The organism is Mesorhizobium sp. LSHC412B00 (genome assembly GCF_000503035.1).
Taxonomy (GTDB): Bacteria; Pseudomonadota; Alphaproteobacteria; order Rhizobiales; family Rhizobiaceae; genus Mesorhizobium.
Map to the genome: position 1 here is coordinate 55,335 of NZ_AYWB01000005.1, position 111,770 is coordinate 167,104.

General features: G+C 63.9%; 107 protein-coding genes and 3 pseudogenes (2 of these 110 cut by a window edge). 73 read left to right on the top strand and 37 right to left on the bottom strand.

Features of this window, described 5'->3' with window-relative positions; genetic code table 11:
- From mtaB to X757_RS153385, 4 genes are all read right to left on the bottom strand, one after another.
- Positions 1-416 carry the 5' portion of a tRNA (N(6)-L-threonylcarbamoyladenosine(37)-C(2))-methylthiotransferase MtaB gene (gene mtaB, locus X757_RS153400; protein WP_031251240.1) on the bottom strand. The gene continues 904 nt to the left of window position 1, outside the view, so the window shows 416 of its 1,320 coding nt (coding positions 1-416); the start codon lies at positions 414-416; its stop codon lies off the left edge, out of view.
- On the bottom strand, positions 416-1,300 hold the full coding sequence (dapF, locus tag X757_RS153395) for a diaminopimelate epimerase (protein ID WP_023726037.1): 885 nt from the start codon (positions 1,298-1,300) through the stop codon (positions 416-418). Before dapF ends, mtaB begins: the two co-directional genes overlap by 1 nt.
- A gap of 73 nt (positions 1,301-1,373) precedes the next feature.
- Complete coding sequence (locus tag X757_RS1000000166450; protein WP_023683859.1) at positions 1,374-1,535, bottom strand: DUF1328 family protein; 162 nt, start codon at positions 1,533-1,535, stop codon at positions 1,374-1,376.
- A gap of 94 nt (positions 1,536-1,629) precedes the next feature.
- Positions 1,630-2,196 carry a hypothetical protein gene (locus tag X757_RS153385; protein ID WP_023726038.1) on the bottom strand — a complete coding sequence of 189 codons (567 nt, stop codon included), beginning with the start codon at positions 2,194-2,196 and terminating at the stop codon, positions 1,630-1,632.
- 422 nt (positions 2,197-2,618) lie between these two features.
- On the opposite strand from X757_RS153385, the gene X757_RS153380 reads away from it, so the two are divergent.
- Both X757_RS153380 and zapE read left to right on the top strand, forming a co-directional pair.
- Positions 2,619-3,158: a protease inhibitor Inh/omp19 family protein gene (locus X757_RS153380; protein WP_023687689.1), complete on the top strand. Its 540-nt coding sequence runs from the start codon at positions 2,619-2,621 to the stop codon at positions 3,156-3,158.
- 184 nt (positions 3,159-3,342) lie between these two features.
- Positions 3,343-4,527, top strand: a complete 1,185-nt coding sequence (zapE, locus tag X757_RS153375) for a cell division protein ZapE (RefSeq protein ID WP_023726039.1) — start codon at positions 3,343-3,345, stop codon at positions 4,525-4,527.
- A 269-nt stretch (positions 4,528-4,796) separates the two neighbouring features.
- Here zapE and X757_RS01000000164750 read toward each other — a convergent pair whose 3' ends face one another.
- Complete coding sequence (locus X757_RS01000000164750; protein WP_245275053.1) at positions 4,797-5,165, bottom strand: GNAT family N-acetyltransferase; 369 nt, start codon at positions 5,163-5,165, stop codon at positions 4,797-4,799.
- A gap of 234 nt (positions 5,166-5,399) precedes the next feature.
- Between X757_RS01000000164750 and mdh the strand changes: the two genes are divergently transcribed.
- From mdh to lpdA, 11 genes are all read left to right on the top strand, one after another.
- Entirely contained in the window at positions 5,400-6,368 is a 969-nt protein-coding gene (mdh, locus tag X757_RS153370; protein ID WP_023726040.1) for a malate dehydrogenase, read from the top strand.
- A 33-nt stretch (positions 6,369-6,401) separates the two neighbouring features.
- On the top strand, positions 6,402-7,595 hold the full coding sequence (gene sucC / locus X757_RS153365; RefSeq protein ID WP_023726041.1) for an ADP-forming succinate--CoA ligase subunit beta: 1,194 nt from the start codon (positions 6,402-6,404) through the stop codon (positions 7,593-7,595).
- A 6-nt stretch (positions 7,596-7,601) separates the two neighbouring features.
- Positions 7,602-7,973 carry a cupin domain-containing protein gene (locus X757_RS153360; RefSeq protein ID WP_023706740.1) on the top strand — a complete coding sequence of 124 codons (372 nt, stop codon included), beginning with the start codon at positions 7,602-7,604 and terminating at the stop codon, positions 7,971-7,973.
- Between the two features lie 3 nt (positions 7,974-7,976).
- The gene (locus tag X757_RS153355; protein WP_023699238.1) at positions 7,977-8,468 is read left to right on the top strand and encodes a DUF1579 family protein; all 492 of its coding nucleotides are present in this window, start codon (positions 7,977-7,979) and stop codon (positions 8,466-8,468) included.
- 12 nt (positions 8,469-8,480) lie between these two features.
- Positions 8,481-9,386, top strand: coding sequence for a succinate--CoA ligase subunit alpha (gene sucD / locus X757_RS153350; RefSeq protein WP_023699237.1), 906 nt, complete (start codon positions 8,481-8,483; stop codon positions 9,384-9,386).
- 128 nt (positions 9,387-9,514) lie between these two features.
- Complete coding sequence (locus tag X757_RS153345) at positions 9,515-12,502, top strand: 2-oxoglutarate dehydrogenase E1 component (protein ID WP_023670536.1); 2,988 nt, start codon at positions 9,515-9,517, stop codon at positions 12,500-12,502.
- A gap of 48 nt (positions 12,503-12,550) precedes the next feature.
- Positions 12,551-13,843, top strand: a complete 1,293-nt coding sequence (gene odhB, locus X757_RS153340; RefSeq protein WP_023683869.1) for a 2-oxoglutarate dehydrogenase complex dihydrolipoyllysine-residue succinyltransferase — start codon at positions 12,551-12,553, stop codon at positions 13,841-13,843.
- Positions 13,844-13,859: 16 nt separating this feature from the next.
- On the top strand, positions 13,860-14,597 hold the full coding sequence (locus tag X757_RS153335) for a DUF4241 domain-containing protein (protein ID WP_031251241.1): 738 nt from the start codon (positions 13,860-13,862) through the stop codon (positions 14,595-14,597).
- The gene (locus tag X757_RS153330; RefSeq protein ID WP_023726043.1) at positions 14,594-15,100 is read left to right on the top strand and encodes a hypothetical protein; all 507 of its coding nucleotides are present in this window, start codon (positions 14,594-14,596) and stop codon (positions 15,098-15,100) included. Before X757_RS153335 ends, X757_RS153330 begins: the two co-directional genes overlap by 4 nt.
- Positions 15,097-15,852 (top strand): SDR family oxidoreductase, encoded by a 756-nt coding sequence (locus X757_RS153325; protein WP_023726044.1) that lies wholly within the window; start codon positions 15,097-15,099, stop codon positions 15,850-15,852. Before X757_RS153330 ends, X757_RS153325 begins: the two co-directional genes overlap by 4 nt.
- 91 nt (positions 15,853-15,943) lie before the next feature.
- Complete coding sequence (gene lpdA / locus X757_RS153320) at positions 15,944-17,350, top strand: dihydrolipoyl dehydrogenase (protein WP_023726045.1); 1,407 nt, start codon at positions 15,944-15,946, stop codon at positions 17,348-17,350.
- 847 nt (positions 17,351-18,197) lie between these two features.
- Here lpdA and X757_RS153315 read toward each other — a convergent pair.
- A complete protein-coding gene (locus X757_RS153315) occupies positions 18,198-19,259 on the bottom strand; it encodes a TraB/GumN family protein (protein ID WP_023726046.1) in 1,062 nt (353 codons plus the stop codon).
- 73 nt (positions 19,260-19,332) lie between these two features.
- Complete coding sequence (locus X757_RS153310; RefSeq protein ID WP_023670529.1) at positions 19,333-20,271, bottom strand: tyrosine recombinase XerC; 939 nt, start codon at positions 20,269-20,271, stop codon at positions 19,333-19,335.
- 118 nt (positions 20,272-20,389) lie between these two features.
- Between X757_RS153310 and rimM the strand changes: the two genes are divergently transcribed.
- Positions 20,390-20,989 carry a ribosome maturation factor RimM gene (rimM, locus tag X757_RS153305; protein ID WP_023726047.1) on the top strand — a complete coding sequence of 200 codons (600 nt, stop codon included), beginning with the start codon at positions 20,390-20,392 and terminating at the stop codon, positions 20,987-20,989.
- Positions 20,986-21,684 (top strand): tRNA (guanosine(37)-N1)-methyltransferase TrmD, encoded by a 699-nt coding sequence (trmD, locus tag X757_RS153300; RefSeq protein ID WP_023726048.1) that lies wholly within the window; start codon positions 20,986-20,988, stop codon positions 21,682-21,684. Before rimM ends, trmD begins: the two co-directional genes overlap by 4 nt.
- On the opposite strand, the gene X757_RS153295 is transcribed toward trmD, so the two are convergent.
- The gene (locus tag X757_RS153295) at positions 21,666-22,418 is read right to left on the bottom strand and encodes a sulfite exporter TauE/SafE family protein (RefSeq protein ID WP_023683874.1); all 753 of its coding nucleotides are present in this window, start codon (positions 22,416-22,418) and stop codon (positions 21,666-21,668) included. The two genes, trmD and X757_RS153295, sit on opposite strands and share 19 nt — an antisense overlap.
- A gap of 326 nt (positions 22,419-22,744) precedes the next feature.
- Between X757_RS153295 and rplS the strand changes: the two genes are divergently transcribed.
- The 7 genes from rplS to leuC all read left to right on the top strand — a co-directional run bounded on the left by rplS (position 22,745) and on the right by leuC (position 28,787).
- Positions 22,745-23,305 (top strand): 50S ribosomal protein L19, encoded by a 561-nt coding sequence (rplS, locus tag X757_RS153290; protein WP_023726049.1) that lies wholly within the window; start codon positions 22,745-22,747, stop codon positions 23,303-23,305.
- A 154-nt stretch (positions 23,306-23,459) separates the two neighbouring features.
- Positions 23,460-23,888 carry an organic hydroperoxide resistance protein gene (locus tag X757_RS153285; RefSeq protein ID WP_023694503.1) on the top strand — a complete coding sequence of 143 codons (429 nt, stop codon included), beginning with the start codon at positions 23,460-23,462 and terminating at the stop codon, positions 23,886-23,888.
- Positions 23,885-24,382 (top strand): MarR family winged helix-turn-helix transcriptional regulator, encoded by a 498-nt coding sequence (locus tag X757_RS153280; protein WP_023726050.1) that lies wholly within the window; start codon positions 23,885-23,887, stop codon positions 24,380-24,382. The genes X757_RS153285 and X757_RS153280 overlap by 4 nt, the downstream gene beginning before the upstream one ends.
- 237 nt (positions 24,383-24,619) lie before the next feature.
- Positions 24,620-25,420 carry a transporter substrate-binding domain-containing protein gene (locus X757_RS153275; RefSeq protein ID WP_023726051.1) on the top strand — a complete coding sequence of 267 codons (801 nt, stop codon included), beginning with the start codon at positions 24,620-24,622 and terminating at the stop codon, positions 25,418-25,420.
- Positions 25,421-25,589: 169 nt separating this feature from the next.
- A complete protein-coding gene (locus X757_RS153270) occupies positions 25,590-26,405 on the top strand; it encodes an amino acid ABC transporter permease (RefSeq protein ID WP_023698366.1) in 816 nt (271 codons plus the stop codon).
- A 58-nt stretch (positions 26,406-26,463) separates the two neighbouring features.
- The gene (locus tag X757_RS153265; RefSeq protein WP_023710215.1) at positions 26,464-27,099 is read left to right on the top strand and encodes a class I SAM-dependent methyltransferase; all 636 of its coding nucleotides are present in this window, start codon (positions 26,464-26,466) and stop codon (positions 27,097-27,099) included.
- A gap of 278 nt (positions 27,100-27,377) precedes the next feature.
- On the top strand, positions 27,378-28,787 hold the full coding sequence (gene leuC / locus X757_RS153260; RefSeq protein WP_023670518.1) for a 3-isopropylmalate dehydratase large subunit: 1,410 nt from the start codon (positions 27,378-27,380) through the stop codon (positions 28,785-28,787).
- Between the two features lie 107 nt (positions 28,788-28,894).
- On the opposite strand, the gene X757_RS153255 is transcribed toward leuC, so the two are convergent.
- Entirely contained in the window at positions 28,895-29,206 is a 312-nt protein-coding gene (locus X757_RS153255; RefSeq protein ID WP_023706723.1) for a hypothetical protein, read from the bottom strand.
- Positions 29,207-29,369: 163 nt separating this feature from the next.
- On the opposite strand from X757_RS153255, the gene X757_RS153250 reads away from it, so the two are divergent.
- Positions 29,370-30,566 carry a GGDEF domain-containing protein gene (locus tag X757_RS153250; RefSeq protein WP_023715865.1) on the top strand — a complete coding sequence of 399 codons (1,197 nt, stop codon included), beginning with the start codon at positions 29,370-29,372 and terminating at the stop codon, positions 30,564-30,566.
- Positions 30,567-30,603: 37 nt separating this feature from the next.
- Here X757_RS153250 and X757_RS153245 read toward each other — a convergent pair whose 3' ends face one another.
- Positions 30,604-30,975 carry a hypothetical protein gene (locus X757_RS153245; protein WP_023726052.1) on the bottom strand — a complete coding sequence of 124 codons (372 nt, stop codon included), beginning with the start codon at positions 30,973-30,975 and terminating at the stop codon, positions 30,604-30,606.
- Between the two features lie 253 nt (positions 30,976-31,228).
- Between X757_RS153245 and X757_RS153240 the strand changes: the two genes are divergently transcribed.
- The 6 genes from X757_RS153240 to X757_RS153215 all read left to right on the top strand — a co-directional run bounded on the left by X757_RS153240 (position 31,229) and on the right by X757_RS153215 (position 36,278).
- On the top strand, positions 31,229-31,699 hold the full coding sequence (locus tag X757_RS153240) for a hypothetical protein (protein ID WP_023687710.1): 471 nt from the start codon (positions 31,229-31,231) through the stop codon (positions 31,697-31,699).
- Between the two features lie 239 nt (positions 31,700-31,938).
- Positions 31,939-32,358, top strand: coding sequence for a succinate dehydrogenase, cytochrome b556 subunit (gene sdhC, locus X757_RS153235; RefSeq protein ID WP_023683884.1), 420 nt, complete (start codon positions 31,939-31,941; stop codon positions 32,356-32,358).
- Positions 32,358-32,756 carry a succinate dehydrogenase, hydrophobic membrane anchor protein gene (sdhD, locus tag X757_RS153230; RefSeq protein ID WP_023683885.1) on the top strand — a complete coding sequence of 133 codons (399 nt, stop codon included), beginning with the start codon at positions 32,358-32,360 and terminating at the stop codon, positions 32,754-32,756. Before sdhC ends, sdhD begins: the two co-directional genes overlap by 1 nt.
- Before the next feature lies 1 nt (position 32,757).
- A complete protein-coding gene (gene sdhA / locus X757_RS153225) occupies positions 32,758-34,587 on the top strand; it encodes a succinate dehydrogenase flavoprotein subunit (protein WP_023726053.1) in 1,830 nt (609 codons plus the stop codon).
- 40 nt (positions 34,588-34,627) lie between these two features.
- Positions 34,628-35,407: a succinate dehydrogenase iron-sulfur subunit gene (locus tag X757_RS153220; protein WP_023670510.1), complete on the top strand. Its 780-nt coding sequence runs from the start codon at positions 34,628-34,630 to the stop codon at positions 35,405-35,407.
- A gap of 241 nt (positions 35,408-35,648) precedes the next feature.
- Positions 35,649-36,278 carry a YceH family protein gene (locus tag X757_RS153215; protein WP_023726054.1) on the top strand — a complete coding sequence of 210 codons (630 nt, stop codon included), beginning with the start codon at positions 35,649-35,651 and terminating at the stop codon, positions 36,276-36,278.
- Between the two features lie 209 nt (positions 36,279-36,487).
- On the opposite strand, the gene X757_RS153210 is transcribed toward X757_RS153215, so the two are convergent.
- Positions 36,488-36,913: an OsmC family protein gene (locus X757_RS153210; protein ID WP_023726055.1), complete on the bottom strand. Its 426-nt coding sequence runs from the start codon at positions 36,911-36,913 to the stop codon at positions 36,488-36,490.
- Positions 36,914-37,133: 220 nt separating this feature from the next.
- Between X757_RS153210 and X757_RS153205 the strand changes: the two genes are divergently transcribed.
- Positions 37,134-37,349, top strand: coding sequence for a hypothetical protein (locus tag X757_RS153205; RefSeq protein ID WP_023726056.1), 216 nt, complete (start codon positions 37,134-37,136; stop codon positions 37,347-37,349).
- Positions 37,346-37,702 (top strand): YciI family protein, encoded by a 357-nt coding sequence (locus X757_RS153200; RefSeq protein WP_023726057.1) that lies wholly within the window; start codon positions 37,346-37,348, stop codon positions 37,700-37,702. Before X757_RS153205 ends, X757_RS153200 begins: the two co-directional genes overlap by 4 nt.
- 12 nt (positions 37,703-37,714) lie before the next feature.
- Here the strand turns inward: X757_RS153200 and X757_RS153195 are convergent, their stop codons facing one another.
- Positions 37,715-39,322, bottom strand: a complete 1,608-nt coding sequence (locus tag X757_RS153195) for a GMC family oxidoreductase (RefSeq protein WP_023726058.1) — start codon at positions 39,320-39,322, stop codon at positions 37,715-37,717.
- Positions 39,319-39,909: pseudogene (locus X757_RS153190) on the bottom strand (FGGY-family carbohydrate kinase); the annotation flags it as partial. The pseudogene X757_RS153190 and the gene X757_RS153195, both read right to left, overlap by 4 nt.
- A 197-nt stretch (positions 39,910-40,106) precedes the next feature.
- Here X757_RS153190 and X757_RS153185 point away from each other — a divergent pair.
- Positions 40,107-40,637 carry a hypothetical protein gene (locus X757_RS153185; protein ID WP_023698376.1) on the top strand — a complete coding sequence of 177 codons (531 nt, stop codon included), beginning with the start codon at positions 40,107-40,109 and terminating at the stop codon, positions 40,635-40,637.
- 16 nt (positions 40,638-40,653) lie between these two features.
- Complete coding sequence (gene plsY / locus X757_RS0133820) at positions 40,654-41,292, top strand: glycerol-3-phosphate 1-O-acyltransferase PlsY (RefSeq protein ID WP_023670502.1); 639 nt, start codon at positions 40,654-40,656, stop codon at positions 41,290-41,292.
- A 22-nt stretch (positions 41,293-41,314) separates the two neighbouring features.
- Here the strand turns inward: plsY and X757_RS153180 are convergent, their stop codons facing one another.
- On the bottom strand, positions 41,315-42,571 hold the full coding sequence (locus X757_RS153180; RefSeq protein ID WP_023726060.1) for a ubiquinone biosynthesis hydroxylase: 1,257 nt from the start codon (positions 42,569-42,571) through the stop codon (positions 41,315-41,317).
- 112 nt (positions 42,572-42,683) lie between these two features.
- On the opposite strand from X757_RS153180, the gene tesB reads away from it, so the two are divergent.
- From tesB to xth, 6 genes are all read left to right on the top strand, one after another.
- Positions 42,684-43,559 carry an acyl-CoA thioesterase II gene (gene tesB / locus X757_RS153175; protein ID WP_023687727.1) on the top strand — a complete coding sequence of 292 codons (876 nt, stop codon included), beginning with the start codon at positions 42,684-42,686 and terminating at the stop codon, positions 43,557-43,559.
- Positions 43,560-43,777: 218 nt separating this feature from the next.
- Positions 43,778-44,116 (top strand): P-II family nitrogen regulator, encoded by a 339-nt coding sequence (locus X757_RS153170; RefSeq protein WP_023670499.1) that lies wholly within the window; start codon positions 43,778-43,780, stop codon positions 44,114-44,116.
- A gap of 13 nt (positions 44,117-44,129) precedes the next feature.
- A complete protein-coding gene (locus tag X757_RS153165) occupies positions 44,130-45,578 on the top strand; it encodes an ammonium transporter (RefSeq protein WP_373432834.1) in 1,449 nt (482 codons plus the stop codon).
- Positions 45,579-45,924: 346 nt separating this feature from the next.
- Positions 45,925-48,594: a DNA translocase FtsK gene (locus X757_RS153160; RefSeq protein WP_023726062.1), complete on the top strand. Its 2,670-nt coding sequence runs from the start codon at positions 45,925-45,927 to the stop codon at positions 48,592-48,594.
- A gap of 138 nt (positions 48,595-48,732) precedes the next feature.
- On the top strand, positions 48,733-49,413 hold the full coding sequence (locus X757_RS153155) for an outer-membrane lipoprotein carrier protein LolA (RefSeq protein WP_023670496.1): 681 nt from the start codon (positions 48,733-48,735) through the stop codon (positions 49,411-49,413).
- Between the two features lie 196 nt (positions 49,414-49,609).
- Positions 49,610-50,416, top strand: coding sequence for an exodeoxyribonuclease III (xth, locus tag X757_RS153150; protein WP_023726063.1), 807 nt, complete (start codon positions 49,610-49,612; stop codon positions 50,414-50,416).
- A 164-nt stretch (positions 50,417-50,580) separates the two neighbouring features.
- Here the strand turns inward: xth and X757_RS153145 are convergent, their stop codons facing one another.
- Together X757_RS153145 and X757_RS153140 are read right to left on the bottom strand one after the other, a co-directional pair.
- On the bottom strand, positions 50,581-51,036 hold the full coding sequence (locus X757_RS153145) for a cyclic nucleotide-binding domain-containing protein (RefSeq protein WP_023670494.1): 456 nt from the start codon (positions 51,034-51,036) through the stop codon (positions 50,581-50,583).
- 177 nt (positions 51,037-51,213) lie between these two features.
- On the bottom strand, positions 51,214-51,897 hold the full coding sequence (locus X757_RS153140; RefSeq protein ID WP_023670493.1) for a response regulator transcription factor: 684 nt from the start codon (positions 51,895-51,897) through the stop codon (positions 51,214-51,216).
- 145 nt (positions 51,898-52,042) lie between these two features.
- On the opposite strand from X757_RS153140, the gene X757_RS153135 reads away from it, so the two are divergent.
- Positions 52,043-52,579 (top strand): L,D-transpeptidase, encoded by a 537-nt coding sequence (locus tag X757_RS153135; RefSeq protein ID WP_198024401.1) that lies wholly within the window; start codon positions 52,043-52,045, stop codon positions 52,577-52,579.
- A gap of 148 nt (positions 52,580-52,727) precedes the next feature.
- On the opposite strand, the gene X757_RS153130 is transcribed toward X757_RS153135, so the two are convergent.
- Positions 52,728-52,967 carry a hypothetical protein gene (locus X757_RS153130; RefSeq protein WP_023670491.1) on the bottom strand — a complete coding sequence of 80 codons (240 nt, stop codon included), beginning with the start codon at positions 52,965-52,967 and terminating at the stop codon, positions 52,728-52,730.
- 134 nt (positions 52,968-53,101) lie between these two features.
- On the opposite strand from X757_RS153130, the gene gcvA reads away from it, so the two are divergent.
- The gene (gene gcvA, locus X757_RS153125; RefSeq protein ID WP_023683901.1) at positions 53,102-54,022 is read left to right on the top strand and encodes a transcriptional regulator GcvA; all 921 of its coding nucleotides are present in this window, start codon (positions 53,102-53,104) and stop codon (positions 54,020-54,022) included.
- Between the two features lie 15 nt (positions 54,023-54,037).
- On the opposite strand, the gene X757_RS153120 is transcribed toward gcvA, so the two are convergent.
- From X757_RS153120 to tsaD, 6 genes are all read right to left on the bottom strand, one after another.
- Positions 54,038-54,457, bottom strand: a complete 420-nt coding sequence (locus tag X757_RS153120; RefSeq protein WP_023694478.1) for a DUF1761 domain-containing protein — start codon at positions 54,455-54,457, stop codon at positions 54,038-54,040.
- A 105-nt stretch (positions 54,458-54,562) separates the two neighbouring features.
- The gene (locus tag X757_RS153115; protein WP_031251243.1) at positions 54,563-55,261 is read right to left on the bottom strand and encodes a methyltransferase; all 699 of its coding nucleotides are present in this window, start codon (positions 55,259-55,261) and stop codon (positions 54,563-54,565) included.
- A complete protein-coding gene (locus X757_RS153110; RefSeq protein ID WP_023683904.1) occupies positions 55,216-55,641 on the bottom strand; it encodes an EVE domain-containing protein in 426 nt (141 codons plus the stop codon). The genes X757_RS153115 and X757_RS153110 overlap by 46 nt, the downstream gene beginning before the upstream one ends.
- An 88-nt stretch (positions 55,642-55,729) precedes the next feature.
- Positions 55,730-56,026, bottom strand: a complete 297-nt coding sequence (locus X757_RS153105; RefSeq protein ID WP_023687732.1) for a YciI-like protein — start codon at positions 56,024-56,026, stop codon at positions 55,730-55,732.
- Between the two features lie 24 nt (positions 56,027-56,050).
- Positions 56,051-57,067 carry an NAD(P)H-dependent glycerol-3-phosphate dehydrogenase gene (locus tag X757_RS153100; protein WP_023726066.1) on the bottom strand — a complete coding sequence of 339 codons (1,017 nt, stop codon included), beginning with the start codon at positions 57,065-57,067 and terminating at the stop codon, positions 56,051-56,053.
- Positions 57,064-58,149 carry a tRNA (adenosine(37)-N6)-threonylcarbamoyltransferase complex transferase subunit TsaD gene (gene tsaD, locus X757_RS153095; protein WP_196813837.1) on the bottom strand — a complete coding sequence of 362 codons (1,086 nt, stop codon included), beginning with the start codon at positions 58,147-58,149 and terminating at the stop codon, positions 57,064-57,066. Before tsaD ends, X757_RS153100 begins: the two co-directional genes overlap by 4 nt.
- A 101-nt stretch (positions 58,150-58,250) precedes the next feature.
- On the opposite strand from tsaD, the gene hemC reads away from it, so the two are divergent.
- The 8 genes and pseudogenes from hemC (at position 58,251) to X757_RS01000000164765 (ending at position 65,534) form a co-directional block, all read left to right on the top strand.
- Entirely contained in the window at positions 58,251-59,174 is a 924-nt protein-coding gene (hemC, locus tag X757_RS153090) for a hydroxymethylbilane synthase (RefSeq protein ID WP_023726067.1), read from the top strand.
- 1 nt (position 59,175) lies between these two features.
- Positions 59,176-59,889 (top strand): uroporphyrinogen-III synthase, encoded by a 714-nt coding sequence (locus tag X757_RS153085; RefSeq protein ID WP_023726068.1) that lies wholly within the window; start codon positions 59,176-59,178, stop codon positions 59,887-59,889.
- Between the two features lie 112 nt (positions 59,890-60,001).
- Positions 60,002-61,492, top strand: a complete 1,491-nt coding sequence (locus tag X757_RS153080) for a COG4223 family protein (protein ID WP_023726069.1) — start codon at positions 60,002-60,004, stop codon at positions 61,490-61,492.
- Positions 61,493-61,502: 10 nt separating this feature from the next.
- The gene (locus X757_RS153075) at positions 61,503-63,104 is read left to right on the top strand and encodes a heme biosynthesis protein HemY (RefSeq protein ID WP_023726070.1); all 1,602 of its coding nucleotides are present in this window, start codon (positions 61,503-61,505) and stop codon (positions 63,102-63,104) included.
- 76 nt (positions 63,105-63,180) lie between these two features.
- A complete protein-coding gene (locus tag X757_RS153070; protein ID WP_023726071.1) occupies positions 63,181-63,660 on the top strand; it encodes a TerB family tellurite resistance protein in 480 nt (159 codons plus the stop codon).
- A gap of 95 nt (positions 63,661-63,755) precedes the next feature.
- Positions 63,756-64,385 carry a hypothetical protein gene (locus tag X757_RS01000000164760; protein WP_198024399.1) on the top strand — a complete coding sequence of 210 codons (630 nt, stop codon included), beginning with the start codon at positions 63,756-63,758 and terminating at the stop codon, positions 64,383-64,385.
- 194 nt (positions 64,386-64,579) lie between these two features.
- Positions 64,580-64,843, top strand: coding sequence for a YMGG-like glycine zipper-containing protein (locus X757_RS153065; protein ID WP_023670477.1), 264 nt, complete (start codon positions 64,580-64,582; stop codon positions 64,841-64,843).
- Between the two features lie 56 nt (positions 64,844-64,899).
- A pseudogene (locus tag X757_RS01000000164765) lies at positions 64,900-65,534 on the top strand (outer membrane lipoprotein carrier protein LolA).
- Between the two features lie 30 nt (positions 65,535-65,564).
- Here the strand turns inward: X757_RS01000000164765 and X757_RS153060 are convergent.
- From X757_RS153060 to X757_RS153020, 9 genes are all read right to left on the bottom strand, one after another.
- Positions 65,565-68,768 carry an efflux RND transporter permease subunit gene (locus tag X757_RS153060; protein ID WP_023694470.1) on the bottom strand — a complete coding sequence of 1,068 codons (3,204 nt, stop codon included), beginning with the start codon at positions 68,766-68,768 and terminating at the stop codon, positions 65,565-65,567.
- A complete protein-coding gene (locus X757_RS153055; RefSeq protein WP_023687741.1) occupies positions 68,765-69,871 on the bottom strand; it encodes an efflux RND transporter periplasmic adaptor subunit in 1,107 nt (368 codons plus the stop codon). The genes X757_RS153060 and X757_RS153055 overlap by 4 nt, the downstream gene beginning before the upstream one ends.
- Before the next feature lie 361 nt (positions 69,872-70,232).
- Entirely contained in the window at positions 70,233-71,474 is a 1,242-nt protein-coding gene (locus X757_RS153050) for an MFS transporter (protein ID WP_023726072.1), read from the bottom strand.
- A gap of 158 nt (positions 71,475-71,632) precedes the next feature.
- Positions 71,633-72,733, bottom strand: coding sequence for a pyridoxal phosphate-dependent aminotransferase (locus tag X757_RS153045; protein ID WP_023710196.1), 1,101 nt, complete (start codon positions 72,731-72,733; stop codon positions 71,633-71,635).
- Between the two features lie 133 nt (positions 72,734-72,866).
- A complete protein-coding gene (locus tag X757_RS153040) occupies positions 72,867-73,331 on the bottom strand; it encodes a MucR family transcriptional regulator (RefSeq protein WP_023726073.1) in 465 nt (154 codons plus the stop codon).
- Positions 73,332-73,545: 214 nt separating this feature from the next.
- Entirely contained in the window at positions 73,546-74,259 is a 714-nt protein-coding gene (locus X757_RS153035; RefSeq protein WP_023726074.1) for an ROK family protein, read from the bottom strand.
- 116 nt (positions 74,260-74,375) lie between these two features.
- On the bottom strand, positions 74,376-75,680 hold the full coding sequence (locus X757_RS153030; protein ID WP_023726075.1) for a glucose-6-phosphate dehydrogenase (NADP(+)): 1,305 nt from the start codon (positions 75,678-75,680) through the stop codon (positions 74,376-74,378).
- A gap of 23 nt (positions 75,681-75,703) precedes the next feature.
- Positions 75,704-76,717 carry a phosphogluconate dehydrogenase (NAD(+)-dependent, decarboxylating) gene (gene gnd / locus X757_RS153025; RefSeq protein WP_023726076.1) on the bottom strand — a complete coding sequence of 338 codons (1,014 nt, stop codon included), beginning with the start codon at positions 76,715-76,717 and terminating at the stop codon, positions 75,704-75,706.
- A gap of 42 nt (positions 76,718-76,759) precedes the next feature.
- On the bottom strand, positions 76,760-79,180 hold the full coding sequence (locus X757_RS153020; RefSeq protein WP_023726077.1) for a glucan 1,4-alpha-glucosidase: 2,421 nt from the start codon (positions 79,178-79,180) through the stop codon (positions 76,760-76,762).
- Positions 79,181-79,384: 204 nt separating this feature from the next.
- On the opposite strand from X757_RS153020, the gene X757_RS153015 reads away from it, so the two are divergent.
- The 8 genes and pseudogenes from X757_RS153015 (at position 79,385) to X757_RS152985 (ending at position 89,015) form a co-directional block, all read left to right on the top strand.
- Positions 79,385-80,398: an ABC transporter substrate-binding protein gene (locus tag X757_RS153015; protein WP_023726078.1), complete on the top strand. Its 1,014-nt coding sequence runs from the start codon at positions 79,385-79,387 to the stop codon at positions 80,396-80,398.
- 48 nt (positions 80,399-80,446) lie between these two features.
- Positions 80,447-81,975, top strand: a pseudogene (locus X757_RS1000000169395) (sugar ABC transporter ATP-binding protein).
- A gap of 1 nt (position 81,976) precedes the next feature.
- Positions 81,977-82,948 carry an ABC transporter permease gene (locus X757_RS153010; RefSeq protein WP_023670462.1) on the top strand — a complete coding sequence of 324 codons (972 nt, stop codon included), beginning with the start codon at positions 81,977-81,979 and terminating at the stop codon, positions 82,946-82,948.
- 2 nt (positions 82,949-82,950) lie between these two features.
- On the top strand, positions 82,951-83,898 hold the full coding sequence (locus X757_RS153005; protein WP_023698400.1) for an ABC transporter permease: 948 nt from the start codon (positions 82,951-82,953) through the stop codon (positions 83,896-83,898).
- Positions 83,899-84,024: 126 nt separating this feature from the next.
- Entirely contained in the window at positions 84,025-85,050 is a 1,026-nt protein-coding gene (locus X757_RS153000; protein ID WP_023670460.1) for a BMP family protein, read from the top strand.
- 175 nt (positions 85,051-85,225) lie between these two features.
- Positions 85,226-86,737 carry an ABC transporter ATP-binding protein gene (locus X757_RS152995; RefSeq protein ID WP_023710191.1) on the top strand — a complete coding sequence of 504 codons (1,512 nt, stop codon included), beginning with the start codon at positions 85,226-85,228 and terminating at the stop codon, positions 86,735-86,737.
- A 281-nt stretch (positions 86,738-87,018) separates the two neighbouring features.
- Positions 87,019-88,074 (top strand): ABC transporter permease, encoded by a 1,056-nt coding sequence (locus X757_RS152990; RefSeq protein WP_023683937.1) that lies wholly within the window; start codon positions 87,019-87,021, stop codon positions 88,072-88,074.
- The gene (locus tag X757_RS152985; RefSeq protein WP_023702405.1) at positions 88,071-89,015 is read left to right on the top strand and encodes an ABC transporter permease; all 945 of its coding nucleotides are present in this window, start codon (positions 88,071-88,073) and stop codon (positions 89,013-89,015) included. The genes X757_RS152990 and X757_RS152985 overlap by 4 nt, the downstream gene beginning before the upstream one ends.
- A gap of 210 nt (positions 89,016-89,225) precedes the next feature.
- On the opposite strand, the gene X757_RS152980 is transcribed toward X757_RS152985, so the two are convergent.
- Positions 89,226-89,993 (bottom strand): SDR family NAD(P)-dependent oxidoreductase, encoded by a 768-nt coding sequence (locus X757_RS152980; RefSeq protein WP_023686096.1) that lies wholly within the window; start codon positions 89,991-89,993, stop codon positions 89,226-89,228.
- Between the two features lie 233 nt (positions 89,994-90,226).
- Between X757_RS152980 and X757_RS1000000166480 the strand changes: the two genes are divergently transcribed.
- Positions 90,227-90,382 (top strand): hypothetical protein, encoded by a 156-nt coding sequence (locus X757_RS1000000166480; protein ID WP_023670454.1) that lies wholly within the window; start codon positions 90,227-90,229, stop codon positions 90,380-90,382.
- Between the two features lie 158 nt (positions 90,383-90,540).
- Complete coding sequence (locus X757_RS152975) at positions 90,541-91,497, top strand: LLM class flavin-dependent oxidoreductase (RefSeq protein WP_023726079.1); 957 nt, start codon at positions 90,541-90,543, stop codon at positions 91,495-91,497.
- Between the two features lie 88 nt (positions 91,498-91,585).
- On the opposite strand, the gene X757_RS152970 is transcribed toward X757_RS152975, so the two are convergent.
- Positions 91,586-92,254, bottom strand: coding sequence for a cysteine hydrolase family protein (locus X757_RS152970; protein ID WP_023726080.1), 669 nt, complete (start codon positions 92,252-92,254; stop codon positions 91,586-91,588).
- A gap of 343 nt (positions 92,255-92,597) precedes the next feature.
- On the opposite strand from X757_RS152970, the gene exbB reads away from it, so the two are divergent.
- The 12 genes from exbB (at position 92,598) to X757_RS152910 (ending at position 105,602) form a co-directional block, all read left to right on the top strand.
- Positions 92,598-93,575 (top strand): tonB-system energizer ExbB, encoded by a 978-nt coding sequence (gene exbB / locus X757_RS152965; RefSeq protein WP_023726081.1) that lies wholly within the window; start codon positions 92,598-92,600, stop codon positions 93,573-93,575.
- Between the two features lie 6 nt (positions 93,576-93,581).
- Complete coding sequence (exbD, locus tag X757_RS152960) at positions 93,582-94,040, top strand: TonB system transport protein ExbD (RefSeq protein WP_023726082.1); 459 nt, start codon at positions 93,582-93,584, stop codon at positions 94,038-94,040.
- Complete coding sequence (locus X757_RS152955; RefSeq protein WP_023726083.1) at positions 94,037-94,996, top strand: energy transducer TonB; 960 nt, start codon at positions 94,037-94,039, stop codon at positions 94,994-94,996. Before exbD ends, X757_RS152955 begins: the two co-directional genes overlap by 4 nt.
- Before the next feature lie 171 nt (positions 94,997-95,167).
- Positions 95,168-96,262: a transporter substrate-binding protein gene (locus X757_RS152950; RefSeq protein ID WP_023704989.1), complete on the top strand. Its 1,095-nt coding sequence runs from the start codon at positions 95,168-95,170 to the stop codon at positions 96,260-96,262.
- Positions 96,259-96,873 (top strand): ANTAR domain-containing response regulator, encoded by a 615-nt coding sequence (locus X757_RS152945; protein ID WP_023668589.1) that lies wholly within the window; start codon positions 96,259-96,261, stop codon positions 96,871-96,873. Before X757_RS152950 ends, X757_RS152945 begins: the two co-directional genes overlap by 4 nt.
- On the top strand, positions 96,851-97,753 hold the full coding sequence (locus X757_RS152940) for an ABC transporter permease (protein WP_023726084.1): 903 nt from the start codon (positions 96,851-96,853) through the stop codon (positions 97,751-97,753). Before X757_RS152945 ends, X757_RS152940 begins: the two co-directional genes overlap by 23 nt.
- Positions 97,754-97,766: 13 nt before the next feature.
- Positions 97,767-98,687, top strand: a complete 921-nt coding sequence (locus X757_RS152935) for an ABC transporter permease (RefSeq protein ID WP_023726085.1) — start codon at positions 97,767-97,769, stop codon at positions 98,685-98,687.
- Positions 98,688-98,763: 76 nt separating this feature from the next.
- Positions 98,764-100,359, top strand: coding sequence for an ABC transporter substrate-binding protein (locus X757_RS152930; RefSeq protein WP_373432835.1), 1,596 nt, complete (start codon positions 98,764-98,766; stop codon positions 100,357-100,359).
- Positions 100,349-101,293: an acetamidase/formamidase family protein gene (locus X757_RS152925; RefSeq protein WP_023726087.1), complete on the top strand. Its 945-nt coding sequence runs from the start codon at positions 100,349-100,351 to the stop codon at positions 101,291-101,293. The genes X757_RS152930 and X757_RS152925 overlap by 11 nt, the downstream gene beginning before the upstream one ends.
- A gap of 187 nt (positions 101,294-101,480) precedes the next feature.
- Positions 101,481-103,262 (top strand): ABC transporter ATP-binding protein, encoded by a 1,782-nt coding sequence (locus X757_RS152920; protein ID WP_023726088.1) that lies wholly within the window; start codon positions 101,481-101,483, stop codon positions 103,260-103,262.
- 128 nt (positions 103,263-103,390) lie between these two features.
- Positions 103,391-104,341, top strand: a complete 951-nt coding sequence (locus tag X757_RS152915; protein ID WP_031251245.1) for a hypothetical protein — start codon at positions 103,391-103,393, stop codon at positions 104,339-104,341.
- Positions 104,342-104,390: 49 nt separating this feature from the next.
- Complete coding sequence (locus X757_RS152910) at positions 104,391-105,602, top strand: hypothetical protein (RefSeq protein WP_023726090.1); 1,212 nt, start codon at positions 104,391-104,393, stop codon at positions 105,600-105,602.
- A gap of 48 nt (positions 105,603-105,650) precedes the next feature.
- Here the strand turns inward: X757_RS152910 and X757_RS152905 are convergent, their stop codons facing one another.
- The 3 genes from X757_RS152905 to X757_RS152895 form a co-directional block, all read right to left on the bottom strand.
- The gene (locus X757_RS152905; RefSeq protein WP_023726091.1) at positions 105,651-109,076 is read right to left on the bottom strand and encodes an acyl-[ACP]--phospholipid O-acyltransferase; all 3,426 of its coding nucleotides are present in this window, start codon (positions 109,074-109,076) and stop codon (positions 105,651-105,653) included.
- A gap of 91 nt (positions 109,077-109,167) precedes the next feature.
- On the bottom strand, positions 109,168-109,455 hold the full coding sequence (locus tag X757_RS152900) for a YiaA/YiaB family inner membrane protein (protein WP_023726092.1): 288 nt from the start codon (positions 109,453-109,455) through the stop codon (positions 109,168-109,170).
- Between the two features lie 65 nt (positions 109,456-109,520).
- Positions 109,521-110,207 carry a PspA/IM30 family protein gene (locus X757_RS152895; RefSeq protein WP_023726093.1) on the bottom strand — a complete coding sequence of 229 codons (687 nt, stop codon included), beginning with the start codon at positions 110,205-110,207 and terminating at the stop codon, positions 109,521-109,523.
- A gap of 108 nt (positions 110,208-110,315) precedes the next feature.
- Here X757_RS152895 and X757_RS152890 point away from each other — a divergent pair, with 108 nt between their 5' ends.
- Together X757_RS152890 and X757_RS152885 are read left to right on the top strand one after the other, a co-directional pair.
- Positions 110,316-110,969, top strand: a complete 654-nt coding sequence (locus X757_RS152890) for a TetR/AcrR family transcriptional regulator (protein ID WP_023726094.1) — start codon at positions 110,316-110,318, stop codon at positions 110,967-110,969.
- 59 nt (positions 110,970-111,028) lie between these two features.
- Positions 111,029-111,770, top strand: the 5' portion of a protein-coding gene (locus tag X757_RS152885) for an acyltransferase family protein (RefSeq protein ID WP_023726095.1). Its footprint extends 1,220 nt past the window's final position; 742 of the gene's 1,962 nt are visible here — the first part of the coding sequence; its start codon is at positions 111,029-111,031; its stop codon lies off the right edge, out of view.

The window sequence follows — 111,770 nt, forward strand, 5'->3', positions numbered from 1 at the left end:
TCGCGCACCGAGAAAATGTCGTTGACGCGCGCCTTTTCGGTGTCGTTGACGCCGAAATCCGGCAGCGCGCGGTAGGAGTTGGCCTTCAGCTTCTCTTCGTTGCCAAGCACGAGGTCGACCTCGTCCATGGCGGCAAAATTCTGCGGTTCGGTTTGCGCGGCGCAGCCGGTGACGATGATGCGCGCCGCCGGATTTTCGCGGCGGGCCTTTCTGATCGACTGCCTGGCCTGGCGCACCGCTTCGGCGGTGACGGCGCAGGTGTTGAAGATAATGGCGCCGCCTTTGAGCGCGCCGAGACCTGCGCTTTCGGCCTCGCGGCGCATCACTTCGGATTCATAGGTGTTGAGACGGCAGCCAAAGGTGACGACGTCTATGCCTTGGGAGTTGGGGCCCTTGGTATCGGCAAGTGCAGACATCAGGCCGCGCTTTCGGTGTCGCGGGCCCAGGTGCCGGTCGACGGATCGAAATTGCCGGAAAACTCCCATTCGGCAGCGCCGGTCAGGATGACGTGGTCGTCGTCGCGCCATTTCACATGGAGCGAGCCGCCGCCGGGCGTCATCAGCGTAACGCTGCGGCCGGTGCGCCGGGTGCGGGCAGCGGCGACGACGGAAGCGCAAGCGGCCGAGCCGCAAGCCCTGGTCAGGCCGGCGCCGCGCTCCCAGGTGCGGATGATCATCGTCTCCGGCGATGTTACCTGGGCGATGGTGATGTTGGCGCGCTCGGGGAAGATCGGATGGTTTTCGAGCAGCGGGCCGAAACGCTCGAGTTCGTAGGACCAGACATCGTTGTCGACCCAGAAGATAGCGTGAGGGTTGCCCATCGAGAGAGCCGAAGGCGAATGCAGCACCGGCGCGTCGATGGGGCCGATCTGCAACTCGATCATGCGGGTGTCGCGGAATTCCTCGGCCAACGGAATGTCCTGCCAGCCAAAGCGCGGAGTGCCCATGTCGACCGAGATGGTGCCGTCGGCATGTTCGACGGCGTTGAGGATGCCGGCGCGGGTCTCGAAGGTGAAAGTCTTCTGGCCGGTTTCGGCAGCCAGCGCCTGGACGACACAGCGCATGCCGTTGCCGCAGGCCTGCGCGCCCGAGCCGTCGGAATTCAAGATGTCGATGTAAAAGGCGGTGCCCGGCGTGCGCGAATCGTGGATCGCCATGATCTGGTCGAACCTGGTCGCCGCATCGGCGTTCAGCGCGACAGCCGACGCCGCCGTGACCCTATCGGCACGGCCACGCATGTCGGCGACGATGATTTCGTTGCCGATGCCGTTCATCTTGGCGAAGGGGGCAGTGCCTGCCATGATCTGAGGTAATTCCTGTACGTTTCGCCGCTATATGGCGGAAACGGGCGGGAATTACCAGTGTGGGCTGCGTCTAGGTTACCGCGAAAACGCCGAGCACGATCAGCAGGAAGATGACGAGAACGATGCCGATCAGCACGCGCGCGCCGGTGGCGGCGGCACCGGCCAGCGCCGGCATGCCGAGCAGGCTGGCGGCGGCAGCAACGATGAGAAGAATGATGATCCATTTGATCATGGACAATGCCTCGCAAATTGACTGCAGCGGCCTAAGAACGCATCTGCCGCGCTCTGGTTCCCTCTTGCCGCGAGGCTCTCTCCGACTGGGCGCGCTATTCGGCAATCTCGAAGTCGGTCGTGAAAGGCGCCGTCTTTGGCGAGTTCTCGTCGTGCATGAGGAAATCCGCGCGGTATTTGCCGGGGGGAACGCCATCCAGGGAGACGTTTAATTTGAAGAACATCTCTCGGTTATGCGAGCGCGAGGCGAGCTGGACCCGGCCAAGCTTTTCGACGCTGCCCAGCTTCTCGCCCGACTGGGAAAGCACGGTAAGGTCAACGTAAAGCGCGATCTGGTTGTTGCCGAGCCCATCCGAGCCGTAGCCGTAACCGACCGGCTCCATATAAAGCACAATCTCTTCGCCCGGCTTGTAGACATGGTTCGGGCGCTCGGCGTAGGCGCCGAACCCGCTGGCCGACAGGATATGCTTCACATTTTGCACGCCAAGCGGCATCGCTTGCCACAGAGCGTCCTCGGCGCTGCGGAATTTGTCCAGCGCGCCGGCGCCATCACCCGCCTGCAGTGCCTTTTCGGCTTCAGCGGCGCGATCGGAGATTTCGCCCGCGAAAGCGGCCGGCGTCGAAATTACCAGCGCGATCAAAACTGCCAAGATTGATTTCATCTGTTCCCCCTGTTGCGATAGAACATCGGCTAAAACGGCAGTGCCGTAAACGGCCAAATGCAGACTTCAGCCGCGCTCGATCTCGGGAACGTCCCGGACGGAAGGCGCGAAACCGCTCACGCGCCAGGCCTTGCGCCTCAAGCGCTTCAGTCAGTTTTGCGCCGGCAGTTGCGCTCGACCGCCGATGCGCCGACCTGCTGCGGGCTCCGGTGCCGCTTTCGCAACCAATGTACCGGTTGGAACCGCGCTAGAGCGAAGACATGCCTTTTGTCCGCCAGCCATTTTGCGACAAATTTACAACAATTCGTGGTGCAAACCCTATTTTAACCATATCGGGTTGAAATTTCGCCACCTTCTCCATCTTGGTGAGGGGTGAGATTGTGCGGACGGCTTCCCCCCAGCCGGATCCGACGGAGGTTGGAATGATTTTTTCGAGAAGCGGGCTGATGGCCGTATCGCTGGCAGCGCTCGTTGCGAGCGGCTGTTCGACCTCGCGTTTTTCATCGATGGATGACCAGCAGCCCGCCCCGCTGCAGCCCGCGCCCGCCGGCACGGTGAGCGGAAGCCAACTGCCGCCCCCGGCAGCGCCGGGCACCACCGACCCATCGCAATTCCCGACCGCGCCGGCAGGCGCGCAGGTCGCCTCGCTGCCGCCGGACGGATCGGCGCCGGCCGGAGCCTCCGACCTTACCGCTGCGAGCGTTGCCGGCGTCTGGAACGCCAGCGTGTCCGGACAGAGCTGCAAGGTGGCGACGCCGCAGACCAAATTCGGCGCCGGCTTCCGCGCCGGGCCGCTGCATTGCCCGCCGCCCATCGACGGCATCAAATCGTGGAACGTCGCCGGCAAGCAGCTGACGCTCTATGACGAGAATGGCGGCACGCTGGCGCGGCTCTATTCCTCGGGCGGTTCGAAATTCGACGGCCAGACTACCAACGGCTTGCCGATATCGCTTACAAGGTAGGCAGGGTATGCTGATATTCAGGTGAGGCCGGCCTGCGAACGGCGGCTTCCTGCGCTTCCGGTGCGTACTTAAGTACGCTCCGCTCCGGTTCTCAGGAGCCACCATTCTCGGCTCGGCCTGACCTGAACCTCAACACACCCTGATCTTTCCTGGAGCAATCCGCTCAAAGTAAGCGACGTGACCGATGCATCTGCGTGACTGCCTCCAGACCCATGCGACCGTCAGGCAGCGCTACGACCATCTGGTCGCAACCGGCGCCATCGAGCGCGATCCTGCGCAGGAGCGCATCGCCGCCGCGCTCGACCGGCTGACCGACGAGATCTCGGTCAAGCGGCTGGCGCACAAGTCGAGCGCGCTCGGCTGGCTGTTTGCCCGCAAGCGCGAGACGCGCGAGGTCGTCCAGGGCCTCTACATTCATGGCGGCGTCGGTCGCGGCAAGACCATGCTGATGGATATGTTCTTCGAGCTGTTGCCGGTCAGGCGCAAGCGCCGCGTTCATTTCAACGACTTCATGGCCGATGTGCAGGACCGCATCCAGAAGCACCGGCAGGCGCGCAAGAACGGCGACGTCAAGGAGGACGACCCGATCCCGCCGGTCGCGCTTCAGCTTGCCGAACAGGCCTGGGTGCTGTGCTTCGATGAGTTTTCGGTCACCGACATTGCCGATGCGATGGTCCTGTCGCGGCTGTTTTCGGCGCTGTTCGCCAACGGCGTGGTTCTGGTCGCCACCTCGAATGTCGCGCCGCAGGACCTTTATCGCGACGGGCTGAACCGCCAGCTCTTCCTGCCCTTCATCAGCATTCTCGAGCGCCACGCCCATGTGCTGACGCTTGATGCCGACAAGGACTACAGGCTGGAAAAGCTCGCCCGCACGCCTGTCTATGTCACGCCGGCGGATGCCGAAGCCGATCGTATGCTCGACGAAGCCTGGCAGGCGATGACGCACGGGGCGGCAACGGCCGAGACCGCGCTGACGCTCAAGGGGCGGCAGGTGAGAATACCGGCTGCTTCCGGCAATGCGGCGCGGTTTTCCTTCGCCGATCTCTGCGAAAAGCCGCTCGGCGCGCGCGATTTTCTGGCGATTGCCGGCCGCTTCTCGACCGTCTTCATCGATCACGTGCCGGTGCTGGGCGAAGGCAAGCGCAACGAGGCCAAGCGCTTCATCCTCCTGATAGACACGCTCTACGATCATCACACGCGGCTGGTGGTAAGCGCCGATGCCTCGCCCCCTGAGCTCTATACGGCCAGGCGCGGCAACGAGGTGTTCGAATTCGAGCGCACGGCCTCGCGGCTGATCGAAATGCAGAGCCGGGATTGGCTGCAGGACTGGGCGGAACGGCAAAAGGCGAAGGCGGAAGTGCAGGTCTGAGGGTTCGAAGAGGTCATTATGTAGTGATCCTTCGCGCCCCCCTCTGTCCTGCCGGACATCTCCCCCACACGGGGGGAGATTGGCGGTTTCGGCGCTCCGCTCATTCCTGCGGCCATTGGAGATTGGCGAAAGGTCGCGTGACGTCCGATCTCCCCCCTCGTGGGGGAGATGCCTGGCAAGGCAGAGGGGGGCGCTGTCCCGTCGACGCCTAAAGGTCATACGCATACATTACAAACGCCTCCGCCTGCCCATGCTCCTCCCTGCGTTTTTCATAAAGCCCGCGCGATGGAACATTGTCCGGCTCGGTTCCAACACAGGCTTCGCCGCAACCTTTGCTCGCGGCCGAGCGCGAACATCGCGTCGAGCATTTTTCGCGCGATGCCTTGGCGCTGGTAGGCGGGTGAGACGCCGACTTCGTCGATGTAGAGTCCGTTGACCTTGTCGGGATGGCGGTGGATGATTGTGGGGCATTGGTCGACGACGCCGTCGGCCAATGCCACGATCATGAGATGACCTGATGATGAGGCGAGGTAGGCAGCAAGCCTGTCTGCCCGGACCGGCTCGTCGAACACGTCCCCGGCGATGCGCTTCACAAGGGCGTCATCGCCTGGATATAATCTTCTGATTTCCACGCTCATTGTGTAAAATCTCCCAAATCGGCTTACAAACTTTGACGTTTACGTAAGTCCCAATGTTTCTAACCGATTGAAATCATTCACTCGAAAATAATCGTTTGAATATATTTTCCACCGGGGCTACTGGATGCGGCGAAATCTAGCTGAGACCATAGCATTCCGGCCTCTTCCTCGACGCCGTCAACAGATCGCCAGGGATTTTGGGCGTCGTCACAGACAAAGGGAAAATTTCCTCACATGGCACGCAACAAGATAGCGCTCATCGGCTCCGGCATGATCGGCGGCACGCTCGCTCACATGATCGGCCTCAAGGACCTCGGCGACGTGGTGCTGTTCGATATTGCCGAGGGCATTCCGCAAGGCAAGGGGCTCGATATCGCGCAGTCGTCGCCGGTCGACGGTTTTGATTCCCGGCTGACCGGCGTCAATGATTATGCCGGCATCGAGGGCGCCGACGTTTGCATCGTCACCGCGGGCGTGCCGCGCAAGCCAGGCATGAGCCGCGACGATCTGCTGGGCATCAACCTCAAGGTCATGGAACAGGTCGGCGCCGGGCTGAAGAAATATGCACCCAAGGCCTTCGTCATCTGCATCACCAACCCGCTCGACGCCATGGTCTGGGCGCTGCAGAAGTTTTCCGGCCTGCCCAAGACCCATGTCGTCGGCATGGCCGGCGTGCTCGACAGCGCGCGCTTCCGCTATTTCCTCGCCGAGGAATTCAAGGTCTCGGTCGAGGACGTTACCGCCTTCGTGCTCGGCGGCCACGGCGATTCCATGGTGCCGATGATCCGCTACTCCACTGTGTCAGGCATTCCGTTGCCCGATCTCATCAAGATGGGCTGGACCTCGAAGGAAAAGCTCGACCAGATCGTCCAGCGCACCCGCGACGGCGGCGCCGAGATCGTCGGTCTGCTCAAGACCGGCTCGGCCTACTATGCGCCGGCCGCCTCGGCGATCTCGATGGCCGAATCCTACCTCAAGGACAAGAAGCGCGTGCTGCCTTGCGCGGCGCATCTCTCGGGCCAGTATGGCGTCAAGGGCACCTATGTCGGCGTTCCCGTTGTGATCGGCGCCGGCGGCGTCGAGCGCATCATCGAGATCGACCTCAACAAGGCCGAGCAGAAGATGTTCGACGCTTCGGTGGCGACGGTGCAGGGCCTGACCGAGGCCTGCGTCAAGATCGCCCCGCACCTCGCCTCGAAGTAATCCCCCAAAGCAGCCGATCCGGAGACCGTCCAGATGAACATCCATGAATATCAAGGCAAGGCGCTGCTGAAGTCGTTTGGCGCGCCGGTGGCCGAAGGCGTGCCGGTGTTCAAGGCAAGCGAAGCGGAAGCCGCGGCACAAGCGCTTCCCGGTCCGCTCTATGTGGTGAAGAGCCAAATCCATGCCGGCGGCCGCGGCAAGGGGAAGTTCAAGGAACTGTCGCCCGACGCAAAGGGCGGCGTGCGGCTGGCTAAGTCGGTTGCCGAAGTCGTTGCCAACGCCAATGAGATGCTCGGCCACACGCTGGTGACCAAGCAGACCGGCCCCGCCGGCAAGCAGGTCAACCGCCTCTATATCGAGGACGGCGCCGACATCGATCGCGAGCTTTATCTGTCGATCCTGGTCGACCGCTCGGTCGGCCGCATCGCTTTCGTCGTCTCGACCGAGGGCGGCATGGACATTGAAGGCGTCGCCCACGACACACCGGAAAAGATCATCACCCGCGCCATCGATCCGCTGGCCGGCGTGACGACCATCGACGTCGACATATTGGTGGAAGCGCTGGGCCTCACCGGCGATGCCGCCAAGGATGCCGGCACGCTGTTCCCGATCCTCTACAAGGCCTTTGTCGAGAAGGACATGAGCCTGCTCGAGGTCAACCCGCTGATCGTGATGAAAAACGGCCGCCTGCGCGTGCTGGACGCCAAGGTGTCGTTCGACAACAACGCTCTCTTCCGCCACCCCGAACTGATGGAACTGCGCGACACCACCGAAGAGGACGAGAAGGAGATCGAGGCGTCGAAATACGACCTCGCCTATGTCGCGCTCGACGGCAATATCGGCTGCATGGTCAATGGCGCCGGCCTCGCCATGGCGACTATGGACATCATCAAGCTCTACGGCGCCGAGCCCGCCAACTTCCTCGATGTCGGCGGCGGCGCGTCGAAGGAGAAGGTGACGGCGGCGTTCAAGATCATCACCAAGGATCCGGCCGTCAAAGGCATACTGATCAACATCTTCGGCGGCATCATGAAGTGCGACATCATCGCCGAGGGCGTCATTGCCGCAGTCAAGGAAGTCGGCCTGGAAGTGCCGCTGGTGGTGCGTCTTGAAGGCACCAATGCCGAGCTCGGCAAGAAGATCATCAACGACAGCGGCCTGAACGTGGTGTCGGCCGACGATCTCGATGACGCAGCCAAGAAGATCGTGGCGGCGGTGAAGGGCTGAAGGCGAATGCCTCCGCGCAAGATAAACCTGGTCGAGGCGGCGGATCGAACGATCACCAAGGTCTTCGATCCGCATATCGCCGGCGACGTCAATGACAGCCAGGCGAAGGTCGCCAAGTTCGGCGAGACCTTCGATTGGCATGCACACGAGCATGAGGACGAGGCTTTTCTCGTGCTGCGGGGCAAGATCGCCATCGATTTTCGCGACGGCCCGGTCGAGCTCGGCGAGGGCGATTTCATTGTCGTGCCGAAGGGCGTCGAGCACCGGCCGCGGTCGCTGACCGCCGAGCCGGTGGTGCTGATGTTCGAGCCGGCAACGACGCTCAACACCGGCAACGCCAAGAGCGACCTCACCGTCTCCGACCTGAAGCGGCTCTGACCCATGAACGCGTTCTCCTTGCTCTCGGCCGATCACCAGCGCCTGCAGGCGCTGGTCGGCGCGTGGCGCGGCGAGGAAGAGGTGGCGGAAACACAATGGGCCGATGGTGGACCGGCGACGTCGGAAGTGCTGGGGGAGGCACAGTTCGGCGGCCTGTTCGTGGTGCAGCGCTATCGCCAGCGCCGCGACGGCACGGTCTCGTTCGGCTCGCACTCAGTGTTCGGATTCGATCAGCAAAACAGCCTCGTCACCATGCACCAGTTCGATTCCATGGGCTTTGTGCCGGCCTCGCCGGCCACAGGCGCATGGAACGGCAGCGAGCTCACTCTTGATCGGTCGTCGCCGCGCGGTTCCGCGCGGGTCACATATATTTTCGACAATGCCGATGCCTACCGCATGCGATTGCATTTCAAACCTGCCGGCAGCGACAGCTGGCAAGACATGGTGAGCGGCGTCTACCGGCGCGTCTCGCCTTCCTCGATCAACGGTTTTTAGAAAAGGGCTCCGATGTCCATTCTCATCGACAAGAACACCAAGGTGCTGGTGCAGGGCCTGACCGGCAAGACCGGCACGTTCCACACCGAACAGGCGCTGGCCTATCACGGCACCAGGATGGTGGGCGGTATCCATCCAAAGAAGGGTGGCGAGACCTGGACCGGCGCCAAGGGCGAAAACCTGCCGATCTTCGCCTCGGTCGCCGAGGGCAAGGAAAAGACCGGCGCCAACGCCTCGGTCGTCTATGTGCCGCCGGCGGGCGCCGCCGAAGCCATCCTCGAAGCCATCGAAGCCGAGATCCCGCTGATCGTCTGCATCACCGAAGGCATTCCGGTGATGGACATGGTCAGGGTCAAGGCGCGGCTCGACCGCTCGACCTCGCGGCTGATCGGCCCGAACTGCCCTGGTGTGCTCACCCCCGACGAATGCAAGATCGGCATCATGCCCGGCAACATCTTCCGCAAAGGCTCGGTCGGCGTTGTTTCGCGCTCGGGAACGCTTACCTATGAGGCAGTGTTCCAGACCACAAATGTCGGCCTCGGCCAGACGACCGCCGTCGGTATCGGCGGCGACCCCGTCAAAGGCACCGAGTTCATTGACGTGCTCGAGATGTTCCTCGCCGACGACGAGACCAAGTCGATCATCATGATCGGCGAGATCGGCGGTTCGGCCGAGGAAGACGCCGCGCAGTTCCTCAAGGACGAGGCCAAACGCGGCCGCAAAAAGCCGATGGCGGGCTTCATCGCCGGGCGCACCGCGCCGGCCGGTCGCACCATGGGCCATGCGGGCGCGGTCATCTCCGGCGGCAAGGGCGGCGCGGAAGACAAGATCGCGGCGATGGAATCGGCCGGCATTAAAGTATCGCCATCGCCGGCGCGTCTGGGCACGACGCTGGTCGAGGCGATCAAGGCCAAGTGAGTAGCGAGTAGTGAATAGCGAATAGGGAAAAGAGAGTAACGGCGCGACCCGGGAAAAATCCCTACTCGCTATTCGCTACTCACTATTCGCTTTTGAAAAGGAGACGGAGCCAGGCTCCGCGGACAAAAATGGCAAGACAAGATCAGGCCAACGACCAATTTTCGCTCACCTCTTTCCTCTATGGCGGCAATGCCGACTATATCGACGCGCTGTACGCGTCCTATGAGGATGATCCAGAGTCGGTAAACCCCGAATGGCAGGATTTTTTCGCCGGGCTGAAGGACGACGCCGGCGATGTGCGCAAGAACGCCAAGGGCGCTTCCTGGGCAAAGCCCTCCTGGCCGCTGCAGGCCAATGGCGAACTGGTGTCGGCGCTCGACGGCAATTGGGGCATCGTCGAGAAGCATCTGGAAAAGAAGGTCAAGGACAAGGCGGTCACCAATGGCGTCGTGCTGTCGGATGCCGACGTGCATCAGGCGACGCGCGATTCGGTGCGCGCCATCATGATGATCCGCGCCTTCCGCATGCGCGGCCATCTGCATGCCAATCTCGACCCGCTCGGCATCGCCAAGCCGCTTGAGGACTATAACGAGCTGTCCCCGGAGAATTACGGTTTCACCGCAGCCGACTACGACCGGCCGATCTTCCTCGACAATGTGCTCGGCCTCGAATTCGGCACCATCCGGCAGATGCTGGAGATCCTGACCCGCACCTATTGCTCGACGCTCGGTGTCGAGTTCATGCACATTTCCGACCCCGAGGAGAAGGCCTGGATCCAGGCGCGCATCGAAGGTGCTGACAAGGAGATTTCCTTCACCGCTACGGGAAAAAAAGCGATCCTGCAGAAGCTGGTCGAGGCCGAAGGCTTCGAGCAGTTCATCGATGTCAAGTACAAGGGTACCAAGCGCTTCGGCCTCGATGGCAGCGAAGGCCTGATCCCGGCGCTGGAGCAGATCATCAAGCGCGGCGGCCAGCTCGGCATGAAGGAGATCGTGCTCGGCATGGCGCATCGCGGCCGGCTGAACGTGCTGTCCCAGGTGATGGCCAAACCGCATCGCGCCATCTTCCACGAATTCAAGGGCGGCTCGGCCGCTCCTGACGAGGTCGAGGGCTCGGGCGACGTCAAGTACCATCTCGGCGCCTCGTCGGACCGCGAATTCGACGGCAACAAGGTGCATCTGTCGCTGACCGCCAATCCTTCGCATCTGGAAATCGTCGATCCGGTTGTGATGGGCAAGGCGCGCGCCAAGCAGGACTATCTGTTCGGCCGCAGCCGCGAGGAGATCGTGCCGCTGGAAGAGCGCGCCAAGGTGCTGCCGCTGCTTCTGCATGGCGACGCCGCCTTTGCTGGCCAGGGCGTAATCGCGGAAATTCTCGGCCTGTCGGGCCTGCGCGGCCACCGCGTCGCCGGCACGCTGCATTTCATCATCAACAACCAGATCGGCTTCACCACCAATCCGCGCTTCTCGCGCTCGTCGCCCTATCCGTCCGACGTCGCCAAGATGATCGAGGCGCCGATCTTCCACGTCAATGGCGACGACCCGGAAGCGGTGGTGCATGCCACCAAGGTGGCGATCGAATTTCGCATGAAGTTCCACAAGCCGGTGGTGGTGGACATGTTCTGCTATCGCCGCTTCGGCCACAATGAGGGCGACGAACCGGCCTTCACGCAGCCGATCATGTACGCCAACATCCGCAACCACAAGACGACGGTGCAGATCTATGGCGACCGGCTGATCGCCGAGGGCCATATCAGCCAGGCCGAACTCGACAAGATGAAGGCCGACTGGCGCGCCCATCTGGAGTCCGAATGGGAAGTCGGCCAGCACTACAAGCCCAACAAGGCCGACTGGCTGGACGGCGCCTGGTCTGGTTTGCGCACCGCCGACAACCAGGACGAACAGCGCCGCGGCAAGACCGCCGTGCCGGTCAAGGTGCTGAAGGACATCGGCAAGAAACTGACCGAGGTGCCGAAAGGTTTCGAGGCGCACAAGACCATCATCCGCTTCCTCGAAAACCGCCGCCAGGCGATCGACTCCGGCGAAGGCATCGACTGGTCGACGGCCGAGGCGCTGGCCTTCGGCGCCATCCTGCTCGACGGCAATCCGATCCGGCTCTCCGGCCAGGATTCAGAACGCGGCACCTTCTCGCAGCGCCATTCCGTGCTCTACGACCAGCGCGACGAGACCCGCTACATCCCGCTCAACAATCTCTCGGCCGCACAGGCCGGCTACGAAGTCATCAACTCGATGCTGTCGGAAGAGGCGGTGCTCGGCTTCGAGTATGGCTACAGCCTGGCCGAGCCTAAGGCGCTGACGCTCTGGGAAGCGCAGTTCGGCGATTTCGCCAACGGCGCCCAGGTGGTGTTCGACCAGTTTATCTCGTCGGGCGAGCGCAAGTGGCTGCGCATGTCGGGCCTGGTCTGCCTGCTGCCGCATGGCTATGAGGGCCAGGGGCCGGAACATTCCTCGGCCCGGCTCGAGCGTTTCCTGCAGCTCTGCGCCGAAGACAATATGCAAGTCGCCAACTGCACCACGCCGGCAAACTACTTCCACATATTGCGCCGGCAACTGAAGCGCGACTTCCGCAAGCCGCTGATCCTGATGACGCCGAAGTCGCTGCTGCGCCACAAGCGGGCAGTGTCGACGCTGCCGGAGATTTCGGGCGAAAGCTCGTTCCACCGGCTGTTGTGGGACGACGCCCAGCTGTTGCAGAACCAGGCGATCAAGCTCACCAAGGATTCCAAAATCCGCCGCGTCGTGCTGTGCTCGGGCAAGGTCTATTACGACCTGTACGAGGAACGCGAGAAGCGCGGCATCAACGACATCTATCTCTTGCGCGTCGAACAGCTCTATCCGTTCCCGGCCAAGGCGCTGATCACCGAACTGTCGCGCTTCCGCAATGCCGAGATGGTGTGGTGCCAGGAGGAACCCAAGAATATGGGCGCCTGGTCGTTCATCGATCCGTATCTGGAATGGGTGCTGGCGCATATCGACGCCAAGCACCAGCGGGTGCGCTATACCGGACGTCCTGCGGCGGCATCGCCGGCGACCGGCTTGATGTCGAAGCATTTGGCGCAGCTCGCCGCCCTGCTCGAAGACGCGCTCGGCGAATAGAACAAACCCGGCGAATAGAACAGACAGAGAAGAAACGGAACAGGCACAATGGCTACCGAAATCCGCGTTCCCACTCTCGGCGAATCCGTCACCGAGGCGACCATAGGCAAGTGGTTCAAGAAGGTCGGCGATGCCATTGCCGTCGACGAGCCGCTGGTCGAGCTCGAAACCGACAAGGTGACGGTGGAGGTGCCTGCCGCCGCCGCCGGCACGCTGGGCGAGATCACCGCCAAGGAAGGCGAGACCGTCGGCGTCGGCGCGTTGCTGGGTTCGATCTCGGCAGGCGTCGCCACGGCCGCCCCGGCGTCCAAGCAGGAGACCAAGCCGCAAGCTGTGTCGCAGGCGTCGAGCCCCGACGCGGCACATACGACCAAGCAGGCCGCGGCCGAGACCGCCAAGATAGCCGGCGATGCCGGGCCGGTCGAGCCGCGCACAATGCCGCCGGCGCCAGCTGCCGCAAAGCTGATCGCCGAGAACAATCTGTCGGTCGACCAGGTTTCTGGCTCGGGCAAGCGCGGCCAGGTGCTGAAGGGCGACGTGCTCGACGCGATTTCCAAGGGCGCGCCGTCGCAGCCGGCCGAAATTCCGAAGGCCGCACCGGCTCCGGTCGCCGTGCGTGCGCCGTCCTCGGGCGACGATGCGTCGCGCGAGGAGCGCGTGCGCATGACCAAGCTGCGCCAGACCATTGCGCGCCGGCTGAAGGAAGCGCAGTCGACCGCCGCCATGCTGACCACCTTCAACGAGGTCGACATGTCGGCGGTGATGGCGCTCAGGACCAAGTACAAGGACATCTTCGAGAAGAAGCACGGCGTGAAGCTCGGCTTCATGGGCTTCTTCACCAAGGCGGTTACGCACGCATTGAAGGAAATCCCCTCGGTCAATGCCGAGATCGACGGCACCGACATCATCTTCAAGAACTATGCCCATATCGGCGTTGCCGTCGGCACCGAAAAGGGTCTCGTCGTGCCGGTGGTGCGCAATGCCGACCAAATGTCGATTGCCGAGATCGAGAAGGATATCGGCCGGCTGGGCATCGCCGCGCGGGACGGCAAGCTGTCGGTCGCCGACATGCAGGGTGGTACGTTCACCATCTCCAATGGCGGCGTTTACGGCTCACTGATGTCGACGCCGATCCTCAATGCGCCGCAGTCCGGCATTTTGGGCATGCACAAGATCCAGGACCGGCCGGTCGTGGTCGGCGGCCAGATCGTGATCCGGCCGATGATGTACTTGGCGCTGAGCTACGATCACCGTATCGTCGACGGCAAGGAAGCCGTGACCTTCCTGGTCCGCGTCAAGGATAGCCTGGAGGATCCCGAACGGCTGGTGCTTGATTTGTGATCGGAGCTGATCCGTCATGAGCGGCTGGCTGGCGCGGTTTGGGTTCAAGCTCGGTCGAGTAGCGGGTAGCGTATTGAGGCGTTCCCGGCCGGCGGCTTCCGCCGCCATCTCTCCGCCGGCGACATCGACTGAATGGGATTCGGCGCCGGCGAGCAGCAATCTCGGTGTCTTCGCTCTCAGCGAAGCCGAAATGGCGGAGCGGAAGATCATCGTCACCGCGATCGGTGAGCTTGAGCTACCGACCGGCGAAATCATCGCTTGCGATCCACTGATTACCGGGCTGGAACGGCCTGTGTTTAGCCGTAAGGTCAGGCCGGGATGCTATCCAGTCACGTTGCTTGAGGCGCAAGGCCGTGTTGCTGCAGCGGTATTGCGGTTTGGCACTGGCTTGCCGGTGCGGTGGGAGTTGGCTGCCTTCGTCCGCGACGTCGGCACATCGTCCTGGAAGTCTGGATTTATTGTCGATGATAATGTTGCTTCGTTCATGGACAAGTCGGTTCTGACGCTGATGTCCAAGCAGGAGGAACTCGACAGCTATCTTGCTGACGTTGCATGCTCGTTCGACAAGTTCCGCATGGATAATCCGGTTGATGGAAATCCGCTTAATATAGCCATGTTCGACACTGGCTTCGGTGATGGGAACTATTATTCCTTCTGGGGACTGGATGCGGCCGGCGAGCCGCTGGTCTTGATGACCGATTTCGAGGTGCTCGAAAACGCCGACGGCCGCGAGAGCAGCCCGAGCAATTCATGACAAACATCGCTTCGCCAATGATCGGATTTATGGCCGGGCTGGCTGTTCTCGCAGCGGGTTACGAGGCGCATGCCGCCTGCCCGCTGGCGCTTGCTGTCTATGGCGATGCCGAAAGCGAGGCCGGCATTGATTTCCGGCCGACGACGGATGCGGTCACCGTCACCAACTCGTTCAAGATGGTGCTCGACAAGGGCATCGTTCTCGACGGCATTGTCATGTGGACATCCGGTGTTTCGCGACCGCAAGGGTCGCTGATGTACAAATGCCCGACCGGCGACGTCACCGGTGACGAGCTTGCCGGCTGCACGGTGTGGCAGGGTGTCGTCTACAGCGCCGACGACAAGGGCAACATTGCGCTGCTGGCAGCCGAAAGCACGGACGCGCCGCAGAGCCTGATCTTCCCCGATCTCGGCCCGTCGCTGCAGATGTCGTCGGCCTTCGGTCCGAAAGGCTTCTCGAAACTGCCGTGGGATGTGTTTCTGCTGAAGGGCTGCCAGGAATGAGTGCATCGCAAAAAGTGCTTCTGGTCACCGGCGGCAGCCGCGGCATTGGTGCGGCCACTTGCCGGCTTGCGGCGAAGGCCGGCTACCGCGTCGCGGTCAACTATGCCGCAAACGAGGCCGCGGCCCAGGCGCTGGTCGCCGAGATCGAGGTCGGTGGCGGTGAAGCGATAGCGGTCAAGGGCGATGTCGGCGTCGAGGCTGACATCGTCGCCGTGTTCGAAGCCGTCGATAGCGCCTATGGCCGGCTCGACGCCCTGGTCAACAATGCCGGAATCGTCGACGTCAAGGCGCGCGTCGATGAGATGAGCCTGGCGCGGCTGGAGCGCATGATGCGCATCAACGTCATCGGCTCGTTCCTGTGCGCGCGCGAAGCGGTCAAACGCATGTCGAGCAAGCATGGCGGCCAGGGCGGCGCCATCGTCAATATATCGTCGGCGGCGTCGCTACACGGCTCGCCCGGCGAATATGCCGACTATGCAGCGTCCAAGGCGGCGATCGACACTTTTACGCTCGGCCTGGCGCGCGAAGTCGCGACCGAAGGCGTGCGCGTCAACGCGATACGGCCGGGCATCATCGACACCGAGATCCACGCCTCGGGCGGCCAGCCGGACCGGGTCGAGCGGTTCCGCGACATGCTGCCGATGAAACGCGCCGGCACGGCCGATGAAGTCGCGCATGCGGTTCTCTATCTTTTGTCGGATGAGGCGTCCTATACGACGGGCGCGATCCTGAATGTCAGCGGCGGCCGCTGAAGGCCACAAATCAAAGGGATAAAGCATGATGTTCTCCGAAAACCGCTTCACACTTTTCGGCATCATCCTCTAGGCAAGAAGGACACCCATCATGGCTTATGACGTCGTTATCATCGGATCGGGACCGGGCGGCTATGTCTGCGCCATCAAGGCGGCGCAGCTCGGGCTGAAGGTCGCGGTGGTCGAGAAGAACGCCACTTTCGGCGGCACCTGCCTGAACATCGGCTGCATCCCATCCAAGGCGCTGCTTTATGCCTCGGAGATGTTCGCCGAGGCCGGCCATTCCTTCGATGCGCTGGGCGTCGAGATACCGGCGCCGAAACTCAATCTGAAGAAGATGATGGCGCACAAGGACGCGACCGTTTCGGCCAACGTCAATGGCGTCGCCTTCCTGTTCAAGAAAAACAAGATCGATAGTTTCCGTGGCACCGGGAAGGTGGTTGCGGCCGGCAAGGTGTTGGTGACGGCTGAGGACGGCAAGGTCGAGGAGATCGAGACGAAAAATATCGTTATTGCCACGGGCTCCGATGTCGCCGGCATTCCCGGCGTCAAGGTCGACATCGACGAGAAGGTGATCGTATCGTCGACCGGCGCGCTATCGCTGGAGAAAGTGCCGGGACATCTGGTGGTGGTCGGCGGTGGGGTCATCGGTCTGGAGCTCGGCTCGGTTTGGGCACGGCTCGGCGCCAAGGTCACCGTGGTCGAATTCCTCGACACCATCCTGGGCGGCATGGACGGCGAGGTCTCCAAGCAGTTCCAGCGCCTGCTTTCCAAGCAGGGTTTCGAGTTCAAGCTCGGCACCAAGGTGACAGGGGTGACCAAGGCCAAAAAGGGCGCCGCCGTTACCTTCGAACCGGTCAGGGGTGGTGCGGCCGAGACCATCGAGGCCGACGCGGTGCTGATCTCGACCGGACGCCGGGCCTATTCCGACAGCCTCGGGTTGAAAGAAGCCGGCGTCGAGGTCGACGAGCGCGGCCGGGTCAAGACCGACGGGCATCTCAGGACCAACGTGGCCGGCATCTACGCCATTGGCGACGTCATCGCCGGTCCGATGCTGGCGCACAAGGCCGCGGATGAAGGCGTGGCGGTGGCCGAGACCATTGCCGGCCAGGCCGGCCATGTGAACTACGACGTCATCCCGAGCGTCGTCTACACCAGCCCGGAAATCGCTTCGGTCGGCAAGACAGAGGAAGAGCTGAGGAAGGCCGGCATCGAATACAAAACCGGCAAATTCCCGTTCACCGCCAACGGCCGCGCGCGCGCCATGCTGCACACAGACGGCTTCGTGAAGATCCTCGCCGACAAAGCCAGCGACCGCGTGCTCGGCGTCCACATTGTCGGCTTCGGCGCCGGCGAGATGATTCATGAGGCGGCGGTGCTGATGGAATTCGGCGGCTCATCCGAAGACCTCGCCCGCACCTGCCACGCGCATCCGACAATGTCGGAAGCGGTCAAGGAAGCGGCGCTGGCGACGTTCTTCAAGCCGATCCATATTTAGGGAAACGCTGGAGGGACAGCACCCCCCTGTGTCCTGCCGGCCAATCTCCCCCTCAAGGGGGGAGATTGGACTTCACCGCCGCATCGCGAGCTTTCAAGTTTCTCACGTTTCTAACCCGGCGCTGTTCGTGAGACAGCCGATCTCCCCCTTGAGGAGAGATGTCCGGCAGCACAGAGGGGCGGTGAAGAATCGCGACGCTCGCCGATAGGTGCCCCAAACAAAACGGCCCGCTTTTCAGCGGGCCGTTCTTGGGTTGGAAGCAAGATGCCAGATCAGTTGGCCAGATTACGGGCTCGGCGCCGGAGCAGGCGCGGGCGCCGGGGCTGGCGCAGGAGCCGGTGCGGGCGCAGGGGCTGGTGCGGGAGCCGGTTCGGCGGGCTTCATCGGCTCAGCCGGTGCAGGTGCGGGCGCCGGTGTGCTGGCTGCCGGCGGCTCTGCGGGTGCAGGATGTTCGCCGCTTCTGCCGAAAACATAGTACGCGACAATCGCAAGGATGACGACGACCAGCGCAATCAGCCAGCCGCTGCCACCACCCGACCTGGGCGCTGGATCGTTAGGGTTCGCCATAAAAGTGTCCTCCGTGGATGAAAAGCATCAATCAACACCCCTCAACGCGCAACCGTTGAACGGGTTCATACTAGGCCTTCAAATTGACGAACGCAGGAAAATTCTGATTCGCAACCGCTTGTTGGCCTGTATTTCCCCCGCAAAATCAATCACGAACGAGGTAGAACGAGCTTAGCTGGCCTTTTCCGCCAAAAATAGGGCCAACCGCCTCCGCTTTGCGAATCAGTTGCGCACCGCACAGAGCCGGCTTACGTGATTCGGTATTCAAGACGGGCGCTGCTCAGTCGACGGCGGTGACGGTATAGCCGGCCTTGCGAAAATCCTCGACCAGGCCTTCGGGGCCGGGAAGATGCATGGCGCCGACGGCCATGAAGGCATTGCCCTTGGCCAGGATCCGTGCGGCATGGTCGGCCATGACCTTGTTGCGGCCGGTGATCATCGTCCGGTCGAATTCGGCGTAACCTGCGTCGTCTTCGTCGGGCGAGATCGAACGCAACAGCGGCCAGAAGGTGCCGGTGTCGCCGCGCTGGTAAAGCACGATCATGGTTTCGTTGATGTCGTTTATCTTGTCGCCGAGCTTCAGGGTCTCGACCAGCCCCTTGATGTGGAACGCAAGCGGCAGCGAGGCCATGGCGCGCAGCTGGCTGGCTGCGGTCTCCAACCCTTCCACCGGCTTGCCATTAGCCTTGGCGTCCTGCGCCAGCTTGACGTCGAGAACCGGTGCGCCGCCTGCCTGACGGGCGACCTCACAGACCGGCAGCGCGACCATGGCCGACAGCAGCCACGGCTTCATCTTGGAGACGCTCGCCGGCGGAATGCCGCGCGCATCGAGCCCTTTGTTCACCACCGCCGCATCCTCCGCCGACAACAGCGACGACAACGTCGTGTTGTCGGTGAACATCATCAGCTCGGGTTCCTTGAGCATGGCCTCCATCATCTTCTGCTTGTCGAGCACGTCGGTGGTCTCGATGATGATGGTGCCGGCAGCGTCATAGGCTTTCCTGGCTGCCGGCGGCAGAGTGGTCACGCGCGGGTCGGTCATGTGCATGGTGCCGAACAGGAAGGATGGCTTTTCGCCTGATTTCTCCAGCTTCCACAACAGGCCCTTGCCGTTCAGCGTCGCTGCTGCTTCCGTCTCGATCCTGGAATAGGTGGCGGGGTCTTCCTTCTGCAGGGCCGACAGCAGATCGGCGCCGGCGCAGGCCGGGGCTTCGGCATGCGCCCTGCCCATGGCAAGCAGCAGCACGATGAGGAAAGACAGGAAAAACAGGGCGTTGAGCGCGACGAGCAGCTTCAGCGACACAAGGGCGGCGCGGTCGGCGATGGCAAGGGCGCGTTTCATGGTGCGGTTCTAGGACTGAAAAGCGGCGAAACGGTTAACCGACGTGGGGAAATTGTCCTGGACTAATACAGTGTCACGCGCGGGGATGGGCGGATTCGTAAATCTCGAGCAGTCTTGCGGTGTCGACGCCGGTATAGACCTGCGTCGTTGACAGGCTGGCGTGGCCGAGCAGTTCCTGGATGGTGCGCAGGTCGCCGCCGCGCCCGAGCAGATGGGTGGCGAAGGAATGGCGCAACGCGTGCGGCGTCGCGGTGTCGGGCAGGTTCAGCGCCGAGCGCAGCCTGGCCATGTCGCGCTGGACGATGGCCGGGTTGAGCGGCCCGCCGCGGGCGCCGCGAAATAGCAGGCCCTTGGGATCGAGATGGTAGGGACACAGTTTTCGGTATTCGGCGATTGCCCTGAGCGCCACCGGCAGCACCGGCACCAGCCGTGTCTTGCCACCCTTGCCGGTGACGCGCAGCACGGTGTCGGCTTCCGATGCCAGGTCGGCGGCGCTGAGGCCCAGCGCTTCGGAAATGCGCAGGCCCGATCCATAAAGCAGCGTCAGCACGGCGGCGTTGCGGGCGGCGATCCAGGGCTCTTCAGCCAGCTGGCCTTCCACCGACACGACATGTTTGGCATCGCTGGCGGTCAGCGGCTTGGGCAGCGATTTCGGCTGGCGCGGCGCGCGCAACGCAGCGGCACCGGCGGCATTGGCGAGACCGCGCCGTTCGAGGAAGCGCAGCAGCGAGCGGATGCCGGCGAGGCCGCGTCCGAGCGTGCGGGCGCCGGCGCCGGCGTTGCGCCGCGCGGCAAGAAAGCCGCGCAGATCGGCCGGGCGTAAGGTTGCGATGTCGGAAATGCCGGGCGAGCCGCCGCAATGTCCGGTCAGGAAATGCAGGAACTGGCGCGTGTCGCGCTCGTAGGCCTCGACAGTCGCCGGTGACAGCCGACGCTCGCGCGCCAGCATCTTCAGCCAGCTTTCGCGCGCTGCCTGGAGGTCGGGTTTTGCCGGGATGAGAAATTCCTGCATGCCGCCATTGTCAGGCAGCCGGGTTAGGAAGCGGTGAAGAACCTGTCATTGAAATGGCCACGGGCGATCATTGAAATGACGCCGGTAGGGCGTTAGAGCAGGGCAAAGGATATCAGCCATGTCGAAGCCCCAGAACCCCGTGCAAATGGCCGTGATCGGCGCCGCCCACGGCATCAAGGGCGAATTGCGGGTGAAAACCTTCACCGGCGAGCCGCTGGCGCTGGCGGATTATGGCCCGCTCTATGCCAAGGACGGCCGCGCCTTCCAGATCATCGACATAAGGCCGGCAAACACTGTCGTCGTGGTGCGTTTCAAGGGCATTGCCGACCGCAACGCCGCCGAGGCGCTGGCCGGCACGGAGCTGTTCGTCGACCGCTCGATGCTGCCGGACAATGGCGAAGAGGACGAGTTCTACCACGCCGATCTCGTCGGGCTGGAAGTCCGCGACGACACGGATGCGGTTGTCGGCAAGGTGGTCGCGGTACACAATTTCGGCGGCGGCGACATTCTCGATGTCACGCTCGGCGGGCGCAAAGGCGTGCTGATCCCGTTCACCCAGGCCGCCGTGCCTCAGGTTTCGATCGCCGAAGGTTTTCTCCGCGTCGACCCGGCAGCCGCCGGCCTTGTCGAGGATGAGGATGGCGACGCGCCGCGCGAAGAAGATTTCGACGCGAAGGGCCGACCGCGCGGGCCGCGCGAAGCCGGAGGCAACCGGTGACGTTCAAGGCTTCGGTGCTGACGCTCTATCCCGAGATGTTTCCGGGCGGGCTAGGCCTGTCGCTGGCCGGACGGGCGCTCGAAGTCGGGACATGGTCGCTGGAAGCTATCCAGATCCGCGACTTCGCCAGCGATCGCCATCACACCGTCGACGACACGCCGGCCGGCGGTGGCGCCGGCATGGTGATGCGCGCCGATGTGCTGGCCAAGGCGATCGACCACACGTCGCCGGCGGGCGATCCGCGGCCGCGTTTGCTGATGAGCCCGCGTGGAAAGCCGCTGACGCAGGCGCACGTGCGCGAACTGGCTGGCGGGCCAGGCGCCGTCATCGTTTGCGGCCGGTTCGAGGGCGTCGACCAGCGGCTGATCGAGGCGCGTGGACTGGAAGAGGTCTCCATCGGCGATTTCATCCTGTCGGGCGGCGAGCCGGCGGCGCTCGTACTGCTCGACGCCGTTGTGCGGCTGTTGCCCGGCGTCATGGGCAATGCGGTGTCGGGCGAGGAAGAAAGTTTCGAGAACGGCCTGCTCGAACACCCGCATTACACGCGGCCACAGGAGTTCGAAGGCCGCCCCATCCCCGACGTGCTGGTCTCCGGTAATCACAAGAAGATCGCCGCGTGGCGGCGCGCCGAGTCCGAGAAGCTGACCAGGGAGCGCCGGCCGGATTTGCTCGCCGCTCAGCCCTTGGCAAAATAGTAGACGGCGAGAAACAGGCCGACGGCGATGACGAAGCCGCGTACTGCGTTTTGCGGCACGCGCTTGGCGATCCAGACGCCGGCATAGCCGCCGAGCGCGCCGCCGGGGATCATGACGATTGCCTGAGGCCAGGCAACAACGCCGCCGGAAACGAAGACCAGTATGGCAACGGCGGCGATGACCACGGCCAGCATGTTCTTCAGCGCGTTCAGCCGGTGATAGTCGCCGGATTGCGTCAGGCCGAGCGTCGCCAGCATCATGACGCCCATGCCGGCGCCGAAGAAGCCGCCATAGATGGCGGTAGCGAACTGCGCCAGCGAACCGGCCAGAGAGCCGACCGTGGCTTCATGCCCAGGCTTCGGCGTTGGTTTCAGCCACGGCCCGGCGGCGAACAAGGCGGTTGCGGCCAGCAGCAGCCACGGCACGAGGGCGCGGAACGACGGATTTGAGAGCGCCAGCAGGATGAGCGCACCAGCCAGCGCGCCCAAAGCCGAGATCAGGCAAAGCAGCAGCGCGCCGCGCCAGAAATGCTTGATGTCGGTCCAGTAAGCCAGCGTCGAGGTGATGTAACCGGGAAACTGCGTTACCGAGGACGTGGCGTTGGCGACGATCGGCGGCAGGCCGGCCAGCGTCATGGCGCCGAAGGTTATGAAGGTGCCGCCGCCGGCAACCGCGTTGACGGCGCCTGACAGAAAACCCGCGAGGAAGAGCAGGACTGCGTCGAAAACAGACATTGTGAGGCCGCCGGACAAGTGTGCTGCTCCCGGATTAGGAAGCTTGAAGGGCCGGCGCAACCCTGCACTGGACGATTGCGTGGTGGCATGCGACCAAAAAAGACAGGGCCAAGGCGTGACAAGTCAGTGAAATAGCTGTATGTGCCCGCCCGTACTGGCGAGAAAAATCTCCCGGACCCGTCAACAATGACGGTGTAGTCGCCCCTGCCCAATGTTTCGAAGACAAGATGTCTCGGGGACAAAGGGCATAGCCGAGCGGTCAATGGAACTGCAAGGCGAGTGTCGGACGCTCTGACTGTCGGAAGAACAAGAAGTGGACTATTGAGATGGATATCATCCGTCAGCTCGAGGCCGAACAGGCCGCCAAGATCGAAGCCAAGCGCAAGCTTCCCGAATTTCAGCCCGGCGACACCGTGCGCGTCCAGGTCCGCGTGACCGAAGGCACCCGCACCCGCGTCCAGGCCTATGAGGGCGTCGTCATCGCCCGCGCCGGCGCCGGCTTCCAGGAAAATTTCACCGTCCGCAAGATCTCCTACGGCGAAGGCGTCGAGCGCGTTTTCCCGGTCTACTCGCCGATGGTCGAAGGCGTCGAGATCGTGCGCCGCGGCAAGGTGCGCCGCGCCAAGCTCTATTATTTGCGCGACCGTCGCGGCAAGTCGGCCCGTATTTCGGAAAACACCGGCGTGCGCGCCCGCAAGCTGAACGATGAGGAGCGCGACGCGCTGAACGCTGAGAAGGCCCGCATCGAGGCCGAGAAGGTCGCCGCCGTGCAGGCGCTGGCAGCCGAGAAGGCCGCGCAGGAAGCCGCCGAGAAGAAGGCCGTCGACGAAGCCGCCAAGGCCGCCGACGAGGCTGCAAAGGCGGCGGAAGCGACCCCGGCCGAATAAACCTGGTCCAAGGATTTTGAAAAGGCGGCTTCGGCCGCCTTTTTTCGTTTCACCAGACTGTGAACGATTGCCGGCCGAGAGTTTGGCCATGGCTGTTGACTCGAATTATCTTGTACACTAAATGATAGTGTAACAAATAAAATGGAGAACTGACATGGCACTCTACACCACACAGGCTCGCGTCACCGGCGGCCGCGCCGGCCACGGCGAGACCAGCGACGGCCTGCTGAAGGTCGACCTCGCTTTGCCGAAGGAGCTCGGCGGACAGGGTGGCGCCACCAATCCCGAGCAGCTGTTCGCGGTCGGCTATGCCGCCTGCTTCGAAAGCGCCATCCGCTTCGTCGCGCGCAAGCAGAAGCTGCCGCTGGACGATGCGGCGGTGAGCGCCACCGTCAGCCTGCTTCCCAATGGTGAAGGCTTCAAACTTGGTGTCGCACTGGCCGCGGAGACCAAAGGCCTTGATCAGGCGGCGGCGGAAGCGCTTGTATCGGCAGCGCATCAGATTTGCCCCTATTCCAATGCGATCAAAGGCAATATCGAGGTGGCGCTTTCGACCGTGGCGCTTCCGGCAAAGGCAGCATGACGACGAAGACCGAAACCAGGGCCAGCGAAGTCCCGGCGGACACCGCCGGGAGGATCGCCGTTCCGCGCCTCGACCAGCAGCTCTGCTTCGCGCTCTATTCGGCGAGCGGGCTGATGACCAAGCTCTATCGGCCGCTGCTTGACCCGCTCGGCCTGACCTATCCGCAATATCTGGCGATGCTGGCGCTGTGGCAGCGTGCGCCGAGCACGGTCGGCGAACTCGGCGAGGCGCTGGGGCTGGATTCGGCGACATTGACGCCTCTGCTCAAGCGGATGGAAGCGGCTGGTCTCGTCACCCGCCGTCGCGATCCAGCCGACGAGCGCCGCGTGCTGGTCGAACCGACTGCCAAGGGCCAGGCGCTGCGCGCCCGCATCAAGGACGTATCCGCAGGCCTTGCCTGCGCCATGCCGCTGGAAGTCGAGGAGCTGAAGTCGCTGCACCGGACCTTGACCGGATTTGTCGCCAAGCTGCGTGAGGCTACGTCACCATCCTGATCCGTCATCTGACGGGTTCCCGTGTCCAGGAGGGGCCTGGTTTGCCGGCGGCGCAATCACGGAATAAATTCCGACCACGGGGCGTTCTAAAACCGCGTTGGTTGAAGGCATTGGAATCCGCTTTCACCGGACGCTGAGCACCGGACCGGCTTGCAAGCCGTCTGCGGACGGCTAAAGTCGCGCCTGGATTTTCATGCGAGCCCGGCTGCAAGCGGGCTTCTCATCCTGGAGCGTGTCATGACCAAATCGAAGCTGCTGCTGGCCGCCCTCGCGGCCTGTTTCCTCGCGCCCGTCGCTGCATGGGCGGCCGATGCGCTGCCCGATCTCGGCGGCAAGAAGGTCGTGGTGGTGACGGAAAACGCCTATCCGCCGCTGCAGTTCATCGACGCCAAGACCGGCAAGCAGATCGGCTGGGAGTATGACGCGATGGACGAAATCGCCAAGCGGCTGAACTTCGAGGTGGAGTACCAGAACACCTCCTGGGACGCGATGATCCAGGCGGTTTCCGACAACCAGTACAACATTGGCATGACCGGCATCACCATCAAGGACGACCGAAAGGAGAAGGTCGATTTCTCCGACCCCTATATGCGTTCGGAGCAGTTCATGCTGGTGCGCGCCGATGAAAGCCGCTTCACCGACGCCAAGACCTTCGCCGCCTTCAAGGACGGGTTGATCGGCGCGCAGGCCGGAACGACGCCGTTCTACACCGCCGTCTACAGCGTGCTCGACGGCAATGAGCAGAACCCGCGCATCAAGCAGTTCGAGACCTTCGGCGCTTCGGTGCAGGCACTGAAATCCGGCGACGTCGATGTCGTCCTGACCGACGGCACCGCCGGCAAAGGCTATGTCGATGCCTCCGGCGGCAAGCTCAAGCTGATCGGCGGCCCGCTCGGCACCGAGGATTTTGGCTTCATCTTCCCGAAGGGCTCGGACCTGGTGAAGCCGGTCAACGCGGCGATCGCGGCGCTGAAGGCCGACGGCACGATCGAGGCGCTGAACAAGAAGTGGTTTCTCGACTACAAGATGGGGCAGTGATGTCCGACTCCTTACCCTCCCCCTTGTGGGGAGGGTCGATCCGCGAAGCGGAGCGGGGTGGGGGTGCCAGCGCCGGCGCTTTGTCACGACCCCCACCCCGGCTCACCAGCTTTGCGATGCAAAGCTTGTTCGCCGACCCTCCCCACAAGGGGGAGGGTGAAGCGCCCTGATGGCCACGCCCCCCGCTTCGACTCTCAAATCCGATTTCCCCTGGTGGCTTGCCGCCGCGATCGCGCTCGCCGTCGTCGCTGCGCTCTCCATTGCCGCCAGCGATCTCTACGCCCAGGTTTTTGCCACCGTCGCCAAAGGCATCGGCATCACCATTCTTGTCACCGTGGTCGCCTTCGCGCTGGCTTCCGCCGTCGGGCTCGGCATTGCGCTGATGGGGTTGTCGGGGTCGCGTTGGCTCAAGCAGATCGCTCGTTTCTATGTCGAGATCATCCGCGGCGTGCCGATCCTGGTGCTGTTGTTCTGGATCGCCTTCGCCGGCGCGCCGGCCTTCGTGGCTGCGTGGAATGCGCTGACCGCGCCGCTGCAAAACGCCGGCTATCTCGGCGAGCTTTTGGTGCGCGACGTGTCGCTGTTGTGGCGTGCGATCATGGCGCTGACCATCGGTTATTCCGCCTTCATCTCCGAGGTCTTCCGCGCCGGCATCCAGTCAGTCGAGAAAGGCCAGATCGAGGCTGCCAAGGCGCTCGGGCTGACGCGCACGCAGCGCTTCCGGCTGATCGTCTTCCCACAGGCGATCCGCACCATCCTGCCGCCGCTCGGCAATGACTTCGTCGCCATGGTCAAGGATTCCTCGCTGGTCTCGGTGCTCGGCGTCGCCGACATCACGCAGATGGGCAAGATCTACGCCGCCGGCTCGTTCCGCTTCTTCGAGACCTATTCGATCGTCGCCTATATCTATCTCATCCTCACCGTCAGCCTGTCGCTGGCGCTGCGGGGGCTGGAGCAACGACTGCGGCGGGCGCAGCAGGAATAGAAGTCCGACGCGGGCACGGCTACGATCGCGGAGGACAGGATTCCGGAGGATGCAGGCGATGACGATCGACAAGGCCAATGCGGCGCTGGGTACCGTCTATTCGGCCGATACGCCGGAAGGGCTGGCCAAGGCCTATGCAGACTGGGCCGCGACCTATGACGGCGAGACCGCTTCGCTCGGCTATCTGCTGCCGTTCCTGATCACCGCCTGGGTGGCGCGCCATGTGAAGGTGGGTGAAGGCCCGCTGCTCGACGCCGGCTGCGGCACCGGCCTGTCAGGCCCGTCATTGAAGGCGCTGGGTTATCACGACATTGCCGGCCTCGACCTCTCCGACGACATGCTGAAGATCGCCGGCAGCCGCAATGCCTATGGCGATCTGAAGCAGGCCATGCTCGGCGGGCCGCTACCCTGGCCGGACGGGCATTTCCGCGCCTTCTTCTCGACTGGCGTGTTCACCATCGGCCATGCGCCGGCGTCCGGCCTGCACGAGCTTGTCCGCATCACCAGGAAAGGCGGCCACGCCATCTTCACCGTGCGCGACCAGGTTTTCGAAAGCGGCGGCTTCCAGGACGTGTTCGACGGGCTGGAACGGGCCGGGAAATGGCAGCCGGTCGAGCAAAGCCCATGGTTCCGCTGCTATGCGATCGCCGAGCCGGATGCGCTGGTGAAGACTTTTGTGTTCGAGGTGCTTTGAGCGCCGCCCTCTTCGCCTTCTCTCACAAGGGGAGAAGCGAAAACACGCCGCAATTGCCGAAAACCGAAAACATTGGTATGAGCCACGCCATGGAAGAGCTTTTTGGCGATCCGGCCTATAAGGGTTTCGTGCTGCAGGACCGAAAACGCCTGCCGTCGCGTTTCTCTTCGCGCATTTCCGGCGCGCTCACCAGCCGACTTAGCTAAGCCGCTTTCGCCGGGCCGAAGGCTTCGGCGCGTCTGCCCTTCCCCTTTTTGCAAATCGACGGATTTACGCACATGAGCGCACCGCGCACCCTCTACGACAAGATTTTCGACGACCATGTCGTCGATCGCCAGGATGATGGCACCTGTCTGCTCTACATCGACCGCCATCTCGTCCATGAAGTGACCAGCCCGCAGGCCTTCGAAGGTCTGCGCATGACCGGCAGAAAAGTCCGGCATCCGGAAAAGACGCTGGCCGTGGTCGATCACAATGTCTCGACCTCGCCCGAGCGCAAATTCGGCATCAAGAACGAGGAAAGCCGCATCCAGGTCGAGGCCTTGGCCAAGAACGCTAGGGATTTCGGCGTCGAATATTACTCCGAAAACGATATCCGCCAGGGCATCGTCCACATCATCGGGCCGGAGCAGGGCTTCACGCTGCCTGGCATGACGATCGTCTGCGGCGACAGCCACACCTCGACGCATGGCGCCTTCGGCGCACTGGCACATGGCATCGGCACCTCCGAGGTCGAGCATGTGCTGGCGACCCAGACGCTGATCCAGCGCAAGGCCAAGAACATGCTGGTGCGCGTCGATGGCCAGTTGCCGGAAGGCGTCACCGCCAAGGACATTATCCTCGCCATCATCGGCGAGATCGGCACCGCCGGCGGCACCGGCTATGTCATCGAATATGCCGGCGAGGCGATCCGCGCGCTGTCGATGGAAGGCCGCATGACGATCTGCAACATGTCGATCGAGGGCGGCGCGCGCGCCGGCCTGATCGCGGCCGACGAAACCACCTTCGCCTATGTCAAGGGCAAGCCGCGCGCGCCGAAGGGCGCGTCGTGGGACGCCGCGCTCGAATACTGGAAGACGCTGCAGTCCGACGAGGGCGCGCATTTCGACAAGGTGATCGTGCTCGACGCGGCCAAGCTGCCGCCGATCGTCTCCTGGGGTTCCTCGCCCGAGGACGTCGTTTCGGTGCAGGGCGTCGTTCCCAATCCGGAAGAGATCACGGACGAGAACAAGCGGACGTCAAAGATCCGCGCGCTCGACTATATGGGGCTGACGCCGGGCACGAAGATCACCGACATCACGCTCGACCGCGTCTTCATCGGCTCCTGCACCAATGGCCGCATCGAGGATCTGCGTGCGGTGGCCAAGGTGGTCGAAGGCAAGACGGTGAGTGCGCATGTCGATGCGATGATCGTGCCGGGCTCCGGTCTGGTCAAGGAACAGGCGGAGGCCGAGGGTCTCGACAAGATCTTCATTGCCGCCGGTTTCGACTGGCGCGAGCCGGGCTGCTCGATGTGCCTGGCCATGAACGACGACCGGCTGAAGCCGCATGAGCGCTGCGCCTCGACCTCGAACCGCAATTTCGAAGGCCGGCAGGGCTTCAAGGGCCGCACCCATCTGGTGTCGCCGGCCATGGCGGCGGCGGCGGCGATCGCCGGCCATTTCGTCGACATCCGCGACTGGAAATAGCGCAGACTGGTTCAAGCCTGATCTGAGCGTATGCAAAACCCCGAACGGCAAAACCGTTCGGGGTTTTGTTTACAGCGCGCCGCTCTAAGACCCTTGGGGTATATGCCCTAGCCGGCACGCCGGATGATTTCATGAAATTCCTCCCGGCTGCCGGGTTCGTCGGTCGCGACCACCAGCGCCAGTTCGCGCTCGTCGAAGATCTTGAACCACTCGTCCCATTCGACCAGCTCGTAGCCGCCTGCGTTGACCGGGCGTTCAGGCTGATCCTGGTCCTGATAGGCGTGCTGGCCGAAGACGAGCCTCAGCAACGGCTGCGTTCCGGTTTCGGGCGATACATCGACGATCGCCGGAAATCCGGCGCGCCCTGCGGCCCATGAGCGAATTGCTTCGTGATCGGTCAGCGTGATCGTGTCGGCCATGAACAACTTCTCCTTGATTGCTGTCACGAAACGCCTGCCTCAGGTCCCGGTTCCGTGCAGCAGCTTCATCAGTGGCGACTTGCATATTCGTCCCGGCTTAACCGCTTGTTGGGGCTTGCGCTCTAAGGTCTTCCCTGACGTCAAGCGGGGAAGTCACCGTCCTTTGGACACCGGCCTGTTCATAGCGCTGCTCAATCCGACGATCGCGCTGGCGCTCGGCGCGGCGTTCCTCGTGCTATGGTTCTATCAGCGCCACCGGCCCTATCTGGCTGTGCTCGGCACGAGCTATTGCGTGTCCGCGCCCGGCTTCCTGCTGCAGTATTTCACGCTGCCCGGCGGCATGGTGCTGACCAAGCTGGTCTCCAACCTCTGCTTCACGCTTGCCGCCTGTTGCCTCGTCGGTGCGATCATCTCACGCTACGGCAGGCGCGTGCCCTATATCGCGATCGGCATTCTGGCGGGTGGCGGGATGGTGGCATTCTGCTGGTTCCTGTTCGTCCAGCCGGACTTGACTTGGCGCATCCTGTCGATCAATTTCGGCTTTGGCGGCCTCAGCCTGCTGGTCGCCGCCGAGCTGCGCGCCGTGCGCAAGAACGGCCCGACGGAAAAAATCCTGTTCGTACTGTCGCTGCTGTCCGGGCTGAACTTTATCGGCCGCACGCTGCTCGTCGTCATCTCGCACGGGCCGTTCACCAGCTATGACGGGTTTTATGGCTCGTCCTACTGGACGACGGCGCTTTTGTCGCACGCGCTGCTGTCGTTGCTGATCGCGCTCTGCCTGTTCTCGGCAGCTGCGCTCGACGTGATGAAGGCGCTGAAGACCGAGACGCACACCGATCCCCTGTCTGGCCTGCTCAACCGCAGGGGTTTCGAGGAGCGCGCCTTGCTGGTGCTGCAACACTGCGCCGCCGCCAAGGTGCCGGTCGCGCTGGTGCTGGCCGATCTCGATCACTTCAAGGCGCTCAACGACAAATACGGACATGCCGCGGGCGACCAGGTGATCGCCGACTTCGCCGCCAAGCTTCGCGCGGCCGCCGGCACGCGTGCGGTTGCCGGCCGCATCGGCGGCGAGGAGTTCGCTGTGCTTCTGTCGCTGAGCGATCTTGCCACGGCGCGGCTGTTTGCCGAAGCCGTGCGCACGCACTATTCGGCCGGCAGTGTCGACGGGTTGCCGCCGGGCACCAGGGTGACCGCGAGCTTCGGCGTCGCGGCGCGCACCGGCGACGAAGGGCTGGAGCCGCTGAGGCGGCGCGCCGACGAAGCGCTCTACAAGGCCAAGAAGAACGGCCGCGACAGCGTGCGGCTTTCCTATGAGCGGGCCGAAACGGTGTTCATCCCGGATACAGGCAGCGTCGGTTAGCGTCTCGCTTAAACGGCCTCTCGGCCGTGCCGGATCATCAGCGGCAAGGGCTGAGGTTGGGCATTTCGCCGTCGGAGAGGCCGTACATATAGGAGCGGCCCTTCACGAACACCGGCGGCTGGTAGCAGCCACGCCTGGAGATGTGATCCGCCTCGTCTTCATAAAGGACTTCGGGTCCCGCTTCCGGCTGCCCGGCGCTGGTGTAGTCGGACAATTTCTTGGCCAGCCTGCCTTGGCCGACAATGATGCGCTTGTAGCCGGCGGCGCTGTCGATGACGAGATTGCCCAGGGAATCGGCATAGACGCGGTCATGATGGCGCGACCAGGCCATTGCCGGGGCGGCGAAGCCGAGACTGGCTGTCGCCAGCACAAGCGCCGCAAGGCGCGCTCTTCCTGAATTCGAAAGCATGGTGTCCTCTCTGCTGTGGACCCGATCGAATCGGAAATTAACCTTTTCTTAACCTTTGTTAAGAGGGCAGGCGCATCCGGCGGCGATCTCTCGCCAAACATGGTTAATATCCGACGGGATGGAAAACCCGGGCGTCATCATTCGGCCATGCTTGCCCGCACCATCGGCCGCGACGCACACAACTACGCTGACGTCGGGTGAGCTTGATCTTGGTGGAACATCGCGGCTAGTTAGCCGCGCAGGAGGACAGCATATGGCGTTACGCCGGACGTTTCGGGTGACGCTGTTGTCGATCCCCTTGCTGACTGCCGCAGCCTGCGTGCCGCAGAACGGCGCGCCGACGGCGGTGAATACCGTACCACCCACTGTCGCGCCCGCGCCGGCTCAGCAGTCCGCCGCACCTGTGGCGCCCCCGGCTTCCGCAACGGCTCCGACAGCACCTGCCGCACCTTCAGCCAAGATCGTCACCGATCTTACCGCGCCGCGGTCTGCTGTCGGCACGGCAACTTACAGATGCGGCAATGGCGGCATGATCACCATCCAGAACCTCGGCACGGCGTTGCGTGTTGTCAGGCCCGATGGCACGACCGAGGAGTTTGCCGCATCACCCGCCAACCAGTCCAGCCGCTACCAGGAAGCCGCGTCGCATGACGCAATCGTGATCGACGCGCGCGAGGCGCTGGTGATGAAGAGGGGCTCGACACCACAGACCTGCAAACGATAGCCCGGCGTCGATTGCAAAGGAAATGCCGCACTGCAGCGAACGGTGCGCAGGCTTCGACGGTGGCCAAATCGATTGAAGCGAAACAGCAGCCTTTTGTCAGACTAAATGACGTTTTCAAAACGATTTTCCGGCTTTGACGCGGTGCAAAAAGAGCATTAGAAACCGGCTGTCTGAAGTCATATATCGAGGCGGTAAGTGCCGCTTTCCACCGCGGCTCCGGACATCGAACTGGGGCAGCCATGAGCAAATCACCAGCCACCCGAACCGCCAGACGTGAACGGCCGCTCTCGCCGCACCTGACGATTTACCGCCCACCGATCACCATGACGATGTCGATCATTCATCGCATCACTGGCGGGGCGCTGTATTTCGGCACGCTGCTGGTCGCCGCGTGGCTGATGGCGGCGGCGAGTTCGCAAGGCGCTTTCGATTGGATCAACTGGGCCTTCGGCACCTGGCTCGGCCGGCTCATCCTATTCGGCTACACCTGGGCGCTGATGCACCACATGCTGGGCGGCGTGCGCCATCTCGTCTGGGACACCGGCGCCGGGCTGGAGAAACACACGGCATCGAAGATCGCCTGGGCGACCCTCGCCGGTTCCATCCTGCTCACGCTGCTGATCTGGGTCGCCGGCTACATGGCGCGGGGAACCTTGTGATGAGCGGCACGAACAACAACGATATGCGCACGCCGCTGGCCAAGGTTCGCGGTCTGGGCTCGGCCCGCGAAGGCACCGGGCATTTCTGGCGACAGCGGCTGACGGCCATTGCCAACATCCCCCTGATACTGTTCTTCGTCGGGTTCCTGATCGCGCTCAATGGCGCCGGCTTCGCCGAGGTGCGGGCGGCGCTCGCCAGTCCGTTCGTGGCGCTGGTGTTGGCGCTGGTGCTCGTTTCCGGTCTCACCCATATGCGTGTCGGCATGCAGGTCATTATCGAGGATTACGTGCATGCCGAAGGCATGAAGCTGGCGCTGATCGCACTCAGCACGTTTTTCACCATAGCGGTCGGCGTCGCCTCGATCTTCGCCCTGCTCAAACTGGCATTCGGAGGCTGATTTGGCCAAGGACGCGAAATCGGCCACCGGCTATACCTTTGTCGACCACAAGTTCGACGTGGTGGTCGTCGGCGCCGGCGGCGCCGGCCTGCGCGCCACGCTCGGCATGGCCGAGCAGGGCCTGCGCACGGCCTGCATCACCAAAGTGTTCCCGACCCGCTCGCACACGGTGGCGGCACAAGGCGGCATTGCCGCGTCGCTGTCCAACATGGGTCCGGACTCCTGGCAGTGGCACATGTACGACACCGTCAAGGGTTCGGACTGGCTGGGCGACGTCGACGCCATGGAATATCTGGTGCGCGAGGCACCGGCGGCGGTCTACGAGCTCGAGCATTACGGCGTGCCGTTCTCGCGCACCGAAGAGGGCAAGATCTACCAGCGGCCGTTCGGCGGACACATGATGAATTATGGCGACGGCCCGCCGGTGCAGCGCACCTGTGCTGCCGCCGACCGCACCGGTCACGCCATCCTGCACACGCTCTACGGCCAGTCGCTGAAGAACAATGCACAGTTCTTCATCGAGTATTTTGCGCTCGACCTGATCATGGAACCGGACGGCACCTGCACCGGCGTCGTCGCCTGGAACCTCGACGACGGCACCATCCATCGCTTCTCCGCCAAGATGGTGGTGCTGGCGACCGGCGGCTATGGCCGCGCCTATTTCTCGGCGACGTCGGCGCACACCTGTACAGGCGACGGCGGCGGCATGGCGGCACGGGCCGGCTTCCCGCTGCAGGATATGGAGTTCGTGCAGTTCCATCCGACAGGCATATACGGCGCCGGCTGCCTGATCACCGAAGGCGCGCGCGGCGAGGGCGGCTATCTCGTCAATTCCGAGGGCGAGCGCTTCATGGAGCGCTACGCGCCGTCGGCCAAGGACCTGGCCTCGCGCGACGTCGTCTCGCGTTGCATGACGCTGGAGATTCGCGAAGGCCGCGGGGTCGGCAAGAACAAGGACCATATTTTCCTGCATCTCGATCATCTCGATCCGGCCGTGCTGCATGAGCGGCTGCCGGGCATTTCGGAATCGGCCAGGATTTTCGCCGGCGTCGACCTGACCAAGGAGCCGATCCCGGTGCTGCCGACGGTGCACTACAATATGGGCGGCGTGCCGACCAATTACTGGGGCGAGGTGCTTAGCCCGACGGTCGAGAATCCTGACCGGGTGTCACCCGGGCTGATGGCGGTCGGCGAGGCCGGCTGTGCCTCCGTGCACGGCGCCAACCGGCTGGGCTCGAACTCGTTGATCGATCTGGTGGTGTTCGGCCGCGCCGCCGCAATCCGCGCCGGCCAGGTCATCGACCGCAATTCGGCGATCCCTTCGCCAAACGAAGCCTCGGTCGAAAAGATCATGGACCGCTTCGACCGGCTGCGCCACGCCAATGGCTCGACGCCAACCGCCGTTCTGCGTGAGAAGATGCAGAAGGCGATGCAGGAAGACGCCGCCGTGTTCCGCACACAGGAGTCGCTCGAAAACGGCTGCAAGCGCATTTCGCAGATATGGACCGAGCTCAAGGACCTGAAAGTCTCCGACCGCTCGATGATCTGGAATTCCGACCTGGTCGAGACGCTGGAGCTGGAAAATCTGATGGCCAACGCCATCACCACGGTCTACGGCGCCGAGGCGCGCAAGGAGAGCCGCGGCGCGCATGCGCGCGAAGATTTTTCGGCCCGCGACGACATTGTCTGGCGCAAGCATACGCTGGCTCGGCTAAGCGAGGACGGCCAGGTGAGCCTCAGCTATCGTCCCGTGCACACCGAGCCGCTGGTGGCGGAAAAGGACGGCGGCATCAGCCTTGCCAAGATCGCGCCGAAGGCCAGGGTGTACTGACCATGGTGCCGAAGCCCGTCATCCGAAAGGACCAGAGGTAATGGTCGAACTCACGCTTCCCAAGAACTCCAAGGTGCAGCCGGGCAAGACCTGGCCGAAGCCGGAGGGCGCCACCAACCTCAGGGAATACCGCATCTACCGCTGGTCGCCCGACGATGACGAGAACCCGCGCATCGACACCTATTTCGTCGACATGGACGATTGTGGGCCGATGGTCCTCGATGCGCTGCTCTGGATCAAGAACAAGATCGACCCGACGCTGGCGTTGCGCCGCTCCTGCCGCGAAGGCATTTGCGGCTCCTGCGCCATGAACATCGATGGCTCCAACACGCTGGCCTGCACCAAGGGCTGCGACGACATTTCCGGCGCCGTCAAAGTCTACCCGCTGCCGCATATGCAGGTGGTCAAGGACCTGGTGCCCGACCTCACCAATTTCTACGCCCAGCACGCCTCGATCCAGCCATGGCTGAAGACAGTGTCGCCAGAGCCAGCCAAGGAATGGCTGCAGAGCCATGAGGACCGCGAAAAGCTCGACGGGCTCTACGAGTGCATCCTGTGCGCCTGCTGCTCGACCTCGTGCCCGAGCTATTGGTGGAACGGCGACCGCTATCTCGGCCCGGCGACGCTGCTGCAGGCCTATCGCTGGCTGATCGACAGCCGCGACGAAGCCACGGGCGAACGGCTCGACGATCTCGAAGACCCATTCCGGCTCTACCGCTGCCACACCATCATGAACTGCGCCCAGACCTGCCCGAAGGGGCTCAACCCGGCCAAGGCGATTGCCGAAATCAAGAAGATGATGGTGGAGCGGCGGGTTTAGTTGAGGCGAGTTCGCTCGCGGCAATCTCGGACGCGGCGATCCTTCGCGCCCCCCTCTGTCCTGCCGGACATCTCCCCCACGGGTGGAGAGATTGGCCGTCATCGCGGCTTTCGCCAATCTCCAAGGTTGAAGGATGGCGCGCTGTCGGCGAAGCTGCCGATCTCCCCCCGCGTGGGGAGATATCCGGTAGGACAGAGAGGGGGGCGCTGTCTCGCCGGCGCTAGAAAGGATACTCAACCCAATGAGCGAAGAGCTTCCAATCCTTAATCCGGTCGAAGCCCGTGTGCTCGGCTGCCTGATCGAGAAGAAGGAGCTGACGCCGGATGTCTATCCGCTGACGCTGAATGCAGCACTTGCAGCCGCCAACCAGAAGACGGCGCGCGAGCCTGTCATGGCGCTGGAGCAGACGGAGGTGCATCGGACTCTCAAGCTGCTCGAGCAGAAGGGGCTGGTGCGTCAGATGTTCGGCTCGCGCGTCGAGCGCTATGAGCATCAGATGGCGCAGCGCTTCTCGCTGACCACGCCGCAGACCGCGGTGATCGGCCTGCTTTTGCTGCGCGGGCCGCAGACGGCGCATGAGTTGCTGGCGCGAGCTGAGCGCATGGCGCGGTTTTCGTCCGTCGAGGACCTGCGTGGCGAACTCGACATGCTGATCGGCCGCCGCCCGCCGCTCGTCCAGGAAATACCGCGCGGGCCGGGGCAGCGCGAGGACCGTTTTATGCATCTGCTCGCAGGACCGGTGGACGTCGCGGCGTTATCGGTGCAGCGGAGCGCGCCGGCCTTGCCTGCTTCCGACCTGGAAGCGAGATTGGAGGCTCTGGAGCAGGAAGTCGCAGCCCTTCGCGCCCGGCTTGATGCGCTGGGCGCTTAATAGTTATCCGAGACGTTGGTGGGACAGCACCCCCCTCTGGCCTGCCGGCCATCTCCCCCTCAAGTGGGGAGATCAGATGTCACGCCGGCCTTAGCCAATCACGAACGTCGAAAGAAAGTGCCAGCTACCGAGCTTCCAATCTCCCCGGGAGATGCCCGGCAGGGCAGAGGGGGGCGCGAAGGATCGCTACCCCGGGCAAAATCGGCGGATCACCCCAGTTTCGCGTCGAGCGACACTTTGATGGCGCCGAGCGCCTTCGAAACCGGGCATTCGGCCTTGGCCTTCTCGGCCAATTCCTTGAACTTCGCCGCATCGATGCCCGGTACCTTGCCGATCAGGGTGATGGCGCTGCCGGTGATGCCGGTGCCGGGGACCAGCGTCACCACCGCCTTGGCGTCGAGTTCAGTGGCGGGCGTGCCGTTCTCGGCCAGGAAATGCGACAGCTGCATGGCGTAGCAGCCGGCGTGTGCCGCCGCGATCAACTCTTCGGGATTGGTGCCGGATTTGCCGCTCTCGTCCTCGAAGCGAGCCTTGAACGAATAGGGCGTGCCCTTCAAGGTGCCGCTCTGGCTGTCGAGGGTGCCCTTGCCTTCCTTCAGATTGCCTTTCCAGACGGCGTTTGCGGTGCGGTCCATAAAATTCTCCTTGATTACAGCGACAGCGCCGGCCACGCGGCGTTCCCTCCAACTATAGCGCGGCGGCAGGGGAAGACCACCGCGCTGTTTCGGCCGGATGCGACGCCGGCGTGCCCTGCGAATTTTTTCTGAAAAAATGTGCGTGCAAAAATGTCGACTTGCATCGGCGCCGGCCGTCCTGCGAGCGTCCACGGATTCTCGTGGCGGATGGAGATCCAAGATGAACAATCTGTTTTCTGCCCATTGGAACGACGCCGACAAAAGCGCGCGTCTACGCGAGATCGAGTGCTCGCGATCTTCCGGCTTCGGCCGGCTGCTCGCTGCGGTCGCCGTGATCGGCATTGCGGTCTGCGTGCTCGACCACGCTGCTGCCGGCAAGGATGCCGCCGGCACCGTGATCGCCTATGGGTCGTCACAGCAAGGGAGCTGGAAATGAAATATGTCTGTCTGGTCTACGGCGAGGAAAAGGACCTCCATGCCATGACGCCGGAGCGTCTGGCCAAGCTCGACGCCGATTCGATGGCCTATGACCGGTCATTGGACCAGCAAGGCAAGCTGATCATCGCGCAGGCGCTGCAATCGGTGCAGACGTCGAAGACGGTGCGGCGGCGCCAAGGCAAGCGGCTGATCACTGACGGTCCGTTTGCCGAAACCAAGGAGCAATTGCTCGGTTTCGTCATGATCGAGGCCGACGGTCTCGAACAGGCGCTGGCGATCGCAGGCGAGATTCCGCTGGCCGAAATCGGCACGATCGAGGTCAGGGCGATCTACGACGTGCCGGGGTCGTAGGCGGCGGCGAGGTCATGCAGGCCGGCGGATCATATCCGCCGCCTTCTCGGCGATCATCACCACTGGCGAGGCGGTGTTGCCGGAGACGATGCGCGGCATGATCGAGGCGTCGACGACGCGCAGGCCCTCGACACCGGTGACGCGCAGGTCCGGGCTGACGACGGCGCGGTCGTCGACACCCATCCGGCAGGTGCCGACCGGGTGGAAGATGGTCGTGGCGATCGAGCCGATCTGGTGCAGCAGGTCATCATCGGACTGGTGGGTGAGGCCCGGCAGGATCTCCTCCGGTCGGAAACCGGCAAGCGCCTTGGCGGTCATGATGCTGCGCGCCTGGCGCACCGAACGCAGCGCGATCTCGCGGTCGCGCACCGTCGAGAGATAGTTCAGCCGGATTTCCGGCTGCACGGCCAGGTCGCGCGTCGTGGCGTGCACCGAGCCGACGCTCTCGGGCCGCAGATTGCAGACCGACATGGTGATTGCCGGGAACGGGTGCAGCGGGTCGCCCAGCCGGTCGGTAGACAAGGGCTGGACGTGGTACTCCAGGTCCGGCGTCGCCATCGACGGATCGGATTTCGAGAACATGCCGAACTGGCTCGGCGCCATCGACATCGGTCCCGAGCGGCCAAAGGCATATTGCAGTGCGATCTTCGCCTTGCCGCTCAGGCTGTTGGCTAGCGTGTTGAGCGTCAGCGCCGACGACACTTTGTAGACAGTGCGGATCTGCAGATGGTCCTGCAGGTTCTCGCCGACACCGGGGCTGGCGTGAACCACATCGATGCCGAGCGCGGCGAGGCGGTCCGGCTGGCCGACACCGGAAAGCTCCAACAGTTTCGGCGTGTTGATCGAGCCGGCCGTCAGCAGCACCTCGCTCCTGGCCTTTGCCTCGATGGCTTGGGCGCCGAGGCAGTAGCGGACGCCTACGGCCCGCTTACCCTCGAACATCACCGTCTCGGCATGCGCGTTGACGACCAGCCGAAGGTTGGGCCGTCGTAGCGCCGGGCGCAGGAAGGCCTTGGCGGTGTTCCAGCGCACGCCCTTGCTCTGGTTCACCTCGAAGAAGCCCGACCCCTCATTGTCGCCGTCGTTGAAATCCTCGCGCGGCATGATGCCGAATTCCTTGGCCGCCTCCTGCACGGTGTTCAGGATCGGCCAGGACAGGCGTTGCCGCGCCACTTTCCATTCGCCGCCGGAACCGTGCAGCTCGGTCTTGCCGCCATGATGGTCCTCGGATTTGAGGAAATAGGGCAGCACATCGTCCCAGCCCCAGCCGACATTGCCCATCTGCCGCCAGCCATCATAGTCCGCCGCCTGTCCCCGCATGTAGATCATGCCGTTGACCGAAGTGCAGCCGCCCAGCACCTTGCCGCGGGGATAGACCAGCGAGCGGCCGTTCAGGCCGGCTTCGGGGGCAGTCTTCATCATCCAGTCGGTGCGCGGATTGCCGATGCAATAGAGATAGCCGACCGGGATATGCACCCAGTGATAATTGTCGCTGCCGCCGGCCTCGAGCAGCAGCACGCGCGTCGCCGGGTTTTCGCTCAGCCGATTGGCCAGCACGCAGCCCGCCGTGCCTGCGCCGACGATGATGTAGTCGTAGTCGCCATCGAGCCGTTGGGTCATTGCGGTGGTTTACTCGGCGGTGTTCTACTCGGTTCTGCGGCCTGTTCGGCCCAGAACGATCGCAGCGTATCGGCAAGGCCGCAATAGGCGCGATAACGCCTGTTGTAATGGTCCTGCATGGCCGGGTTCGGACGGTAGGCGGCGCTTGACCGGGTCATGGCGTCGACGCCGGCCTCATAGTCGGCGAACAGGCCGGCCGCGACCCCGGCGCCGATCGCCGCGCCAAGTGCGCCGGTCTCGCGTGCTTCAGGGACGGTGATCGGCACGCCAAGCCCGTCGGCGAAGATCTGCGGCCAGTGCTCGCTGCGCGAACCGCCGCCGGACAGGACCGCTTTGTCGAAGCTGACACCGGCGTCCTTCAGAACATTGATGTGGCGCCGGTGCTCGAACATCACGCCCTCGAACAGCGCGCGCAGCATATGGCCTTCCTTGTGCCAGCCGGCAAGGCCGTAGAAGCCGGCACGGTATTCCGCCCCTTGCCCGGAGCCGTAGAGAAACGGGTGGAACATCGGATCGTCCCAGGCCGGCGTCACCGCGCCGACAGCCGCATTGCAGTGGCCGAACGGATCGTCATGATGGGCACCGCGCTCGATGCGAAGTCAGCGTTATCGCTAAGCGGTTGCATCATTAGTGCCCGTGACGAGCGACCTGAACCCAGGACGCCCGATCTCGGCGTCTGGATGATTAGGGGGCCAGCTCTGTTTTCTCATCAGATACAATTCTTGCGTGTTGAAGCAACGCCGGAGTTCTCCTATCGTCGCCGCAATTTTCGGGGGAATTCGACATGCCTTTCCTGATTGCTATTCTCGGCGTGCTGGGAGCCGGGGCGTTCTGGTGGTATCGTATGAAGGCTATGAACGAAGCCGCGCGCGAGGTCGCCGACGTCGTCGGCCGCGTCCAGGGCAACATAAGGCGCAAGAAGCTGCGCAAGCAGGCGGCGCTGTCGCCGCTGACGGCGATCGACGATCCGGTGGTGGCGGCAGCAACGCTGATCATGGCAATCGCGGCGGAGCATGGTCCGATCCTGCCGAAGCGCGAAACGGTTATCCGCGAGGTGATCTCGCAGATTGCGGACAACCAGAAGAAGACCGATGAAGCCGTCGTCTACGCCAAATGGGCCGCGGCGCAGATCGACGACACGACGATCGTCATCGACAAGCTGGCGCCCTTCCTGCGCGAGCGCCTCGATCCGCATGAGCGCGAAGACCTGCTGCAGATGCTGGATCGTGTTGCCAAGAGCGGCGAGCAGAGTTTCAAGGTCGCCGACCAACGCATGCTGCGACTGCGGCAGAAGCTGGGGTTTGAGGTCAACTGAGAAACAGCCCGGGCGCATGTCATTCTGGATAGCGAGCGTGGTAGGATCGGCTGCCGCTTACCTTATCGGCTCTACGCCTGCCGGCTATCTGGCGGGGAAACTGCTTAAGGGCATCGATATCCGGGAGCACGGCTCCAAGTCCACCGGTGCGACAAATGTATTGCGCACACTCGGGAAATGGCCAGCATTGGTGGTGCTTCTGGTGGACGTGCTGAAAGGGGCGGCAGCGGTCATCTTTGCCCGTTGGTTTTGTTTCTGGTCTTCCGCAACGCCGCCGTCGGCAATATCTGATATGCCCGTTTGGGCTCCTTGGGTTGTATGCTTGGCCGGACTCGCTGTTTTGCTTGGGCATAGCCGTTCGATCTGGCTGAATTTCACCGGCGGCAAATCGGCTGCGACGGGGTTGGGTGTTTTGTTGGCGATGTCCTGGCCTGTGGGTCTAGGCGCGGCGACGGCATTTGCCGTGGTGTTGGCAGTTTCCCGAATTGTGTCCCTGAGTTCGATGCTGGCGGCGCTCACCGCGATCGCCCTCGTCGGCGGCATGGAACAACCATTGCCCTACCGGTTGCTGGTCATCGCCGGCGGCATCTACGTGATCGTGCGCCACCGCGCCAACATTGCGCGGCTGATGTCAGGAGCCGAGCCGCGTCTATGACAAAGCGGCACTCATTCCCGGCCTAAATCGCCTCACCCTTGAGCAGCCGTGGTGTGCCGTTGGACAACCCCGACGCCTGGCGGATGAAGAACTCCTTCAGCCTGGGCATCCGTTCGACAAGGCCGAGGCCTATGTCGCGGAGCTGGCGCAGCGGGCCGATGTCGTTGGAAAACAGCCGGTTCAGCACATCTGTGGTGACGCCCATCTGCACCGTGTCGAAGCGGCGCCATTGCTGGTAGCGCTCGAGCACGTCGAGCGCGCCGATATCCTGTCCCAAGCGATCGGCCTCGACCACCACTTCAGCAAGGGCCGCCACATCCTTGAAGCCGAGATTGAGGCCCTGGCCGGCGATCGGGTGGATGCCGTGCGCGGCGTCGCCGGCAAGCGCGATGCGCGGGGCGACAAAGGCGCGCGCGATGGTCAGGCCGAGCGGCCAGGCGCGCGGCTTGTCGGTGACGCGGATTTCGCCGAGCTTCAGGCCGAAGCGCAATTCAAGCTCCTGCTCGAAGACGAGGTCGTCGCCCGAGACCAGCTTTTCGGCATCCTCGGAACGTTCGACCCAGACCAGCGACGAACGGTTGGTGCCGTCCTCGGTCGGCTTGAGCGGCAGCGTTGCAAACGGGCCGGCCGGCAGAAAATGCTCTTCGGCGCGGCCATTGTGCGGGCGCTCATGCGCCACCGTGCAGACGATGCCGGACTGGCCATATTCCCATTTCACCGTCTTGATGCCGGCCATGTCGCGCAATTTGGAATTGACGCCGTCGGCGGCGACCAGCAGCCGCGCCTCAATCGCCGCGCCGTCGGCCAGATGCACGGTGATGCCGGCGCCATTGCCGTCGAACGATGCGACCGCGACACCTTCGATGATGTCGATGCCGAGCTTTTGCGCGCGGCGGCGCAAGGCGCTGTTCAGGTCCTTGTTGGCGACCATGTGGGCGAACGGTTCGCCCGGCGCGACCTCGCCATCGAAGGTGAGAAACACCGGACGCACCGGATCGGCGGTGCGCGAATCGGTGACGATCATCTCGGTGATCGCCTGCGATTGCCCGACGATTTCCTGCCAGACGCCGAGCTGGTCGAGCATGCGGCAGGCGGCGGCGGCGATCGCCGAGGCGCGGCGGTCCTTCTGCCAGACGCCGGCGGGGGCAGCATCAACGACCGCCACGGCGAGGCCCGGCCGCGCCTGTTTCAGCGACACGGCGGCGGCGAGGCCGACATAGCCGGCGCCAGCGACCAGCACGTCGAGCGGGGTTTTTGCGTCCGGGTTGCGGTTCGCCATGTCAATTCCTTTCGAAGTCTCGACCATCCCCGCCCACTGGGGCATTCCGGCCTTGACTGCCCGCCATTCCTGTCGGAAACCGCCATAGCATCTTACGGCGAGGTCACGAAGCATGACGGCGGCCATGGACGAGCTTCTCAGCATTCTCGACCTCGAGCAGCTGGAACACAATCTGTACCGTGGTCGCAGCCCCAAGCTCGACTGGCAGCGCGTTTTCGGCGGCCAGACCATCGCCCAGGCGCTGGTCGCCGCGCAGCGCACCGTCGAGCCCGAGCGCCACGTGCATTCGCTGCACGGCTATTTCATGCGGCCCGGCGACACCAAGGTGCCGATCGTCTACGAGGTCGACCGCATCCGCGATGGCGGCTCCTTCACCACGCGGCGCGTGGTGGCGATCCAGCACGGCCAGGCGATCTTTTCGCTGGAAGCCTCGTTCCAGCAGGACGAGGTTGGCCTTGAGCATCAGCTGCCGATGCCGCGCGACGTGCCGCCGCCCGACAGCCTGTTGTCGCAGCGCGAATTGCTGGGCAAGTTCGGCGAGGCGGTGCCGGACGGCATCAAGCGCTACTGGGAGCGTGACCGGCCGATCGAGATGAAGCCGGTGATGCTGAAGCATTACACCAGCCGCGAAAAGCTGGAGCCGCAGCAGAACATCTGGATCCGCACCACCGGCCCGGTGCCGGCCGACCGCGGCATCCAGGCGGCGGTGCTTGCTTACCTCTCCGACATGACGCTGCTCGACACCTCGACCTTTGCGCACGGCCGCGCCATTTTCGACCGCGACATCCAGGCGGCGAGCCTCGACCATGCGATGTGGTTCCATCGCAGCCATCCGCTCGATGACTGGATCCTGTACACGCAGGACAGCCCGTCGACGCAGGGGTCGCGCGGCTTCACCCGCGGCTCGCTGTTTGCCCGCGACGGCACCCTGATCGCCTCGGTTGCCCAGGAAGGCCTGATCCGGCTGAAGCGGCCGCCTGCGGAATAGGCATTTTCGAAAAATTGCCTACTTTTTAATCAGTGACTGTCCGTTGACAGTGCGCACCGTGGCGCCGGGACTCGAGCGATCCGTTTATTTACAATGAGTTAACACCCTGCTTCCGCAACTGGCACGGAGCTTGAATCCTGTTGGGCACTCTCCGGGCTTTTTGGGATCGGTGAAGGTGTGCAAACGCGGGGGACCGCAACAGCAAAGGGTGAAACCTTATGAAAATCGTGATGGCAATCATCAAGCCGTTCAAGCTCGACGAGGTGCGCGAAGCGCTCACCGCCGTCGGCATCCAGGGCCTGACCGTCACCGAAGTCAAAGGCTACGGGCGTCAGAAGGGACACACGGAAATCTATCGCGGGGCGGAATACGCGGTCAGTTTCCTGCCGAAGATCAAGATCGAAGTCGCGGTTAGCACAGACCTGGTCGACAAGGCCGTCGAAGCCATCACGGCGGCGGCCAAGACCGGCCAGATCGGCGACGGCAAGATCTTCGTCTTCGGCATCGATCAGGCGGTGCGCATCCGTACCGGCGAAACAGACACCGACGCACTTTGAGCGGCGAACACGTATTCCAATGGAGAGTTCAATGAATATACCTTCCACCTTGAAGTCAGTGGCGCGCTCCGCGCTGCTGGGCTCCTTAGCGCTCGGAGCATTGGGCACGGTTGCTGCCTTCGCGCAGGAGGCGGCTCCCGCCGTCGCGGCGGCAGCGCCAGCAGCGCCGGCTTTTACCGTCGACAAGGGCGACACCACGTGGATGATGATTTCCACCGTGCTGGTGCTGTTGATGACCATTCCCGGCCTTGCGCTTTTCTACGGCGGCCTGGTTCGTACCAAGAACATGCTGTCGGTGCTGATGCAGGTCTTCACCATCACCAGCGTGGTCATGATCATCTGGGTCTTCTACGGCTACAGCCTCGCCTTCACCCCGGGCAACGCCTTCGTCGGCGGCCTTTCGAAGATGTTTCTCTCCGGCGTCAACGTATCGTCGCTTTCGGAAACCTTCAGCAAGGGCGTCGCCATTCCTGAACTGGTGTTCGTCGTCTTCCAGATGACCTTCGCCTGCATCACGCCCGCCCTGATCGTCGGCGCATTCGCCGAACGCGTCAAATTCTCCGCCTTGATCCTTTTTGTTATCCTATGGGTGACGTTAATCTACTTCCCGATCGCGCACATGGTCTGGTTCTGGGGCGGCCCGAGCGCCTATGCCGACCCGTCCGGCCTGATCTTCAGCTTCGGCGCCATCGACTTCGCCGGCGGCACGGTCGTTCACATCAATGCGGGCATTGCCGGTCTCGTCGGCGCGCTGATGATCGGCAAGCGCATCGGCTACAAGAAGGACATCATGGCGCCGCACTCGATGACGCTGACCATGGTCGGCGCTTCATTGCTGTGGGTCGGCTGGTTCGGCTTCAACGCCGGTTCGAACCTCGAAGCGAACGCCTATGCGGTGCTGGCGATGATCAACACCTTCGTCGCCACGGCGGCGGCGGCAGTGGCCTGGATCGTGCTTGAATCGCTGCTGCGCGGCAAAGCCTCCATGCTCGGCGCTGTTTCGGGCGCGGTCACCGGCCTCGTCGCGATTACGCCGGCTGCAGGTTTTGCCGGCCCGATGGGCGCTATCGTGCTTGGCATCGTTGCCACCTTCGTCTGCTACTTCTTCGTCTCGGTGGTGAAGAACACGTTCGACTATGATGACAGCCTCGATGTCTTCGGCGTCCACTGCGTCGGTGGCATCATCGGTGCGCTAGGCACTGGCATTCTGGTCAATCCCGCCCTCGGCGGCGCCGGCATCGTCGACTATTCGACGGCCGACTTCGCCGCCGGCTATGCCGGCACGGCCACGCAGCTGCTGGCGCAGGGCAAAGGCGTCCTGGTAACCCTGCTGTGGTCGGGCATCGGCAGCGCAATCCTCTACAAGGTCGTCGACTTGATCATCGGTCTGCGTCCGACAGCCGACGCCGAGCGCGAAGGCCTCGACCTGACTTCGCATGGCGAAGCGGCCTACCACTCGTAAGCCTTGCGGGGCGGCCTCGGCCGCCCCGCATTCTCCCATCCCGTCGTGACGCTCCCGAAAGGAGTTCACGCTTTGAGGCCCGGGTCATTCCGGGCCTCTCTTTTTGGCAACCGTGCTGGCAGGCCTCGGTCCCTGCGCAATCACGTTCTAGTGATGGCCGCCGGCGGGGAGACGTCGACCGGATTGGTTCCGAACTATTGAGACTGCCTACAGTGGAGTGAGCAAGATCGTGGCTCTGGGTGCGTATAGTTAATGCGGCCTTAACCTTCCCCCCGATAGTCTGACATCCGAATCTGCCGGAGTGCGTCATGCGCCCGGCCAGTCCATGACAGACGGGGAACGAAGCATGCGTTCAGGGGCTTCAGCACCGCTCGCGCTGACCGATACGGGGCACGGCATCCAGGCATTCGCGCGGCGCCAGGTCGGGCGGCTGGTCGGCGCCGGCCTGTTTGCGCTGGTCGCCTTTGGCGTCGCGGCGCTGGCGACCTGGAACGTCGCCGATCCCAGCTTCTCGCACGCCACCGCCAACATCGTCACCAACGCCATGGGTTATGCGGGCGCGGTATTCTCCGACCTCGCCATGCAGTTCTTCGGCCTTGCCGCGGTCGCCGCCCTGGTGCCGGCGGTGATCTGGGGCTTTCTCCTGTTTTCGGCGCGCGGCGTCGACAGGCTGCCGAAGCGCGGCCTTGCCTGGTTCGGCTTCGCGCTGCTCGCGGCGGCGATGGCCGGCTGCGTGGTGCCGCCCAAGACGTGGCCGTTGCCGACCGGCCTCGGCGGTGTGTTCGGCGACATGGTGCTCAATATTCCGGGCGTGGTCATTGGCGGCTACCCGACCGGCATCGTTGCCAGCATCATTGCCATGGTGCTCATTGCGCCGGCGCTGTGGCTGTTTGCCTATGGCTCGGCGCTGATTGCGCGCAAGAACGGCTTTGCCGTCATGGAGCGCACCGCGGAGCCCGATCCCCGAGAGGACGACCTGCTCTTCGACGAAGACGAGGACGAGGGCGACGAGGGGATACTGGCGCTCGGCGCCGTTACCCACTGGTGGCTGTCTTTCCGCGCCTGGATGCATCGCCGGGCTGTGCGCCGCCAGCAGGAGCGCGACGAGTTCAAGCCGGAGATGGAGCAGCGCTCCACCGCATGGCGCCGCGCCGCCGAACGGGTCGAATCGGCGGAATTCGCCGAAGCGCGGATGAGCCCGGATGGCCGCGCCCGCGTCGAGCCGGAATTCTTCGCCGCCATGGTCAATGACCGCAGCGTTTCCGTCGATCCGGACGATGACGACGTCCTCGATGCCGGTTTCGACAATGGCGACGAGGAGGTCGAACTCGACGACGAGCCGGTCCAGCGCCGTGCCGCGCCGAACGCCAAGGTGCAAAACTTCCGGTCAGATGCGGCGACCCGCGTCGCCGCACCTGCGCCGCGTCCCGCTCCCGGCGCGCGCGTCCAGCGCGAGGCGCAGACCTCGCTGATCGGCTCGGAAACATTCGAAATGCCGTCGCTGCATTTCCTGTCGGAGCCGAAGAACGTGGTGCGCGACGCCAGCCTGTCCAAGGACGCGCTGGAGCAGAATGCGCGCCTGCTCGAAGGCGTTCTGGAGGATTTCGGCGTCAAGGGCGAGATTATCGCGGTACGGCCCGGCCCGGTGGTCACGCTCTATGAGTTGGAGCCGGCGCCCGGCATCAAATCGTCGCGCGTCATCGGCCTGTCCGACGACATCGCCCGCTCGATGAGCGCCATTGCCTGCCGCGTCGCCGTGGTGCCCGGCCGCAACGCCATCGGCATCGAATTGCCGAATGCCAAGCGCGAGACCGTCTATCTCCGGGAGATCCTGGCCAGCCGCGATTTCGAGACGACCAAGTCCAAGCTGGCGCTGGCGCTGGGCAAGACCATCAATGGCGAGGCGGTGATCGTCGACATCGCCAAGATGCCGCATGTGCTGGTCGCCGGCACCACCGGCTCCGGCAAGTCCGTCGCCATCAACACCATGATCCTGTCGCTGCTCTACAAGCTCACGCCGCAGGACTGCCGGCTGATCATGATCGACCCGAAGATGCTGGAACTTTCGGTCTATGACGGCATCCCGCACCTTCTGACGCCGGTGGTCACCGACCCGAAGAAGGCGGTGGTGGCGTTGAAATGGACCGTGCGCGAGATGGAGGACCGCTACCGCAAGATGTCCAAGGTCGGCGTGCGCAACATCGACGGCTTCAACGCGCGCGTGCAGTTGGCTGAAAAGAAGGGCGAAAAAATCTCGCGCACCGTGCAGACCGGCTTCGACCGCCAGACCGGCGAGGCGATCTACGAGACCGAGAACCTCGATCTCGAGCCAATGCCCTACATAGTGGTCATCATCGACGAGATGGCCGATTTGATGATGGTCGCCGGCAAGGACATCGAAGGCGCGGTGCAGCGCCTGGCACAAATGGCGCGCGCGGCCGGCATCCATGTCATCATGGCGACGCAGCGTCCGTCGGTCGACGTCATCACCGGCACCATCAAGGCCAATTTCCCGACCCGTATCTCCTTTCAGGTGACGTCGAAGATCGACAGCCGCACCATTCTGGGCGAGCAGGGCGCAGAGCAGCTGCTCGGTATGGGCGACATGCTGTACATGGCCGGCGGCGGCCGCATCCAGCGCGTGCACGGCCCGTTCGTCGCCGACGACGAGGTCGAGAAGATCGTCGCCCATCTGAAGCTGCAGGGCGTGCCCGAATATCTCGACGCCATCACCGAGGATGACGGCGAGGACGATGACGAGCCGTCGGGCAAGGGCGGCGCTGGTGGTGGCGGCAACAGCAATTTCGAGGATTCCGACGATCCCTACGACCAGGCGGTCTCGGTCGTGCTGCGCGACGGCAAGGCGTCGACCAGCTATATCCAGCGCCGGCTCGGCATCGGCTACAACCGCGCCGCCTCGATCATCGAGAAGATGGAGAAGGAAGGCATTGTCGGCCCGGCCAACCATGCCGGCAAACGCGAAATCCTGGTGCCGACCGAGGACGACAAGTTCTGATCAGCCGATACGGCCCGGCGGCAACCTTGAACCTTTTGGCGCGTTACAGCGACTGAGCGCTGTCCGGCCCGCCAAACTTAAGTCTAACTGGGGGTCCACGGACTGCAACGAGACACACACCACACGAGAGTGACCGGCATGAAAAACGATCTTTCCGCGATCAGCGATTTCGCTCCAAACCGTCGCCAGTTGCTCGGCCTTGGCCTGATGCTTGCCGGCGCCGCGGCCATCAACGTCGTGCCGGGGTTCCAGCTCCTGGCCTCGGCGCAGGCGGCGGTGCCGCCGACGGCGCAAAAGATCGCCGACCATTTCTCCTCGGTCAAATCGATGAGCGGCGAGTTCGTCCAGTTCGGCCCCAACAACCAGCAGACCGGCGGCAAGTTCTTCCTTGAGCGGCCAGGCAAGATTCGCTTCAACTATGACGGCAAGTCGAATTTCCGGGTGATTTCCGACGGCAAGTCGGTGGTAATCCTCAACAAGCGGCTGAAAACGTCCGATCTCTATCCGTTGTCGAAGACGCCGCTGAAGCTGTTGCTCGACACCAAGATCGACCTCTCGGGGGGCCGCGTGAAATCGATCAAGGAAGAGAGCGACCTCACCACCATCCAGCTTGCCGACAAGTCGGTGTTCGGCAATTCGAAGATCACCATGATGTTCGATCCGAAATCCTATGATCTGCGCCAGTGGACCATCACCGACGCGCAGGGCAAGGACACCACGGTGATGATCTACAACACCAAGGAAGGCGTCAGCTTCCCTGCGGACACCTTTGCCATCGACTATGCGGCGAACCGCGAGCTGAACACCAACCAGCGCTAGATGCGGTGAGGCCGGCCTGCCAATGGCGATCTCCTGCGCTTCCGGTGCTCACGTGGTTTAAGTACGCTCCGCTCCGGTTCTCGGAGACCGCCATTCGACTCGGCCTGACCTGAATCAGAGCCGCCGCCCGCAAAGGCTGGCTTGTGTTTGTGGCGCTAGGCTGGCAGTAGATCGGCGACCTTGTTCGGACCGCCGCATGCCCTTCTCCATCGCCACCTGGAACATCAACTCCGTGCGCCTGCGCATGCCGATCGTCGAGCGGCTGCTGACGGAGCAGGCGCCCGATGTGCTTTGCCTGCAGGAGACGAAGGTTCCCGACGAGCTGTTTCCGGAAAAGGCGTTCCGCAAGGCCGGCTACGAGCACATCGCATTCCATGGCCAGAAGGGCTATCACGGCGTTGCGACGGTGGCGCGGCGGCCGATCGAGATTGTCGAGAAACGGCGCTTCTGCGAGATCGATGACAGCCGGCATCTGTCGGTCAAGGTGCAGGCCGGCGGCAAGGCAATCCTGGTCCACAATTTCTACGTGCCGGCCGGCGGCGACGAGCCCGATCCGGAGATCAACCGCAAGTTCCGCCACAAGCTCGATTTCGTTGCCGAGATGAACGCCATCCGCGCCGCGCATGACGAGGTGTCGGCCTCGATCCTGGTCGGCGACCTCAACATCGCGCCGCAGGAGCACGATGTCTGGTCGCACAAGCAATTGCTCAACGTCGTCAGCCACACGCCGGTCGAGACGCATAATTTCGACGCGATGCGGATCGCCGGCGACTGGGTCGACCTGATGCGGCTCGACGTGCCGCCAGAGCAGAAGCTCTACACCTGGTGGAGCTATCGCGCGCGGGACTGGGAAGCCTCGAACCGCGGCCGCCGGCTCGACCATGTCTGGTCGTCACCGAACCTGGTGCCGAGCTTTGCCGGCTATGAGATCCTGCGAGAGGCGCGTGGCTGGGAGCGGCCCTCGGACCATGTGCCGGTGATTGCGCGGTTCGACCTGGATTAGGCGGGCCGATATTCAGGTGAGGCCGGCCTGCAAATGGCCGATACCTGCGCTTCCGGTGCTCGCGTACTTTGAGTACGCTCCGCTCCGGTTCTCGGTATCAGCCATTTTCGACTCGGCCTGACCTGAATCTCGACACACCCAAGCGTGAGCGCGGTCGCGGGGACCTACCCGCCAAACCTTGGCGCCAGCTTCTCGATGCGGGCGATCATGGCCTGGAAATCATCGAGGATGCGCTGGTGCAGTTTCACCGCCACCTCGGGATATTCCTCCAGGATGCGGCGAAACATCTTGCGGCTCAACCTTATCACTTCCGAATCGGTCTCGGCCGAGGCGCTGGTCAGCCGTCTTGAGTCGGCGATCAGCGCCAGTTCGCTGAGGATCGTGCCGGGGCCGGCGGTGCCGATCGGGATGCGGTCGCCGTCATGCTCGCGGTAGAGCACGATGCGGCCACTGACCACGATATAGGCCGAGTCGGCTTCGTCATCCTCGCGGTACAGCTTGCGGTCGGCCTGCAGATGGGTGGCTTCGGCGCCGAAGGCGAGCAGGCGCAGCTGTTCCTGCGTGAAACCCTCAAAGAGCTTCACGGCGGACAGGATGCGGATGTCGTCATCCAGCGCCATCTCTAGCTGCGTCCCCGAACGGTCAGTCCAATCCCTCCCTTAGAGCGCCGCGTGTCCAATTGAACGCGCAAAGGACGCTCTAACACTTCAATCTGCGCAGCGGGCCGATCCAGGCTCCCCCAGCCGGATCCTCCCCGAAACAGTCCCGCCCCGACCGCTTATTGAACAATGAAAAGTTTAAGGAACCAGCTTGTAGCCGCCGCTTTCTGTCACAAGAATTTCAGCATTGGAAGGATCGCGCTCGATCTTCTGGCGCAGCCGGTAGACGTGAGTTTCCAGCGTGTGCGTGGTGACGCCGGAATTGTAGCCCCACACTTCCTCGAGCAGGACGTCGCGCGTCACCACCTTCTGGTCGGCTCGATAGAGATATTTGATGATCGAGGCTTCCTTCTCGGTCAGCCGCACCTTGCCGCCGCGCTGGTCGATCAGAAGCTTCTGGCTGGGCTTGAACGTGTAGGGCCCGACCGAAAAGGTGGCGTCTTCGCTCTGCTCGTGCTGGCGCAGTTGTGCGCGTATGCGGGCGAGCAGCACGGCGAAGCGGAACGGCTTGGTGACATAGTCGTTGGCGCCGGCCTCGAGGCCCAGAATCGTGTCGGAATCGGTATCGTGGCCGGTCAGCATGATGATCGGGGCCTTGTAGCCGCCCTTGCGCAGGATCTTCACCGCCTCGCGGCCATCCATGTCGGGCAGCCCGACGTCCATGATGAGCAGGTCGATGAGCCCGCCGCGCGCCGCGGCGACGCCTTTGGCGGCGGTCGCTTCCTGCAAGACGTCGAATTCTTCGTAAAGGGCCAGTTGCTCGACGAGGGTTCCGCGCAGGTCGTCATCGTCGTCAACGATCAGAATGGTACGTGATGTCATGGATCAATCCATTGTTTTGAAAAGAATTTTCAGTTGACCGCCCCCCATTTATGCGGAAGCTGACCGGCGCAACAGTCCGATCACAGTGATTTGTTCCGTGACACGATCATACAAGAAAAAACGCGATCGCAATGCAGCCGGCGCAATTTTGCCGAAAGGGCTGCGTGTGCTGGTGGTTCGGGCGAGGCCGGGCAACCCCAGCCAGGGGATATTGCAGGCCGGCAGCAAGGTGTTTGCCTGCGCGCTCGGAGGCGGCGGCATCTCAGCCAACAAGCGCGAAGGCGACGGTGCGACGCCGCTTGGCGAGATGCGGATTTTGTCAGGATATTTTCGGGGCGATCATTTCGCGGCCGGCCGCAAAACCCGGCTGGCGATGGCGCCGATCGGCGCCGATCTCGGCTGGTGCGAGGTGCCGGACGACCGCAACTACAACCGGCCGGTGAAAATCCCCTATGGCGCCAGCCATGAGCGAATGCGGCGCGACGACCGCCTCTATGACGCCTGCCTGGTGCTCGACTGGAACATGGCGCCGCGCCGGCGCGGCCGCGGCAGCGCCATCTTCTTCCATCTGGCGCGCCCAGGCTTCACACCGACGCAAGGCTGCGTGGCGGTGACGGCGCGGACAATGGCGCGGCTGTTGCCGCTGGTGTCGGACCGGACGGTGGTGAGGGTGGTGAGGTAGGGAGTAGGGAGTAGGGAGTAGGGAGTAGGGAGTAGGGAGTAGGGAGTAGGGAGTAGGGAGTAGGGAGTAGGGAGTAGGGAGTAGGATGGCCTCGGCGTCGTTTCAATCCTTCACTACTCACTACTCACTACTCACTACTCACCATTGCCTAACGCCTTCTCGGCTTCTGCCACCCAGTGTCCAGCAATCCAAGCCGGCCGAGTTCCCGGTCCACGGCCCGCGTCACGTCCTTGCGCTGCGCGCCGACATCGCGCAGTTGGCGATCCGAAAGGTCCTCCACGTCCTGGCGCGGCAGGTTGATGGCGACTTTCGCCTGGCGAAGCCAGTCCGTTACGGCATGCAACCAGTTCGAGCGAGCTGCTGGCGAGTTCAAAACGAAGATGGACATGATGCGCTCCGTGTTCCGCCGGATATCAAATCCGGCTTGATGGTGTTTCGATGGATGCATCATGCCGCATTGAAATCCATAAGAGAAACGAGTAGTTCTTTTCGGACCGTCAAGTTTTATTTGAGGATACGGTGATGTCCCGTCTGTTGCCCGGAACGCGCGCGCTGAGGACTCTGGAAGCCGCCGCCCGCCACCTCAATTTCACCCGCGCTGCCGACGAGCTCGGGCTGACGCCGGCGGCGGTCAGCCACCAGATCAAGGAAATCGAGGATCAGCTCGGGCTGGTGCTGTTCACGCGAACCAGTCGTACCATCCGGTTGACCGAGGCAGGTACGGTGCTGTTCGAGGCCTCGATCGATGCGCTCGACCTGCTCAACCGGGCGGTGTCGCGGGCGCGCAAGCTGACGCGCGGCACGGCATTGCTGAAGGTGACGCTCGACGCGCAGTTCGCGTCAAAATGGCTGATGCGGCGCGTCGACGATTTTCGCAAACTTCAGCCCAGTATCGAGCTGAGGTTCGACATCGGCTACGAAGTGCGCGATTTCGAACTCGACGACGTCGATGTCGGCATCCGGTTCGGGGTTGGCAAGTATCCGGGGCTTCGCGCCCATCGCCTGTTCGACAACATCCTCATTCCGGTGTGCAGCCCGAGCCTGCTGACCTCCGGCCCGCCGCTGCGCGAACCGCGCGACCTCTTCAACCACACGCTGGCCCATATCGAATGGTCGCGCCAAGGCGTGACATGGCCGAACTGGCGCATGTGGATGGCGGCGGCCGGCATCAACGATTTCGACGACAGCCGGACTATCGTGTTTGGAACCTCTACCGATGCCGTGCAGGCGGCGCTCGACGGCAATGCCGTGGCGCTCGCCGAGTTCGCCATGGTGGCAAACGACCTTTCCCAGGGAAGGCTGGTGCAGCCCTTTGAACTCGGTCTGCGCGTGGGGCCGGAGTTCGGCTACTTCCTGGTCTATCCCGAGAGCACTGCCAACGATCCGCGCATCATCGCTTTCCGTGAATGGATCCTCGACGAAGTCGCCAGGACGCAGACCTGACGACTTCTGCAGGCCTCAGCCGGCGACCGGCGTCCCGAACCAGCCGATCACCGCGCCGATGATCAACAGCACGCCGAGCCAGTGGCCGCCGTCGATCAGGGTCAGGTCCCAGCCGAAATTCTCATAGCGATGGTTGGCCGTCAGCGTCGTGGCGACGAAACCCAGCCAGAGGACGAAGCCGAAGACCAGCCCTGCGACAAGGACCGGCTCGCCGCCCGTCATCGCGCCGACGACCAAGGCCAAGACCAGCGCCATGATCAGCTCGGCGATGAAGGAGATGATGAAGGGCAATATTGATTTCTTTGACGTTGACGGATCGATCCTGGCCGCCCTCATCCAAGGCTTGCTGAGGACCGTGTACCAGACCGCGCCAAACAGCCACGCCGCGACGGCCGCGACAACCACCGCCAGCCAGTTCACCACTGAAAAATCCATGAAGTCCTCCCCTCAAGCATGCAGCCCAAAGCCTGACGGTTCTGGGATAACGACATGCGTATTCTTCAAATCAATGCGCGATGGAACGCCTGTTCGGCAATGCCGTCAAGCGAAGCGCCACACCGTGGTGCGCTTGACCAGGGCGTCCTCCAGCGCCCGCGTCACCGCCACTTCGTAGACTGCGAGCGGCTCCAGTCCCGCCTTCGGCATGTAGGAGCGGCCCGGATCGCCGACGAGGATGTCAGCGCCGCGCGCCTTCAGTGTCGAAAACCACGGCATCAGCGTGTCGGCGAAGGATTTGTCGTAGAAGACGTCGCCGGCCAGCACCACGTCCCAGCCGGCGTCGGTGCCGATGCAGTCCGTGCCGCAAAAGTCGATGGCAACGCCATTGGCCTCTGCGTTGAGGCGGACCGCCGTTTCGCAGAACGGGTCGATGTCGGCGGCGATCACCTGCGCCGCACCCGCCTTGGCGGCGGCGATGGCGACAAGGCCGGAGCCGGAGGCGAAGTCGAGCACGCGTTTGCCCCGCACATCCGACGGATTGTCCAGCACGTAACGGGCAAGGCCCTGACCGCCGGCCCAGGCAAAGGCCCAGAACGGCGGCGGCAGGCCGATTTCAATCAGCTCGTTCTCCGTGCGCTGCCAGAGGTCATGCGCTTCGTCGGCAAGATTGAGGACAATCTCCGGCACATGCGGCGGCGACATAAGCGCCGTGTTGTCGAGAATGAACTTTTTCGCGCTGTTCGGCGTGAGGACCGTCACGGAGCCGGCGTCAGGCCGCCCATGCGGCAGACTTCCTTCCATTCGGCCGGCGTCACCGGCTGTACGGAAAGCCGTCCAAGCCGCACCAGCGCCATCTCGGCAAGCTTCGGATTGGCCTTGACCTGCTCCAGCGTCGGCGGGTTCGGCACGTCCTTGAAGGCGCGGATGTCGACGCATTCCCAGCGCGGATCGTCGGTGGTGCTGTCGGGGTGGGCAAGCCCGCAGACTTCGGCAATGCCGACGACGTTCAGCCCTTCATTGGAGTGATAGAAGAAGCCGAGATCGCCGATCTGCATCGCCTTCATGTTGTTGCGCGCTGCATAGTTGCGCACGCCGTCCCACTGCGTGCCGGCCTTGCCCTTGGCCTTCAGCGCCTCGAAGGAGAAGACCGAAGGTTCGGATTTGAACAGCCAGTAGTTCATGTCTTTGCTCCAACTACTATTTTTTGCGCAATTCCGGACGGAAAACCGTTCCACACTTTTCCTGGGATCGCTCTAGGCGCCGTCGGAACTAACTAGCCGCCGGCTTGTTGAAGGTCCAGTTCCACTGGCGGATTTCGACACTTTCGAACAGCCCGGCCTTGGCATAGGGGTCGGCAGCCGACAGCGCCTGCGCACCCGCGAGGTCGGGCGCTTCCACGACGACGAGGCTGCCATTGGGCTTGCCCTCGGCGTCGAGGAACGGGCCGGCAAAGGCCAGTTTGTTGTCGGCGTTCAGGCGTTCGAGAAAGGCGACGTGGACCGGCCGCGTATCGACCCGCACCTGCAGGCTGCCCGGCTTGTCCTTGCAAATCAACGCAAACAGCATGTGAAACTCCGGTTTGTTTGGGGATCAGAGGTCGGTTTCGGTTTTCAGGGGTCGCGTCATCAGCGCGGACACAGCCTGCCGAATGGTGATCGTGCCGTCCAGTATCGCCGACACCGCAGCGATGATCGGCGCGTCGATGTGGCGCTCGGTGGCGATGCGGGCGGCGATCGCCGCCGTCGGCACGCCTTCGGCGAGCGGCAGTCCGGACAAGGGCTTACCTTGCCCCAGCGCCAGCCCATAGGCGAAATTGCGCGACTGGGCCGAAGAGCAGGTGAGCAAAAGGTCGCCGAGGCCGGAAAGCCCCATCAGCGTCTCCGGCTTGGCGCCGAAGGACGCGCCGATGCGGCGCAGTTCGACGAAGCCGCGTGTCACCATGGCGGCCTGCGCGCTGGCGCCGAGCCTAGCGCCGGTGACGGCGCCAGCGGCAATGGCGAACACATTCTTCAAAGCACCGCCGATCTCGACGCCGATCAAATCGTCGCTGGAATAGCAGCGCAGATTCTGCGCCGAAAAGCGCGAGGCAAGCTCGGCCGCCAAGGCGTCGTCGCGTGCAGCAACCACGACAGCGGTCGGCAGACCCCTGGCGACGTCGGCGGCAAAGCTGGGACCGGACAGGGCCGAAACCGGAGTTTCGGGCAGAATCTCATCAACGATCGCCGACAGCAGCGCGCCGGTGTCGCGCTCAATGCCTTTGGCGCAGAGAACCAGCGGGATGCCTTTCGGCATATGGGGCTTTGCCGTCGTCAGCATGGCGCGCAGCGCCTGCGCCGGCGCCACGGCCAGCGCGCAATCGGCATCGGTCAGGGCCGTGCCGATATCGCTCGTCGCCGCAATGCCTGTTTCAATGGCGATGCCGGGGAGATAACGCGGGTTCTCGCCGCGGCGGATCGCGGAAACCGTCTCTTCGTCGCGGGCGTAGAGCCGGACATCGTGACCGGCGCGCAGCATCGCCAGCGCTAGCGCCGTGCCCCAGGCGCCGCCGCCGAGCACGGCGACGCGCCAGCCGGTTCTGTCCCTGCCGCTTGTGTTGCCGGCGCTCATGCTTTTGCTCCGCGCCGGCCGGAGCCGACCATCGGGGCCGAAATGCTGTCCAGCGGCCAGCGCGAACGCGGCACGAAATCGAAGCCGTTCTCTTGCGACAGGCCTGCCCGCAACCGCTCGATGCCGGCCCAGGCGATCATCGCCGCGTTGTCGGTGCAAAGCTTCAGCGGCGGCGCGACAAAGGCGAAGCCGGCCTCGGCGCACTGCTTCTGCAGCGTCGCCTTGATCGCTCTGTTGGCGGCGACGCCACCGGCAACGACCAGCGCCGGCTCGGCCTTGTCCGGAAATTCGTCACGGAAGCGGGCCAGCGCGCGGGCCACGCGGTCGCCAAGTGCGTCGGCTACCGCCGCCTGGAACGAGGCGCAGATGTCGGCGACATCCTGCTCGCTTAGCGGCTGGATGGCGGTCGCCGCCTGGCGCACGGCGGTCTTGAGGCCGGAGAAGGAGAAATCGGGCTGCGCCGAGCCCCTCATCGGCCGCGGAAAGGCAAAGCGCGTCGCATCGCCCGACATTGCCGCCTTTTCGACGTTCGGGCCGCCGGGATAGGGCAGGCCGAGCATTTTGGCCGTCTTGTCGAAAGCTTCGCCGAGCGCGTCGTCGATGGTCGTCGCCCAGCGCTGGTAGTCGCCAACGCCGCGCACGGCGACGATCTGGGTGTGGCCGCCGGAAACCAGCAGCAGCAAATAGGGAAAGTCGAGCCCGTCGGTCAGCCTTGCGGTCAGTGCGTGGCCTTCGAGATGGTTGATGGCGATCAGCGGCTTGCCGGCGGCCGCTGCAATCGCCTTGGCCGTCATCAGGCCGACGATCAGCCCGCCGACCAGGCCGGGGCCGCCAGTGGCGGCAATGGCGTCGATGTCGGCCAGGGCTACGCCCGAATCCGCAAGAGCGGCCTCGACAATGCCGTCCAGCGCCTCGACATGGGCGCGCGCGGCGATCTCCGGCACGACGCCGCCGAAGGCGGCGTGCTCCTCGATCTGGCTGAGCACGATGTTGGACGCAATCACCGGCACGGAATCGCCTTCCAGCGTCACCACGCTGGCGGCGGTCTCGTCGCAACTCGTCTCAATGCCCAGAACGCGGATCAATTCGTCGCTGTCTCCAGAGATTGTGTCGCCGGACTTTCCTAGTTAGAGGGAGTGCCGGAAACGCAAAGCCAGCCGGGGGTTATCACGGACCGCGCGCCATGCAAACTTTGAAAATCGGAACACGCGGCAGCCCGCTGGCGCTCGCCCAGGCGCATGAAACGCAGGCGCGGCTGATGGAAGCGCACGGCATGCCGGCGGAAGCCTTCGAGGTCGTCGTCATTTCGACCAGCGGCGACCGCATCCAGGACCGGCCGCTGTCGGAAGCCGGCGGCAAGGGCCTGTTCACCAAGGAAATCGAAGAGGCGCTGCTGGCCGGCACGATCGATATCGCCGTGCATTCCTCCAAGGATATGCCGACAGTGCTGCCGGACGGGCTGGAGCTGTCCGCCTTCCTGCCGCGCGAGGATGCGCGGGACGCCTTCATCGGAAAGGCGGTGAAGCGCATTGTTGATTTGCCGCAAGGCGCCAAGGTCGGGTCGTCTTCGCTCAGGCGCCAGGCGCTGATCCGGCGCATGCGGCCGGACCTAGGCGTGGTCATGTTCCGCGGCAATGTGCAGACCAGGCTGCGCAAGCTGGAGGAAGGCGTCGCCGAAGGCACGATCCTCGCCTATGCCGGGCTGAAGCGGCTCGGGCTCGGCCATGTCGTCGCCGACCTGATGCCGCTCGATGCTTTTCCGCCGGCGCCGGGACAAGGCGCAATCGGCATCGAAACCCGCATCGGCGACAGCGAGGTCGAACAGATGCTGGTGGCCATCCATGATGTGCCGACAGGCCAGGCGCTGGCCTGTGAGCGCGCCTTCCTGGCGGCGCTCGACGGCTCCTGCCGCACGCCGATCGCCGGCTATGCGACGATATCGGGCGGCAGGCTGGTTTTCGCCGGGCTGATCATTTCGCCCGATGGCACGCAATCGCATGAGGTCAAGGCCGAAGGCTTGGCGCTGGATGCCGCTGACATCGGCACGGACGCGGCCAGGATGGTGCGGGTCAAAGCGGGCGAAACCTTCTTCGACGGCTGGGTCTGATATGCGTGTCCTGGTGACGCGGCCGCAACCCGGGGCGTCGCGAACCATGCGGCGGCTGCAGGAATTGGGATTTGAGCCGCTCCTTCTGCCGCTGACCGAAACGGTGACACTGCCGGTTGGCGCCGATGCTGCGAGCGACAATGCCGTGGCCGTCGCTGTGACCAGCGCCAATGCGGTGCGGCATGCGCCGAAAGAACTCATTCGTGCGCTCGCCGCCTTGCCTTGCCATGCCGTCGGACGCAGGACGGCTGAAGCGGCACGTTCGGCAGGGTTCTTGTCGGTCAGCGAAGGGGCGGGCGACGCCGAGCGGCTGGCCGAGGCGATTGCTGCCGGCCTTTCCGGCAAGGCGGTCGTCTATCTCACAGGGCGCGTGCGGTTTCCGGCCTTCGAGGCGCGGCTGCGAAAGGCCGGCGTCGAGGTCCGCACCGTCGAAACCTACGACACGATTTCGCTCGATTATTCCGATGCTGAAATCCGTGCACGCCTGTCCCATCAGGCGGTCGACGCGATGCTGCTCTATTCAGCCAAGGCGGCGGCAGCGTTGCAGGCCTTGACCGACCGGGCGGGGCTGCGCGATCTCTTTGAAAACATGCAGGTTTTTGCGCTCTCCGAGCGCGTGGCAGCGGCGTTTGACAATGCCGCCGGCAAAAAAATACGCATTGCGCGGGAACCGCAGGAGGAGGCGCTGCTTGAGCTGTTGCACCGCGGCGACTGAGCGCCGTGTCATCACGCCGCCCCTTTTCACCTGATGATGATGTGCTAGACCATTTTTCAAACCATCACGCGCCGTCGGGCGCCCAGATGAAGCAGGATTGCGGAGCCCAGGCATGGTCAAGACGCCGAAGATGCGACATTCGAAAAGCCACCGCGAGCCGGTGACCATCGAACTCGAACCCGGCGCTGTCTCGCGCATTGCCGATGCGGATGCCGCCAAGACGGATGTCGCCAACTCGGACGACGTCGAGGCCCCGGCAGGGTCGGTTGCGGCCGAGGATGCCGCTGCCATGGCCAATGCGCAGCCGGAGACGCCTGACGAGCCCGTTCATGCCGATCAGGCCGATCTCGAGCCGTGGGAGCACTCCGATGCCGCGGCGCAGGCCGCTCCCGAAAGCGCCGATGCGAAGGCGTCCACCCAGGCGGAGCAGCCTTACCCCACCGCTTCGGATGCGCCACCGCGCGCCAGAACCTCCGACTACAGTTTCGAGGATGCCTCGCCCAAGCCGGGTGCACCCAAGGAAACCCCAAGGACAGCCGGGAACCAGCCCATGGCCGCGCAACCGAAGCGCACGAACGGCATTGCCGCCGGCATCATCGGCGGTGTCATCGCGCTGGCTGCCGCCGGGGGGCTGCAGTTTGCCGGCGTGCTTGGCGCTCCGGGCTCAGGGGCGGGCACGGTCTCGCTCGACGGCGTCAATGGCGAGATCGCTTCGCTGAAGCGCGAAATCGCCGACCTCAGGGAAGCCAGCGGCAATGGCGCCGCAACGGCCAAGGTCGACGGGCTGTCTTCGGCGCTGGATCAGGTCAAGGCCGATGTCGCATCGCTGAAATCGGCGGTCGAAAGGGGCGGCGCCGGCGACAATGCCGGGCTTGCCTCGCTTGGCTACAAGGTCAAGCAGATCGAGACCGCGGTCGCCGCCCTTGGCCAGGCCGGTGGTGCAGCGCCCGTCGATCTCGCGCCGCTCAATGAAAGACTGGCGGGCCTCGACGCACTGGTGAAATCGGCCGGTGAGGCAGCCAAGACGCAGGAAGGCAAGATCGCCGCGCTGGAGCAGTCGGTGACGCAGCTCGCCGGCAAGGTCGATGCGCAGGCCTCGCAGCCAAAGATCGCGATGGCCATCGCCGCTTCGGCCTTGAAGGCGGCGCTTGACCGCGGCGCGCCGTTCGCCGCCGAGTTGGAGACCTTCGCAGCGATCTCGCCCGATGCACCGCAGATTGCGGCGCTGCGCCCCTACGCTGAAAAGGGCGTCCCGACCCGCACCGAGATCGCCGGCGAGGCCGACGCTGCGGCCAATGCGATGGTCGCGGCGGCGACGCCGGTCGATGAAAATGCCGGCTTCTTCCAGAACCTTTTGTCGAGCGCCGAATCGCTGGTCAAGGTCCGGCCGATCGGCGCCGTCGAAGGCGCCGGCGCGCCGGAAACCGTGGCGCGCATCGAAGTGGCGGTCAACCAGGGCGACTACGCCAAGGCGCTCAGCGAATACGCAACGCTGCCGGATGCGGTCAAGGCTGCCGGCGCCGACTTTGCCGGCAAACTGAAGGCGCGCATCGACGTCGAGACGCAGGTCGACGCGCTGATTGCAGGTGCGATGAAGGCATGAGGACGACACGATGATCCGCATTCTCATCTTTCTCGCCGCCGTCTTCGCGCTCGGCCTCGGCTTTGCCTGGCTGGCCGATCGTCCCGGCGAGATGGTCGTCACCTTCAACGGTTACCAATACCAGGTCAGCCTGATGGTGGCGGCGGTGGCGATCGTTGCCGTCGTCGCCGCGGTGATGATCGTCTGGTGGCTGATCAAGTCGCTGTGGAACAGCCCGTACACGATCTCGCGCTATTTCCGCGTCCGCCGCCGCGACCGCGGCTACCAGGCGCTGTCGACCGGCATGATCGCAGCCGGCGCCGGCGATGGCGCGCTGGCCCGCAAGAAGTCCAAGGAAGCCGCCAAACTGATCCGCTCCGACCAGGAGCCGCTGATCCAGCTGCTCGAAGCGCAAGCCTCGCTGCTCGAAGGCGACCATGAGGGCGCGCGCGAAAAATTCGAGGCCATGCTCGACGACCCCGAAATGCGGCTGCTTGGCCTGCGCGGGCTCTATCTCGAAGCCGAACGGCTCGGCGACCGCAACGCGGCGCGTCACTATGCCGGCCGCGCCGCTTCCGTCGCGCCGCAACTGGCTTGGGCCGCCGAATCGACGCTGGAGGATCTGACCGGACGCGGCGACTGGGACGGCGCGCTGAAGCTGGTGGAGGCGCAGAAGTCGACCAGGCAGATCGAACGCGACGCCGCCAATCGCCGCCGCGCCGTGCTGTTGACCGCCAAGGCGCAGGCGCTGACCGACAGCGACCCCAATGCAGCCAAGGCAGCCGCTCTCGAGGCAAACAAGCTCGCGCCCGATTTCGCGCCGGCCGCGGTTGCAGCCGCCAATCTTCTGTTCAAACAGAACGATGTGCGCAAAGGCTCGAAGATCCTTGAGGCAGCCTGGAAGGCTGAGCCGCATCCCGAGATCGCCGAGCTCTACACCCATGCAAGGCCGGGAGATGCCGTGGTCGATCGTCTCAACCGGGCGAAGAAGCTGCAGGAGCTGAAGCGCAACAATGCCGAATCGTCGATGACGGTGGCGCGCGCCGCGCTCGATGCGCAGGATTTTTCCACCGCCCGCCGCGAGGCGGAAGCGGCGATCCGCATGGATCGCCGGGAGGGCGCTTACCTGCTGCTGGCCGATATCGAGGAGGCAGAGACCGGCGACCAGGGCAAGATCAGGCAATTGCTGTCCAAGGCGGTCAGGGCGCCGCGCGATCCGGCCTGGGTCGCCGACGGCGTCGTCTCCGAACGCTGGGCGCCGGTATCGCCGGTCAGCGGCAAGCTCGACGCTTTCGCCTGGCGCGCACCGATGGAGCGGCTGGGCCAGCTCATCGACAGCCATGAAGACGAAGCCGATGTGCCGGTGCTTGCGGCACCTGCCAAACCGGCAAAGGAAGCCGAAGTGATCGATCATCCCGCCATCGCCAGGACGAGCAGCGAGGCGCCGATCGAGCCGAAGCCCGCTGTGGGCGATGACCAGGTCACGCCGGTCACCGCCGCCGCTTTCGCCGCAATACCAAACGACGCCGAACCCGTCGAACCTGCCGAGGAACTGGCGCGGCTGCCCGACGACCCCGGCGTCGACCCCGACGACGAAGCGGAGAAGTCACCGCGCCGCTTCCGCCTGTTTTGATTCCTGAAGCATGATCCCAAAAAGTGGATACCGGTTTTTGGAAAAGATCATGCTCCAATAATGTGAAGTGAGCACCATGTTCGAACGCGTCCTGGCCTTTCTGAAAGACCTGCCCTCCGGGGCTGGGGCTCGCGCCAATGCGGACGATCCGCGCGTTGCGGCGTCGGCTTTGCTCTATCATGTGATGAATGCCGACGGCGTGCGCCAGGATGTCGAGTGGGAGCGGTTCAAGCAGGTGCTGGCGCAGAGCTATTCGATCAGCGGCGACGAGCTCGATGCACTGGCTGCCGCCGGCGAGCGCGCCGACAATGAGGCGATCGACCTCTATGCCTTCACCAGCGTCTTGAAGCGCCATCTCGACGCCGAGGCGCGCAAGGCTTTCATCGGCCTGATGTGGGAAATCGTCTATGCCGACGGCGAACTGCACGAGTTGGAGGACAACACCGTCTGGCGCGTCGCCGAACTGATCGGCGTCGAGCGCCACGACCGGGTCGAGGCGCGCCGCAGGGCGGCGGCCGCCGCGCCCGGCGCCAGCGGGACGTCGAGCGACGAATAGGATTCCGCCTTTCCATGCCGCCCAGACCGAGCTCGAAACCAAAAATCCTGATCGTGCTGCATCAGGAGACTTCGAGCCCCGGCCGGGTTGGCCACATGCTGCTCGAGGAAGGTTTCGACCTCGACATCCGCCGGCCGCCTCTCGGCGACAGCCTGCCGGAGACGCTCGAGGGACACGCCGGCGCCGTGGTGTTCGGCGGGCCGATGAGCGCCAATGACGAAGATGAGTTCGTCCGCCGCGAGACCAACTGGCTCAATGTTCCGCTAAAGGAGAACCGGCCCTTCCTCGGCATCTGCCTTGGCGCGCAGATGCTGGCCAATCATCTCGGCGGCAAGGTCGAGGGGCATGGCGAGGGGCTGGTNCGAGATCGGCTGGTATCCGCTGAAGCCGACCGAAGCCGGCAAAAAGCTGCTGCCTTGGCCCGACATGGTTTACCAGTTTCACCGCGAAGGCTTTTCGCTGCCCAGGGATGCGACGCTGCTGGCGACGGCGGAAACCTACCCCAACCAGGCTTTTCGCTATGGCGACAATGCCTGGGGCATCCAGTTCCATGGCGAACTGACCCGGTTGATGATGCAGCGCTGGGTGGTGCGCGGCGCACACCGCTTCGAATTGCCCGGCGCGCAGCTTGGCCGCGACCATCTCGGCGGCCGGCTGATCTGGGATATGCACCTCAAGCGCTGGCTGAGCGAGTTTTTGAGCCTGATCTTCGGCAAGCCTACTGAGGGATAGAGCAAATCCAACTACTCTGAACGGCCGAGTTTGCCCAAAGACGACTTACCTCTGGGAGGCGTGTACGATGAATCCGGGACCTTAGCCCGTTCCCGCAGATTTGGATTGCGCCCCAAACACTCCGATGGATCGAAAAACTCCGTGGCGCATTTAAGCTTCGGCTAATAACGGTCCCAGGAGAGAACCAATGAAGAAGACGCTGCTCATTTTGAGCCTACTCATTCCGCTCGCGGCATGCTCCCGCACCGAACAAGGCGCTGCCGTCGGTGGTTTGGGTGGCGCAGCTGTAGGCGCAGCAGTGGCCGGCGACCCGGTAAAAGGGGCGGTTGTTGGCGGGGCGGTCGGAGCGCTGGCCGGGGCGGTCATCGGGCACGCCAGCGAAGCCGGCCAGTGCAGATATCGCGGTCGGAACGGTCGAGTTTACGTTGCTCAGTGCCCGGACGGCTACTGATCTCAAAGACGCGTGATCTCTTTCGATCACGCGTCTTTTCGGGGTAGGATAACTGAATGGCATATAACAGCAAAAGACTGCGGGCTTTCTGGTTCGCCGTTGTCAGCGCTGTCGCGATAAACGCCGAACTTTCGACCGCGGCCTTGGCCGCACCTGTAGAAGCGAAGACGATTGCCGATCACTTCTCATCGGTAAAGTCCATGTCCGGGGACTTTGTCCAGTCGGGCCCAAGAGCGGAAAGGACCAAAGGGAGATTTTTCCTCCAGCGGCCGGGCAAGATCCGGTTCAACTATGCAGGCCAATCAGGGGTCAGCGTAATTGCAGATGGAAAATCCTTGGTGGTCTATAACAAGAAGCTCAAGACATCGCGGCTTTATGCTCTCTCGAAGACGCCGCTCAAGCTGCTCCTCGACAATCAGGTCAACTTTTCCGGCAATCGCCTCAAAAGTATCAAGGACGATGGCGCCCAGGTGATCATCAGGCTGGCCGACAAGTCGGCCTTCGGCAATTCGAATATCACTATGGTGTTTGACAGGGATCGCTCGATCTACGCAGATGGACCCTGACTGACGAGAGGGGCCTTACCTCGACAGTCACCATATCCAACGTGAAGCGGGGCGTTCGCGCTCCTGCGGGCACCTTCACTATCGACTATGCCGCAAACCGTGAATTCAACACCAAAACGAAATAGTCGGCAGCGCCACGAACTGCCCGTGTAACACTACTCGGCGGCCGTCTCCGACGGCACCTCTGCCGGTGCCGAAGGCTCGGCCTCGGCATGCGGCTTGCGCCGTGAGAACAGCGACCTTAGCGTGACGTAGAACACCGGCGTCAGGAACAGGCCGACGAAGGTGACGCCGAGCATGCCGGAGAACACCGCGGTGCCGAGCGACTGGCGCATTTCCGCGCCCGGGCCTGTCGCGATCATCAGCGGCACGACGCCGAGGATGAACGAGAAGGCGGTCATCAGGATCGGCCGCAGCCTGAGCCGGCAGGCTTCGACGGCAGCCTCGGCGGCCGACAGGCCGCGTTCCTGCGCCTGCCGCGCGAATTCGACGATGAGGATCGCGTTCTTGGCGGCAAGTCCGATCAGCACGATGAGGCCGATTTGCACGAGGATGTTGTTGTCCAGCCCTCGGAACGACACGCCGAGCAACGCCGCGAGCACGCCGAGCGGCACCACCAGCACGATGGCGAACGGCAGCACCCAGCTTTCATATTGCGCCGCCAGCGCCAGGAACACGAACAGCACCGACAGTCCGAAGATATAGACAGCGGCATTGCCGGTGTTGCGCTCCTGATAGGCGAGTTCGGTCCATTCGTAGGAGGTACCGGCCGGCAACGTCTGTGCCGTGATCGCTTCCATCTTGGCAAGCGCATCGCCGGTGGAAACACCGGGCGCGGCGTTGCCCTGCAGCGGCACGGAGACGTACATGTTGTAGCGCTGGACCAGCGCCGGGCCGGTGACGTCGCGGATCTCGATCAACGTGCCCAGCGGAACCAGCGCGCCGGTCGCCGAGCGCACCTTCAGTTTCAAGATGTCGGCGCGATCGAGGCGGAACGCCTGGTCGGCCTGCGCGCGCACCTGGTAGACGCGCCCGAAAGCGTTGAAGTCGTTGACGTAGGCGGTGCCCAGATTGATCGACAGCGTCTCGAAGATGTTGGGGATCGGCACGTTCAGGATGCGCGCCTTGTCGCGATCGATCGCCAGGAAGAATTGCGGGCTGGACGCGGAGAAGGTGGTGAACACGCCGGTCAGCCCCGCCGTCTTGTTGGCCTTGCCGGCAATTTCATAGGCAAGCGCCAGGATCTGCCGCATGTCGGCGCTGTTGCGCTCCTGGATCTGCAGCTTGAAGCCGCCGGCATTGCCGACGCCGCGGATCGGCGGCGGCGGCAGTGCGATAATGAAGGCTTCCTTGATGCTTTGCAGGCTGCCGAACAAATTGCCGATGACCTGGGTCGCGGACTGGCCGGCTTCCAGTCGCTCGTCAAACGGCTTGAACCTGGCGAAGATCACGCCCGCGTTGCTGGCATTGGTAAAGGTGGCACCGGAGAAGCCGGCGAAGGCGACCGCGTAGTCGACGCCCGGCGTTTTCTGGATGATCTGCGACGCCTGCTGGATGACGGCATCGGTCCGCGATAGCGAGGCGCCGTCCGGCAACTGGACGACGACGATCGCATAGCCCTGGTCGAGCGACGGAATGAAACCGCGCGGCACCGTCTGAACCATATAGACCGTGGCGTAGATGAGGGCCGCGAAAACGGCCAGCGTGGCGGCGATCGCTATCCGCGAGCCGACCAACACGCGCACGATGCTCGAATACCAATGGGCGACCTTGTCGAAGCCGCGATTGAAGCCGTCGGCGAGCGCCCGTCCGAACCGCGCCAGGAAAAAGCGCGGCGGCGCCGCAGCAGTGTGGTGCGGCTTGAACAGCAGCGCGGCCAAGGCCGGCGAGAGCGTCAGCGAATTGAATGCCGAGATCGCCGTCGACACCGCGATGGTGATCGCAAACTGCAGGTAGAACTGCCCGGAAATGCCGGGAATGAAGGCTGTCGGCACGAACACCGCTATCAGCACCAGCGAGATCGCGATGACCGCCGTTCCGACTTCGTCCATGGTCAGATGCGACGCCGGATTGGGCGCCAGCCCGCTGGCGATATTTCGCTCGACGTTCTCGACCACGACGATCGCATCGTCGACGACGATGCCGATGGCCAGCACGAGGCCGAACAGCGTCAGCATGTTGAGGGAGAAGCCGGCGGCGTAAAGCACCGCCAGCGTGCCGATCAGCGACACGGGGATCGCCACGATCGGCACGATCGCCATGCGCCACGATTGCAGGAAGACGATGATGACGATGATGACCAGAACCATCGCCTCGAGGATCGTCTTGTAGACCTCCTGGATCGACTCGGCGACGAACTCGGTCGGATTGTAGACGATGTCGTAGCTCAATCCCTTCGGGAAGTCCTGGGAAAGCTCCTTCATCTTGTCCTGGATCTCCGCGGCTGCGGCGAGCGCATTGGTGCCTGGCCGCTGGAAGATGGCGAGCGCCACCGCCGGTTTGCCGTTGAGATAGGAGTTGGTGACGTAATCCTTGGCGCCGAGCTCGATGCGCGCCACGTCCTGCAGCTGGATCAGGCGGCCGTCTTCGGCCGATTTGACGATCACGTATCGGAAGTCCCGTGCGTCGTTGAAGCGGCCTTGCGTGGTGACCGTGTACTGGAACGCCGTGCCGGTATTGGTCGGCGGCGCGCCGATGGAGCCGCCCGACACCTGGACGTTCTGGTCGCGCAGCGCCTGCACCACATCGCCCGAGGTCATCCCCAGGGCGGACAGTTTTTCCGGATCGAGCCAGATGCGCAGCGAATATTCGCGTTCGCCAAAGATGATGAGGTCGCCGACGCCGTCCAACCTGAGCAGTATGTCGCGCACCCGCGAGCGGGCGTAGTTCGAGACGTAGAGCTGGTCGTAGGTATTGTCGGGCGACAGCATGTGCACGACCATCATCAGGTCGGGCGAGCTCTTGATGGTGGTGATGCCGAGGCGGCGGACTTCTTCGGGCAGGCGCGGCTCGGCGACCGACACGCGGTTCTGTACCAGCACCTGCGCCTGGTCGAGATCGGTGCCTAGCTTGAAGGTGATGGTCAGCGCCATCGCCCCGTCGCCGGACGAATAGGACGACATGTAAAGCATGCCCTCGACGCCGTTGATCTCCTGCTCGATCGGCGTTGCCACCGTCGCTGCGACCGTCTCGGCGTCGGCGCCCGGGTACTGGGCGCGAACGACGATGGTCGGCGGCGCGATCTCGGGATATTGCGCGATCGGCAGCTGGGTATAAGCAATCCCGCCGAGGATCAGGAGGACGATCGAAACCACCGATGCGAAGATCGGACGGTCGACGAAGAAATGGGCGAACCTCATTGCTGCAACCCGGCGGTCTCGACCTTGGGCGGCAACGTCACCATCTCGACTTTCACCTTGGTGCCGGGCCTGGCGTGCATCAGCCCGTTGACGATGATCGTCTCGTCGCCGGTCAGGCCCGCGCGGATCACCCGGTAGCCGTCGAGAAGCGGGCCGGTGCGCACGGGCTTCGCCGACACCATCCCGGCCTCATCCACCAGGTACACGATGCGGCGATCCTGATCGGCGCCGACCGCCTCGTCGGGCACCAGGACGCCGCTATGCGGCAGCGACCCCGGCACGTTGATGCGCCCGAACATGCCTGGCTGGAGAACGCCGTCGGCGTTGGCAAACCTTGCACGCACCCGCATGGTGCCGGTCGCGTTGTCGATCCGGTTCTCGGCAAAATCGAGCTTGCCCTTGAATACCGCCTCCGCGCGGTCGGCGACGCGAACCACCACCTCGAGCCCGCCGGCGCCTTCCTGCATGCTGCCGCCGCGCTCCTTCGCGTCGCGGGCGTAGCTGAAATACAGGCGCTCATCGACGTCGAAATAGAAGTCGATCGGATCGCGTGTGACGATAGTCGTCAGCAAGGTGGAATCCGGCTGCACGAGGTTGCCGACCGACACCAGCCGGCGGTCGATGCGGCCGGACAAGGGCGCCTTGATCTCGGTGAACTCCAGGTTCAGGTTGGCCGTCGTCAGCGCAGCCGTCGCGCCTTGCATCTGCGCCTGCGCCGAAAGGTATTCCCGCCGACGGTCGTCGACCGTCGCGGCCGAGATATTGCCGGTCTTGGCGAGTTCATCGGCGCGATCCAGCTGCATCTTGGAGAATTCGAGCAGGGACTTGGCGACGTCTACTTGCGACTTGGCGGCATCGTAGGCCGCCTGGTACGGACGCTGGTCGATGGTGAAGAGCAGGTCGCCCTTGTTGACCAGTGCGCCGTCCTGGAAGCTGATCTTGTCCAGATAGCCGCTGACGCGCGAACGGATGGCGACCTCGTCGACGGCTTCGAAGCGCCCGACGAACTCATCGTCTTCGACGATTTCACGCACCACCGGCTTGGCCGCCGTCACCACCGGCAGTTGCTGGTCCTGCGCAAACGCGTTGCTGCTGAAAGCCATGCCGAGCAGGAATGCCACTGGGACGGCGGAGCGGGCCAGCCAGCCGACCGATCGGCTGGGTCGCCCGCTTGCGTCGCGATGCGATTGCCGATTCCCTGAAGTGTCCATTTGCGTCCCCGCTAGCTGGACCCGGAGGTCGGGTGGTTCTCTTCTATATTTAAGGTTTCTCGTCGAGACCAGAGCACTGCAGTATTGTGCATGGCAACATAATCATTTTCCATATGGACTGAAATGTCCACCCTGTGGCTGCCCCGCCATCTGGCTAGTTCGCCCAGAACCGGCCCATCCGCTTCCGGCCCATCTCAGCCGTCATCGGCGCAAGCTGATTTGGACCGAGCGCCGGATCCTGCGGCTTACTCGATCAGTTGCGGCTGTTGAGATGCCGCACCCTTCGCAGTTGCGGAAACAGCACCGCCCACAGTCCGGCGACGGCAATCGCACCGACGCCGCCGATCACCACCGCCGGCACGGTGCCGATCAGCGCCGCCATGGTGCCGGCGCGGAACTCGCCGACTTCGTTGGAGGCGCCGACGAAGACCTGGTTGACGGCGTTGACGCGGCCGCGCACCTCGTCGGGTGTCCACAGCTGGATCAGCGTCTCCCTGATATAGACGCTGAACATGTCGGTGGCGCCGAGGCCGGCAAGGGCCAGGATCGACAGCCAGGTGATGGTCGAGACGCCGAACAGCACGGTGAAGGCGCCGAACCCGGCGACGAAGCCGAGCATGATCTTGCCGGCACTGTCGCGCAGCGGATGCCCGGCAAGCCAGACCGCGACACAGATGGCGCCGATGCCGGGCGCCGAGCGCAGCAGGCCGAGGCCCCACGGGCCGAGTTCCAGAATATCGCGGGCATAGACCGGCAGCAGCGCCGAGGCACCGGACAGAAGCACGGCGAAGAGGTCGAGCGAGATGGCGCCCAGGACGATCTTCTCGCTCCAGATGTATCGGAAGCCGGCAAACAGCGTCTCCATCGTCGGCTTGTCGGTGGCGCTCTGCTGGGCCGGTTTCGGAATGGTGAAGATCAGCAGACCGGCCACCAGCATCAGCACGGAGGCAACGGCGTAAGCGGCTTCGGCCGAGACGCCATAGAGCAGGCCGCCGGCGACCGGGCCGACAATGGTCGCCGTTTGCCAGGCGGACGAGTTCCAGGCGATCGCATTGCCGAAATCTTCCGGCGGAACAAGGTTGGCGAACAGCGACGACGAGGCCGGTCCGTAAAAAGCGCGCGCCAGGCCGAACATAGCCAGCACGATGAAGATCGGCAGCGGGCTGACGAGACCGCGCAGCGTGAAGTACAACAGGACAAGCGCACAACCTGCCTCGACTACCGTCGCCAGCGCCATGATCAGGCGGCGGCCCAAACGGTCGGCGACAACGCCGGTGACCAGCACCAGCAGCAGCGACGGCAGGAACTGGACGATGCCGACAATGCCGAGATCGAAGGGATCGCGCGTCAGATCATAGATCTGCCAGCCGACGGCGACGGACACGATCATGGTGGCGAAGGTGGTCAGGAAACGCGCCGCCCAATAGCTCAGGAAGGAGCGATGGCGGAAGGCGGCGTAACGCCGGTCAGGCGGTGTATGGGAATGGGATGTCATGGATACAGGCCCCGTTGCTTGCATTGGCCGGCGGGGCACTTCCCGGAAATGGGCGCTGTTCCGGCCAATGAAACTTATCAAAGTTCGGGGCGCGTATGCGTGAAAATCGGACCTGGATCAAGCGGTTTTCAAGCCGCTCGCCCGATTGCACGCGGACGTTACTGCCTCAGCGCGGCGGTGATGGCGTCGAGGCCGCCCTGTAATTCCGCCTCTTTCGGCCAGCCGAAACCGACGCGGAAGAAGCGCTTGGGCATATCGAACCAGTGGCCGGGACCGACATAGGTGCCGTGGTTTTCCAAGAGATTGACGTAGAAACGGTCGAGGTCGAAGTCTGGACTGACATTGAGCCTTGGAAATCCGACGACGCCGCCTTGTGGCCGCACCCAGTCGACCAGCGGCTCGCGGTCGATCCAATCTTGCACGATGTCGCGGCGTTTCGCCATCTCGGGCAGCAGCGCGGCCAGGAAAGCGTCGCGGCGCCCCAGCATGCCGCGCGCAATGCCTTCGTCGATGACGCTGCCGCAAATGCCGATCTGCTCCTTGGCGGCGAGGAAGCGCTCCTGCAGTTCGGCATCGCTGGTGATCAGCCAGCCAATGCGGATGCCGGGAATGCCGAAGGCTTTCGACAGCGACGAGACGCTGATCGCCTTGGGGCTGAGAGAAGCCGCCGCCGGCAGGCGCTGTCCATAGGAGAGGTCGCGATAGGTCTCGTCGACCAGCAGATGGCAGCCGCTCGCTTCGGCCAGCGCAATCAGCGCGTCGAGATCGGCCCGGCCCATCATGGTGCCGGTCGGGTTGTGCGGGCAGGTGACGCTGATCAGCTTGGTGTTCGGTTGCATGCTGGCGGCGACGCGGCCGAAATCGATGGCAAAGCCTGCGTCGAAATCGAGATCGACATAGGAGATGGCGCAGCCGATCGCCTTGGGGGTCTCGATGTTGGTGGCGTAGTTCGGCCGGACGACGACAAGGTGGTCGCGCTCCGACAGAAGCGAGGTCGAAATGATGAAGAGCGCGCCCGCCGCACCGGCGGTCACCAGAACATCGTCAGGCGAAATGCCGGAATCCTGCGCCGCGATCAGCGCCCGCAACTCCTTGTCGCCGCGATGCTCGCCGTAGAACAGCGTGAGATCCGGCAGCGACAGGCCGACGTCGGAGAGTTTCTGATCGGCGATCGAGCTTTCGGAGAGATTGAACCGAATGCGATCGTAGCCGTATTCCTCCGGCGCCTCTTTCTCGATCACCATTCTGGCGTAGTTCATGGCTGCTCCCCCAAAGTCCTGACACTCAGAGGTACAAGCCATAAAAGCACGAAGCCTGCCAAGGCTCATTCGCCGGCAGGCTTCTGTTCCAGTCGTCCAAACGATTGGCTCAGGGCCGAGGCGCTGATCCCACTCAGGCCGGAACTTTGGCCTTCCGACCCTTGGCTTTCGTCGGCGCGGCCACTGCAGCCTTGCGGCCGAGGCCGATCGACTTGGCCAGCTCGGAGCGCGACGCCGCGTAGTTGGGGGCAACCATCGGATAGTCGGCCGGCAGGCCCCATTTGGTACGATAGGCTTCCGGCGTCAGGTTGAAATGGACGCCGAGATGGCGCTTCAGCGATTTGAATTTTTTGCCGTCCTCGAGGCAGATGATGTAATCCGGCGTCACCGACCGCTTGGGATTGACGGCCGGGATCTGCGGCGCCGCCACTGGGGCCGGCGGCTGGCTGAGCCCGCCGATCGACGCCGCAACGCTGGCGATGAGATCGCTCAGGCCGGCAACGGGCAAGCGGTTCTTCTCGACGTAAGCGGACACGATATGGGCGGTAAGCTCGAGCAGGTCGATGTCCTTGTCAGAGTCGTTGCTGTCGTCGGCCAATTTATCTCTCCGTCGCTAGGGGGGTGGCGGAAACTCCCAGAGTGGTCCCAGCGGAGCCGGAAATCCGCTCTAGTCATTTGTCTTGCCGCATATGTGCGGTTGCGCCAGATGATTCCATCCGGTGCCACCGATCTAATCGCCAAATCTGCGTAACGCAATGACTTCGTATCGCGCCACACGTCATTTTGAACAACTATACTGAATTTTAATACTATCAGACGATCAGCGCCTTGTCGCGCCATAGTCGAAAACCGCCCTCGAAAGCGCGCGTATTGTCGCCGCGCCTGGATGTGCCGGGCAATTCATCCAGTCTGTCGACATTGCCGCCGCCGATGACGACATAATCCGGCTGCAGCGCCGCACGCAGCCGCCCGACGACGTCGAAAACGTATTTGTGCCATTTTTTCTTGCCGTATTTCTCCAGGCCGCGCTCGCCGACATAATCTTCGAAACTGCCGCCCTTGCGGTACGGCAGATGCGCCAGTTCCATCGGCTGGCCGACATTGTTGAGGATCATCGCCGCGCCCAGGCCGGTGCCGAGGCCGAGGAACAGCATGCGCCCGCCATCGTAGCTGCCGATCGCCTGCAGCAGCGCGTCGTTGACGACCTTGACCGGCTTGCCGAAGGCGGCAGCAAAATCGTAGCCGTCCCAGCCCTTGCCGAGGTTGGCGGGATCGAGCGAAGGCCTGTTGTGCCTGACCGGGCCGGGATAGCCCATCGAGATCACGTCATAGGCCAGCCCTTCGGCCAGCGTCTTCACCGTGGCGACCATTTGCTGCGGCGTCAGGTCCGGTCCGGAATCGGCCCGGCGCATCTCGCCGCCTGCGCTGGTGAGGATTTTCACATGCGAGCCGCCGACATCGATCGTCAGTACGATCGGTTCGGCCTTGGCCTTCGCGGGCCTGGCTGCCTTGGCTGCCTTGGCCATGTCGTTTCCTCCGCTCACTTGGCGCGTTCCCCGTTTCAGGGAAACGGGGAATGCTCCAACTCTTTGTTTTACGCAATTCCGGACGGAAAGACCGCTCGCACTTTTCGTGGAGTTGCTCAACTCGGATTGATCCAGCCGTTGGGCGGCCCGAAGCTGGCCATGGCGTCGGCAGGCCCCCAGGTCTTCGGCTCATACATATGCGGCGGCGTGGTGTCGCCGAGCACCGGGCCGACAATGCGCCAGGCAAGCTCGCTGGCATCCTGGCGGGTGAACAATTGGCCATTGCCGTTCATGGCATCGCCGATCAGCCGCTCATAGGGCGGCATGTCGCCCTTCGAATCGTCGAGCGCGGTGAGTTCGACCTGCTCGCCGACCATGTCGTCGCCGGGTGCCTTGCGTTGCGCGCCGATCGAGATCGCCACCTGCGGGTCGATGCGGAAGCGCACGTAATTGGCGTCGCTGGGCTTGATCGGATCGAAGACGTCCAGCGGCGGCCGCTTCAGCCGCACGATCACTTCGGTCACATGCACCGGCATGTTCTTGCCGGTGCGGATGAAGAAGGGCACGTCCTGCCAGCGCCAGGTGTCGACCATGAAGCGCACCGCGGCAAAGGTTTCGACCGGCGAGTTCGGCTTCACGCCGGGTTCAGCGAGATAGCCTGTGAACTGGCCGCGCACGACGTCGTCCTTGGTCAGCGTGCGGATGGCGCGCAGCACCTGCACCTTCTCGTCGATCAGATCGTCGGCCGAGCGGCCGACCGGCGGTTCCATGGCGAGCAGCAAAAGGATGTTGAGCAGATGGTTCTCGATCACATCGCGGATAGCGCCAACATCGTCATAGAATTTGCCACGGCCTTCGACGCCGAAGTCCTCGGCCATGGTGATCTGTACGCTTTCGACGAAGTTGCGGTTCCAGATCGGCTCGAGAAAGGAATTGGCAAAGCGGAAATAGAGCAGGTTCTGGATCGCCTCCTTGCCGAGATAGTGGTCGATGCGGAAGATCGACTGCTCTNCCATCAGCCGCGCGCCATGCGCGGTACCGGATTGCTCCAGCCCCTGGACGACGGTCTCGAACATGGTCGGCGGCACCGCCATATAGTGCAGCGGCCGCTGCGCCGAGCCGAGCGCCGTCTTCAGCTTCTCGAAGGTCGCGCCGTCGCGGTAGTCGCCGCTGACATAGCGCAGCAGATTGGCGAATTTGGCGAAGATCTTTTCGTCGATCTTGCCGACAGCGTTGACGATGCCGTCGCGGGCCCGCGCCTGCAATTGGTTGATGTCCCAGGCATCGAAGGCGACCCCGATCACCGGCTCGGTCAGCGTCCCCTTGGCTACCATCTGGTAGAGGGCCGGAAATATCTTCTTGTGGGCAAGGTCGCCGGTTGCTCCGAAGAGCACCAGCGTGTCGGACCGTTCCGGGCTCATCTTGCGCGTCTCCCCTGCGGCCTTCACTTGCCGGCCTTCGGCTTTTCGACATGGCCGCCAAAGGCATAGCGCATGGCCGACAGCAGCTTGTCGGCGAATTCGGATTCGCCCTGCGAGGAGAAGCGGTCGAACAAAGCCGAGGACAGAACCGGCGCCGGCACGCCGGTGTCGATCGCCGCCTTCAGCGTCCAGCGTCCTTCGCCGGAATCGGAGACGCGGCCGCCGAACTGGGCCAATGCCGGGTCGCTCTTCAGTGCGCCGGCGGTGAGGTCGAGCAGCCACGAGCCGATCACACTGCCATGGCGCCAGACCTCGGCCACTTGCGGCAGGTCGATGTCGAACTGATAGTATTGCGGGTTTTCCAAAGGGCTGGTCTCGGCGTCCGCCGTGCGCCGTCTTTTGCCGGCATTTGCCGATTTCAAAATGTTCATGCCTTCGGCATAGGCGGCCATGACGCCATACTCGATGCCGTTATGGATCATCTTGACGAAATGGCCGGCGCCGCTCGGTCCGCAATGCAGGTAGCCAAAGGGTGCGGTTCCACCCGCCTTGTCGGGCGTGGCGCCGACATCGGCGCCGGGCGCCAGCGTGGCGAAGATCGGGTCGAGGTGTTTGACCGCCGTGTCGGGGCCACCGATCATCAGGCAATAGCCGCGCTCCAAGCCCCAGACACCGCCGCTGGTGCCGACATCGACATAGTGCAGGCCCTTGGCCGCGAGCTCGGCCGCCTGGTCGACAGCGTCGTGATAATAGGAATTGCCGCCGTCGATGATGATATCGCCGGGCTCCATCAATGCTGCCATCTGGTCGGCGATCCTGCCGGTGATCGCCGCCGGCAGCATCAGCCAGGCGCTACGCGGCTTGGACAGCTTGCCGACGAACTCTTCCATGGAGGCGGCGCCGATGGCGCCATCGGCAACCAGGGCGGCAACGCTTGCCGGGTTGATGTCGTAGACGACGCATTCATGGCCGTCGCGCATCAGGCGGCGCACCATGTTGGCGCCCATCCTGCCCAGTCCCATCATTCCGATCTGCATGGTCTTGTCCTAGTCGCTTGAGGAAAGAAAATTGTGGGCGAGTTAGTTCTCAATGCCGACGGTGAAGTCGACATTCTCCCAACGGTCGCCGTCGGGCCAGAAAAAAGTGAAGACGATCGTATTACCTCGCGGAATATCGGCCACCGGCAGATCCGCCAGATGGACGCCAAAGACATTCACGGACGTGTTGATTTCATGGCTGGTCTGCCACTGGTCGCCGCTCCAGCGGATGAGTGCCGGCTGCAGCAGTTCAACCCGCAGCGTCTTGCCGGCTTCCAGGGTGCGCAGCCTGTTGTTGAAGCGCCATATCCTCAGCGGCGAGCCGGTCTTGTCCCTGACATAGCGCTTGACGCCTTGCGGCGGCATGTCGAAGACGGCGCCGTCGCGGAGCGAGCGCAACAGCTTGATGTGTTCCGAATGCGCCCAGACCAGCGGCATGGCGCTGCCCGACGGCCTGCCCAGCCACAATTCGCGCTCCGGTATGTCGGCGCCGTCCCAGACCTGTTCCGGCAGCAGACCGCCCACACCAGCCGAAGCCTCGAATGTCCTGAGCAGGCTTGCCGCCTTGTCCTTGTTACCGGCGGCCAGCTCGTAGTGGGCGCGTTCGCCGGCCAGCAACGGCCAGGGTCGGCCCTGGCCGTTGCTGTCGAAGGGGGCGCCGTCGGCGTGTTCGCCATAACCGTCGCTGGTGTAGCGGTACCATAGAGGCCCTTGCGGCAGGTCGCAGCGCAGTTGCGCGTCGATGATCTTGACCGTGCCGACGATGCGCGGATCGTCCGCGGCCCTGAGGCCGAAGCGGACTAGCGCCAGCGCGTCCGGGCTGACAATCGCTTCGGCCGGCTTGTCGGTATCGCCCGGCGGACGGTTCTTGATCGGTACGAAGCCGTCCTTCGGCGATGCGGCGCCTGAACCGTCGGCCGGCGCGATGCGGATGTAGTAGCCGTCGACGCCAGCCTCGTGGCACTCCGGTGTGCCGCTGACATAGGTCCAGCGCTCGATCTGGTCGTTCCAGCAATCCGCGACCTCGCGCAAATAGTTAGCCGGCTCCGGTTTGCCGTCAACGTCGAACAGATCGGCGGCGCCAAGCAGTGCCGATATTTCGACGGCGAGCGTGAATGGGCTGTAGCCGGCATCCTCTTCCCAGCGGTCCTGCCCGGTGACGGGACCATTGCGCACGACATAGGACGCTGCTTTCTCGACCATCGGCATGAAGGCGGCGAGCTTGGCGCGCGGCAGGTGGCCGGCGCGGTGCAGCGCATCGGCAAGCAGCAGTGGGAAGGCGCATTCGTCCATCTGGATGCCCGGCCAATAGAGCGAGCCGTCGAGCCACACATTTTGTGGCCAGTGGCCGTCCGGCTGCTGGATGGAACGGAGATAGGCGAGGATCTCAAGCGCCTGCGCCGGATCGCCGGCGGCGAGCAAGCCGCCCGCGGTTTCCACAAGGTCGCGCGGCCAGACCAGATGATAGCCGCCAAGGTCGTCGTCGCCCTTGCTCGCTCCCCACGGGATCGACAGGCTGGCAACGGCCGCGCCGGGCCTCGCCAGCGACAGGTGCGTCGCCAGCACCGCTGTGCTGACGCGGTAGGTGTTGAGGCCGGATGCATCATGGTGGTCGAGCGGCGTCAGGCCTGCCTGCCATTTCCGCCATTTCGCGACATAGGCCTTTGCCGCCGGCTCAAAACCGCGTTTCAGGCTGGCGGCGGCGTTTTCGGCCGCTTCATCCGGCGTCGCCCCAAACCCAAGCGCAAGCAAGGCTTCGCTGTTGGCTAAAGAAAAGCCGATCTCGCCGGTCAGCGCGACATTGCCGTCCTCCGCGCTTTGGCAGGTCGGATCGAGCCGGCCGGCGCGGCTGAGTTGCTGCCAGCCGTCGGAAAAGCCTGCATAGCCGGCCGAGCAGTCGCCCCAGGGCAGCGAGGAGGCAAGCGCCAAGCAGGCGCCGTGCCCGGACGCAAACAGCATCGGCTTGCCCTTGTGCTCGCCGATCCAGGCGGTGTTGCCCATGCCGGCATTGACCAGATGCGGCGCCAGCAGGGCGTAGACGCGGTAGTCCGTGGCCACGCCCTCGAGTGCCGTGAAGCTGATTTCCTGCAGCAGGGCCGGGCGCGCCGGATCCGCCAGGATGCGCTTTTCGATCCGGTAACGCGCCGTCGCGTTGACCAGCCGGTAGGCGGGCACGCCTTCCTCGAACGGCTCGATGGCATGCGTGGCGTCACGCTTCTCCTCGGAAAACCAGCCGCCGAGGCCGGTGACCAGCAGTCCCATGTCGCGCGTGCAGGCGCTGTCGAGGCCGGGATAGTAGACTTCATTGACGATGCCATGGCTGAGCGTGAACCAGACGCGACTCGCCGTTGAAAGCGCGGCACCTACGCCGCTCTTGGCGCTTGACGTCCAGCGCGCCGGAATTCCGGGCGCGCCCATTCTTTTGGGTGCACTGGGGGGAAGGGTCGGCGGCGTCGCTGCCATGCATGGTCTCCTGGGCCCTTCCCTAGACCAGCAGGCGAAGGCTTTTCAATCATCGCACCTGAAGTTGATCGCCAAAGCGTAACCGATCGCAGTTGACAAGCGAGCTCATCTGCATTTGTCTGACAATAGATAAAAAACAGGCAGCCAACGCCAAAACCATCAGCAACAGTCGGCGGGGCCGACAATCCATGGGAGGATTATGACATGAAGAAACTGCTCGTCCTGAGCGCTCTGGCGGCGATGCTCGCCTCGGGCACGGCGCTTGCCGACACCAGCGGCAAGAAGATCGCCTTCTCCAACAATTACGCCGGCAACTCGTGGCGTCAGGCGATGCTCGACAGCTACGGCATCGTCACCAAGAAGGCGGTTGAGGATAAGATCGTCGGCGCCGCCGACATCTTCACCACCGCCGACAAGGAAGTGCCGACCCAGGCTGCCCAGGTGCAGAACCTGATCCTACAGGGTTATGACGCCATCGTCATCAATGCCGCATCGCCGGATGCGCTGAACGGCGCCATCAAGCAGGCCTGCGATGCCGGCATCGTCGTCGTCTCCTTCGACGGGACCGTCACCGAACCTTGCGCCTACCGCGTCGTCGTCGACTTCAAGGACATGGGCAAGCAGGAAGTCGAGCAGATGGCCAAATTCCAGCCCACGGGCGGCAATTTGCTGGAAATCCGCGGCCTTGCCGGCACCTCGATCGACGATGCCATCCATGCCGGCATCCTCGAAGGCGTCGCCGCCCATCCCGAGTTCAAGATCGTCGGTTCGGTGACCGGCGACTGGGACCAGACGACGGCGCAGAAGGCGGTCGCGACGATCCTGCCTTCGTTGCCCGACATCGTCGGCATCGTCGACCAGGGCGGTGACGGTTATGGCGCGGCACAAGCCTTTGCCGCCGCAGGCAAGCCGCGTCCGACCATCATCATGGGCAACCGCCAGGACGAGCTGAAATGGTGGAAGGAGCAGAAGGACAAGGATGGCTACCAGACCTGGTCGGCCTCGATCGCGCCCGGCGTGTCGTCGCTGGCCTTCTGGGTGGCGCAGCAGGTGCTCGACGGCCGCACCGACATTCCGCATGACCTTTTGGTGCCGTATCTCGCCTTTACCCAGGACAATTTCGAGACCGAGCTGCCGAAAATCAAGGAGGGCGGCGTCGCCACCCACGAATACAGCCAGGAAGACGCAATCGCGGCGATCAAAGCCAATATCAAGTGATGCATTGCATTCATTGCCAGCGGCATGACCGACCGGATATCGTTGAGCATGCCTGAGGCCAATACGGACATCATCAGACTGGGCGGCGCCGAAAAACATTTCGGCGCCGCCCATTTGGACATCATCAGGCTGAACGGCGCCGAAAAACATTTCGGCGCCGTTCGGGCGCTTAACGGCGTCGACTTCCATGTTGTATCAGGCGAATGCGTCGGGCTGGTCGGCCACAACGGAGCCGGCAAATCGACGCTGATGCATATGGTGGCCGGTACGCTGCAGCCCGATGGCGGTGAGATCGCGGTGCGTGGCAATGCCGAAACNATGCCGAAACCGACTACTCGGTGGCGCGCGCGCTGAAACTCGGCATACGCTGCGTGTTCCAGGAACTGTCGCTCTGCCCTAACCTCAGTATCGCGGAGAATACGCGCATCAACCATCCGGCGCTCACCGGCTTCGGCTGGCGACGCAAGGCGGCTGCTCTCATTGCCGCCAAGCTGGACGAAATCTTTCCGGATCACGGCATCTCGGCAGACGACATTGCCGGCGATCTCTCCATCGGCCGGCGGCAGATGGTCGAGGTGGCGCGCGCCTTCACGGTGACGCGCGATCCGCTCGACCTGGTCATTCTCGACGAGCCGACCTCTTCGCTGGACGCGCATACTGCGGGCCAGCTGCTTGCCTTCGTGCGCCGTTTCGTAGCCACCGGGGGCAGCTGCATCCTGATCTCGCATGTGCTGGGCGAGGTGCTGCAGAATGCCGACCGCATCGTGGTCATGCGCGACGGCAAGGTGGTCGCCACGGACGTTGCAAAAGCGTTCGACCGCGACCGGCTGGTGGCCACCATGGGCGGCGCGGAAGCGCGCGAGAAGATCGCGGCGGAGATCGCCGCCAGGCCGGCGGCGGGCCCGCTCAGGGTGCGGGCGCGGCCCGAGCGGCAGCAGGATGGCAAGGAGCTTGTCGCTCGCGCCGGCGAGATCATCGGGCTTGCCGGGCTTGCCGGCCATGGCCAGACCGACCTGTTGCTGGCGATCTTTGCCGCCGCGACGCGTAGAAGGCTTGATATCGAGGTGACCGCCCCGGTGGCGCTGGTGGCCGGAGACCGCCAATCGGACGGCATTTTCCCGCAATGGTCTATTGCCGAAAACATCGGCATCCGCTCGCTGGCGCGGCTGCGCAAAGGGTTGCTGATCTCGCCGCAGCGCGAGGCCGAGCTTGCTGAGTTTTGGAAGCAGAAGATCGGCATCCGCACGCCTGACATGACCAACAACATCTTCTCGCTGTCCGGCGGCAACCAGCAGAAGGCGCTGTTTGCCCGCGCACTGGGTTCCGATGCGCAGATCGTGCTGATGGACGATCCGATGCGCGGCGTGGACATCGGCACCAAGCTTGAGGTCTACGATCTCGTGCGCGAGGAGGCGGCCAAGGGCCGGACCTTCCTCTGGTACACCACCGAGACCGAAGAGCTCGACAATTGCGACCACATCCATGTCTTCAAGAACGGCCGCATCGTCGCCAATCTCACGCGCGACGAGCTGACCGAGGAAAAGATCATCCAGTCCTCATTCGGCGACGCGGCCTGAGATGACGGCAGTCGCTCTCGGCCCTACGTCCTCGCCGCGCAGCAGCGCGGCCCGCGCGCGCCTGCTGCGCAGCCTGTTGCCGGCGCTGTCGCTGGCGCTGGTGGTTATCGCCATCGCCTGGCTCAACCCACGCGCCATCAGCTATTTCGGCTTCAGCCTGATGTTGAACCTCGCTATTCCGATCGCGCTGGCGACGATCGCCCAGATGTTCGTCATCGCCGGCAATGAGCTCGATCTGTCGATCGGCACCTTTGTCGGCTTTGTCGGCTGCGTCACCGCGACCTGGCTGAAGGACGCGCCGCTGCTCGGCGTGATCATCCTGCTCGGCTCCATAGGCGTTTATGCGCTGCTCGGCGCACTGATCCATCTGCGCAATCTGCCGTCGATCGTGGTGACGCTGGGCATGAGCTTCGTCTGGCAGGGGCTTGCCATTCTGGTGCTGCCCAAGCCCGGTGGCAAGGCGCCGGACTGGCTCTTGTCGCTGATGGCCTTCAAGCCGCCCTTCATTCCGTTCCCTATCATCGCCGCGCTGGCGATCGCAGCGGTGGTGCATTTTGGGCTGATGCGCACCTCCTATGGCGTCATCCTGCGGGGATCCGGCGGCAATCCGGCGGCGCTCAGGCGCGCTGGCTGGTCGCTGCTTCGAACCAAGATCGTGCTGTTTGCGCTGACCGGCCTATTCGGCGTTCTGTCCGGCATGGCGCTGATCGGCATCACCACCTCGGCCGACGCTAATATCGGCAATGGCTACACGCTGCTGGCGATCGCCGGCGTCATTCTCGGCGGCGGCGAGTTCGTCGGCGGCCGGGTGTCGCCGATCGGCACCGTGCTCGGCGCGCTGACACTGGCGCTGGCGGCATCGCCTCTGCTCACCTTCATGCACATTCCGCCGGATTGGCAGGTCGCCGCCAACGGCGCCATCCTGATCATCGTGCTGGCAGCCCGCGTCCTGATCAGCCGCAGGGAGAGGTAGCGATGACATTGGTTAAATCGCTTGTCGCCAAACCCTGGATCTGGTCGTTTATCGGCGCGATGTTCGTCTGGCTGGCGACCATCGCTTTCACCGGCGGCTATGGCGGCGGCGGCATGATCACGGCGGCACTTTCGCTTGCCGTGTTCACCGTCATCGTCGGCGTCGGCCAAATGTTCGTCATCACGCTCGGGCCAGGCAATGTCGACCTGTCGCTGCCGGCCAATATCGGGCTCGCCAGCGCCGTCGCCATGAAGGTCATGGGCGGCAGCGATTCCATGATCGTGGTCGGGCTGCTCGCCGCGCTCGCCTGCGGCGCTGCCATCGGTGCCGTCAACTATCTCCTGATCTGGGCGCTGAGGATCCCGCCGATCATCGCCACTCTGTCGGCCAGTTTCATCATCCAGTCGATCGACATCAGCTATGGGCGTGGCCTGCAGATCAAGCCGCCGCCCGGCTTTGCCGATTTTGCCAACTGGCAAATCCTGGGCATTCCAGTGCTGGCGATCCTTACCGTATTGTTCACCATCGGTGCGGCCATCGCCTTGCAGCGCATGATCTATGGCCGCTCGGTGCTGGCGATCGGCCAGAACATCCGCGCCGCGTGGCTTGCCGGCGTCAATGTCGGCCGCACCCGCTTCCTCACTTACACGCTGTCGGGCGCGCTCGGCGGCATGGACGGGGCGCTGCTCGCCGGCTATTTCCGCGGCGCAAATGTCGATATCGGCAACGAGTACCTGCTGGCCTCGATCGCCGTCGTCGTCATCGGCGGCACCTCGGTCGCCGGCGGCAAGGCCAATGTTCCCGGTGTCTGGGGCGCGGCGCTGTTCCTGGTGCTGCTTCTGACCATGCTCAACACGTTCGGCGTCAGTGCCGGCGTTCGGCTGTTGCTGACCGGGCTGATCATCGTCGGCGTCATCACCGTAGCCGGTGGCGAGAAGGCGGTACGCTAGCGCCGGCTCCTGCCAGCGACACCGCCAAATTTGACCATGTGGACAAAAGTCCGCACCCGTTCCATAGTTCCGCGTCTGATTTCGGAACAGCCGGCTCGACACGGCTGTCAAACAGAGGGGCACTAGATGGAAAACCGGAAAAACAAATCGCAATCGACCGGCCTGTCGCGGCGCGACGTGCTGGAACTCGGCGCACTTGGCCTGGCCGCAGCCATGCTGCCGGGTGCAGCCTTCGCCAAGGACAAGAAGCTGAAGGTGGCGGCGATCTTCGCCACGCCGATCGAGGAGCCGTGGGACAACCAGATCCACGTCGCCCTTCAGAAGGCCGAGAAGGAACTCGGCATCGAATACAAATGGTCGGAAAAGGTGCAGACCGCCGATTTCAGCCGCGTCATGCGCGAATATGCGCAAGGCGGGTATCAGCTGGTGCTGGGCGACGCCTTCGCCGCCGAGCGTGAATCGCGCCGCACGGCAAAGCAGTTCCCGAAGACGGCATGGCTGTTCGGCTCGGGCGCCGGGCCGGCCGAGCCCAATTTCGGCGTCTTCGACAACTGGATCCACGAGCCGGCCTACCTCTCCGGCATGATCGCCGGCAAGATGTCGAAGTCGGGCACGATCGGCGCGGTGGCGGCCATGGGCATTCCGGAAGTGAACCGGCTGGTCAACGCCTTCTTTGCCGGCGCCAAGGAGGTCAATCCCAACATCAAGAAGAAGGTCGCCTTCATTGGCTCGTTCTTCGATCCGCCCAAGGCCAAGGAAGCGGCGGTCGCCCAGATCGATGCCGGCGTCGATGTCATCTATGCGGAGCGCTTCGGCGTCATCGAGGCGGCGGTGGACAAGAAGATCCTCGCCATCTCCAACATGTCCGACCAGTCGAGCCTCGGCCCCGACACGGTCATAACCGGGCCGGTCTGGGACATGTATCCGACAGTCGAGCAGGCGATCAAGCTGGTCAAGGCCGGTGTCTTCACCGCGCAGGACTATGGCGATTTCTCGCGCATGGCCAAGGGCGGGTCGTTCCTGGCGCCCTACCATAAATTCGACAAGACGCTGCCGGCGGATGTGAAGGATCTGGTCGAGAAGAAGAAGGCCGAGATCCTGGAAGGCAATTTCCGGGTGGATGTGGATGAGAACACGCCGGTTTCGGATTAGCTCGGCGCACCCCCTCCCCCTTGAGGGGAGGGTGGCCCGCAGGGCCGGGTGGGGTCCTCCGCGAAGTGCTCCATCCTGCTAAGTCATGGGTTGAGGCAGTTGACGTGACCCCACCCGCCTCGCTTCGCTAGGCACCCTCCCCTCGAGGGGGAGGGGTATCTCCGCAGGAGCATCCTTGTCCGCCCCTCTCATCGAAATGCGCGGCATCACCAAGAGCTTCGGCGCCGTCAAGGCGAATGAGGCTGTCGATCTAAGCGTCGCCCCAGGTGAGATCCTCGGCCTGCTGGGCGAAAACGGCGCCGGCAAGACGACGCTGATGAATGTGCTGTTCGGCGCCTATGCGCCGGATGCCGGCGAAATTCTTATCCAGGGCAAGACCGTGCGGATCACCAGTTCGGCCGATGCGCTGGCCGCCGGCATCGGCATGGTGCACCAGCATTTTCATTTGGCGCCAAGGCTGACGGTCCTGGAAAACCTTCTGATTGGCATTCCCGGCAAATCCGGCCGCATCGACCGCGCCGGCGGACTTGCCCGGTTGTCCGACATCAGCCGTCAGCATGGGCTGACGCTGGACCCCAACCTGCCTGTCTCCGCGCTGTCGGTCGGCGAGCAGCAGCGGCTCGAAATCGTCAAGGCGCTGTTTCGCGGCGCCAGGCTGTTAATCCTCGACGAGCCGACGGCGGTGTTGGCGCCGGGCGAGGTCGACGGGCTGTTTTCGGCGCTGCGCTCGATGGCGGCGCAGGGGCTCGGCATCATCTTCATCTCGCATAAATTGAACGAGGTGCGGGCGCTCACCCATCGCTGCACCGTATTGCGGCACGGCCGCGTCGCCGGCCGTGTCGACGATCCGGCGAACACGACATCGGCAGAAATGGCGCAGCTGATGTGCGGCCATGAGATCGTGCCGCCGGCAAGAGGACCTTCGACCCCAGGCGCGGCGGTGCTGACGCTCGACGGTATTTCCACCTCACGGCATTCGGGGACGCCGCTGCGCGATGTATCGCTTGCCGTTCGCGCGGGCGAAATCCTCGGCATTGCCGGGGTCTCCGGCAATGGCCAGCGGGCGCTGGCCGAGGTGATTTCCGGCACGCGCGCGCCCGACGCCGGCGCGATGACGATAGCCGGCAAACCTGTTACGCGGTTCTCGCCGCGCGAGGTGCAGGCGCTCGGCCTTGGCCGCATCCCGGAAGACCGTATGACGACCGGGCTGGTCACCAATCTGCCGCTCGCCGATTCCATGGTGTTGCCGCGCATTGGTACTGCGGCTTTCAGCAGCCGGGGCCTGCTCAAGCCAGATGCGATCCGCGCCTTCGCCGAAGAACAGATCAAGGCCTATGACATCAGGTGCCCCGGGCCGATGACCCGCGCCGGCGCGCTGTCGGGCGGCAATCTGCAGAAGGCGCTGCTGGCGCGCGAACTGGCTTTCGACCCGAAGGTGCTGATCGTCTCGCAGCCGACGCGCGGCCTCGACATCGGTGCCGCCCGCTTCATCCACGAAAAATTCCTCGACATGCGCGCCAAGGGCTGTGGGATCATCGTCATCGGCGAGGATCTCGAAGAGCTGCTGGTGCTCTGCGACCGCATCGCGGTGATGTATGAGGGCCGCATCGCCGGCACGCTGGACAGCGCCGATGCGACCATCGCGCGGCTTGGGCTGCTGATGACCGGGGCGGAGGGCAGAGCCTAGATGGACTTTCTCACTCGGTTCCTCGCAGAAACCTCAAATAATACTGCCCGCTTTTGGCTGACTTTAAGCGTCAGCGCTGCCCCTCACCTGCCTGCCGGCATCCTCTCCCCGTATAGAGACGGGGAGAGGGGCTCTCACCCATGGTTTCGCCAATCACCACAGCTGCAAGAGGGGAGTTGCATAGGGCCCAGATCCCTTCTCCCCGTGTCTATACGGGGAGAAGGTGCCGGCAGGCGGATGAAGGGCGGCGCGACCGTCTGGGCGGCGGAGGGGCATAGCTGATGTTCCGCCTCGAAGCCCGCAGTTCCACCCCCGCCTGGTTCAATCTCGCTTTGCCGCTGCTGGCCATCGGCGCAGCGCTGGTCCTGTGCAGCGGCCTCATCGCGCTGGCCGGCGCCGGCGTGCTTGAGGCCTATGGCGTGATGCTGTCGGCCTCGTTCGGCGACAGCTATGCCATCACCGAAACGCTGGTGCGCGCCGCCCCGATGATCTTCACCGGGCTGGCTGTGGCCGTCGCCTTCCGGGCCAAATTCTGGAACATCGGCGCCGAGGGCCAATTGCTGGCCGGCGCCGTGGCCAGCTGCTTCGTCGGCGCCATCCCGATGCCGGGCGCGCTGGCGATCCTGTCGATGGCGCTGGCGGGCGCTGCTGCCGGTGCCGCGGTAGCGCTGGTGCCCGCGACGCTCAGGGTCAAATTCAAGGTGGACGACGTCGTCAGTTCGCTGCTGCTCAATTCGGTCATCTACTATGCGCTGATGGCGCTGATCGAGGGGCCGTGGAAGGACTCGTTCAGCGGCTATCCGATCTCGCCGCCGATCGAGGATTCGGCGAATTTCCCGGTGCTGCTCGAAGGCACAAGGCTGCATCTGGGTGTCATCGCCGCGTTGATCGCGGCCCCGTTGATCTGGTTCCTGATCGTGCGCACCACGCTCGGCTTCCGGATCAGGGTCACCGGCGAAAGCCCGGAAGCCGCCCGCTATGGCGGCATACATGTCGAGCGGGTGCTGATCTCGACGGCGCTGCTGTCGGGCGCGCTGGCCGGGCTTGCCGGCGTCGGCGAGGTCGGCGGCGTGCATTTCCAGGTGATGAGCGACATTTCGCCGGGCTATGGCTATTCCGGCATCGTCGTTGCCATGCTGGCCAGGCTCAATCCGCTCGGCGTCGTACCGGCGGCGATCTTCCTGGCCGCCGTGATGACCGGCGCCGAAGCGATGTCGCGCGCCACCGGCGTGCCGGCGTTCCTCAGCGATGTCATCCAGGGCACGGCGCTGCTCGCCATGCTGGTGGCGCTGCTGTTCACGGCCTATCGCATCCGCCGCGTCGGTGCCGCCTTATGAGCGCGGTGTTCGAACAGATCTTTCAGGTCGGCTTCCTCGCCGCCATTATCCGCATCGCCACGCCGCTGGCATTTGCCACGCTGGGCGAGATGTTCTCCGAGCGGGCCGGCGTGCTCAATCTCGGTATCGAAGGCATCATGCTGCTCTGCGCGATGACCGGCTTCACCGCCGCCAGCCTCAGCGGCAGCCTTTGGCTCGGCGTGCTGGCCGCGGTGTTGACCGGCATGGCGATGAGTGCGCTGCATGCGCTGTTCACCGTGGCGCTCGGCCTCAGCCAGCATGTCTGCGGCATCGGCGTTACTTTGTTCTCGTCCGGCCTTGCCTATTTCCTCTACCGTCTGACCTTCGGCCAGCAATCGGTGCCGCCCAGCATCAAGGGTTTTCAGACGGTGCCGATCCCGCTGCTGTCGGATATTCCGGTTCTGGGGTCAGCGGTTTTCAACCAGTTTGCGCTGGTCTACTTGGCAATCATTGCCATCCCGCTCGCTGCTTTCGTGCTCTACCGCACGCCTTGGGGGCTGTCGGTGCGGATGGTCGGCGAGAACCCGCGCGCCGCTGATTCCGCTGGGGTCAGCGTCATCGCCACGCGCTTCCAGGCGGTCATCCTCGGCGGTGCGCTGATGGGGCTTGCGGGCACCTTCCTCACCATGGCACAGTTCAACGCCTTCACCTTTGGTGTCGTGTCGGGCCGTGGCTGGGTGGCGATCGCGCTGGTCGTGTTCGGCCGCTGGGACCCGTGGCGCTCTGCGGGCGCGGCGCTGCTGTTCGCCTTCGTCGATGCGCTACAATTGCGCATGCAGGCGAGCGGCCTCGGGCATATTCCCTATGAGGCGTTCTTGATGCTGCCCTTTATTTTCACCATCGTCGCGATGGCCGTGATGTCACGCAACGCGGTTGCGCCGTCGGCGCTGCTGAAGCCGTTTCGACGAGAAGAGCGGTAAGGCGAGTAGGACTTGGCGCCCTTCCTCTCCCTCCGGGGGAAGAGGTGGCGCTGCGAAGCAGCGACGGAGCGGGGAACCACCTCGCCACTGTTGCCAACGGGTGCGCATGAATCTTCCTTGCGCCAAGGGTCGACCCCCACTCCGTCGAGCTGCGCTCGACACCTCTCCCCCGATCGACGGGGGAGAGGAAGGGCGCCAAGCCTGGGATACTCACATCGCCGTAAAACCATTATCGACAAACAGATGCGTGCCATTGACGAAGCTGGACTCATCGCTGGCGAGGTACAGCGCTGCCTTGGCCACTTCCTCCGGCTCACCGATGCGGCCCTGCTGTGCGGCCAATGCGGCGTCCGACACGTCGACGCCGAGCTTGCCGAGATCGGCGACCTCGCGCAGGCCGTGCGGCGTGCGGATGAAGCCGGGACAGACGGCGTTGCAGCGTATGTTGCGGTCGCGGAATTCGACTGCGATGGCGCGCGCGAACATGTGGCAGGCGCCCTTGGTGGTGTCGTAGAGCACCTCCATGGGTGTGGCCGCCACAGCCGAGATCGACGAGGTGCAGACGATCGAACCGCCACCGGCAGCGATCATGCCCGGCAACACGGCGCGCGTCATCAGGAACATCGAGCGGACATTGACCGCATGCAGCCAGTCCCATTCCTGCACTGTCGTCTCCAGGAACGGCTTTATCACGATGGTGCCGGCATGGTTGAACAACACCGTGGCCGGGCCGAGCCTGGCAGTCGCCGCCTTCACTGCGGCCTCGACCTGCGCCTCGTCCGAGACGTCGGCCACCCAGTGTTCGGCGATATGTCCCCGCGCGCGTATCGCCGCCGCAGTGGCTGCCGCCGCCTCGCCATTGCGGTCAATGATCGCCACCTTGGCGCCTTCGGCGGCGAACAATTCCGAGGCCGCTCCGCCCATTCCGGTCGCGCCGCCCGAGATGATTGCAATCTTGCCGGCTAGTCTTGTACCCATGTTCTGTTCCCCGTTCCCGATCGAAATAATCCGCATTTACGCCGGAATGGCGATGCTATCGCCTATGCAGACGTCGGCCAAGCTTGTCGCTCGCTTGTCTCCAACAGGGGTCTCCCAGCAATGCCAAACCAAATAACAAGGACTACTGAGAAAATCATTCTACATATCTCCAAAAAATAGCACTCGACAAAGTCTACTGATTTTATAGATTAATCCGCAAGACGGAGGTCGATATGTCCTATATCCAGAACGCCGAGACGGACCGCACCAGCCAGAGGCTGGCCAATAGCCAGGCTTTCCGCCCGGCCTATGCCGGCGCTTTCGCCTATCTCGTCTTTGCCCTTGCGTTCGTGTTCACCGGGGCAGTCGTGCTCGGCTTGATTCCCTGACCGATCAGGCCGAAAGGGTGGCGACCTAGCGCTTTCAGTGAGTGACCGGAGTTGATGAACCGAACGCGGACGCGCTTTGGCGCTGATGCTTGTTTTTACGCATGTCGTCGTCTCAAAACCGGGGGCGACATACATCCAACGTGATGGAGGAGATGGCAATGCCGATCGAGTTCACGCATGTTCCCGGTAAAACGCACGCCGCCGATGCCGGTTCGGCCGTACCGTTCTTCTATGATTTCGTCGAGACGGCGACCAAGCTGTCGCTGATCGAGGATTCCGGCTTCCAGAACATCGTCGTCGACGACCCGGCCGGGCTGTTGACCAATATGGACATCGCCGCCCAGGCGCTGGACCGCACCTCGTCGCTGGAAGTGGTGCTGACGCACTGGGCCGGCGTGATCGCGCCAGCCGTTGCGGCGCGGCAACTGGCGGCGCTCGACGCCAGGAGCGGCGGCCGGCTGGCGCTGAGGATGCTGAGCGAGCCGCTGGATGACGACGATGCCGAGACGCGTCCGGTCGGCCACACCGTGGTCTGGCAGCGCATCGACGAATATCTGGTGCTGCTGAAGCGGCTGTGGTCGAACGACCGGCCCTTCGACCATGAAGGTGCATTCTACAGCATCAAGGGTGGCTATGTGCCGCGCAAGGGGCCGCATGGCGTCGACGTGATCATCCGCATGGGTGGCCAGTCCGGCACCGCGCTCAAGGTCGCCGGCCGCCATGCCGACGTGTTTGAACTCACGGCTGGTTCGCTCGACGAGATCCGCCAGCTGATGGAACGGGCGCGCAGCGCCGCCGCCGAGCATGGCCGCGCCGGCAAGCTGCGTTTTGCGCTTCCGGTCCGGGTCCGCTCGGAGGGTGGCGCCTCTACCGTCGGCCACAAGGCGGTCGAACTTTCCGGACCACCGGCGCAGATCGCCCTGTCGCTGCTGCCCTATGCGGCGCTGGGCATCAGCGAGTTCATGATCGTCGGTGTCGACCGGCCGCGCGAGATCGCCAGCGTCGGCCGCGAGACGATCGCGCTCTTGCGCAACTCGCTGGCACGCCGGGAGGCGGAGGTGCCGCAGCCCGGCGCGTTTGCCTCGCGGGGCGGGTCGGATATTCACGCAGGGTGAATTTGCGGGTGGAATGAAAGCTATTTCGTAGCGTTCCGTCACACACCCCTCTGCCCGGCAGGGCAGAGGGGTGCTGTCCCGCCAGCGTCTAATCACCACTCAGCACTGCCAGCGCCTCCAGCACCGCGCCAGATTCCGTCAGCGCACCAAACACCCCGTCCTCCACCGTCACCATATGCAGCGCCGCGTCATGCGCGTATTGGTCGCCGCTGGCGCAGGCGTCGGCGATGGTCAGGCACTGGAAATTGAGGTCGCAGGCCTCGCGCAGCGTCGTGTGCACGCAGACATCGGTCGTGCAGCCGGAAAAGATCAGATGGGTGACGCCGCGTGCGCGCAGCACAAGCTCCAGATCCGTATAGGTGAAGGCGCTGTTGCAGGTCTTGTCGACGATGATGTCGTGCGGCGCGACGTCGATGTCGGCGACGATCTGGAAGCCAGGGCCGGAGCGCAGCAGCACGTCGGTGCCTTCGAGACCCGCCCGCTTGCGGCGCCATCTCTCGTACGGCGTCATGTCGGCCATGTCGCCGCGATATCCCTGCCTGGTGTAAATGATGGTGAGGCCGGCCGCGCGTGCCGCTGATATCAGTCGGTTGACTGTCGGCAGGATGGCGCGCAGCGGCGCGGGGTCATAACCCTTCCTGGCGAAATAGCCGGTCGGCGACAGGAAATCCTCTTGCAGGTCTATGACCAGCAGCGCGGTGTTTACCGGCACCAGCCGGCCGTCATAGGGGAAGTCGAACGGTGTCGCCTTGATCATCGCAGCCTGCCTCAATTGCTGCCCGGCATCGTGGCCCAGCAACCCTGCGGCCGTCCATCCCTCAGTGCAACGACGCCAGGCGAACCGACGCCAAGACGATGTGCCGTTGAGACATCGCGCCCATAATCGTTGGCCAAAAAAGTCATCTTGTTTGTTGACTAGTAAATTCATGTTTTATAGTCAAGCAGGGGCACTCGGCGGCCTGAATTATTTTCCAGCGGCCGTCCCGTGTTTGAGAGAAGCCAGAATCCGTGGCTGGAGTTTTCGGGGTCGAGATCGGGGGGTTCCCGCATCCCGTCACCGGCCAGCCGATCGGTTTGCAATGACGAAGCGAGGACGAAGCGTGTCCAGAAATGGTTTGTTGGCGGCGCTGGCCGCGGTCATGCTGTCGGCCGGCAGCGCTGCTGCGCAAGAGCGGCCAAACACGCAGCCCAGGGTGACGACGGTGCCCGCTGCAGCTCCCCAGTCGGCGCCAACTGTAGTCGAACAGCCCGCACCGGCTGCGCCTGTCCCGCCGGCTCCGCCAACTGCCGGGCAGGCGGCGCCGACCGCGCCACAGCCGGCAACCCAGCCCGGTGCATCCGCGCAGGCCGAGGCTTCGGCAATATCGCTGACGCTGCCGCACGATCTGTCGCCCTGGGGCATGTTCATGGCCGCCGACATCATCGTCAAGGCGGTGATGATCGGGTTGGCCTTCGCCTCGCTCGTCACCTGGACGGTCTGGCTGGCCAAATCGCTGGAGATTCTCTTCGGCAAGCTCGGCGCCCGGCGCGCTGCGCGCGCCATCGGCAATGCCGCCACACTGCGCCAGGCCGGGCGCTCGCTTGGCAACAGTGGCGGCCCCGGTGCGCTTTTGGTGCGGGCAGCCGAGGAAGAGACTGCCCTTTCGGCCGGTGCGCTCGGCCATGTTACCGGCGACGGGCTGAAGGAACGAGTGACGTCGCGCCTGTCGCGCATCGAGGCGGCGGCGGCGCGGCGCGTGTCGCGCGGCACCGGCGTGCTGGCGACGATCGGCTCGACGGCGCCCTTCGTGGGCTTGTTCGGCACCGTCTGGGGCATCATGAACGCCTTCATCGGCATCTCGCAGGCGCAGACCACCAACCTCGCGGTCGTCGCGCCCGGCATCGCCGAGGCGCTGCTCGCCACGGCGATGGGCCTGGTCGCGGCCATTCCCGCGGTGGTCATCTACAACGTCTTTGCGCGGTCGATAGCCGGCTACCGGCAGCTTCTTGCCGATGCCTCGGCCGGGGTCGAACGGCTGGTCAGCCGCGATCTCGATTTCCGCACGGTGCCGCAGGCGCCCGCGCTGGCGGCGGAGTGATGGGCCATGGCGGCTAGAATTCGCGAGGCTATCGACGGCGATCTCGAAGAAAACCACGAGATCAATGTCACCCCGTTCATCGACGTCATCCTGGTGCTGCTGATCATCTTCATGGTCGCTGCCCCCTTGGCGACAGTCGACGTCAATGTCGATCTGCCGGGTTCGACGGCGACGCCAGCACCCCGGCCGGAAACGCCGCTGTTCCTGACGCTGAAGGACGATCTGACGCTGGCGATCGGCAATGACAGCGTGCCGCGCCAGGCTTTCGCCGCGGTGCTCGACGGCAGAACCAAGGGCGACAAGCAGACCCGCATCTTCCTGCGTGCCGACAAGGCGGTCGGTTATGGCGAGCTGATGGAGGTGATGAACCTGCTGCGCGGCGCCGGTTATCTGAAGATCGCGCTGGTGGGGCTGGAGACGGTGCCGGCGGACGCATCCGCGGCGCACCCGGGCGCCGCCCCGTGACGCAACTGGCCGCCGCCCCCGCGGCCGACCCGCCGCGCGCCGGCGTGCGCGAAATTGGCTTGTGGGCGGCTGCGGCCATTGTCATTGTCGGCGCGCATGTCGCGTTCGTCTATGCCGTCCAGAGCTTCAGCCTGGCCAACATGGCCGATGGCGGCCCGCCGCCGGCTGTGGCTATCGAGCTGTCGCCGATGATGGTGGCGCCGGCGGTGCGGGTGGACTCAGCGGCCGACGTGGTGACGCCCGAGCCGCCGAACCAGATCGAGGAGGCGGTTGCCGAACTGAAGCCCGTCGTGGAGCCCGAGCCCGGTAAGCCGGAGCCGGTCACCGAGAAGAGGGAAGCGGCTCAACTCGATAAGACCGCTCCGATCGAGACGGCAGCGGCCGAGCAGCCCGATCAATCGCCGCCGCTGGATGAGGTGGTGCCCGACATCGTCCCGACCATAGCGCCGGATGTGGTCATTCCGCTGCCCCAGACCAAGCCGGCGGAGACCAAGCCGGTGGAGGCCAAGCCGATCGAGAAGGCGAAGAAGGCTGCCGAAAAACCCAAGCCGAAACCGAAAGAGAAGAAGGAAAAGGCCGCGCCGGCGAAAGCGGTCGTGACCGCCAGTGTCGATCAAAAGGCAGCGGCGAAGGCGTCGGCGCCGAAGGCTTCGCAATCGAGAGGATCATCAGTCAGTGCAAGCAAATGGAACTCCCAGCTGATCGGATGGATCAATCGGCACAAGCGCTACCCGAGCGCGGCAAGGTCGCGGCGCGCCGTGGGTACCGCAAATGTGACCTTCGTCGTCAGCGCTTCGGGCAAGGTGACCTCCGTCCGGCTGACACGATCTTCGGGGGACGCCGATCTCGATCGCGCCGCGCTCGGCATTCTGCAGGGTGCGACGGTGCCCGCGCCACCGCCTGAGAAGGCCGGTACGGCTGTCGTGGCGCCTTTGATGTTCACGCTGCGGAACTAGAAGCAGCCGGACAAGGCCGATCCCATGACCACGTACTTTCCCGCTTGACTGACCCGCCGGACCGAATACGCTAGCGCAAAATACCGGCCTTGGTCGCCGGGCGGCAAACATGCCTCGTATGCCTCGCCCTCCGGCGCTGGCTGCGGGGCATTGTCATTTCTGAGGATCGGTTTGAAACGGCGTATCGAGATCGGCATCCTGTATTCCCGCTCGGGCAGCTACCAGCTGGTCTCCGATGCGTGCCGGATGGGCGCCATGCGCGCCATCGCCGACATCAATGCCGATCGGAGCTATGGCATCGAACTGGTTCCGGTAGAGCGCGATCCGCAAAGTAATGCCGATCGCTACGCGACTTTGTGCGAGGACATTTTCAGGACCAGCAGCGCGCGCCATGTCGTCGGTTGCGTCACCTCGTGGAGCCGCAAGGAAACCATCCCGGTGCTGGAGAAGGCCGCCGGCATGCTCTGGTATGCCTGCCCCTATGAAGGGTTCGAGGCCAACGAGCATGTCGTCTACATGCACGCCTGCCCCAACCAGCATCTGGTTCCGCTGATGGCGCATGTCGTGCCGCGTTTCGGCGCCAACGGCTTCCTGCTCGGCTCGAACTACATTTGGGGCTGGGAGATGAACCGCGTGGCGCGCGACCTGATCGCGGATGCCGGCGGCAAAGTGCTGGGCGAGCGCTATCTGCGCATCGGCGAGACCGACGTGTCGCGGCTGATCGCGGAAATCCGGGCGACGAGGCCGAGCTTCATCCTCAACAATCTGATCGGCACCTCATCCTACGCCTTCCTGGCGGCTTACCGCGAGCTGGGCGATGAGGATGCGGCATTCAGGCCGGAAAACTGCCCCGTCATCTCCTGCAACCTCACCGAAGGCGAGTTGCCGGCGATCGGCGATACAGGGAAAGGGCATCTGTCGGTCGGGCCCTATTTCGCGCCCCGGCCGGCTGCCTTCGCTTCGTCCTTCGAGGCCTCCGCCTATGCCTCGGTGCAGGTGATGGCCGACGTGCTGTCGCGCGACACTGATGCCGGCCCGGCGGAATTTTCCAAAGCCTTCGCCGAGCGGCGCTTCTCCACCCGGCTCGGGCCGATCGCCATCGACGCCCACTCCCAGCACGCGACGCTGCCGGTGATCATCGGCCGGATCGCCGATGGCTTCTTCGAGGTCGTCAGCCAGGAGGATGAGGTCGCGCCGGATCCATATCTGTCGCGCTACGACCCCGCCAAGACGTTCGGCCGTCCGCGTCTGAGAGTGGTGTCATGACCCGGACGCGCATCCCCAATCTCGGCGGCGCGCGGGCTTTCATCCTGCATCGCCCGCATCCGACGGTGCAGGCCATCACCAGGCAATTGTCGGCCATCGGCCTGGCTACGATCGACTGCTGGCCGGAATTGCCGCCGGAAGCTCTCGCCGCCGATTTCGTCTTCTTCGATGCCGATCTCGGTTTCGACGAGCAATTCCCGTGGAAGCCGGGCGAGGCGCCGATGCCGCTGGTGGCGCTGATCGGTTCCGAGGCGCCGGGGCGTATCGAATGGGCGCTGTCGCACAAGGCCGATGCGCAGCTGCTGAAGCCGGTCGGCAATGCCGGCGTCTACAGCGCTCTGTTGATCGCGAGACAGAGTTTCGAGGCCCGAAAACATTTAGCCGGCGAGATAGCGTCGCTGCGCCAGCGCGTCGCCGAGCGCCAGACCATCGTGCGCGCGGTGACGGCCTTGTCGAAAGGCAGCGACGACGAGCGCGCCTATGCGCAGCTGCGTTCGCTGGCGATGAGCTGGCAGATCAGCGTCGAGGATGCCGCGCGTCGGATCGTGGCAATGACAAGCGAGGAAGCGACGGGGGAAGAAGGCGGCGATGACCAGTCCCATCGCGCCTGATCTACCGGTGCGCATGCCGGCAAAACCGCGCGCCGGTGTCTGGCGCCGGCTGGTGAAACGCCGCCTCGCGCTGCTCGGCCTGGTCATCGTCGCCATTGTCCTTGCCGGCGCTGTGCTGGCGCCCCGGCTGACCGGCTATGACCCCAACGAGCAGATGTTCGACGGCCTGACCATCGAGGGCTCGCCGCTGCCGCCCAGCGCCCAGTACTGGCTCGGCACCGACCTGCTCGGACGTGACCTCTTGACCCGCATCCTCTACGGCGCCCGCACCTCGCTCATCATCGGCATCGTCGCCAATGGCGTGGCGCTTTTGATCGGCACTTTGGTGGGCGTCACCGCAGGCTATTTCCGCGGCTGGATCGGCAGCGCGCTGATGCGCTTCACCGATCTGATGATGGCGTTCCCGGCGCTGCTGCTCGCCATCTGCCTGGCGGCAGTGTTTCAGCCGAGTCTCTGGATCGTCGCCATGGTCATCGCGCTGGTCAACTGGGTGCAGACGGCGCGTGTCATCTACACCGAGACATCGTCGCTGGCCGAACGCGAGTTCATCGATGCCGAGCGCAGCATCGGCGCCGGCGCGCCGCGCATCCTGTTTCGCCACATCCTGCCGCATCTCCTGCCCACCATCATCGTCTGGGGCACGCTCGGCATTTCCACCACGGTGCTGCTGGAGGCGACGCTTTCCTTTCTCGGCATCGGCGTGCAGCCGCCGACGGCGTCGTGGGGCAACATCATTTTCGAGAACCAGACCTATTTCCAGGCCGCGCCCTGGCTGGTGTTCTTCCCCGGCGCCGCAATCCTGGCGTTGGCGCTGGCCTTCAACCTGATCGGCGACGTATTGCGCGACATCCTCGATCCGACGCAAAGGGGCCGGGAATAATGGGGGGCCGGTCATGATCGCCTATCTCGGCCGCCGGCTGATCCAGTCGCTGCTCATCCTGCTTGGCGTCTCGCTGATCACTTTTGCGCTGCTCTACCTCTTGCCGGCCGACCCGGTGCGGCAGATTGCCGGCCGCAGTGCTACGCCGCAGACGGTGGAAAACATCCGCCAGCAACTCGGCCTCGACCAGCCTTTCGTGGTCCAGTATTGGCACTACCTGACGAAGCTCGTCAGCGGCGATCTTGGCCGCTCCTACATACAGCGCTCGGAGGTTACCGAGCTCATCGTCTCGCGGCTGCCGGCCAGCCTGCTTTTGATGGTAGGCGCCATCCTGTGCGAACTGCTGATCGGGCTCTCCATGGGGCTGATCGCCGCCGTCAAGCGCGGCTCCGCCACCGACCAGACCCTGATGGTGGCCTCCTTCGTCGGCGTCTCGGCGCCGCAATTCGTCGTCGGCCTGTTGCTGCTCTACGTCTTTGCCGTGCGGCTGAGCTGGTTTCCGATCGGCGGCTACGGCACATGGCGCCATCTGGTGCTGCCGTCGCTGACCATGGGCATACTCGGCGCCGGCTGGTATGCGCGCATGATGCGCTCCTCGATGATCGACGTGCTGCGCCAGGACTATGTCCGCACCGCGCGGGCCAAGGGCCTGGCGCGCAGCGCCATCATCTTTCGCCATGCATTGCCCAACGCCATCCTGCCGGTCATCGCCATGATCGGCATCGACATCGGCATCTTCATGGGCGGCATCGTCGTCGTCGAAAGCGTGTTCGGCTGGCCCGGCATCGGTCAGCTGGCGTGGCAGGCGATCCAGCGCGTCGACATTCCGATCATCATGGGCGTCACGCTGGTGTCGGCCTTCGCCATCGTGCTCGGCAATCTGCTCGCCGACATCATCGCGCCGTTCATCGATCCCCGCATCAAGCTCAGATGAAAATGAAACAGAGAAAGGGAACACAACAATGAAAAAGTTTCTCGCATCCACAGTCGCGGCATCCGCCTTGGCCCTCATGCTCGGCATGACAAGCGTCCGCGCCGAAGACACGGTCGATCCCAACGCCAAGCAAGGCGGCGCCATCACCATCACCTACAAGGACGATGTTGCGACCCTCGATCCGGCGATCGGCTATGACTGGCAGAACTGGTCGATGATCAAGAGCCTGTTCGATGGGCTGATGGATTACGAGCCAGGCACCACCAACCTGAAACCCGATCTGGCAGAAAGCTACGAGATTTCGCCCGACGGCCAGACCTTTACCTTCAAGCTGCGCCATGGCGTGAAATTCCACAATGGCCGCGATATGACGGCCGACGACGTGAAATATTCGCTCGACCGCGTCACCAATCCGAAGACGCAGAGCCCCGGCGCCGGCTTCTTCGGCTCGATCAAGGGCTATGACGATGTCGCCGCCGGCAAGGCCGAAGGCCTTTCCGGCGTCACCGTCGTCGATCCCTACACGGTGAAGTTCGAGCTGACCCGGCCCGACGCCACCTTCCTGCATGTCATGGCCATCAATTTCGCCCATGTCGTGCCGAAGGAAGAGGTCGAGAAATATGGCGCCGATTTCGGCAAGCATCCGGTGGGCACCGGCGCCTTCAAGCTCGCCGAGTGGACACTCGGCCAACGCATCGTCTTCGAGCGCAATGCGGATTACTGGCACAAGGGCCTGCCGCATCTCGACAAGATCACCTTCGAGATCGGCCAGGAACCGATCGTGGCGCTGCTGCGCTTGCAGAAGGGCGAGATCGATGTGCCCGGCGACGGCATTCCGCCGGCAAAATTCCAGGAGGTGATGGCCGATCCCGAGCAGAAGGCGCGCGTCGTCGAAGGCGGTCAGCTGCACACCGGCTACGTCACCATGAACACCACCATGGCGCCGTTCGACAATGTGAAGGTGCGTCAGGCCGTCAACATGGCGCTCAACAAGGCGCGCATCATCCAGATCATCAACGGCCGCGCCGTGCCGGCCAACCAGCCGCTGCCGCCGTCGATGCCGGGCTACGACAAGGAATACAAAGGTTATCCCTATGACGTAGCCAAGGCCAAGGCGCTGCTGGCCGAGGCCGGTCATTCCGATGGTTTCGACACGCAGCTGTTCGCCATGAACACCGATCCCAACCCGCGCATTGCCCAGGCGATCCAGCAGGACCTGGCGGCCATCGGCATCAAGGCCAGCATCCAGTCGCTGGCGCAGGCCAATGTCATCGCCGCCGGCGGTGACAAGGCCGGCGCGCCGATGATCTGGTCGGGCGGCATGGCCTGGATCGCCGACTTCCCCGATCCGTCGAATTTCTACGGCCCGATCCTCGGCTGCGCCGGCGCGGTGCCGGGCGGCTGGAACTGGTCGTGGTACTGCAATAAGGACCTCGACGCCAAGGCGGCCGAGGCGGATTCTGTGGTCGACCCGGCAAAGGCCGGCGAACGCGACAAGATGTGGAGCGCCATCTACGACAAGGTGATGGAAGACGCGCCCTGGGCGCCGGTCTTCAACGAACAGCGCTTCACCATGAAATCCGCCCGAATGGGCGGCGCCGACAACCTCTATGTCGACCCGGTCCATATCCCGATCAACTATGACAATGTGTACGTAAAAGATGTGCAATAGCTGCGACTACACCATCCATGGGCGCCATCACCATTTCGGCTGGGACAATTCCTTTATCCCGGCCGAGCGGGTGGCGCCCGGCGCGACCATCGAGTTCCAGTGCCTCGATGCCGCCGGCGGCCAGCTGAACGCCGACAGCACGGTCGCCGAAATCGTCAAGCTCGACTTCGCCGGGGTCAACCCGGTGACCGGGCCGATCTTCGTCGAGGGCGCCGAGCCGGGTGACGCGCTCAAGGTGACGATCGAGATGTTCAAACCGTCCGGCTTCGGTTGGACGGCGAACATTCCCGGTTTCGGCCTGCTCGCCGATGACTTCACGGAACCGGCGCTGAACATCTGGAAATACGATGCAGCCGCGCTCGAACCGGCGCTGTTCGGGAAAAACGCGCGCGTGCCACTGAAGCCGTTCGCCGGCACCATCGGCAATGCGCCGGCTGAGATGGGGCTTCACTCGGTGGTGCCGCCACGGCGGGTCGGCGGCAATCTCGACATCCGCGATCTCGCTGCCGGCACGACGCTCTATCTGCCGGTTGAGGTGGCCGGCGCGCTGTTCTCGGTCGGCGATACGCACGCCGCACAAGGCGATGGCGAGGTCTGCGGCACGGCGATCGAGAGCCCGATGGACGTCGAGCTCAAGCTCGACCTTGTCAAGGACGCCAGGCTGAAGACGCCGCGCTTCACCACGCCGGGCCCGGTGACGCGCCATCTCGACGCCAAGGGTTACGAGGTGACGACGGGGATTGGGCCGGATCTGATGGCGGGCGCGAAGGAGGCGGTGGCGCAGATGGTCGATCTGCTCGCTGGGCGTTACCAGATCGATCCGGTCGAGGCCTATATGCTGGCCTCGGTGTGTGGTGATCTGCGCATCAGCGAGATCGTCGACATGCCGAATTGGGTGGTGTCGTTCTATTTTCCGCGTTGCGTGTTTGAATGATGTCAGGTCGGCGCTGCACCCCCACCCCGCTGCTTCGCAGCGACCCTCCCCACAAGGCGGAGGGTAAAGCGCTGCCGCCCTACCTCCCCCTTGTGGGGAGGTCGGACCGGACGTCCGGGTGGGGGGCAGCGCCAAGGTTTGTGCGAATGGTGCGACGGAACCAATCCGTCGCAGGGCTCCACCCACAATGACCCTCGCCGACACCCCCGTCCTCTCCATCGCCAACCTCTCCGTCAGCGTGCGCGGCGAGGACGGCGAGCGCAATGTAGTCTCCAACCTGTCGCTGACGCTGGCGCGCGGTGAGACGCTTTGCATTGCCGGCGAATCCGGCTCCGGCAAGTCGATGACCGCGCTGGCGATCATGCAGCTTTTGCCGCAGCCGGCGGCGCGCATATCGTCAGGCATGATCCGTCTTCGGGATGGGAATCGGGGCGACACCGACCTAGCAACCCTCGACGAACGCCAGATGCGGCGCATTCGCGGCGACCGCATCGCCATGATCTTCCAGGAGCCGATGACCTCGCTCAATCCGGTGCTGTCGATCGGCCGGCAACTGACCGAATCCATCGAAGCGCATACCAGCCTGTCGTCGGCGCAAGCCCGCCAGCGCGCGATCGAGGCGTTGAAGGCGGTGCGCATTTCGGAGGCGGAAAGCCGGCTAAAGCAGTTTCCGCACGAACTCTCCGGCGGCATGCGCCAGCGGGTGATGATCGCCATGGCGCTGGCGCTCGAGCCCGACGTGCTGATCGCCGATGAGCCGACGACGGCGCTCGACGTCACCGTGCAAGGCGAAGTGCTGGAGCTGTTGCGCGACCTGCAGCGCCAGCATGGCACCAGCGTCATCCTGATCACCCACGATATGGGCGTGGTTGCCGAAATGGCCGACCGGGTCATCGTCATGCGCGACGGCCGCATGGTCGAAGAAGGCACGACATCGGATATTTTTGCCCGCCCGCAGGCCGACTATACGCGCGAACTGCTGGCTGCCGTGCCGCGCATCGGCAGTGGTGTCGGTCGACAGAAATCCAGGGATGCGATTGACGTCTTGAAACCGGCCAATGTCGCCGAGGTCAACGACCTGCATGTCCGCTTCGATCTGCGTGGCGGCATCTTTGGCCGGGTCACCCGCCGCGTCCACGCCGTCGAGGGCGTCAGCTTCTCGATCGCGCCCAACGAAACGCTTGCTCTGGTCGGCGAATCCGGCTGCGGCAAGTCGACGACCGCCAAGGCGCTGGCCGGACTGGCGCCGTATAGCGGCGACATCGTCATTGGCGGGCGCAATCTCTCCGGTCTTGGCCGCGACGAGCGCAAGGCGGTGCGCCGTGACGTCCAGATGATTTTCCAGGATCCCTTCGCTTCGCTCGATCCGCGCATGCGCGTCGGCGAGCTCGTCGCCGAGCCGCTGGTGATCCATGGCATCGCCTCCAAGGACGAGCGCCGCGAACGGGTGGGGGCGCTGTTCGAGCGTGTCGGCCTGTCGGCCGACCAGATGGAGCTTTACCCGCACGAATTCTCCGGTGGCCAGCGCCAGCGCGTCTGCATCGCCCGAGCGCTGGCGCTACGACCAAAACTGATCATCGCTGACGAAAGCGTCTCCGCGCTCGACGTCTCGGTGCAGGCGCGTGTGCTCGATTTGCTGAAGGAATTGCAGCGCGAATTCGGCGTCGCCTATCTCTTCATCTCGCACGACATGGCGGTGGTCGAGAACATTTCCGACCGCGTTGCCGTCATGTATCTCGGCCAGATCGTCGAGATGGGCACGCGCGACCAGGTGTTTTCCAACCCGCGCCATCCCTACACCAGGCGGCTGATCGACGCCGTGCCGGTGCCCGATCCGGCGCAGCGCAGAACGCGCTTCGCGCGCCTCGACCAGGAAATCCCGAGCGCCACCCGCAGGATCGAGGAGGCGCCGCTGAAGCTGGCGCTGAACGATGTCGGCGGCGGCCATCTGGTTGCTGCGGAAAGCTGAGCCCGCACTGGCTGGCAGCTGTTCTTTTACTTTGTTGAGTACAACCAAGAACTGCCGTCTCGGGTTTACCGCGTCTTAGGTGAACGGCGGCCACTATACGGTCGGAGTTCTTGCCACGGGGAAAAATAGTGCTCAAGGCGGTTCTGCAGCTGCTGCCGGGTCGGTTCATGGATGTGCGCATGCGCGTATCCGCCGACTACGAGACGCGCGTCGTGGAGCGGCCCGGGCGCTGGATGAAGGCTGCCGAACTGGAGCAGCTGAGCAGCGATCTGCGGCTGGTAGCGTCCAAGACACTGAAGTTCGGCAGCCTGACCTATGGCGTGTTTTCCGGCGACCTCAGCCGGCTGGAACATTCCATCATCACCATTGTCTACCGGCGCAGCGACCGGCAGCCGATCGCCTTCAACTCGCTGGCGCTGATGGAGATATCGCTCGCCGGCAAGCCCTATGAAGTCTTGCACCTCGGTTTGGTCATGATCGATCCCGACGAGCGCAGCCGCGGGCTGAGCTGGATCCTCTACGGCCTGACCTGCTTCCTGATGTTTTTGCGCAATCAACTGCGGCCGATCTGGATTTCCAATGTCACCCAGGTACCCGCTGTCGTCGGCATGGTCGCGGAGGCGTTCAGCAATGTGTTCCCAGGACCGCATGCCGGCGCGCGCCGCTCGCTTACCCATGTGCTTCTGGCGCGGCAGATCATGGCGCGCCATCGCCATGTCTTCGGTGTCGGCCCCGAAGCTGGTTTCGACGAAGAGCGCTTCGTCATCACCAACGCCTATACGGGCGGCTCGGACGATCTGAAGAAGACCTTCGACGAGGCGGCCAAGCACCGCGTCGAGACCTTTAACGAGTTCTGCCGCAAGGAACTCGACTACACGCGCGGCGATGATGTGCTGCAGATCGGACAGATGAGCTTTCAGTCGGCGCGCACCTATCTCGCCGACGCGGTTCCGCGCGGCTCGCTTGCCGCCCTTGCGGTAGCAGGTGCGGCGGCCACGCTGCAGCGGCTGGTTTTGCCGGTGGTACACTGGGCGGATAGCAGCCGCCAATGGAATGTGCTGAGACCATGGACACGCTGATGGCTTCATCCGTGATGATGCCTGGGTGTGAGCTGATGGGCGCTGACCGATGAACCTCGACGACACGCTCGTGGCCGACACCATCACCTCGCTGGCGGCGCTGTTCGGGCTGCTGATCGTGATATCGGTCGTCGGCGGGCGCGACACCGGCGATCCGCTGTCGCGGCGTTTTCTGTTCGGTTTGCGGGTGCTGACGGTTCTGCTCGCCTGCCGCATCCTCGACTGGACTACCGGCCTCGCACTCTTCCGCTTCGTCACCATCGCGGCGGCGGGCCTGCTGCCGCTGGCCGCACTGCTGCTGACCGAGGGGCTGTTGCGCCGGCATGCGCCGTTTGCGCTAAAGTTCTTTGCCGCCGGCGGCGCCCTGCTGTTTGTACTGCTGGCGCCGATCCCGGAACGCTTTGCCGAGCCATGGCGGATGGCGGTACTACTTGCCTTCCAGTTCGGAGGTTTTCTCGCCATCGGCTGGCTGGTGACGACGCGCGATCGCGACAGCCTGTCGGCGGCCGAAAACCGCACGGTCGAGCGCATGGCGCTGTCGCTGCTGTTGATCATTCCGTTCATGGTCACCGACTACCGGCCCGGCCTGTTCGAAGTGCCGGTTCGGCTTGGCGGCATCGCCATCCTGTTCCTGTGCTGGCTGACGATCGGCCTTGGACGCGCCAGCCTCGGCCATCGCGACACGATCGGCGCCTTTACCGTGATTACGCTGAGCTCGGTTTTCGCCGGGCTGGCGCTGGGCGGCATCGACGATCTCGGCTGGCGCGGCAGTGTGCAGGGCGTGGTGATCGTGCTGTCGGCGACGCTGCTGGCAGTCATCTACAATGACAGCGTCAGCCTCACCGCGGAGAAGCGCCGCGACTCGTTGCTGAAGCACATGGCCGAGGGTGATCTCACCGACTCGGCGCGCTTCCTGCGCGGCCTGCAGAGCCATATCCTTGTCGACGGCGCGCTGATCCTGCCGGCAGGGGACCTCGGCGACTTCGACCTGAAGGTGCTGGCCCGTGCACTGGAGCAGGAGCCCGTGCGCTCGCTCGCCGATACGCAGCCGGGGGCGCCAGTCGACCAGGATATACGCGAGCAGCTGGCATGGCTGTTCGAGAAATTTGAGGCGACCCATGTGCTGCTGGCGACGCTCGAGCCGTTGACCGTGGTGGCGCTCAACATGCCGGCGCTGGCATCGTCGCCGGGCGTGGAAATGGAGCTGCGGGCAGTCCAGCGCATGGCGATGCTGATCTCGCAGCGGCATGCGAAGGGTTGATCATACTGAACGGGCCGGCTCTTGCGTCGGCCCGTTGCCGTAGCCGGGTCAGGCGGCCTTGGTCTTCAAGGCCTCTTCGTCGCGCACCATTTTTGTCACGGCGGCGAAGTCGAGCTTGCCGGAGCCAAGGACCGGTACCTTTGAGACCACCCGCACTTCGGCCGGGACCATCAGGTCCATGGCGCCGTTGGCCTTGGCGTAGGCGAGGAATTCCGCTCGTGTGGCGCCGGATGCCTCAGTGATGAGGATCAGCTTTTCGCCCTTGCGCGCGTCGGGCACCGTGGCGACCGCCGACAGCGAGCCCTTCCACAATTCGCCGGCCAGCGCTTCGACAGCGGCGAGCGAGATCATCTCGCCGCCGATCTTGGCGAAGCGCTTGGCGCGGCCCCGAATGGTGATGAAGCCGCCTTCGTCGATAGCGACGACGTCGCCCGTATCATGCCAGCCGTCGTCGAGCGGTTCGAGCACGCCGGGCTTCTCGGCCCGGAGATAACCGGCCATGACATTGGGGCCGCGCACGAACAGCCGGCCGCCTTCGTCGACGCCGGGGACCGGATCGAGGCGGTATTCCATGCCGGGCATGATCTTGCCGACGGTTCCAGAGCGATTGTACATCGGCGTGTTGATGGAGATCACCGGCGCCGTCTCGGTGACGCCGTAGCCCTCGAGGATGCGTAGGCCGAACTTCTCCATATACGTCATGCGCGTCGCTGTCTTGACCGGTTCCGCGCCGGCAAAACAGTAGCGTATCGAGCGGAAGTCGTAGGGGTGCGCGGTGCGCGCGTAGCCGGAGAGGAAGGTGTCGGTGCCGAAGATGATCGTCGCGTTCGAGCCGTAGATCAGTTCCGGCACGAGGCGGTAGTGCAGCGGCGAGGGGTAGAAATAGACCGGCACGCCGGAGATCAACGGCAGCACCGTGCCCGCGGTCATGCCGAAGGAGTGGAAGATCGGCAGCACGTTGAACACCTTGTCGCCCGAATGGAAGTCGATACGCGACGCCGCCTGGGCGGCGTTGGCCAGGATGTTGCGGTGCGTCAGAACGACGCCCTTCGGCGTACCTTCCGAACCCGAGGTGAACAGGATCACCGCCGCATCGCCGGGCTTGCGTTTCGCGCGCGGCGTCGACTTGCGCAGCAAGCCGAGCAGCTTATCCTTGAGACTGATGGTCTTTCTGAGATCGTCGAGCCACACGATGTCGACCGAGCGACCGAGTTCCTCGACTACAGCGCCGAGCTTTGCCTGTTCGACAAACGCGCGGGACGTCAGCACGGTGCGGACTTCGGCGGCCTTGCAAGCGGACAGAATATTGGCAGCACCTGCGGTGAAGTTCATCATCGCCGGAACCTTGCCGGCGGACATGACGCCGAGCAGTGTCGCGCAAGAGCCGTTGGCGTTGGGCAGCATGATGCCCAGCGTCTGCTGGTCGGCATAAAGGTTCTGGAACTTCTCACCAAGCACGGCGGCAGCCGTGAGCAGCTTGCTGTAGCTGAGAGAACCGGTGGCCGGATCCTGAACTGCGAGCTGTTTCATGCCGCGTTCGTTCGCCGTCTCGATGATCTTTTCAAGTACGGTCTTGTCGATGTCCTGGGTGCGGAAAACGAGATCCGACATCACCTGGTAGAGCGCGGAACCCGCCGCGGCGCGGCGCTTGCGGCCCTTCAGCTCTTGCGGCACCTCGAGCTTGACCGGTTCCAGAATGGTCACCTTGACCTTCGGGAACAGGCGGCGGCGCACATGCTGCGAGCTCAGCCGCGAGAAGTAGGTCTTCTCCAGCCCGTCGATGCGCACCGGCACAACCATCGAGCCGGTCTTGTCGGCAACCATGGCGGCGCCGTCATAGACCTTCATCAGGCCGCCGGTCACGGTGATGCGTCCCTCCGGGAAGATCACCAGCGGGTCGCCGCCCTGCACGATCTTGATCAGCGTGCGGGTCGACATCGGCTTGGCCGGGTTGAGCGGCAAAGCGCGGGCAAGTTTCATGAACGGCTTCATCCACCAAGCCTGGGCAATGGTGTAGTCGATGGCGAAGACCGGTTCCTCATCGGTCAGCGTCAAGGCGAGCGGACCGTCGAGGAAGCTGACATGGTTGAGCGCCAGGATCGGCGCCTTGCCGGCCGCCTTGAGGTTTTCCATGCCCTCGACTTCGAGGCGCAGGAAAGCGCGGAACAGGATGGAGACGAAGTCACGGAAGGGGTTCGTCGGCAAATATTTCAGCATCAGCCAGGCGGCAATCGCATTGGCCGCGACGAGGCCGAACAGGATGCCGCCGGTCGAGACCTTCGTCTGGATCAGGGCCATGATGATGCCGCCCCCAGTCATGAAGCCGGCATTGACGATACTGACGGCGGCGACGACCCGGGCGCGCCGCGCTTCGGGCGACCAGGCCTGCACGGCGGCGAAGGTCGGCACCACCAGGAAAGCGGCTGCAATGGCCATGCCGGCGAGGTCGATGGCGACGCGGATCGTGTTTGGGCCGGCGAAGAATGCGCCAAGGGTTTCCGCCTGGGGCGACGGCGTCATGCCGGAGATGGTCCAGGCGAGATGCAGGCCGAACAGGGCGAGCAGCGCCGTGCCGACCGGTGCCGGCAACAGCACGATGCGGCCCTGCGACATCCAGGCGGCGATGGCCGAACCGATGGCGATCGAGACGGCGAACACGGCGAGGTAGACGGTGACGGCCATTTCGTTGCCGCCGAGCGAATCCTTGATCAGGACCGGCAGGAGCGAGAGCACGATGGCGCCGATCAGCCAGAACCACGACGTCATCAGGCCGGCGCGCCAGATGCGCGTGTCGGTGCGCAATTCGGCGACCTGGCGCCAGGTCGAGCGGAAGATGTTCTTGTCGATGACAAGGTCGGGCGCCGCCGAACCGGTGGACGGGATGTAGCGGCTGACGAGCCAGCAACCGACGGCGAGCGCCATCATGATCGGTCCGAACACCGCGACGCCGATGCCATCGGCGGAAACGACGCCGCCGGCTATGGTGCCGCCGAGAATCGCGGCAAACGTGGCTGACTCGATCCAGGCGTTGGCCTTGGGCAGTTCCTTGCGTTCGAGGTGATCGGGCAGGATTCCGTATTTGATCGGTCCGAACAGCGCCGAGATAATGCCGAACATCAACAACGCCGTCATCAGCACGGGAATGGACGACAGGGCGATGCCGACGACGGAGACACCCGCCGCGGCGATCTCGGCGAATTTCAGACGCTTGGCTATGAGCGCCTTGTCGAAGCGGTCGGCGAGCTCGCCGCCGAGCGCCGACAGGAGCAGGAAGGGGGCCATGAAGACGGCGCCCGCCAAGGTGACCAGTGATGCCGCCTGGTCCGCCGCCAGCGTGAACAGAATAAGGAACACCAGCGTGTTCTTGAGGAAATTATCGTTGAAGGCGGACAGGAACTGCGTCCAGAACAAGGGCGCAAAGCGCCTGGACGTCATCAGATGAGCTGTCGGTCGGTTGATCGGGGCGATTTCCATAGCGGCGACTTCCATTGGGCAAGACCGATTAAAATCCTGGCTGGATTGATCAGCGGTCTTGCGCGTTGAGCCTTGTTTAGCGGGAACCCGGTTACACTTCGTTACTGCGGCTGACTTCCATCAGCAACTTCTCGGTCTTGGCGTCTTCCAGCCGGTTGATGAAGCGGCTTGCCTCTTCCGAGTCGCGCAGCGTCTTGGTGATGGTGATCGAGGTGTGCACGAGCATGATGGCGGCCATCGCATAAAACCCCTTGGCGGCGAAGCTCGCCTCCATGAAGTAGATGCCGCCGGCCATCATTGTGGTGGCAACGGCGAAACTGGCCATGGTGAAGGTCTTCCAGGCGCTTGAGTCCTTGGGGGAATAGGTGTTCGGGGTCATCGATATGGTCCTTTCGTTTCAAGGTTAGGTTGGTTGGGCGTGGGTCTGTTTCAGGCTGGATACAATCAGGCCGGCTTGGTCATGGTCTTCGTGAGCCGTTCGAGCACGGCGTCGGCGCTGCTTCTCAGCGGCGCGCCGCAGCCGGCGGCCGCAAGCTTCTCTGAGACCGCGGCAGGATCGCCCGACTGTTCCATCTCGGCCATGGCGGCCGCGGTGGCGTCGATCTGCTTTTGCCTGGTGCGCAGGCGCAGCAGCGTCTCCTCGGCGTCCCTGAGCGCCGACAGGCTGGAGCCGGGCGCGCTTTCTCGCAGGCGCTGGGTCGAGTCGACCGCGGCAACGATGCGCTGGCCGCGCTGCAATTCGCGCAGGCGCATTTCGGAGACGCGAATGATCCGCTTGAGACGCTCGATCTCGGTGCCGAAGCTCTTCTGCGCCTCGCTGGAGGCGTCGCGTTCGGCTTCCAGCATGGCGATGGTTTCGGCGGCTTCGCGGGCCAGTTCATTCTGTCCCTGCTCGATCGCGGCGATCGTGCGCTTCTCCAAATCGTCGATGCGGACGACCAGTTTCTTGAACTGCACGACTTCCTGTTCGTTCTGGGCGATGGCAATGGCGACCGCCCGGCGGGCGGCGGCGATAGCGTCGGCGCAATCGCGGATCTGCTGGCGCAGGATCACCAGCGCGTTGCGGTCGACAACCGTCTCGGCGGCTTCATAGCTTCGGCCGCGGACGAGAGCAAAAAACTGTTTCAACATTCTCGTTTCTCCTCTATGAACGTTGTTCACGAATGCAACGTAACACATCGTGAACGGCGTTCAAGACAAAAATGAACGACGTTCATAAATTTCGTATAGGGAAGGTTAATGACCGCAAAACGGGACGCCAAACGCGAGGATCTCAAGGGCAGGCTGATCGAGGCGGCGCAAGCGCGCATTCAAGCCTCGGGCCTCGCCGGCTTGCGTGCGCGTGACATTACGGCGGATGCCGGCTGCGCGCTGGGTGCGCTCTACACCGCCTTCGCCGACCTGGACGAGCTCATCCTGCACGTCAACTCGATCACGCTGGCAAGACTTGGGGCGGCGTTGGAACAGGAGGCGACCGGCGCGGCCGAGCCAAGGGCCAAGCTGAGGGCTCTGGCCAAAGCCTATCTCTCTTTCGCGCGCGACAATCGCATGGCGTGGAAGGCGCTGTTCGAGCATCGCATGGCGCCAGGCGTGGCGGTGCCCGGATGGCATCTGGCCGAACATGCCGTGCTGATCCAGCATCTGGTCGAGCCGCTGGCGGCGCTGCTCCCGGCGGCGGCAACGCCGGAGCTTTTGGCCCGCGCGCGCACGCTGTTCTCCGCCGTGCATGGGATCGTCGCCATCTCGCTCGAAGACCGTTTCATTGGCCTGGCGCCCACCGATCTCGAAAGTGAGCTGCTGGGTTTCGTCGGCACGCTGGTGAGCGGACTGGAGACGGAAAGGGGAATGAACTGCTGCGATCGGCTCTTGCCTCACGGCACTCTGCCCTTATGAAGATCGTGGCGCGGACTGCCGGTTGATCCAGGCCGGCTGAGACTGTTGGGGGATACCCGGTGCCAATCGATCAGAACCGTCGGTTTCGACCCGAAATACAAGGGTTGCGCGGACTGGCCGTCGCGCTTGTCGTGGTCTATCACATATGGCCGGATGTGCTGCCTGGCGGATATGTCGGCGTCGACGTCTTTTTCGTCATCTCGGGCTATCTGATCACGGGCCTGCTGGCGCAGATGGCGCTGCGCGGCGGCCGGATTTCACTGATCGAATTCTACTCGCGACGGGTGCGACGGTTGTTGCCGGCAGCAACCCTGGTGCTGCTGGTGGCATTGCTGGGCACGCTGCTTTTCATCTCAAAGGCGCGCTGGGAGGAAATAGGCAACCAGATCGTGGCGAGCGCTCTTTATGTCGAGAACTGGCGGCTGGCCTCGATTGCGGTCAGCTATCTCGAGGCCGACACCTTGCCGAGCCCGGTGCAACACTACTGGTCGCTTTCCATCGAAGAGCAGTTCTACATCGCCTGGCCGTTGGTGATGATCGGCGTGATCTGGCTGGCGCGCCGCCGTGACCTTCCGCTGAGGGCCTGCTTGATCGGGGCGTTGTCGCTCATTTTCGCGGCATCACTTGTTGCCTCTGTCGTTTTGACGGCGACGGATCCGGCCCAGGCCTATTTCGTCAGCCATACCCGCCTGTGGGAATTGGCGCTGGGTGGTCTGCTGGTGCTGACCGAACACCAGTTTCGACTGGCGGCACTCACTAGACAGTGGCTGGCGATCGCCGGCATCCTGGGCATCGTTGCGT

What these genes read in the sequence shown, in the direction of transcription:
- dapF (WP_023726037.1), bottom strand. Translation starts at nt 1,300, where the DNA reads ATGGCAGGCACTGCCCCCTTCGCCAAGATGAACGGCATCGGCAACGAA.
- X757_RS1000000166450 (WP_023683859.1), bottom strand. Translation starts at nt 1,535, where the DNA reads ATGATCAAATGGATCATCATTCTTCTCATCGTTGCTGCCGCCGCCAGC.
- X757_RS153385 (WP_023726038.1), bottom strand. Translation starts at nt 2,196, where the DNA reads ATGAAATCAATCTTGGCAGTTTTGATCGCGCTGGTAATTTCGACGCCG.
- X757_RS153380 (WP_023687689.1), top strand. Translation starts at nt 2,619, where the DNA reads ATGATTTTTTCGAGAAGCGGGCTGATGGCCGTATCGCTGGCAGCGCTC.
- zapE (WP_023726039.1), top strand. Translation starts at nt 3,343, where the DNA reads ATGCATCTGCGTGACTGCCTCCAGACCCATGCGACCGTCAGGCAGCGC.
- X757_RS01000000164750 (WP_245275053.1), bottom strand. Translation starts at nt 5,165, where the DNA reads ATGAGCGTGGAAATCAGAAGATTATATCCAGGCGATGACGCCCTTGTG.
- mdh (WP_023726040.1), top strand. Translation starts at nt 5,400, where the DNA reads ATGGCACGCAACAAGATAGCGCTCATCGGCTCCGGCATGATCGGCGGC.
- sucC (WP_023726041.1), top strand. Translation starts at nt 6,402, where the DNA reads ATGAACATCCATGAATATCAAGGCAAGGCGCTGCTGAAGTCGTTTGGC.
- X757_RS153360 (WP_023706740.1), top strand. Translation starts at nt 7,602, where the DNA reads ATGCCTCCGCGCAAGATAAACCTGGTCGAGGCGGCGGATCGAACGATC.
- X757_RS153355 (WP_023699238.1), top strand. Translation starts at nt 7,977, where the DNA reads ATGAACGCGTTCTCCTTGCTCTCGGCCGATCACCAGCGCCTGCAGGCG.
- sucD (WP_023699237.1), top strand. Translation starts at nt 8,481, where the DNA reads ATGTCCATTCTCATCGACAAGAACACCAAGGTGCTGGTGCAGGGCCTG.
- X757_RS153345 (WP_023670536.1), top strand. Translation starts at nt 9,515, where the DNA reads ATGGCAAGACAAGATCAGGCCAACGACCAATTTTCGCTCACCTCTTTC.
- odhB (WP_023683869.1), top strand. Translation starts at nt 12,551, where the DNA reads ATGGCTACCGAAATCCGCGTTCCCACTCTCGGCGAATCCGTCACCGAG.
- X757_RS153335 (WP_031251241.1), top strand. Translation starts at nt 13,860, where the DNA reads ATGAGCGGCTGGCTGGCGCGGTTTGGGTTCAAGCTCGGTCGAGTAGCG.
- X757_RS153330 (WP_023726043.1), top strand. Translation starts at nt 14,594, where the DNA reads ATGACAAACATCGCTTCGCCAATGATCGGATTTATGGCCGGGCTGGCT.
- X757_RS153325 (WP_023726044.1), top strand. Translation starts at nt 15,097, where the DNA reads ATGAGTGCATCGCAAAAAGTGCTTCTGGTCACCGGCGGCAGCCGCGGC.
- lpdA (WP_023726045.1), top strand. Translation starts at nt 15,944, where the DNA reads ATGGCTTATGACGTCGTTATCATCGGATCGGGACCGGGCGGCTATGTC.
- X757_RS153315 (WP_023726046.1), bottom strand. Translation starts at nt 19,259, where the DNA reads ATGAAACGCGCCCTTGCCATCGCCGACCGCGCCGCCCTTGTGTCGCTG.
- X757_RS153310 (WP_023670529.1), bottom strand. Translation starts at nt 20,271, where the DNA reads ATGCAGGAATTTCTCATCCCGGCAAAACCCGACCTCCAGGCAGCGCGC.
- rimM (WP_023726047.1), top strand. Translation starts at nt 20,390, where the DNA reads ATGTCGAAGCCCCAGAACCCCGTGCAAATGGCCGTGATCGGCGCCGCC.
- X757_RS153295 (WP_023683874.1), bottom strand. Translation starts at nt 22,418, where the DNA reads ATGTCTGTTTTCGACGCAGTCCTGCTCTTCCTCGCGGGTTTTCTGTCA.
- rplS (WP_023726049.1), top strand. Translation starts at nt 22,745, where the DNA reads ATGGATATCATCCGTCAGCTCGAGGCCGAACAGGCCGCCAAGATCGAA.
- X757_RS153285 (WP_023694503.1), top strand. Translation starts at nt 23,460, where the DNA reads ATGGCACTCTACACCACACAGGCTCGCGTCACCGGCGGCCGCGCCGGC.
- X757_RS153280 (WP_023726050.1), top strand. Translation starts at nt 23,885, where the DNA reads ATGACGACGAAGACCGAAACCAGGGCCAGCGAAGTCCCGGCGGACACC.
- X757_RS153275 (WP_023726051.1), top strand. Translation starts at nt 24,620, where the DNA reads ATGACCAAATCGAAGCTGCTGCTGGCCGCCCTCGCGGCCTGTTTCCTC.
- X757_RS153270 (WP_023698366.1), top strand. Translation starts at nt 25,590, where the DNA reads ATGGCCACGCCCCCCGCTTCGACTCTCAAATCCGATTTCCCCTGGTGG.
- X757_RS153265 (WP_023710215.1), top strand. Translation starts at nt 26,464, where the DNA reads ATGACGATCGACAAGGCCAATGCGGCGCTGGGTACCGTCTATTCGGCC.
- leuC (WP_023670518.1), top strand. Translation starts at nt 27,378, where the DNA reads ATGAGCGCACCGCGCACCCTCTACGACAAGATTTTCGACGACCATGTC.
- X757_RS153255 (WP_023706723.1), bottom strand. Translation starts at nt 29,206, where the DNA reads ATGGCCGACACGATCACGCTGACCGATCACGAAGCAATTCGCTCATGG.
- X757_RS153245 (WP_023726052.1), bottom strand. Translation starts at nt 30,975, where the DNA reads ATGCTTTCGAATTCAGGAAGAGCGCGCCTTGCGGCGCTTGTGCTGGCG.
- X757_RS153240 (WP_023687710.1), top strand. Translation starts at nt 31,229, where the DNA reads ATGGCGTTACGCCGGACGTTTCGGGTGACGCTGTTGTCGATCCCCTTG.
- sdhC (WP_023683884.1), top strand. Translation starts at nt 31,939, where the DNA reads ATGAGCAAATCACCAGCCACCCGAACCGCCAGACGTGAACGGCCGCTC.
- sdhD (WP_023683885.1), top strand. Translation starts at nt 32,358, where the DNA reads ATGAGCGGCACGAACAACAACGATATGCGCACGCCGCTGGCCAAGGTT.
- X757_RS153220 (WP_023670510.1), top strand. Translation starts at nt 34,628, where the DNA reads ATGGTCGAACTCACGCTTCCCAAGAACTCCAAGGTGCAGCCGGGCAAG.
- X757_RS153215 (WP_023726054.1), top strand. Translation starts at nt 35,649, where the DNA reads ATGAGCGAAGAGCTTCCAATCCTTAATCCGGTCGAAGCCCGTGTGCTC.
- X757_RS153210 (WP_023726055.1), bottom strand. Translation starts at nt 36,913, where the DNA reads ATGGACCGCACCGCAAACGCCGTCTGGAAAGGCAATCTGAAGGAAGGC.
- X757_RS153205 (WP_023726056.1), top strand. Translation starts at nt 37,134, where the DNA reads ATGAACAATCTGTTTTCTGCCCATTGGAACGACGCCGACAAAAGCGCG.
- X757_RS153200 (WP_023726057.1), top strand. Translation starts at nt 37,346, where the DNA reads ATGAAATATGTCTGTCTGGTCTACGGCGAGGAAAAGGACCTCCATGCC.
- X757_RS153195 (WP_023726058.1), bottom strand. Translation starts at nt 39,322, where the DNA reads ATGACCCAACGGCTCGATGGCGACTACGACTACATCATCGTCGGCGCA.
- X757_RS153185 (WP_023698376.1), top strand. Translation starts at nt 40,107, where the DNA reads ATGCCTTTCCTGATTGCTATTCTCGGCGTGCTGGGAGCCGGGGCGTTC.
- plsY (WP_023670502.1), top strand. Translation starts at nt 40,654, where the DNA reads ATGTCATTCTGGATAGCGAGCGTGGTAGGATCGGCTGCCGCTTACCTT.
- X757_RS153180 (WP_023726060.1), bottom strand. Translation starts at nt 42,571, where the DNA reads ATGGCGAACCGCAACCCGGACGCAAAAACCCCGCTCGACGTGCTGGTC.
- tesB (WP_023687727.1), top strand. Translation starts at nt 42,684, where the DNA reads ATGACGGCGGCCATGGACGAGCTTCTCAGCATTCTCGACCTCGAGCAG.
- X757_RS153170 (WP_023670499.1), top strand. Translation starts at nt 43,778, where the DNA reads ATGAAAATCGTGATGGCAATCATCAAGCCGTTCAAGCTCGACGAGGTG.
- X757_RS153160 (WP_023726062.1), top strand. Translation starts at nt 45,925, where the DNA reads ATGCGTTCAGGGGCTTCAGCACCGCTCGCGCTGACCGATACGGGGCAC.
- X757_RS153155 (WP_023670496.1), top strand. Translation starts at nt 48,733, where the DNA reads ATGAAAAACGATCTTTCCGCGATCAGCGATTTCGCTCCAAACCGTCGC.
- xth (WP_023726063.1), top strand. Translation starts at nt 49,610, where the DNA reads ATGCCCTTCTCCATCGCCACCTGGAACATCAACTCCGTGCGCCTGCGC.
- X757_RS153145 (WP_023670494.1), bottom strand. Translation starts at nt 51,036, where the DNA reads ATGGCGCTGGATGACGACATCCGCATCCTGTCCGCCGTGAAGCTCTTT.
- X757_RS153140 (WP_023670493.1), bottom strand. Translation starts at nt 51,897, where the DNA reads ATGACATCACGTACCATTCTGATCGTTGACGACGATGACGACCTGCGC.
- X757_RS153130 (WP_023670491.1), bottom strand. Translation starts at nt 52,967, where the DNA reads ATGTCCATCTTCGTTTTGAACTCGCCAGCAGCTCGCTCGAACTGGTTG.
- gcvA (WP_023683901.1), top strand. Translation starts at nt 53,102, where the DNA reads ATGTCCCGTCTGTTGCCCGGAACGCGCGCGCTGAGGACTCTGGAAGCC.
- X757_RS153120 (WP_023694478.1), bottom strand. Translation starts at nt 54,457, where the DNA reads ATGGATTTTTCAGTGGTGAACTGGCTGGCGGTGGTTGTCGCGGCCGTC.
- X757_RS153115 (WP_031251243.1), bottom strand. Translation starts at nt 55,261, where the DNA reads ATGGAAGGAAGTCTGCCGCATGGGCGGCCTGACGCCGGCTCCGTGACG.
- X757_RS153110 (WP_023683904.1), bottom strand. Translation starts at nt 55,641, where the DNA reads ATGAACTACTGGCTGTTCAAATCCGAACCTTCGGTCTTCTCCTTCGAG.
- X757_RS153105 (WP_023687732.1), bottom strand. Translation starts at nt 56,026, where the DNA reads ATGCTGTTTGCGTTGATTTGCAAGGACAAGCCGGGCAGCCTGCAGGTG.
- X757_RS153100 (WP_023726066.1), bottom strand. Translation starts at nt 57,067, where the DNA reads ATGAGCGCCGGCAACACAAGCGGCAGGGACAGAACCGGCTGGCGCGTC.
- hemC (WP_023726067.1), top strand. Translation starts at nt 58,251, where the DNA reads ATGCAAACTTTGAAAATCGGAACACGCGGCAGCCCGCTGGCGCTCGCC.
- X757_RS153085 (WP_023726068.1), top strand. Translation starts at nt 59,176, where the DNA reads ATGCGTGTCCTGGTGACGCGGCCGCAACCCGGGGCGTCGCGAACCATG.
- X757_RS153080 (WP_023726069.1), top strand. Translation starts at nt 60,002, where the DNA reads ATGGTCAAGACGCCGAAGATGCGACATTCGAAAAGCCACCGCGAGCCG.
- X757_RS153075 (WP_023726070.1), top strand. Translation starts at nt 61,503, where the DNA reads ATGATCCGCATTCTCATCTTTCTCGCCGCCGTCTTCGCGCTCGGCCTC.
- X757_RS153070 (WP_023726071.1), top strand. Translation starts at nt 63,181, where the DNA reads ATGTTCGAACGCGTCCTGGCCTTTCTGAAAGACCTGCCCTCCGGGGCT.
- X757_RS153065 (WP_023670477.1), top strand. Translation starts at nt 64,580, where the DNA reads ATGAAGAAGACGCTGCTCATTTTGAGCCTACTCATTCCGCTCGCGGCA.
- X757_RS153060 (WP_023694470.1), bottom strand. Translation starts at nt 68,768, where the DNA reads ATGAGGTTCGCCCATTTCTTCGTCGACCGTCCGATCTTCGCATCGGTG.
- X757_RS153055 (WP_023687741.1), bottom strand. Translation starts at nt 69,871, where the DNA reads ATGGCTTTCAGCAGCAACGCGTTTGCGCAGGACCAGCAACTGCCGGTG.
- X757_RS153050 (WP_023726072.1), bottom strand. Translation starts at nt 71,474, where the DNA reads ATGACATCCCATTCCCATACACCGCCTGACCGGCGTTACGCCGCCTTC.
- X757_RS153045 (WP_023710196.1), bottom strand. Translation starts at nt 72,733, where the DNA reads ATGAACTACGCCAGAATGGTGATCGAGAAAGAGGCGCCGGAGGAATAC.
- X757_RS153035 (WP_023726074.1), bottom strand. Translation starts at nt 74,259, where the DNA reads ATGGCCAAGGCAGCCAAGGCAGCCAGGCCCGCGAAGGCCAAGGCCGAA.
- gnd (WP_023726076.1), bottom strand. Translation starts at nt 76,717, where the DNA reads ATGCAGATCGGAATGATGGGACTGGGCAGGATGGGCGCCAACATGGTG.
- X757_RS153020 (WP_023726077.1), bottom strand. Translation starts at nt 79,180, where the DNA reads ATGGCAGCGACGCCGCCGACCCTTCCCCCCAGTGCACCCAAAAGAATG.
- X757_RS153015 (WP_023726078.1), top strand. Translation starts at nt 79,385, where the DNA reads ATGAAGAAACTGCTCGTCCTGAGCGCTCTGGCGGCGATGCTCGCCTCG.
- X757_RS153010 (WP_023670462.1), top strand. Translation starts at nt 81,977, where the DNA reads ATGACGGCAGTCGCTCTCGGCCCTACGTCCTCGCCGCGCAGCAGCGCG.
- X757_RS153005 (WP_023698400.1), top strand. Translation starts at nt 82,951, where the DNA reads ATGACATTGGTTAAATCGCTTGTCGCCAAACCCTGGATCTGGTCGTTT.
- X757_RS153000 (WP_023670460.1), top strand. Translation starts at nt 84,025, where the DNA reads ATGGAAAACCGGAAAAACAAATCGCAATCGACCGGCCTGTCGCGGCGC.
- X757_RS152990 (WP_023683937.1), top strand. Translation starts at nt 87,019, where the DNA reads ATGTTCCGCCTCGAAGCCCGCAGTTCCACCCCCGCCTGGTTCAATCTC.
- X757_RS152985 (WP_023702405.1), top strand. Translation starts at nt 88,071, where the DNA reads ATGAGCGCGGTGTTCGAACAGATCTTTCAGGTCGGCTTCCTCGCCGCC.
- X757_RS152980 (WP_023686096.1), bottom strand. Translation starts at nt 89,993, where the DNA reads ATGGGTACAAGACTAGCCGGCAAGATTGCAATCATCTCGGGCGGCGCG.
- X757_RS1000000166480 (WP_023670454.1), top strand. Translation starts at nt 90,227, where the DNA reads ATGTCCTATATCCAGAACGCCGAGACGGACCGCACCAGCCAGAGGCTG.
- X757_RS152975 (WP_023726079.1), top strand. Translation starts at nt 90,541, where the DNA reads ATGCCGATCGAGTTCACGCATGTTCCCGGTAAAACGCACGCCGCCGAT.
- X757_RS152970 (WP_023726080.1), bottom strand. Translation starts at nt 92,254, where the DNA reads ATGATCAAGGCGACACCGTTCGACTTCCCCTATGACGGCCGGCTGGTG.
- exbD (WP_023726082.1), top strand. Translation starts at nt 93,582, where the DNA reads ATGGCGGCTAGAATTCGCGAGGCTATCGACGGCGATCTCGAAGAAAAC.
- X757_RS152945 (WP_023668589.1), top strand. Translation starts at nt 96,259, where the DNA reads ATGACCCGGACGCGCATCCCCAATCTCGGCGGCGCGCGGGCTTTCATC.
- X757_RS152940 (WP_023726084.1), top strand. Translation starts at nt 96,851, where the DNA reads ATGACCAGTCCCATCGCGCCTGATCTACCGGTGCGCATGCCGGCAAAA.
- X757_RS152935 (WP_023726085.1), top strand. Translation starts at nt 97,767, where the DNA reads ATGATCGCCTATCTCGGCCGCCGGCTGATCCAGTCGCTGCTCATCCTG.
- X757_RS152930 (WP_373432835.1), top strand. Translation starts at nt 98,764, where the DNA reads ATGCTCGGCATGACAAGCGTCCGCGCCGAAGACACGGTCGATCCCAAC.
- X757_RS152925 (WP_023726087.1), top strand. Translation starts at nt 100,349, where the DNA reads ATGTGCAATAGCTGCGACTACACCATCCATGGGCGCCATCACCATTTC.
- X757_RS152920 (WP_023726088.1), top strand. Translation starts at nt 101,481, where the DNA reads ATGACCCTCGCCGACACCCCCGTCCTCTCCATCGCCAACCTCTCCGTC.
- X757_RS152910 (WP_023726090.1), top strand. Translation starts at nt 104,391, where the DNA reads ATGAACCTCGACGACACGCTCGTGGCCGACACCATCACCTCGCTGGCG.
- X757_RS152905 (WP_023726091.1), bottom strand. Translation starts at nt 109,076, where the DNA reads ATGGAAATCGCCCCGATCAACCGACCGACAGCTCATCTGATGACGTCC.
- X757_RS152900 (WP_023726092.1), bottom strand. Translation starts at nt 109,455, where the DNA reads ATGACCCCGAACACCTATTCCCCCAAGGACTCAAGCGCCTGGAAGACC.
- X757_RS152895 (WP_023726093.1), bottom strand. Translation starts at nt 110,207, where the DNA reads ATGTTGAAACAGTTTTTTGCTCTCGTCCGCGGCCGAAGCTATGAAGCC.
- X757_RS152890 (WP_023726094.1), top strand. Translation starts at nt 110,316, where the DNA reads ATGACCGCAAAACGGGACGCCAAACGCGAGGATCTCAAGGGCAGGCTG.